The organism is Nonomuraea mangrovi, from assembly GCF_042681425.1.
Classification (GTDB): Bacteria; Actinomycetota; Actinomycetes; order Streptosporangiales; family Streptosporangiaceae; genus Nonomuraea; species Nonomuraea mangrovi.
In genome coordinates this window covers 1-113108 of the sequence record NZ_JBHUFV010000038.1, presented here as the reverse complement: position 1 = coordinate 113108, position 113108 = coordinate 1, and the positions used below count along the sequence as shown (strand labels likewise).

Genomic DNA, 113108 nt, shown 5'->3' with positions numbered 1-113108 from the left:
GGTGGCCGCGATCGGCTCGTGGTCGGCGGCCCAGGCCGACGACCTGCGCCGCCGCCTCGCGCTCATCCTGCGCGACGGCGGCGACCTGGCCCCCGCTCCCCTGGTCGCCTTCGGCCTGTACGGCGGGCACGCCCCCTCGGCCGCCACCGCCCTCCTGACAGCGGTCGCGGGCGGTGACACGGCCGCGCTGGCCCGACTGCTGGACCTGCAGCGGCAGGCGACCGACCCGACGCTCGCGGCCCGGGTGAACGCGTGGTGGCGCATGCTCGACACGGCGGCCCGCGACCAGGCGGCCAAGGCCCTGCCCGGCCTCGGACTGCTCGACGGGCTGCCCGTGACGCTTCGCGACCGGGCGAACAGGGAACTGCTGGCGGGCGAGAAGGCCAGGCTCGCGGCGCTCCTCACCACCGTGCCGTCCGACCCGCATCTCCGACTGGCCTGGCCCGCCCTCCTCGACAGGGTGATGCGGGAGCTGGACCACGTGAAGGCCATCGAAGAGGGGCTCGCGCAGGGCGGCAGGAACGGCCGGCCTCCGGCGTACCTGCTGTCGTTCGACACCCGGGCCCTCGGACAGGCGGTGATCTCCTTCGGCGACCCCGACGAGGCGGACCGGGTGGTGGCGTACGTCCCAGGGCTGAACACGACGCTCGCCTCCTACGGGAGCGACCTGAACAGGGCGGCGGTGCTCTGGGACCAGGCGCACTTCTTCGCCCCGTCCCAGAGGATCGCGTCCATCGCGTGGCTCGGCTACCGGGCGCCGCAGATCGACTGGCAGCTGAACGTCCCCGGCCGGAGCGTGGCGACGGACGGGGCGGCGGAGAAGGGGGCGCGGGCGTTGGCCTCGCTGACCGACGGCCTGCGCGCGAGCCACGGGCCTTCCGGCACGGCGAACCTGACCATCCTGGGACACAGCTACGGCTCACTGGTGACGGGCAAGGCGGCGGTACTGCGCCCCGGACGATTCGCCGACGACCTGGTGTTCGTGGGAAGCCCGGGGGTGGGGGTCCGGCGGGCGGAGGAACTGGGAGTGGGGCCAGGACGCGTGTGGGCGGGAGAGGCGGCGGGAGATCCGGTGGCGGACCTGGCACGCTTCGGCAACGACCCAGGCGACGACAGCTTCGGGGCACGCCGGTTCTACGTCGAGGACGGCCCATTCTACCTGACCTTCAAGGCCCACTCCGACTACTGGAACGACGAATCAGAATCCCTTCGAAATTTGGCACACATTGTCAACGGGAACTACCACAAGGTCACTACGAAAGCGGAAGAGCAACCGTGACACGGATCATCGGGCTTCTCTTGCTATTCCTGGCCGGATGTGCGGAGACACGGACAATGAACGAACAGCAAGCCACCGAACGTGTCGAGCAGCTCATTCGTGACACGGTGGCTGTCGTCGAGCCCCAGCCACGGCTCGAGATCTTCCGACCCAGCGTCAATCGGCGCTACTGTGTCGGAGCCACAGACGGGGGTTCAGAGAGTCGACTCATCGTCAACCGACGGTATTACCTGCGCGGCATCCCTCCAGCTCGCTTTGCCAGCATCGCGCAGCGCGTTAAGCGACATTGGGAAGAACAAGGCTTTCTCATAACGGAGGCCAGAGGTCTCGATACAGGGGAACCCGATGTTCTCGCTCGTAGTCGTCCTGACGACTTCTTCTTGTCGCTTTCGTCGACAGAAGGGCACGTACTCGGTATTGCAGCAACGTCCACCTGTGTCTGGCCTGACGTGAGATGATCTCTGTCCATGACCCGAGGCACTGTCAAGTTCTGGAAGTCCGACAAGGGCTGGGGTGCGATCTCCTCCCCCGATCTTCCCCCTGGCAAGGACGCGTTCGCCCACTTCAGCGACATCGTCGCCGAAGGATTCCGGGAGCTGCACCCCGGCGACACCGTCGAGTTCGACCTCGTCGAACGGAGTCAGGACAGCTTCGACTTCGTCGCCACGAACGTCCGCAAGCTCTGACCTACCGCCCGAGCTCCTTCCCGTAGCTACGGCTGGTCGGCTCGCCGACGTACTTCCCGTAGGCGGCGATCGGCGTGTACCCCGAGCTCTCGTACAACGCGATCGCCTCTGGCTGCCTGATCCCCGTGGTGAGGCGGACGCGTTCGTACCCCGTGGCGGCGGCCAGCGCCTCCAACGCCTTCAGCAGTGCCCGCGCCGCTCCTCGTCCCCGGTGCGAGGGGCGGACGTACATGCGCTTCACCTCGCCCGTCGCCGCGTCCACGGGCTGCAGGGCGCCGCACGCCACGGCTGCCCCGTCGGCCACCGCGACGAGGAAGCGGGCAGCGGGGTCCACGCCCGACCTTCCTTCGGGCCCGTAGCGGGCGACCAGTTCGGCGAATGCCGCGTCGAGCAAAGCCTGGAGTTCGCCATCGCCTCGCGGGCGTTCCTCGATCAGCATCCGGGCAGCCTAACCCGCGACCCGCGAGCAGTGGGCAGTGGGCACCGAGCCGCGAGCCGGGTTGTGGCCCGCGGGCAGGAGGAGTGGGCAGTAAGCCGGGGGCAGCAAGCCGGGAGCAGTAAGCCGGGGTAGGACATCGAGGAGCGAGCCGCGGGCAGCGGCCAAGGCAGGACAGCGAGGAGCGGGCTGCGGGCTGCGGGCTGCGGGCTGCGGGGACAGGCAACGCGTGACAGGCAGCAGGTAACGGGTGACAGACGACGGGTGACAGACGACGGGTGACAGACGACGGGTTACGGGCGATGAGTGACGGGCGAACGGGCGAGGGATGGGTGACGGCTCGGGGCACCTAGTGCACTGGTCGGACCAGTGGATAAAGTGACGGGCATGGACTACGAGCGGTTGTTCCGGCTTGACGGGCGTCGGGCGGTTGTCATCGGTTCGGGGAGCGGCATCGGCAGGGAGTCCGCTCTGGCCCTGGCCGCGCACGGCGCCGAGGTGGTGTGCGCCGACCGTGACCTGCCCTCCGCCGAGGAGACCGCGGCCCTGTGCGGCGGGACGGCCCTGCGGCTCGACGTGCTCGACGGCGAAGCGGTCCGCGAGGCCGCGGCGAAGCTGGGCGCGGTCGACGTGCTGGTGTTCACCGCCGCCACGAACGTGCGCAAGCGGTTGCTGGACTACTCCGCCGAGGAGTTCGAGCGTGTCGTCGATCTCAACCTGCGCGCCTCGTTCGAGGTGGTCCGGGCGTTCGGCGCCGGAATGGTGGAGCGGGGAACGGGCTCGATCGTCGGCTTCGCCTCCATCAGGGCGTCGGTGACCGAGCCAGGCCAGGGCGTGTACTCGGCGACGAAGGCGGGCCTGGTCCAGTTGCTGAGGACCGCTGCGGCCGAGTTCGGCCCGTCCGGCGTGCGGGTCAACGCGATCGCCCCCGGCGTGGTGGAGACGCCGCTCACCCGGCAGATCAAGGAGCACCCGTCCTGGTACGACGCCTACGCCGCCAAGTCCGCGCTCGGCAGGTGGGCGCAGGCCCCCGAGATGGCGGGCGCGGTCGTCTACCTGGCCTCAGACGCGGCGAGCTTCGTCACGGGCTCGGTCCTCTACGTGGACGGCGGCTGGACGGCGGTCGACGGCAGGTTCAACCCGCCCAACTGAGCCACACCCGGACCGATATGCCTTGAAGGTCACGATCCCGGCGGATTTCGCCCACGCCCTCGCGCCGCTCCCGCGCGACGTCGGCGGAGTGGAGATCGCCGCGCACGCGGGTGATCTCGGCGATGGTCTCGGCGGCCTGCGTGCTGGGGTGCTCGGCTTCGGCCAGGCCATGCTCGGCTGCCTCCGCGCCCGAGGCGAACAGGGCAACGGGTGAGGCGTAGTCGAGCATGGCCTGGCGTCCCGGCCATGGCGAGATCGAGATCCGCACGACGACAGGACGCTGGTGGCGGACACGCTCGTCAACCCTCGCTGGAAGCCCTTCCCGGCGGAGAAACTGAGGTGAACTCGCGAGCAACTAGACGAGATCTTCCCCGCTGCGGCGCGTGGGGCGCGGGAGAAGGCTCTCACGTAGTCGCTTCTCGCGGCCCAGCGGGGTTCATGACATGTTCGATTTCGGCGCCCCACCCTGGGGGCGACTCACCGTCAGCGCGGCGTGAGGGTGAAGTCGGCCCGGTAGCGGTCGGCGCTTGGGGCAGCGCCCGACCTGGGGTACGGCTTGAGATCGACGAGCTGTAGCTCGTGCCCGGCGACGGTAATCGCCGTCTCGAACCTGCCGCTGGTGTGCAGCTCGTGATCGGCGGGCGGTGCCGTTCCGGCGGTGACCCGCACCTTCACCACCGCATCGCCCTCCCACACGCACTGCACGCCAGTGGGGCAGCGGCTGTCCTGGCCCACGCCCGTCAACGTCACCGTGAGCTCCGCCCCCGTGAGGCGGGCGGTATCGCCGGACGCGAGCGTGAAGACCTTTCCAGGCTCGGCGGCGATCTCACCGCCCGATCCCGCCGTCGCGGAGCCACAGCTCAGCAGCGACAACGGCACGGCCAGCGCAATGGCCACCATTCCTGATCTCACACGGGTCAGTATAGAGACCAGGTGGTTTCGGTGATCGTCGCAATATTGACGGCTCATGATCGCAGACGCCCTATCAGCGGTCGTCACGCGCGACGCCGACGGCGGCATCACCAGGCCGCCGTCTGGGGGGGCCTGGTGAACGCGTGCCGGCCGCCGTCGGTGAATCGTCGGCGGGGCACGACGATCGGCGCCCTCGGCGTGTACCTGGAGGTCTTGGACGGGCGTGTCGAGACGATCCCAGGATTCACGAGCCGGGCTTTCGGAGCCGGCCAGCGGCAAGGGTCCGACAGGGAGAAGCGGCCGGTGAAGACAGGCCAGCCTTCCGCGCGGGACAGCGTGTGATGGGATTATCAGCTCGGAAATACCACAAGTCACGATCGGCACCCTGCAGGGCATCAGGCATGATTTCCGGATGATCGAGGATCGAGACGCCGTGGGGGCCCTGGGAAGCCGCGCCGCTTGACGAGGTCATCGCGCTGATGCGCGGGCTGGCGGCGCCGTGGTGGGTGGCCGGCGGGTACGCGATCGAGCTGGCCGTGGGCCATCCGTATCGCGAGCAAGAGGACGTGGATATCGCGCGGCTGCGCCGGGATCAGCTCGCGGTGCGGCGGCTGCTGGACGGCTGGGATGTCCACGCCGCAGTCGTGCCCCGGACGCTGCGGCCATGGGCAGTGGACGAGGTGCTGCCCGAGCCGGCGCACGACATATGGGTGCGCGAGCATCCGGACGGGCCGTGGCGGTTCCAGCTGATGCTGGACGAGGCCGACGGAAAGGAATGGCCCTACCGGCGTGACCCTCGAATCCGCCGCCCGCTGACCGAGCTGACCGTCGAGAACGACGGTTTCCACCGGCTCGCCCCGGAGGTGCAACTGCTCTACAAGTCCAAGAGCAGGCGGCCGAAGGACGAGACCGATTTCGAGGTGGTCCTTCCCCTGCTGAGTGACGGGCAGCGGCGCTGGCTGGATGAGGCGCTGGCGACCGAGCACGCCACACATCCCTGGCGCGAGCGCCTGCGCCACGATCCATGAGATGAACGCTGCCCGGTACGGCTCGCCCGCTGTGTCGTCGACGACGGCCCCGTCCCCGCACCGCCAGGCGTGGAGGGCGAGGCGTCATATGTGCGCGTGTGCTCACCCTGTTAGCGGTGCCGGACGGGCGCGCCCGGCCCCTTCCAGCTCGGCCCCTCGCTCTCAGCCATCCGCCGAGCTGGGCAGACCCCCGGCGGGAAGGAGACCGCGGCGGTGTCAGGCTTCGGGGCTGAGCCGCACCTGGACAGGGATGCCGTGGACGGTCTCGAACACGACCACGGTCCTGCCGCCGGTGACCCGCGTCTCGCACCGGCCCTCCGCGCGGCGCCACCGGCCGGCGAGGGTGACCTTCAGCAGGTGGGGGTGGCTGGGGCTGGTCAGCCGTGGCCTGGACCACGGGCTGTAGTGGCCGACGTACCTGCCCCGCTCGTACTGGTCGTGGTCGATGCCGCCGTAGAGGCGCAGGTCGGGGTCGGCGACCGCGAGGACGAGGTCGTCGCCTTCCTGACGGGTCATGAGCAGCGACGGCGTGTCGATCTCGAGGACGCGGCCTGCCAGCCGCACCCGCTCGAAGATCGCGTAGCCGGTGACGCCGGTGGCCCGGTCGGCGACCACGTGGGCGGCGTCGTCGGCCCTGAGCACCGCGTACGGCACGTCGGCCGCGAAGGCCGCCATTCGCTCGGCGGTGGTGTCGACGACCATGGCGTATTCGTAGGAGGCGGCGCGCGGCGCGGCGCCGTGCCTGATCCAGGCGGTCGAGAAGTCGCCGGTGGTCGGCGCTTCGGTGGCGTTGTTGCGTGAGGACTGGGTCGAGCGGGTGAGACCGACGCGCTGGCCCTGTGCGAGGTAGTAGCCGATGTTCTTGTCGTCGAGCAGCCAGCGGGGTTGCAGGTCGAGCCGTTCGTAGGGGAAGGGCACGTCGGTCCCGTCCACGACGACGCGGCCCGTCCTGGTGGTCTGGAAGAGCGTGGTCTCGGTCTCGTTGGCGCCGTCGGCGTTGCCGATGCCGGTGCCGAGTGCCACGATCCGGTCGTCGAACAGGAACACCGACTTCCTCGCTCGGTGTGTGCCCTCGTACTTGGGGTGTTCGCGAAGGTCCATGGCGAACATCCCGTTGCGCCCGTCGATGGCGCACGATCCGCCGAACCGCGATTCGGTGAGCAGCATCTCCTCGATCGCCCCTGTCAGGTCGCCTTTGAGCGCGTCGAGGGATGTGTGGATCGTGGTGGCGCCCGGTCTGCGGTTCCAGTCGTAGCCCGGCTGTGCGTAGCCGCTGTCCAGGTTGGTGCCGCGGTGCACGACCTGGATCTGCCCGTAGGTGTTGTACCTGCCGTACCAGTTGGCGCCGACGTAGATCTCGGTGGACCACAGGTAGCGGTTGTGCCCGCGGACGGTGACCTGCCAGTCGCCGCGCCGGTGGACCGTGAGCGCGGCGTAGTTGAGCGCCCAGTTCCCCGTGGGCGACGGCTCCGCGGTGACGCCTTTGGCGGCCAGCCTGGCGGCGAGCTCCTTCTGCTGCGGGGTGGGCGAGGCGGGCATGAGCCTGAGGAAGGCGCCGCCGATCTCGTCGTCGATCGGGGCCAGCCACTGGAAGGGCACGATCGACAGGGCGGTGGCGCCGCTCGGGTTGCGGCCGCTGATGGAGATCGGCCACTGCGTCCTGCCCGCGTAGACGCGCTGCATGAGCAGCGCCTGCTTCAGCCGGCCGTACGCCTCGGGGGAGACCGCGAACGCGCCGCCGCTCATCACGTACACCAGCGGGGCGAGCCCGGTGAACCCGTCGCGGACGTAGTCGGGGAAGAAGCCGACGTGGTGGAAGGCGGTGCCGTCGACCTTGATGCCGTCCTGGATGCCGTCGGTGGGCAGCAGGGCGGCGTCGAGCCAGTCGCGCAGTGCCTTGAGGTAAGCCACCTGCTCGGCCTCGGTGTCGCGCAGGAGGACGGCGGCCAGCATGCCGCGGAAGGTCGTGTTGAACAAATCCATGATCGAGCCGTGGGCCATGCGGTGCTTCCAGCCGCGGAAGATCCTGCCGAGGCCCGTCAACCAGTCGAGGTCGGCGCGGACCTGTTCGAACCTGCCGGCCGCGCGCAGGGCGTCGCGCATGAGGTACACGGAGTCGTAGTAGCCTCGCACGTCGTAGCCGAGGTGGTGGATCGTGCCCTGGCAGCTGCCGCGCGTCCATCCCTGCTCGCGCAGGTGGTCGACGATTTTCAGGTAGAGGGCGGCGAGCGCGGGCCTGTCGGCCGGGCTGGCCTGGTGGCCCTGGGCGATGGTCTTCATGAGGTCGGTGCAGGCGCGCAGGGTGACGGGGTCGACGAACGCCTTCAGCTCGGCGGCGATCTCGACGGGGTAGATCTGCGACTGGTAGGCGTGCACGGGGCGGCCCATGAGCGCGTCGGTCTGCGCGGTGAGCGCGGCCACGTTCGGCTTGACCTGGGCGACGAGGTACTCGTCGTGGTAGCGGGTGACGAGCGCGCGCAGCGCCTCGCTCTCTTCCGGCGTCGGCGGCTTCACCCCGGGCTTCCTGGCGGCCAGCAACCGGTCGAACAGGTACAGCGCCTGCCAGTGCTGGTTGTCGTACTCGTCGCCCTCGGGGGCGATGAGGGGTAACTGGTGGTCGCGGCAGGGCGCGTCCGGGCGCAGCGGCACGTTCAGCATGAGCTGGTCGAGGTGGAGCCTGCCGGTACGGCGGGGCGCCACGATCCGCAGCGTGTCCATGTCGGGCCTGGGCCTGCCGTGCATGTCGTAGGCGTAGCGCACCCACGCCGTGCGCCAGCCCGAGTAGTTCAGGTGGAACTCGAACCACACGTCCGTTTTCGAGCCCCTGCCGAACTCGAAGCGCACGACGTCGTCGACCAGGGTCTCGTTGTGGATCCAGACGCAGAAGGCGTCGACGAGCCCCTGCCAGGCCTGGTCGTCGCCGAGCCGGTACGGGTCGGGCGCCCACCGGAGCGGCGCGCGCACGGTGATGACGGCGCGTTCGGTGTGGTCCCAGCGCAGGGAGTGCTTCCCGCAGACGGCGACCTGGTCGCCGATGGCCAGGCCGTCGCCGCTGAAGTGCGGGGGGACGGCGGACTCCAGCAGGAACACCGGGGGGTCCATGGCCATCGCCCGTTGTTCGAGGTCGGCGGGCGCGGCCATGGCAGGGAGGGCGGGCACGAGCGCCGCGCCTTTGATGACCGTCCTGCGCGAGATATTCGCCACAATCACCATAAAACGCGAAAACTATCTTCACGTCTAGGTGCCGGACGACACCACAGGGGCGGGTGTGACGGCAGGGACCAGATGGAGCCGGTCATGAACCCCGGTCCTCGGCGACGTTCACAGGAGGCGAGCGTGGCCACCGCCGTGGTCCACACCCGCCGGCCGGGAGGCCGGGAGGGTGTTCCAGCCGGGGCCGTACGGCTCGCCGAGCAGGATCGAGGCGGTGCGCAGTGCGCCGATGAACTGCCGTGCGAACTGCTCGCACGCGTCCGGGTCCGGGTCCGCCGGCACGTTCTTCTGGCGGGTGACGGGGACGAGACGGCCGTCGCGGAGCGTCGCCGAGGAACTCTGAGAATGGTGGGACGCGGGCCGAATCAGGGCCGGATGATCGCCATCCTCGTCACGGTGAACTCCTCGATCGCGAACCTGGGTCCCTCACGCCCGATCCCCGAGTCCTTGACCCCGCCGTACGGCATGTTGTCCGCTCTGAATCCCGGCACCTCGTTCACCACCACGCCGCCCGCCTCCAGGCGTTCGATGGCCGCGAAGGCCGTCGCCAGCGACCGGGTGAAGACCGACAGGTGCAGGCCGTACCGCGACCTGTTGACGGTCTCGAAGGCCTCTTCCAGGCTCCCGGCGGTGCGGACGCACACCACGGGGCCGAAGATCTCCTCGTCCCACGCGGCCACCCCGTCGGGTACGTCTGCCAGCACGGTCGGCGCGATCGCCCGTCCCTCGCGCACCCCGCCTGCGACGAGCTCGGCTCCCGCGGCCACCGCCTCGTCCATCCACGACAGGACCCGTGAGGTGGACCGCTCGTCGATGAGGGCCGCCACCCTGGTGTCCTGGGAGCGCGGGTCGCCGACCACGACGTCCTTCATCCGCGCGGCCAGCAGGTCCAGGAACTCGGTCCGCACCGCCTCCTCGACCACGACGCGCTGCACCGAGATGCACGCCTGACCCGACGCGTAGTAGCCGCCCCTGACCACCGCGTCGGCGGCGGCCTCCAGGTCGGCGTCGGCCGCCACGATGAGCGCGGCGTTCGACCCGAGCTCGAGGAGCACCTTGGTGGGCGCGGCGTTGCGCGCGATGGCGTGACCCGCCGCGGCGGATCCCGTGAAGGAGACCGCACCGATCCGGCGGTCCTCCACCAGCGCCCTGCCGACCTCGACGTCGCCGGTGATGAGCTGCACGGCCGCGTTCGGCAGCACGCCGACCGAGCGCAGCAGCTCCACCAGCCCGATCGTCGCCAGCGGCGTCGAGGGAGCGGGCTTCACGATCACCGGGCACCCGGCCGCCAGCGCGGGCGCGATCTTGTGCGCGGCCAGGAGCAGCGGATAGTTGAACCCGGTGATCCCGACCACCACCCCGATCGGCCGCCTCGTCCAGAACCCGATCAGCCCCTCCCCGGAAGGCAGCAGGTCCATCGGCACGGTCTCCCCGTGCAGCCTTGCGACCTCCTCCGCGGCGGTGGCCAGCGTGACCAGCGTCCTCGCCACCTCGACCTTGCAGTCGACCAGCGGCTTGCCGGTCTCCAGGACCAGCAGCCGCTCGAACTCCTCCCTGCGCGCGGCCAGCGCGTCGTGCGCGCCCATCAGCGCGGCACGGCGGGCGTGCGAGGGTGTCCTCGCCATGACGGGGGCCACGGCCAGTGCCTCCTCGACGGCCCTGCTCGCCAGCTCCACCGTCCCGACGGGCGCGCGTGCCACCGTCGTGCCGTCGTAGGGGAAGTCGACCTCGGCGGTCTCCCCCACGTGCACCCATCCGTCTCCGATCGGCAGCCCGTCCATCATTCCGACCCCCTCATGCTCGCTTTCGTGCGCTCGGGAACACATCCAGGTAAGCAGGCGCGTCCCGCCTGCCGGTGGCATGCAGGACGGCATGCGCGACCGCCCTGCTGAACACGTCGGCCGCGGCGGCGAGCACGTCGTGCAGGTCGGTGTCCACGGGTCCGGGGCGCCCGCAGGTGGACATCGCGAAGATGGTGTCGCCGTCGACCATCGTGTGCGCGGGCCTGATCGCCCTGGCGAGACCGTCGTGCGCCACTCCGGCCAGCTTGCCGCACTGGGCCTTGGACAGCGTGAGGTCGGTGGCGACGACGCCGATCGTGGTGTTGAACGAGGGCGCCTTCAGCGGCTGCCAGCGCAGGAACTCGTCGTGGTCGGGCTCGCGGACGTGGTCGAACTCGCCGGGCAGGCCGTACCTGGTGCCGGACAGCAGGCCGCTGTCCGGGTCGAGGACGGAACCCGCGGCGTTGACGACGGCGAGGGCGGCCACGGTGATCCCCGAGGGCAGGACGGCGCTCGCCGTCCCGAGGCCGCCGGCCAGCCCGCCCGCCATCGCACCCGTCCCCGCCCCGATGGACCCGTTGAGCCCCGGGACCGCCGAGGACGCCGCCGCGTCGGAGGGAGCCGAAGAAGAGGGAGCCGAAGCAGGAGCCGGAGCCGACGAGGGGGCAGGCGCGGAGGCGACGGCGGCGTCGTAGGCCGCGGCGCCGAGGGCCCCGTCGGGCGTGGCGCGGAAGCGGCCGCCGCGCCCCAGGTCGTAGATGACCGCCGACGGCACGATGGGGACGACGCCCTCCGCCACGGGGAATCCGACTCCGGCGTCGGCCAGGCGTTCCATGACTCCGCACGCGGCGCTGAGACCGTAGGCACTCCCGCCGGTCAGCACGATGGCGTGGACGCGTTCGACGAGGTTACGGGGGTCGAGCAGCTCGGTCTCGCGGGTGCCGGGGGCCGCTCCTCGCACGTCCACCCCCGCGACGGCCCCTCCGGGCGGGGCGAGCACGACGCTCACTCCCGTCCGGTACCCGTCGCCGATCCGCTGCGCGTGCCCGACCCTGAGCCCGGCGACGTCGGCCATGGAGTTCGTGGGACCAGGCCTCATCGGGCGCCCCTTCGTGGAAGCGGGCGGCGCGTCATGCCGCGCCACCGGACAGGAAGATCCGCGCGGCCTCGGCGAAGACGCGGGTGCAGCGGACGATCTCCTCGACCTCGACGTATTCGTCGGCCTGGTGCGCGATCCACTTGCCGCCGGGGCCGTAGACCACCGAGGGGATCCCGCCCCAGTGCGTCAGCACCGTGCCGTCGGTGGATCCCGGCACGCCGCCGTACACCGGGGCCTGCCCCGTGACCGCGGTGTGCGCGGCGGCGAGGGACGTCACGACGGGGTGGGTGACGGGCACGTCGACGGGCGGCCTGTCGACCAGGATGGTGACCTTGGACTCGATGCCGTCGAAGGCGGCCAGCTCCTCCACCCTGTCGGCCACCTCCTTGTGCGCGACCCCTGGGACGGTGCGCACGTCGACGAAGACGGAGGCGACTGCGGGGATGACGTTGACCTGCTCCTGCGAGCCCGCATGGACGACGGTCGGCGTCACGTACACCTCGCCGAGGTGCTCGTGCGCGGGGTGGGCGGCCTGCAGGTCGTCCTGGTAGGCGCGCAGGGCGACCAGCAGCGACCCCACCGCCTGGATGGGGTTGCGGCCGTGCTGGGGCATCGCGCCGTGGGCCATCTTGCCGGTGAAGTCCACGCGCAGCCGCAGCGCGCCCTTGGCGACGGCGCAGATCTCGCCCGCCTCGGGTTCGGCGACGATGGCCGCGTCGACGTCGGAGGAGAGCGCGGAGTTGACGAAGTGGTGGGCGCCGATCATGAGCCCCTCCTCGTCGGCCAGCGCGCACACCTTGACCCGCCCGGGGAACGGTCCAGCCAGCTGCAGCGCCCTGGTGGCGTACAGCACGGCGGCCAGGCCCGACTTCATGTCGGCGCTGCCCCTGCCCCACAGCCTGCCGTCGCGGATCTCGCCGCCGAACGGGTCGACCGTCCACTCCGACAGGTCGCCCTCGGTCACCACGTCGGTGTGGCCCTCGAACATCAGCGTCGGCCCTTCACCGCCGCCGCCCTCGACGACCGCGACGACGTTCGGCCGGCCGGGAGCGGCCTCCTCGACGACGGGGTCCCAGCCCCACGAGCGCATCTTGGCCGCCACCAGCTCGGCCGCGGGCAGCTCGTTGCGCCCGCGGGCGGGGTCGTTGGTGCTGGGGACGCGGACCAGTTCCTGGGTGAACTCGACCACTCCCCTGGCATCGATCTCGATCAAAGCAGTCCCTCCAGAGTGGGTACGGCCTGCAACAGCGTCCGTGTGTACTCGTGCCGCGGCTCGGCCCAGACCTCGTCGACCGGTCCTCGTTCGACGATGGAGCCTCGGTGCATGACGGCGACGCTCTCGCAGACGTGTCGCACGACGGACAGGTCGTGCGACACGAAGACAAGGGTGAGCCCGTGCGTGTCGATGAGGTCGGCCAGCAGGTTGAGGATCTGCCCGCGGACGGACACGTCGAGGGCGCTGACGGCCTCGTCGGCGACGAGCACCTTGGGCTCGGGGGCGAGGGCGCGGGCGATGGCGATGCGCTGCCGCTGCCCTCCGGAGAACTGGTGGGGGTAGCGGTCGGCGGCGGAGGCCGGCAGCCCGACCTCCGCCAGCAGCGCGGCGACCCGGTCTCCGGCGGGGCGGCCGAGGGCGACGAGCGGTTCGGCGACGATGTCGCGGACCCTCATCCTGGGGTCGAGCGAGCTCATCGGGTCCTGGAAGACGATCTGCAGGTCGTCGCGCAGGAAGCGCAGGTCGCGCTCGCGGCGGCCGACGATCGGCCGCCCTTCGAAGGAGATCGTGCCGCTGGTCGGCTGGTCGAGCCCGCACAGCAGGCGCAGCAGGGTGGACTTGCCCGATCCCGACTCGCCGACGATGCCGAAGCGTTCGCCGCGCCGTACGTCGAGGGAGACGCCGTTCAGAGCCCGCACCTCGGGTTTGAACAGCGAGGTGCGGTAGATCTTGGTGAGGTCGCGGGCCTCAATCACGGGGATGCCAGCAGGCGTAGGCATGGCCCTCTCCTTGCAGCGTCGGCTCCTGCGAGCACGTGGGCGTGGCGTGCGCGCACCTGTTACTGAAGACGCAGCCTTCGGGGAACTCGCCTGCCGCGGGCACGGTGCCGCTGATGGTGGGCAGGCGGGTGCCGCGGGGGCCGAGTCTGGAGGCGGCGATGAGGCCCTCGGTGTAGCGGTGGCGGGGGTTGGCGAACACCTCGCGGAGGGGGCCGCTCTCGACGACGCGCCCGCCGTACATGACCAGGACGCGGGAGCAGACGGAGGCGACGACGGCCAGGTCGTGGGTGATGAACAGGACGGCGGGCGCGAGTTCGGCGATCAGCTCCAGCATCTGCTTCTGCACGGTGACGTCGAGCGCGGTCGTTGGCTCGTCGCAGATGAGCAGCGAGGGCTCGTTGGCCAGCGCGATGGCGAGCATGACCCGCTGGCGCTGCCCGCCCGACAGCTGGTGCGGGTAGGCGCGGGGCGCCTCGACGCCCACACGGCGCAGCAGGTCGAGCGTGCGGGCCCTGGCCTCGGCGCGCGGGGTCCCGTGCAGGGTCATGACCTCGCTCACCTGCGCGCCGACGCGCATGGTGGGGTTGAGCGCGGTCATCGGCTCCTGGAAGACCATGGACACCACGCGGCCCCGCAGGTCCTTGACCCGCTTCTCGGGGACGCCGACCAGCGGCTGGTCCTTCAGGAAGGCGGAGCCCGTGGCCGAGACGCCCTCGGGCAGCAGCCCCATCAGCGACAGCGCCGTCAGCGACTTGCCCGAGCCCGACTCGCCGATGAGGCCGACCCGCTCCCCGTGGGCGATGTCGAACGACACCTGCCGCACCAGCTCCAGGTCTCCGGCTCGGACGGTCAGGCCCTCAACGCTCAGCACGGATCCTCCTGAGCTTGGGGTCGAGATGGTCGCGCAGGCCGTCACCGAGGAGGTTGAAGCCGAGGACGGCCAGCGCGATCGCCAGGCCGGGCCACAGGGCCAGGCGCGGCGTGGAGAAGAGCAGTTCCTGTGCCTCCTGCAGCATGCGGCCCCACGAGGGGGTCGGCGGCCTGGTGCCGAAGCCGAGGAAGGACAGCGCCGCCTCGGCCAGGATGGCGATGGCGAAGGAGACCGACGCCTGCACGATGAGCATGGATCCGATGTTCGGCAGGACGTGCCGGGCGGCGATCGCGATCCTCCCGCGTCCGGCCGCGCGGGCGGCGAGGATGTAGTCGGTGACCATGACCTGCATGGTGGCGGCGCGGGCGATGCGGGCGAAGGCGGGCACGGTGGCGACGCCGATCGCGATCATGGCGGTGAGGGTTCCCGCTCCGTAGACGGCGCCGAGCATGACCGCCAGCAGCAGCGCGGGGAAGGCGAAGACGAGGTCGTTGACCCGCATGATCAGCTCCGACAGCCAGCCGTGCGGGGTCATCCCCGCGACCATGCCGAGCGGCGTGCCGACGAGCGCGGCGATGCCGACCGCGACGATCCCGACGTACAGCGTGGTGCGGGCGCCGACCATGAGCTGGCTGAACGTGTCGCGGCCGAACTTGTCGGTGCCGAGCAGGTAGTCGCCGCCTGGCGGGGCCAGCCGGTGGGCGGCGTCCACGAGCGTCGGGTCGTGCGGCGTCCACACGAACGACACCAGCGCGGCCAGGACCGTGAGCCCGACCAGGACGGCGCCGATGACCAGGTTTCCTCTCATCGCAACCTCGGATCGAGTACGGCGTAGGCGAGGTCGACCACGAAGTTCACCAGCAGGACGGCCACGACGAGCATCATGACCACCCCCTGGACGAGCAGCAGGTCACGCTGGGCGACGCCGTTCAGCAGCAGGTCGCCGAGCCCGGGGATGACGAAGACCCGCTCGACCACGACCGCGCCGATGAGCAGGGTGGCCAGCTGCAGCCCGAGCACGGTGACGACGGGGATGGCCGCGTTGCGCAGACCGTGGCGCCACAGCGCGCCCATGCGCCCCCTGCCCTTGGCGCGGGCGGTGCGCAGGTAGTCCTCGCGCATGACGTCGAGGACCGCGCTGCGCACGTAGCGGGTGAGCACCGCCCCCTGGACCAGCCCGAGCGACAGCCACGGCAGCAGCAGCGACTGCAACCACAGGGCCGGGTCCTCGGCGAAGGGCACGTAGCCGCCCGAGGGCAGCGCCTGCGCCTGCACCGCGAAGACGAACACCAGCAGGATGCCCGCCAGGAAGGCGGGGATCGCGATGCCGACCTGGCTGAAGGCGCTGATGAGCGCGCCGAGGGGGTTGCGGTGGTGGACCGCGGCGAAGGTTCCCGCGGGGACCGCGACGAGCAGGGCGATCACCATCCCGCCGAGCACCAGAGTGAGCGTGACGCCGAAACGCTCGGCGATCTGCGGCCCGATCGGCGAGCTGGTGACGTAGGAGGTGCCGAAGTCACCGGCGACCAGCCCGCCGGCCCAGTCGAGGAACTGGGCGAGCGCGGGCCTGTCGGTGCCGAACTGCCTGCGCAGCGCCTCGAGCGCCTCGGGCGTGGCGTTGACGCCGAGCGCGATCTCCGCCGGGTCGCCGGGCAGCAGCGCCATGAAGGCGAAGACGACCACACCGGCGGCCGCGGTGCTCCCCAGGAGCACCGCGACCCGCCTGACCAGGTACCAGATCACTGCTTGGTGAGAGCGGTGAAGTCGAAGGACTCGGCGATGGCGTTCTTCGGCAGGCCCGTGGCGATGCTCTTCTTGGCGACGATGAGGTTGGGGAAGAGGAAGAGCCAGTCTGCCGCGGCGTCGTCCGACAGGAGCTTGGCGGCCGCCTTCAGGTCGTCCACCTGCTGCTGCTCGGAGCCCTGGTCGGCCGAGGCCAGGAGTTCGCCGTAGGCGGGATTGTCGTAGTGGAAGTAGTACGACTTGTCGGCGAAGATGCCCATGTCGCGGGGCTCGACGTGGTTGATGATGGACATGTCGTAGTCGCCCTGCTTGAAGACCACGTCCAGCCACCTGGCGGGGAACTCCAGCGGGTCGATGTCGGCGGTGATGCCGACCTGGGCGAGCTGCGACTTGACCACCTGCGCGGCGGCGACGGCGTAGGGCAGGTTGGGGATGCGCAGCTTCACGTTGTAGGTCTTGCCGCCGAGCAGCGCCTTGGCCTTGGCCACGTCGTAGGGGTAGTCGCCGGTCCTGTCCTCGTACCACGGGTCCGTGGGCGGCACCATGCTGCCGATGAGCTGACCGCGTCCCGCCCACGCGGTGTCGAGCAGGGCCTTGTGGTCGATGGCGTGGCGGACGGCCTGCCGTACCTTCTTGTCGTTGAACGGCGGGCGGGCGCTGTTCATCGACAGGACGACCTCGCCGTTGGTGGTCCCCTCGACGACCTGGAAGCGGTTGGTGTCGGCGAACTGGGCGAGGGACTCGGGCGCCTGCACGGCCGAGATGACGTCGATGCCGCCGGTGAGCAGCGCGTTGTTCATCGCCGTGGCGTCCTTGAAGTACTTCAGCGTGATCTGCGAGACCTGTGGCTGGGGTCCCCAGTACTTCGGGTTGGCGGTGAGCTGGATGGAGTCGCCGCGCTTCCACGAGCCGAGCTGGTAGGGGCCGGTGCCGACGGGCTTGTTGGCCAGGTCGGCGACGCCGGTGCGGCTGAACATCGCGCCGAGCCTGGTGGCCATCGAGTACATCCAGCCGTTGCTCGGCCGCTTGAGCGTGATGACGGCGGTGGAGTCGTCCTTCTTCTCCACCTTGTCGACGACGTCCATCTGGGTCTTGATCTTCAGCTTCCAGTCGGACTTGACCCTGTTGACGGAGAAGACCACGTCGTCGGCGGTGAACGGGGCGCCGTTGGTGAAGGTGACGCCCTTGCGTAGGGTGAAGGTGTAGGTCTTGCGGTCGGCGGAGACGTCCCACTTCTCCGCGAGAAGGGGCTGGATGTTGCCGTCCTGATCCAGCTTCACCAGGCCCTCGTAGACGTTGACGAGCAGCGCCTGGGGGATGGCCGCCCCCTCGGTGGCGGTGAAGTCGAGGTTGGCCGGTTCGGCGACGAAGCCGACGGCCAGGGTGGAGGGCTGGGAGCCCGTCGTGCCGCCGGTGCGGTCGCCGGCGCTGTCGGCGCCACCGCCGCCGCAGGCCGCGCTGAGAAGGAGGCCGCCGAGGGCGACCCAGATTCCAATGCGCCTCATGCCTCAAGCCTCCTGGCTAGTGCACTGGTCTGACCAGTAGGCTACGCACACTGCCAGCCCAGGACTTTTCGGTCAAGAGGGGGCGCGATGGACGGACCTCGGTTCCAACCTGTGCGAACCGTGCGCGCTTACGAGCGCATCGTCGAGCAGGTCGAGCAGGCCGTCGAGAGCGGCGAGCTGCGGCCGGGCGAGCGGCTGCCGAGCGAGCGGGACCTGATGGTCCAGTTCTCGGTGAGCCGGTCGACCGTCCGTGAGGCGCTGCGCGTCCTGCAGGCGCGCGGCCTGGTCAGGTCGCGCCCTGGCGACCCGAACGGCGCGGAGGTGATGCCCTTCACCCCCGCGGCGCTGCACAAGTCGATGACCACCCTGGCCAGGGTGGACGAGCTGTCGCTGGCCGAGCTGGTGCAGTTCAGGATGGTGCTCGAAGGCGCGGCCTACCTGCTGGCCGCGCGGCTGCACACCCCGGCGCAGCTGGCGGAGATGGACGACGCGATCGAGCGCATGCGGGCAGCGGACGGCTACGAGTCGTTCAGCGCCGCCGACGTGGACTTCCACGACGCGGTGGCGCGGGCCAGCGGCAACAAGCTCATCCAGATCTGCAGCGACGTGGTCCGCTCCATCGTGCTCAACCTCATCGCCGACAAGATCAGGGCGCCCGAGCAGCGGCGGCGCAGCATCGCCCACCACGAGGAGGCGCTGGCCGCCCTCCGCATAGGCGACGGACCGCTCGCCGCGCGCCTGGCCCGTCAGGCGCTGAGCGACTTCTACTCGCCCTACCTTCCGGAAGGCGCGCTGGACGAGCTGCTGGAGTAAAGAGGCAGCCTGACCTGGAAGAGCGCGCCGCCGCCAGGCGGACAGGCGGCGCTGATCGTGCCGCCGTGCGCGTCGGTCAGGGCCGCGGCGATCGACAGGCCGAGCCCGGTGCCTCCCGAGTCGAGTCCTCTGGCGGGGTCGGCGCGGTAGAAGCGCTCGAAGACCCTGTCGAGGGCCTCGCCCGGCAGTCCGGGCCCCTGGTCGGCGACCTCCACCACGGCCTGCCCCGCCTCGACCCCGACCCGCACGGTGAACGGCGTGCCGTGAGGGGTGTGCTTGAGCGCGTTGCCGACCAGGTTGCCGATGACCTGGCCGAGCCTCGCCTCGTCGCCCAGGACGGTCACCTCCCCCTCCGCGCCGTCCAGCCGCTCGAAGCCGATGTCCCTGTCGGGTGCGAGCGTCCTGGCGTCGATCACCGCGCCGGCCGCGAGGCTGAGCAGGTCCACGGGCGCGTGGTCGAGCGGGCGGCGCTGGTCGAGACGCGCCAGCAGCAGCAGGTCGTCGACCAGCAGGCTCATGTGGCCGGCCCGGTTCTCGATCCTGTCCATCAGCCACGTGGTCTTGTCGAGGTCGCGCGCGCCCTGACGATACAGCTCGGCGAAGCCCCTGATCGAGGTCAGCGGGGTGCGCAGCTCGTGCGAGGCGTCGGCGACGAACCTGCGCATCAGCTCGGCCGAGCGGCCCGCGGCGTCGGCGGCCGCCTCCCTGTCCCTGACCGCCCGCTCGATCTGCGCCAGCATCCCGTTGAGCGCGCGGCCCAGCCTGCCCATCTCGGTACGGCGATGCCGCTCGGGCACCCGCCTTGACAGATCGCCCCCGGCGATCGCGGCCGCCGTGCGTTCGATCTCGCCCAGAGGGCGCAGGCTGCGCCGTACGAGCCAGTAGCAGGCCAGGCCCAGCACGACCAGGACGCCGCCGCCGACGCCCACCACGATCGTCACCAGGCGGGAGACGGTGCGGTCGATGTCACCGAGGCTGACGGCGATCACCCGGGTGGTCTGCCCAGGGCCCGGCACCGCGACGGCCCGCCACTCGGGCCCGTCGCATTCGACCGAGTCCACGTCGAAGGGCCGTCCCGCCCTGTCGATCACGTCCGCGAGGGTGAGCCGCGGGATGGCGGGCCTGTCGACGTCGACGGACTCGGCGAAGGTCCTGACCATGGCACCCTGCCGGTCGAGCAGCACCATGTGGAACAGACCCGGCAGGCGCAGCGGGCGCCCCTCCACCGGGCGCGGCGCCATGTCGGGGAACGGGAGGGGCCGGGCGGCGGTGGCCAGTTGCTGGTCGACCCGCTCGACCAGGTAGCCGCGCAGCAGCCTGACGGCGAAGCCGCCGGTCAGCGTGATCGCCAGCGTGACCAGCAGGAGGGTCGCGGAGACGAGCCGCAGCCAGAGGGGGAGCGCCTTCACTGCCGGGGCGCGCGCAGGACGTAGCCGACCCCGCGCAGGGTGTGCAGCAGCCGGGGGTCGTCCCTGTCGAGCTTGCGCCGCAGATAGGAGACGTAGGACTCGACGACTCCAGCGTCGCCGTCGTAGTCGTGCGACCAGACGTGGTCGAGGATCTGCGTCTTCGACACGACGCGGCCGGCGTTGACCATGAAGTAGTGCAGCAGCTTGAACTCCGTCGGCGACAGCGACACCAGCACGCCCGCCTTGCGCACCTGGTGGGCCTCCTCGTCCAGCTCCAGGTCGCCGACCTCCAGCCTGGACGGCGCCGCCTCCCCTCCCCTGGTACGGCGCAGCACCGCCCTGATCCTGGCCAGCACCTCGTCCAGGCTGAACGGCTTGGTGACGTAGTCGTCGCCGACCCGCAGCCCCGCCACCTTGTCGTCGTGGGCGTCACGGGCGGTCAGGAACAGCACGGGTACGCGCCTGTTGCCGGCCCGCAGCCGGTCGGCGATGGCGAAGCCGTCCAGATCGGGGAGCATGACGTCGAGGATCACCAGGTCAGGCCGGTCCTCGTCGGCGAGGCGCAGCGCCTGCCTGCCGTCGGCGGCGGCCCGCACGTCGAATCCGGCCAGGCGCAGGCTCGCCGACAGCAGCTCCCTGATGTTGGGCTCGTCGTCGACGACGAGCAGCCGGGCCTCACGGGCCCTATCTCCTGGCACCGAATCCGCCTCCCTCGCTGATGGAGGTGGCCGCCACCTCGCCGTCGCCGCCCTTCTCCCCCTGGACGACCACGGTGGTGCCGGTCTTCAGGTCGGACAGCGCGCCCTGTTCGGTGACCTGAACTGTAGTCTCGCCCGTCGTCGTCACGACCACGGTGGAGCCGTCCATGGTCTTCAGCGTGATCCTGTCCTTCTCGACCTTCTCGACGGTGCCGACGGTGGCGGCGCCGCCCTGGCCCCTGCCGCGGATCGCGCCGCCAGGCGGATGGCCCTGCGGTCCGGTGCCGCCGCTCGGCTGCTGCACGCCGTACCCCGTGCGGGGGCCGAACTGCCCGGCGGCGGCCGTGGAGCCGCCGAGCAGCTTGTGGGCCTGGATGCCGATCAGCACCCCCGCGACGAGCACCAGGGCCGCCACCAGACCCAGGGTGAGCCTGGACGTCCTGCGGCGCGGCTGGAACTCCTCCTCGAACGACGACACGACCTTCTCCTCACTCATGGCGCAGCGCCTGGATGGGACGGAGCTTGGCGGCCCTGTTGGCCGGATAGCTGCCGAAGAACAGCCCGATCCCGATCGAGACGCCCAGGGCGAGCGCGATCGAGGAGGGCACCAGCACGGGTTCGATCCCCGCGATCGTGAACCGGGTGCCGAGGAAGGCGATCAGCACGCCTGACAGCCCGCCGACCAGGCTCAGCAGCGTGGCCTCCATCAGGAACTGGCCCAGGATGGCGCTCCTCGGCGCGCCGATGGCCTTGCGGATGCCGATCTCGCGGGTCCGCTCGGTGACGGTGACCAGCATGATGTTGGTGATGCCGATGCCGCCGACCAGCAGCGAGATGGCCGCCACCGCGCCGAGCAGCACGGTGAAGGTGCCCGTGGCGGCGCTGACGGTCTCCTGCAGCGCGGCCTGGTTCAGGATGCGGTAGTCGGGGTCGGCGCCGACGCCGTGGCGCTGGTTGAGCAGCGCGCTCACCTCCGCCTGCGCGGACTCGGTGGCCGTCGCCCCCGTGGCCTGCACCACGATCGAGCCGAGCGAGCCGAACCCCGTCAGGCTCTGCTGGACGGCGGGCAGCGGCGCGATCGCGAGGTCGTCGGCGTCCTGCATGCCGCTGGATCCCGACTCCTTGAGCACGCCGACCACGGTGAACGGCACGCCCGAGACGCTCAGCTGCCTGCCGATCGGGTTCACCTGCCCGAACAGCTCGTCCGCGACGGTCCGGCCGATCACCATCACCTTTCTGGAGGCGCGGACGTCGTCGTTGACGAAGTACGTGCCCGAGGCGACCTGCTTGTTCATGGCCTCGAAGTAGCTGGGGTAGGTGCCGACCAGCTGACCGACCGCGTGGCTCGCGCCCTCGTGGACGGCGGTGGCGGCGTTGGCGTTGACCACGGGAGAGACGCTCTTCACCGAGGGCAGCTCGGTGAGGGCCTTGGCGTCCTGCAGTGTGAGCGGCCTGGCCTGCGTCCTCGGGCCCGAGCCCTGGCCCCCGCCGCCCGGGCCGCCTCCGGAGAACGACGGGGAGACGGTGAGCGTGTTGGAGCCGAGGCGCTGGATGTTGCGCTGGATGCTCTGCGACGAGCCCTCGCCGACGGCGACCAGGAGGATCACCGCGGCGACGCCGATGAGGATGCCGAGTGTGGTCAGCGCGCTGCGCAGCTTGTTGGCCGCGAGGCCGCGCAGTGCGAAGCGGAGGATCTCCAGCTGGTTCACCGGGACCGCACCTCGCACGCGGGCCGCTCGTCGTGGTCTCCGCCCGCTCCCCGTGGCGGTCCCGATCCGTTTCCGGGGAGCGGGGCGGAGGTCTGCGCCGCCGGCCGCGGCGGCGGTCCCTCGACCGGCGCCTGGCGGCGGTCCTCGACGATCTCGCCGTCCACCAGCCTGATGATCCGCTTGGCGCGCGCGGCCACGTCGTCCTCGTGCGTGATGATCACGATGGTTCTGCCCGACTCGCTGAGCCGGTCCATGATGTCCAGCACGTCGCGCGTGGACATGGTGTCGAGGTTGCCCGTCGGCTCGTCCGCCAGCAGCAGGGCGGGCGCGGTGACCAGCGCCCTGGCGACGGCCACGCGCTGCTGCTGGCCGCCCGACAGCTCGTTCGGGTCGTGGTGGACCCGGTCGGCCAGGCCGACCCTGCCGAGGGCCTCGAGCGCGCGGGCGCGGCGCTCGGCGGCGCCGACGCCGCCGTAGGTGAGCGGTAGTTCGACGTTGGCCAGGGCGCTCATGCGCGGGATGAGGTTGAACGACTGGAACACGAACCCGATCTTGCGGTTGCGCAGGACGGCGAGCTGGTGCTCGTCGAGGGAGCCGACATCGGTGCCGTCGATGAGGTAGCGGCCCTCGCTGGGCACGTCGAGGCAGCCGAGGATGTTCATGAGCGTGGACTTGCCGGAGCCCGAGGCGCCCATGATGGCCACGTAGTCGCCGCGCTCCACGTCGAGGCTGACCCCGCGCAGCGCCCGCACCAGGGCGTCGCCCTCGCCGTAGGTCTTGACCAGGTTCTCCACCCTGAGGACCGCCGCGCTCACCTGCCACCCCCCGGACCGCCGCCCGGGCCGCCGATCATGCCGCCGCCCGGGAACCTGCCCAGCTGCTGGGTGCCGCCGGTGCCGGTGGCGGCGGGAGGGACGAGGGTGTCGCCCTCGGCCACGCCCGACCTGATCTCGGTCGTGGCGGTGCCCTTCACCCCGATCTCGACCGGGGTCCGCACCTGCCGGCCGTCCTTGAGGAGGGTCACCGTGCTCTGCCCGCCTGCGGTGGTCACGGCGACAGAGGGGACGGTCACGACGTCCTCCGCGCGGTCCGTGACGACCTGGACGGTCGCCGTCTGGCCGAGGCGCACCTCGTCCGGCACCTTGGTGAAGGAGATCGTCACCGGGTACTGGACGACGTTCTCGCTGGTGGCGGCGACGGGCTCGATCTGGGTGATCTTTCCTGTCGCGGTGACCCCCGAGAGGGCGTCGAAGGTGATCGTCGCCGGGCGGCCGATCTTCAGCTTGGTGACGTCCGACTCGGTGAAGGAGCCAACGAGCTTAAGCTTCCTGGTGTTCGCCACGGTGATGAAGCCGGAGGACGCCTCCTCGCCCTGCCCCGCGCCGGCCGTGGCGGAGGATCCGCCCACGGAGCCGTTCACCGCGGTGACGGTGCCCGCGAACGGCGCCTTCAGCACGGTGCCCGCGACCTCGCGCCGAGCGGCGCTGTAGGCGTTGCGGGCCTTGACGTAGGAGGCGTAGAGCGCGGCGGTCGAGGTGCCGTCGTCGGCGGCTGCCTCGTAGGCCGCGCTCGCCGAGGACAGGCTCTCCTGGGCGGCGTCGTCGTCCAGCCTGGCGAGGATCTGGCCCTTGGAGACCGTGTCGCCCGCCTTGACATAGATCTTCTCCACGGTGCCGGCGGAGGCGAAGGCGAGCGAGCGGGACTGCGCGCTCTCCACGGCGCCCGAGGCCGAGACGGAGGCCTCGACCGTGCCCCTCGCCGCGGTGACCGTCCGCACGAGGGCGTCGGCCGAGGACCCGCCCGTGCCCAGCGCGGAGTAGGCGAGGACCGCCCCGCCCAGCAACGCGACCGCGAGGATCCCGTTCGTTATCAGGCTCCTGCGCCTGGTCGACAGCTTCACAGGCCGTGACCCTGGCACACCAGCCTTGGCTCCAGCCTCGCGAAGCCTGGGCGTTTGCTGAACGCCGCGGCGCGGCCCCGCGGCGCACAGGCAACCTCCAGCTTCCCGACAGTCTCCTCCGAATCGGGACCGCCAGGATGGGCGCCCATGAGACCGAGTCATATGCGCAGGGGCGGCCTTGCCGTCGCCGCGGCGGCGTTGGCGGGTGCGGGCGTGCTCGTGGTCGTGCTGGGCGACGACCCGGCGCCGTCCTCCACGGTACGGCTGGCGGCCGCCCAGCGCGGCACGGTCACGGCGTCGGTCTCCGCGGCGGGCAGCACGAAGGACGGATCGCGCCGCGACCTCGCCTTCGGCGCCTCGGGGAAGGTCCAGGGGCTGAAGGTGAAGGTCGGCGACAAGGTGCGCAAGGGCCGGGTACTCGCCTGGACCGACGCGACGGCGGCCAGGGAGGCGTACGCGGCGGCGAAGGCCGACGTGGCCGCCGCGCAGGACGCCGTCGACACGGCCGCGTCGTGCTCCTCCGCGCAGGCGGGGGTGCCGGACGCCGCGCAGGCGGGCGGGCCGGTTGCCACGGCAGGCGTGTCGGACACCGCGCAGGCGGGCCTTTCGGATGCCGCGCAGGCGGGCGGGCTCGGCGCCGGGATCGCGCTCGCCGCCTTCACCCCCGTGACACCGCAGGGCACCCCCTCGCCTGAGCCGCGCGGAGCTGATCCGGACGAGCCTGAGGAGCCGGTGCCGACGGTGACGGTCACCGTGACCGAGCCCGCCCCCACCGTGACGGTGACGGTCACCGCGACGCCGTCGGCCCAGGTCCCCGCCCCTCGGCCGACGGGCGACCTCGGCGGCATCCCCGCGGTGACGGCCCACCCCACCTCCGCGCCTGACGACGGTCCGGCCGCGAGCCCCGGCCCGTCCGCCGCAGCCAGCGGGAGACCCACCGGCGGGCCCAGCGCGAAGCCCTCGGCCAAGGCCAGTGGGAGACCCAGCGCGAAGCCCTCGGCCGGAACCACGGGCAGGCCCAGCGCGAGGCCGTCCGCCGGAGCCAGCGGCGAGCCCGGCAGGGCGCCGGACGGCAGGCCGAGCCCGGGGCCCCAGGCCAGCGCAGGCCCCAGCGGCCAGGCGAAGGCGAACTGCGGAATGGGCGAGGAACAGGCCGGGTCCGCGCTCGCCAAGGCCCAGGCGGCCATGGAGCAGGCCGCCGACGCGGTCAGAGCCACGAGGATCGTCGCGCCCGTCTCGGGCACCGTCCTCTCGGTCGGGGGCGGGCGCGGCGACAGCGTGGGCACCGGCACCTTCATCAGCCTCGGCGACCTGGACGAGCTGCAGGTCGAGGCCATGTTCACCGAGTCGGACGTGAACAGTCTCGCCCTCGGCCAGAAGGCGGGCGTCACCCTCGCCACGCGCCAGGGCGAGCGGCACACCGGCACCGTCGCGCACATCGCGCCGACGGCCACGGCCACCGACCGGCTCGTCCGCTACGCCGTGACGGTCACCTTCGACGATCCGCCGAGCGGCCTCCTGGTGGGCCAGTCGGCGACGGTCACCGTCACGACGGGCGAGGCGGACGACGCGCTCTACGTTCCGGCCCAGGCGGTCAGGACCAGGACGGACGGCACCGCGACGGTCACCGTGAAGACCGCCGCGGGCCAGAAGGAGCAGCCGGTCACGACGGGCGTGCGCGGTGACCAGTACGTGCAGATCGAGCAGGGCCTGAGCGACAGTGACCAGGTGGTGCTGGTCGAGGGCGGCACGGGCGAATTCCCCGACGGAAGCTGGCCCGAGGACTGACAGCGCGCGTTCAGCCGGCTGCCAGGTTTTCCCAGGTAACCGGTTTGTCATATTTTGCGGGCATGCTGGCGCCGTGAGAATCGACGTGCGGGGCCGGATGGACCGGCTCGCCCTCATGGCCCCCTCGATCGCCCAGTGCGCGCTGGCCGCCGCGGTCGCCTGGCTGGCGGCCAAGGACCTGCTCGGCCACGCCCGCCCGTTCTTCGCGCCGATCGCGGTGGTGCTCTGCATCGGCGTCGGGCTCGGGGCGCGGCTGCGGCGGGTGGCCGAGCTGGTGGTCGGGGTCGCCCTCGGCGTCGGCGTGGGCGACCTGCTGATCTCCACGATCGGCTCGGGCCCGTGGCAGATCGCGCTCGTCGTCGCGCTGGCCATGGGCGTGGCCGTGCTCCTGGACAGCGGCTCGCTGATCGTGCTGCAGGCGGGCTCGTCGGCCGTCCTCGTCGCCACCCTGCTGCCGCCCTCGGGCACCGGCGGCCTGGACCGGATGGTCGACGCCCTGCTCGGCGGCGTGCTCGGCATCGCGGCCGTGGCGCTGATACCCGCCGACACCGCCGCCATCGCCCACCGGCACGCGGCCGCCGCCCTGGACGCGCTGGCCCTGGCGCTGGAGGACACGGCCGAGGCCCTGGAGAAGACGGACCCCGAACTGGCCGCCGCGGCGCTGGAGGAGGCGCGCGGCACCCAGAAGGCGGTCGAGCAGTTCGCCGAGGCCCTGCAGACCAGCAAGGAGATCATCGCGATCTCCCCGCTGCGCCGCAGGCGGCGGCGCGAGCTGCTGCTGCGGTACGAGACCGCGCTCACGCCCGTCGACCACGCCCTCCGCAACACCCGCGTCCTGGCCCGCCGCGCGCTCGTCGCCGTCGACCAGGGCGCGCCCGTTCCCGTGTGGCTGCCCGGCGCGCTGCACGACCTGTCGGCCGCCGTCCTGCTGCTGCGGGACGAACTGCCCTCGCGCCGCGAGCCTGAAGGGGCGCGCTCCGCGATCCTCGCGGTGGCGGCCGCGCTGCCGGGCGACAGGGAGGGGTTCGCCGCCGGCGTGCTGGTCGCGCAGCTCAGGTCGATCGTCGTCGACCTGCTCCAGGCCACTGGCGCGAGCCACGAGGAGGCCGCCGCCGCCCTGCCCCCGCTCGCCGACTGAAAGCCCGTCAGACCCGCTCGCTCCGCTTCCACAGGAACGCGACGGCGGCCAGGCCGGCCAGGCAGGGCAGCACGCCCGCCACCGTCACGACCATCGGGTGCGGCTGGGTGAAGTTGAAGGCGAGCAGGGCCGTGCCCACGAGGAAGACGACGGTCGCGTTGAGCCTGGCCCTTCTGCCGCCCTTCCTGCCGGCCCTCGCCAGCCACAGCCACAGCACGACGCCCACGCCGTAGACGACGTACAGATACGTCGCGATGCTGGCCATCGTCATGTCGAGCCACTGCGCGTCGTTCGAGGGATAGGCGGCCTTCAGGTGTCGCGCCAGGTCACCGGTCGCCTGGTCGGCGATGAGGACGAGCGCGGCGATCACCGTGAGCGCGGCCCCGGTGTACATCGCGCGTACGGCGTTGCGCTGGGTCTGCATGGGTTTCTCCTTTGGTGGCATACTAGAGATACCAAACTTGAGACATCATGTCCTAATGAGAGACTAGCCCCATGAGAGATCGAGCGCCCACCGGGCTGTCGCGCAGGCGGCAGCGGCTGTCCGACGAGGAGACCGAGCAGCGGATGCTCGACACCGCGCTGGACATGGTCAACCTCACAGGGCTGACCGTGGGGCTCGACCACATCGGCCTTGAGGACGTGATCCGCGACGCGGGCGTCTCCCGCAGCGCGGTCTACCGGCGCTGGCCGTACAAGGACCTGTTCTTCAGCGATCTGCTCAGGCAGATCGCCAAGGCGGCCACGCCCGCCGTCGCCGACGCGGGAGCGGCGCTCGAGCTGATCAACGGGTTCGCGCGCGACCACCTCGACTGGCTGGAGTCGCCGGAGGGGAGGCGGCGGTTGTGCGCCGAGATGCTGCGCCTGGGGGCCGCGCACGACTTCGAGGCCATTCACGGGTCGACGGAGTGGCGGACCTACCTGGCGCTGCACGCGACGTTCCTCAGCCTCGAGGACGGCGAGCTGCGCGACGACGTCCGCGAGTCGCTCGGCAGGGCGGAGCGGGCGTTCGTCGAGCGGATCGCCTCACGCTACCGGCATCTGGCCGGGCTGCTCGGCTACCGGCTGCGCGCCGAGCTCGGCGCCACCTTCGAGACCATGGCGACGCTGGCGCAGGCGACGATGCGCGGGATGGTGACGATGGCGCTGTCCACCCCCGAGGTCGCGACGCTCCGCCTGCGGTCGGCGCCGCTCGGCGAGGACCGTCCCGCCGACTGGTCGCTGCCCGCGCTGGGGATCGCCGCCACCGCGTTCACCTTCCTCGAACCCGACCCCGCGGTCACGTGGGACGCCGGCCGCATGGCCGAGGTCGGCGCCGCCCTGTCCTGAGCGCCCCCGGCGGGCGGGAGCGGGGTTCGCCCCCTCGACTCTTCTACGATCGCGGGTAGCATGAGCCGCATGGTGCGCGCTCTGGGTGATCTCGAAGCCACGATCATGGACAGGATGTGGTCCTACCATCGCCCCGCCTCGGTGCGCGACGTGCTCGAAGATCTTCGCCGCGAGCGGGAGATCGCCTACACCACGGTCATGACCGTCATGGACAAGCTGCACAAGAAGGGCCTGCTCACCCGCCATCCCGTGGGCAAGGCCTATGTCTACGAGACGGTCACCAGCAAGGAGGCCTACACCGCAGGCCTCATGCGCGAGACTCTGGCCAGCAGCGGCAACCAGGCCGCCACGCTCGTCCACTTCCTGGAGCGGCTGACCCCCGAGGAGTCCGCCGCCCTGGAGTCGGCGTTGCAGGTCTACCCCCCGAAGGGCCGCCAGGCATGACGGACGCCGTCGTCCTGGCCTGCTACACGCTCGCCGCCTCCGTGCTGCCGGCCGGTCCGCTGAGCAGGGCGCGGTGGGCCGAGCGGGCGCCCAGGCTGGCGATTGCCATGTGGCTGGCGGCCTGCGCGTCGGTCATCGTCTCCGCGCCGCTGGCGCTGGTGACCGCGACGGTCCCCGCGGACGCGATCGGGCACGGCTTGGCCGACCTGTTCGAGCTCTGCACGATGATGCTCGCCGAGGGGCCGGGCACGGCCGCGTGGGCGGCGCTGGTCGCCGGCGGGCTCGTCGTGGGCAGGGTGGCCTTCTCCATGGCCTCCGTCCTGGCCAGGGCCAGAAGGCAGCGCCGCCGGCACGCCGAGGGACTGGCCCTGCTCGGCCGTCCCGACCACGAGCTCGGCGCCGTCGTCGTCGACCACGCCGAGCCGCTCGTCTACTGCCTGCCAGGCCGGGGCGCCACGACCGTGATCACCACGGCCGCGCTCCGGTCGCTGAACGGCGAACAGGTCGCCGCCGTGCTCGCGCACGAGCGGGCCCACGTGCGCGGCAGGCATCATCTGGTGCTGGCCGCGGGCGAGGCGTTCGCGCGGGCGTTCCCCTTCGTACCGCTGTTCGCCGCGGCGAGGGCCGAGCTCGCCCGCCTGCTCGAGCTGCGCGCCGACGACGTGGCCGCCAGCCGCCACCCCAGAGTGCAGATCGCCGCCGCGCTGGTCGGGCTGGCCACGGGGCGGGTGCCCGCGTTCGTGATGGGCGCGGGCGGGCAGAGCGCGCTGGCCAGGGTGCGGCGCATGCTGCGTCCCCCCGCGCCGCTCGGCCGCCGCCAGCGGGTGGCGGGGCTGGCGGCGGTCGCCCTGCTGCTCGCAGGGCCCGCGGCGGTGGCCGCCGTACCCGGTCTGACCGCGTTCGTCTCCCACCACTGTCACTCGCTCACCCTGCTATGAACTACGATCCAGCGTCGTAGCTTTGCCTCGACGAAGGATTTCCATGCACGACGTGTTCGCCAGGCTCGACACCTTCGGCGAGCGTTACCGGCTCGACCTCGACCTGGACCTGTCCTCAGGCGGCGACTGGATCGACTGCTCACGGCTGCTCGACCCCGGGTCCCCCGAGCTGACCCGCGTCCTCGACGCCGAACGGCACGCCAGCGGCCAGGTCAGCGACCACGCGACGGCGCTGACCGTGATCGCCGTCTACGCGGGCCGCGTCACCACCGCCGCGCTGCTGGCATGGGCGCTGCGGGGTGTCCTGATCGACGTGCGCCCCTCCAACACGGCCATCAGGCTGTCGGAGCACCACGGGTTCGAGGCGGTGGGGTTGCGGAAGCCTTACGCCGTCGAGGGTTCGGTGGAGACCCTGGTCTCCTGGGTGCTGGAGGAGCACCTGCTGCCGCTGGCGCGCGCCCTGCGCGTGCGCACGAGAGCAGGACTGCGGCAGCTGCACGGCGGCATCGCGCACGGCTGCGCGATGGCGTTCTGCGGGGCGAGCCTGCGCGGCGGGGACGTGGACGAACTGGAGGCGGCCTACCACCGCTTCGTCGCCGCGGCGGGGAACGGGCTCGACCGGCTGGGCAGGGTGGTGCGACTGAGGGAGGGCGCGCGGGAGGGCCTGTTCTATCTGCGCAACACCTGCTGCCTGTACTACACCTCGGCCGAGAAGGTCCTCTGCGCGAGCTGCTGCCTGGACAGCGAGGCGGACCGCGTCGCGCACTACCGGTCGGTGCTGAGGGGGGCGTAGACGGCCGGCCGGCTCGCCTGGATCCTCGGGCGCGACCCGTTCGACGCGCCGCCGCTTACGGATCTGACGCCAGCATGTTGCCACGAGTCCTCTTGCCATGATGTCATTCTGGCGTCATAGTGGTGCCGTGCCTGACTCGTTCGAGACCCCAGACCCGATCACCGCGACGATCTCCGCCGGTACAGGCCGCCTGCGGATCATCGCGAGCGACCGCGCCGACACCGTCGTCACGATCCGCCCGGCCGACGAGTCCGACGACGCCGACGTGAAGGCCGCCAGGCAGTCCACGGTGGAGTACGCGGCCGGCCGGCTGCTGGTGCAGGCGCCCAAGAGCAGGGGCCACTCGCTGTTCAGCCACACGGGCTCGGTCGACATGACGATCGAGCTGCCATCGGGCTCGCGCGTCGAGGCCACCACGGCGGGCGAGATCCGCTGCAGGGGCGGTCTCGGCGAGTCCACGCTCGCCTCCGCCTCCGGCGGCATCACGCTCGAGGAGACGGGCAGGGCGCGGCTGAGCACGGCCGACGGCGACATCAGCGTGACCGGCTCGACCGGCCACACCGACATCACCACCGCCAACGGCACGATCAGCGTGCGGCGGATCGACGGCACAGCCGTGATCAAGACCTCCAGCGGCGACATCAAGCTCGGCGAGGTGACCGGCGACCTGCGGCTCAACACCGCCTACGGCCACATCACCGTCGACCGCGCACTGGCGAGCGTGCACGCCAGGACCGCCTACGGCGACATCACCGTCGAGGAGTCCGTCCGCGGTTCGCTCGAGCTCGAGACGGGCCACGGCCAGCTGGAGATCGGCATCAGGCGGGGTACGGCCGCGTGGCTCGACCTGAACGCGCCCTACGGCACGGTGCGCAACTTCATGACGGCCGCCGCCGGGCCCGAGGAGTCCGACGAGACCGTCGAGGTGCGCGCGCGAACACACTACGGCGACGTCACGATCCGCCGCGCCTGACCCGCGCGCGCCCCGCAGGCGGCCCGCTCGAGATTCAGCGGACGGCCGACGGCGAGGAGGCGTCGCCGACCAGCAGGCGGGCCGCGCCCGTGCCGTCGGCGGGGACCGCCCACACGTCGCGCCCCTTGGCGTACATCACGGTCGCCTCGTCCAGCCATGCCACCTGGTCGTCGACGTTCGCGCTCTCCGCGAGCGGCGTCTCGGCCATCGTGGACAGGTCGAGCGCGTGCAGCCGCCACGCTCCCCCCGGCATGCGTTTCTTGAACACCAGCCGCTTGCCGTCCGGCGACAGCGAGGGGCACTCCGCGTTCGCCCGCAGCACCCGGGCCTCCCACTTGCCGTAGTCGCCCTGCACCAGGTAGGTCTGCCCGCGCGTCGAGACGGTGGCGTAGAAGCGGTTGTCGTCGGCGGCGAACGTGACGCCCCAGTAGTTGACGTCGGGCGAGTGGTAGCGGCGCCCGTCCTTGATCAACGGGATCTGCTCCATGTTGGTGATCGCGTAGCCGGTGCGGTCGTCGAGGATCCCGGTCCAGGTGGAGAAGCCGCTCGTGTTGTAGGAGTCGCCGGTGACGAACACCGTCCAGGAGATCATCCGGCCGCTCGGCGACACCCTGGCACGGCTCGGGATGCCTGCCAGGTGCAGCCGCCTGGTCTCCTTCATCGTCCGGTCCACGACGACGGCGTCGGTCCTGGCCACGCCGGTGACCAGGCAGACGCCCGTTCCCGAGGCGGTGGCGAACCGCTCGCACCGGGTACGGCTGCCGCGCACCAGGCCCGTGTCCTGGTCCCTGACCACGATCTGGCCCGGCCTGGCCAGATCGAGGACGCCCGCTCCCCCGCCCGGGCCGGCTCCGGCGGCGCGCACCGCGTAGAAGAACGCGCCGCCGCCCAGCACGAGCAGCGTCACGGCGAGGATCAGCGTCTTTCTCATCGGACCACCTTCCAGAACGCCAGGCACGCCACGATCCCCGCGCCCATCACGACCAGCCCGGGCACCGGCCCGGCGAGCGTCCACGCCGCGCCGTACATGATCGAGGACAGCATCCGGGCGACGGCCTGGCCCGTCTGCAGCAGCGCGAGCCCGCTGGTGCGCAGGTGCGGGGGCAGCAGCGGGCCCGCCGCCGCCATCAGCACGCCGTCGGTCGCCGCGTAGAACAGCCCGAACGCCCCCAGGACCAGCCAGTACGGCGCCCCGCCCGCGAGCAGCGCATAGACGCCGACGAGCGCGAGGTGGCCCAGCAGGAAGACCGGGACCCGGCCCCACCTGTCGGCCAGCCTGCCCATGGGGACGGCGAGCAGGAGGTACACCGCGGCGGTGCCGAGCGGGAGCAGCGGGAAGTGCTCGGGGGCGATGCCCGTCCCCTTCTGCAGCAGGAGGTAGACGAAGGGGTCGCTGACGGTCACCAGGCCGAGCGCGGCGGCAGTCACGCAGACCCGCCGGAACGGCCGCCGCCGCAGGAGCGCGAGCGCGGGGCGCAGGCCTGTGCCGTCCTTCGGCGGAGTGACCGTCGCCGCCACGGGCTGCTCCCTCACGTACAGGGCCAGCAGCACGACGCCGAGCACCGCGAACGCGAAGCTGACCACGAAGACCGCGTCGTACGCGCCGGTCGCGCCGAGCACCGCGAACGCGGCCAGCGGCCCGAGGAACGCGCCGACCGTGTCCATCGCCCTGTGCACGCCGAACGCCTGCCCCTGCGTCTCGGGCCCCGCGCTCAGCGAGATGAGCGCGTCGCGCGGCGCGGTGCGCAGCCCCTTGCCCGTCCTGTCGGCCGCGACGACCGCGCCGAGCAGGCCCACCGAGCTCCCGGCGGCCAGCAGGCCTAGCTTGCACGCCGCCGAGAGCCCGTAGCCGATCCCCGCCACGAGCTTGCGCCGCCGCCACCGGTCGGCCGCGTGCCCCGCGGCCAGCCGTACCAGGGCGGTCACCCCGAAGTAGAGGCCGTCCAGCAGGCCGTACGCCAGCGGGCTGAGCCCCAGCACGAGCACCGCGTAGTACGGCAGGACCGCGGTCACCATCTCGGAGGAGATGTCGGTGACCAGGCTGACCAGGCCCAGCGCCAGCACGTTGGCGGGCACGGCCGTGGTCAGCCGTCGATAGCGGAAACCGGATATGTACACGCGTCAGTGGCAGGTGTAGGTGGGGCTGGTGTCCTTGACCTGGCCGTCGACGCCGATCAGCTGCGAGGAGAAGGTGCTGTCCCCCATCGTCAGCTTCACCACGCCGAAGGTCCCCGACAGCCGCTTCTGGCTGTTGGGCTGCACGTTCTCGATGTTGTACGGCGAGGCGCCGCCCATCCCGCCGAGCACCTCGACGATGCCGTTCGGGTCGGCCTGCGCGTTCGGGTTCTGCGGGGCGAACCGCTCGTAGTGGTGGTCGTGGCCGTTGAGGACGAGGTCGGCTCGCCTTTCGTAGAGGATCTGCCACACCGGCTTGCTGACGGGGTCGTTGCCGTGCTCGCCCGAGCTGAACAGCGGGTGGTGCCAGTAGGCGGCCACGCACCGCTTGTCCGTCGCGGCCAGGTCGGCCTTCAGCCAGTTGATCTGCGCGCTCTGGTCGAAGAGGTTGGAGTCGAGGGCGACGAAGTGCCAGTTGCCGCGGTCGTAGCTGTAGTAGCTCTTACCGTTGGGGAAGGCGATCGGCCCGAAGTAGGACTTGTAGCCCGCCTCGAACCCGGCGGGGTCGTAGCTCTCGTGGTTGCCTGCCGACGGGCGGGTCTTGTTCTTGAACGCGCCCCATGTCTTGTCGTAGTAGGCGGTGAAGTCCTGCAGCCTGGCGTCGTCGTACTGGTTGTCGCCCATCGTGATGACGAAGTCGGGGTTCATCGACTTGACCAGGTTGGCGGTCTTGGGATGGGCGCAGGAGCTCGAGCTCGCCGTGCACTGCTCGGCGATGTCTCCGGCTGCGGCCACGACGAACGTCTCGCCGCCCGAGGAGGCGCCGACCGTGAGCTTGTCCAGGTTGGGGCCGCCGGCGGCGCCGGTGGCGGTGGCGCGCACGGTGTTCGCGCCGGCCTTGAGCGTCGCGGTGAGCGTCAGGTCGGACCAGGTGGCCCAGGCGCCGGTGCCGGGGAAGTCACGGTTGGCGACGGTTCCGTTCACGGCGATGGCCAGCGGGCGGACGGCCGTGGTGCCGTTGGCGTAGCGGAAGGTCAGGGTGGCAGGGCCCGCGGTGGCGGCCTGGACCGTCCACTCGACGTAGCCGCCCACGGTGTTGACGTAGTCGACGAAGCCGCTGCCGGTGTATCCGGCGTGGTTGCTCGCGACCGTGGCCTGGGAGAGCGTGGCGTTCTCCGCCTGGTACTCGGGGCCGCCGGGGTTGCCGGGGGTATCGCCGTAGACCTGCATCTCGTGGAGCGAGTAGCCGTAGGAGGTGCCTCTGGCGGTGCCGTACATGCGGACGAACCGACCCTCACCGGTCACCGTCAGATCGTCGGTGCCGCCGTCGCCGCTGGTGGTGGAATGGACAGCGGTCCAGGAGACGCCGTCAAGGGAGGTCTGGATCTGGTAGGCCCTGGCGTAGGCGGCCTCCCAGGTCAGCCTGACGCGGGAGATCGGGGTGACCGCGCCGAGGTCGACCTGGATCCACTCGGGGTCGTGCCCTTCGGCGGAGGCCCATCTGGTGCCGGTGAGGTCACCGTCGAAGGCGCCGGCAGGGCCGAGCGAGGCGCTCTCGGTGGAGGAGGCGGTCGACGGCTTGCCCTGGGACAGGAGGGTTTCGGCGGCGGAAGCGGTGAGCGAGCCGGAGGCGCCGGCCGAGCCGGCGGTGGCGGAGACGGATGCGGTGGCGGAGGCGGGGACGACGAGCGACCCGGCCAGCAGGACGAGGGGTAACAGCAGCGCACGCGGCATGGGGCTCTCCAAGGCAGGGGGCGACGACTCACGACGCGCGGCCGGGGCAGAAGGGGAACTGAGCGCGTCACGTCGTCGCCGACGCCGCGCCAAGCCGCTTAGCCGCATCCTGGCAACCGGTTCGGGCGACTGTCAAGGAAGTTAGGAAACCTTCCTAACTTGTTCATTCCGCTCGGCGATCTGACGATCCGCCTCGACCGCATGGCCCGCGGGAAGGATCGCGGCGGCGCAGGGTCACTCAGATGTCTACGATCTGGGTGACCGCCGTCGCCGCCCCTCTCACGTGAGGATCCGCCATGGACTGGAAGCTCGAGGTCGTGCCCGTTCCCGTCACCGACGTCGAACGGGCCAAACGGTTCTACACCGAGCAGGTGGGCTTCAACGCCGACCACGACACCCAGGTCAACGCCACCGTCCGCTTCGTGCAGCTCACGCCGCCCGGCTCGGCCTGCTCCATCGTCATCGGCGCCCCCGTCAGCACGCCCCCTGGAACCCTGCAGGGCCTGCAACTGGTCATCTCCGACCTCGCCGCCGCCCGCGCGCGGCTCCTCGCACGCGGGGTCGAGGTCAGCGAGATCAAGCACTACGAGAAGGACGGCTCGCTGGCCGACGGCCCCGGCGGGCGGTGGAACTCCTTCGCCTTCTTCGCCGACCCCGACGGCAACGGCTGGGTGCTCCAGGAAAGCCCCCCGATAGCATCGAACGAGGACTGACACACCGGCTGACCTGGACGAACCCATGGCCTCCACCACCCCGCCGCCGCGCAAGGACGCCGAGCGCAACAGGCGGCGGATCATCGCCGCCGCGCACGAGGTGTTCAGGGAGCGCGGGGTGAGCGCCACCCTCGACGACGTGGCCAGGCGCGCCGGCGTCGGGGTCGGCACCGTCTACCGGCGCTTCGCCAACAAGGAGGAGCTCGTCGACGCGCTCTTCGAGGACATGATCGACACCGTCGAGACCCTCACGACGCAGGCCGCGGCCGAGCCCGACGCCTGGAGAGGCCTGACGACCTGCCTGGTGCGGGTGTGCGAGATCCAGGCACTCGACCGGGGGCTGCGCGAGGTCACCCTCGGCACAGGACGCGGACCGCAACGGCAGGCGGAGATGCGCGAGCGCGTACGGCCGGCGGTCGACCGGCTGCTGGCCAGGGCCAAGGAGCAGGGAGCGCTACGGGACGACGCGGTGGCCGCCGACCTGCCGATCATCCAGCTGATGGTGGCGGCGGTGACCGAGCACACGGGCCGGCCGGACCTGTGGCGCCGCTACCTGGCCGTCATCCTGGACGGCCTCCGCGCCCGCCCCGGCAACGCCGACCTGCCCGGCGAGAAGGAGCTCGTGCGGATGTCGATCCGGAACTGCGGCCGATAGGCCGCTCCCTCCCAACCACCCGGAACACCGCCGGGGACAGGGCACACGAGACACAGGCACACGAGACACAGGCACTCGAGATACGGGCACTCGGAGCACGGACGTGCGGGCGTGCGGGCGTGCGGGACCGGGCGGTGCGGGCTTCAGGGGGCCGCCTCCGGGGCGACGCGGCAGGTCTCACCGGGAGAGCGGGCCGGGACACGCGCGTGCGGGGCACGACCACGCAGGGCACAGGCGTGGGAGCGCGCGAAGCTTCAGGGGACCGCCCTCCAGAGCGACGCAGCAGGTCTCACCGGGAGCGGGCCCGGACGTGCGGACTCGCGCGTGCGGGGCACGACCACGCGAGCACGGCCACGCGGGGCACGGGGCGTAAGAGCGTGCGAGGCTTCAGGGGGGCGCCCTCCAGAGCGACGCGGCAGGTCTGACCGGGGGCGGGCCCGAGGGGAGGCGCCGCCGGGCCGGGTGGCCGGCCGGTCATTCCAGCGTGATGCTGTCCAGGTAGGACTCGAGGGCGGCGAGCGGGTCGAAGTCGGGCTCCAGCAGCCACTGGATCTGCAGGCCGTCCAGGACGGCGATGAGCAGCGGGCCACTGGCCTCGGGCACGACCTGGCCACGCCTCTGCGCCTCGGCGATGGTGGCCGAGAAGAGCTCGCGGCTGGTCCGGTAGCGCTTCTGGAAGAAGTCGTGCGCGGGATGCTCGGGGTCGGTGGCCTCGGCCGAGAGCGTGACGAAGAGGCGGACCACGCCCGGGGCGTTCATGTTGCGGATCATGAGCTCGCGCATCGCCACGCGGAAGCTGCCCACCTCCGCCCACTTCTCCTCGAACCACGGGGTGTCGGTGTCGTCGCGCTGCTGCAGGACGGCGGCCAGCAGGTCCTCCTTGGAGGGGAAGTAGTGCAGGACGCCCGCCAGGGTGAGTTCGACCTGGGCCGCGACGTCGCGCATCGACGCGCCGCGGTAGCCGCGGACGCTGAACAGCTCGCGGGCGGCGTCGAGGATCTGCTGCCTGCGGGCGACGCCGACGGCGTAGGGCTTCCTGGTGACCATGCGACCGAGGATAACAAAAACCTATCGGTTGGTAGTTTTTGACGCCCAAGCGCCGAGCGGCCGGCCGGGGCCGCCCAGCGCGACCCCGAGCCATCCGCCTGGACCCCAGGTCGTCCAGCGCAGCACCGAGCCCTCCGTCCGGCTGGATCCCAGGTCGTCCGGCGCAGCCCCGAGCCCTCCGTCCGGCTGGACCCCAGGTCGTCCAGCGCAGCACCGGGCCGTGCGGCTCAATCTCAGGCCACTCGCCCCAAGGGCGTCCGGCGCAATCCCGGACTTTCAGCACCCCACGCCGCGGCGTGACCGCGCTGGTCATCCGCGGATTCAAGGCCATGGGCATGACCGCCTTCATCACCGTGCCCGCCTTCCTCGGCCTGGCCGGATGGGCGATGTGGGTGGAGATCTCCCGCCATGAGGCCGTCCAACGCGACCCATGGCCGCCCAGCACGGCCCTGGGGCGCCCGGCACGATCCCGGGGCGCTGAAAGGGGGAACTAGACGCGGAGCCCGGCGAAGAGGTCGTCCTCGTGGTCGGGGGCGGCCACCTTGCAGACCTTCCGTACGAACGCCTCGGTCGCGAACGCCCGGTGTTGCGCCTCCTGCGGCATCTGCAGCAGGAAGATGCTGTCCCCCTGGCTGGCGTGCGCGCGCAGCGCCTTCACCTTGTTCTCCACGTACGGCGAGACGTCCACCACGGTGGTGATCAGCTCGTCTGGGGTGCCGAAGTCCTCGGGCAGCTCGAACTCCTCCATCTCCATCCCCGACGCCTTCATCCAGTCGAACATCTCGGCGACGCGGGCCCGGGAGACGGCCGTGTAGTAGAGCTTGTCGGGGATGCCCGTCGACTCGGTGGCCGCCACCGCGATCCTGTGCGCCTGGATGTGGTCGGGGTGACCGTAGCCGCCAGTCTCGTCATAGGTGACCACGACATCGGGCCGGTAGTGCTCCATCAACGCGGCCAGCTTGGCCGCCGCCTGCTCGACCGGCACATTCCAGAAAGAGTCGGGATGGGAGTTGCCCTCCCAGCCGTCCATGCCCGAGTCACGGTAGCCCAGCAGTTCGACGTGCTCGATGCCTAGGTGGGCGACGGACTCCTTGAGCTCGGCCAGCCGCCGCTCGGCCACTTCGGCGTCGTTGTGGGCCGGGTCGCCGGGCTTCACTCCGCCGGGGCCGTCGCCCTGCTCGCCGTTGGTGCACGTGACCAGGACCGTCCTGACGCCCTCGGAGGCGTAGCGGGCGAGGATCCCGCCGGTGCCGATCACCTCGTCGTCGGGGTGCGCGTGAACGGCCATCACTGTCAACTGTCGATCCATCTTTGCATTCAACCGCACGCCGCCGACAGTTCCGCCCGGGCAGGGCCCCGGGCGAGACGACAGGCGAGACGACAGGCGGAGTGAAGGGCGAGATGGCGGGCGGGGTGAAGGGCGGGGTGACAGGCCCGGGGGGCGTGCGCGCGCACGTGAATCCGGGGATCCGGTAGTCGCGAGTGGGAGTTCCCGCATTTCCAGGAAAAAGTCCTGAGCCGCCCGTATCGTTCATCTCACTGTGGAGTCGCACCGCCACAGAGTGTCATCGCGAGCCAGGGGAGGGCCGCATGGTGGGGGGCTCAGGACGTAACGGCCCGCCAGGGCCATATGCGGAATTGGCGCAGGACAGGAGGTTCCGACTTCTCAAGAAACGCTTTCGCCGCCTGGCCATCGCGATCGTCGCCTCGTTCCTGGGCTGGTACTTCCTCTACATCTCACTGTCCGCGTTCGCCCGCGACTTCATGGCCTATCCGGCCGTCGGCAACATCAACGTCGCCCTGCTCCTGGGCATCCTCCAGTTCGTCTCCACCTTCGTTCTCGCCTGGCGCTACACCCGCTACGCCCGCAGGATGCTCGACCCCCTGTCGGCGCAGTTGCGCGACGAGGCCGAGCTCCGGCAGGCCGAGCAGGACAGGGCCGAACAGGTTCTCGCCGAGCGCCGGCGGATCGAGAACTGGACACCCTCGCCCCGGCACGGAAGGCGGCGCCGGTGAGCGGGACCGTGCTGACGTTCGGGCTTTTCGTCCTGTTCATCGCCATCACCTTGGTGATCACCTTCTGGGCCAGGAGCAACACCAGGTCGGCCGAGGACTTCTACGCCGGCGGCAGAGCCTTCTCCGGCGCGCAGAACGGGCTGGCGCTGGCGGGCGACTACATGTCCGCCGCCTCGTTCCTCGGCATCGCGGGCATCATCGCGCTGTCCGGCTACGACGGCTTCCTCTACTCCATCGGCTTCCTGGTCGCGTGGCTGCTGACGCTGCTGCTGGTGGAGCTGATGCGCAACGCCGGCAGGTTCACGATGGCCGACGTGCTGTCCTACCGGGTACGGCGGCAGCCCAAGGTGCGCACCGCAGCGGTGATCTCCACGGTCACCGTGTCGGTGTTCTACCTGCTGGCCCAGATGGTCGGCGCGGGCGCGCTGGTGTCGCTGCTCCTGGGGGTCTCGACCGATGCCGCCAAGGTGGTGACGATCGTGTCGGTCGGCGCGATGATGATCTTCTACGTGATGTTCGGGGGGATGAAGGGCACCACGTGGGTGCAGATCATCAAGGCCGTGCTGCTGATGTCGGGCACGATCGTGCTGACGGTGCTGGTGCTGGGCAGGTTCGGGTTCAACCTGAGCGAGATGCTGGGCGCCGCCGTGAAGGCCAGCGGCCGGTCGGACTTCCTGCTGCCGGGCGGGCACTACGCAAGGGAGGTGGCGGGCGACCCGGTCAGGACGCTGCTGAACAAGCTCGACTTCATCAGCCTGGCGCTGGCGCTGGTGCTGGGGACGGCGGGCCTGCCGCACATCGTCACCAGGTTCTTCACCGTCCCCGACGCCCGCGCCGCCCGCACCTCGGTCAACTGGGCGATCGGCCTGGTCGGCGTCTTCTACCTGATGACGCTCGCGCTGGGGTTCGGGGCGACGGCCCTGGTAGGGCACCAGGCGATCACGGCGCAGGATCCGTCGGGCAACACCGCCGCGCTGCAGCTCGCCCAGGTTCTCGGCGAGTTCGTCGGCGGGCCGATGGGCGGCGATCTCATGCTGGCCTTCATCGGCGCCGTCGCCTTCGCCACCATCCTGGCGGTGGTGTCGGGGCTGGTGATGGCCTCCTCCACCTCGCTGGCCCACGACTACTTCGGCCACGTGCTGATGTTCGGCAGGCCGCGCGAGTCGCAGGAGGTCGGGGTCGCCCGCTTCTCCGCGCTGGTGATCGGCCTGCTGGCGATCGCGCTCGCGGTGATCGCCCGCCAGCAGAACGTCGCCTTCCTGGTGGCGCTCGCGTTCGCGATGGCCGCCTCGGCCAACCTCCCCGCGATCGTGCTCTCCCTGTTCTGGAAGAGGTTCAACTCCACCGGCGTCGTCGCCGGGGTGTACGGCGGGCTGTTCGGATCGTTGCTGCTGGTGCTCTTCTCCCCCGTGGTGTCGGGGAAGATCGATCCGGTCACAGGGGCCAGCCTGTCGCTACTCCCCCATGGTTTCGACTTCGCCGTCTTCCCGATGGAGAATCCCGGCCTGGTGTCGATCCCGTTCGGGTTCCTGTGCGCGGTCGTCGGGGCGCTGTGCAGTAAGGAGAAGGCCGATCCCGACCGTTTCGACGAGCTGTCGGTCCGCTCGTTGACGGGAACCGGCGCCCACCGGGCCGCCACGCGCGGGACACGCCGACAGTACTAGCCGCCTGGGCCCCCAGATCCTAGGTTCCTGATGAGAGCCTTTCGATCAAGGGGGCCGCATGGCGGAGCTGCCGGAGCATCTGCATCGCGCGTTCTTCCGGATGATGTCCCTGCTCTCTCCTCGAGGGCAGGGCCTCTTCCTGCGGCGCTACTTCGACTGGTGGCATCGCACGCCCGATCCGTGGAGGCTGGGCACCGACGCCTACGAGCGGCGCAAGTACGAGACGACGCTCGGCGAGGTGCCGGGCCTGCCGTACCGGAGGATCCTGGAGGTGGGGTGCGCCGAGGGCGTGTTCACCGACGTGCTGGTGGCGCGTTTCCCCAGCGCCGAGGTGACGGGGATCGACATCTCCGCGCGGGCTCTGGAGCGGGCGAGGGCGCGTACGGGGCGCGCTCGCTTCGTGCACGCCGACCTCCTCAGCCATGGTCTTGAGGAGGGTTTCGATCTGGTGTTCTGTGCGGAGACGCTCTACTACGTCGGTAGGGCGGACCGGCTGCGCAGGGCGTCGGAGCGGTTGACGGGGCTGCTGGCGGACGGCGGGGTGCTGGTCCTGGTGCATCCGTGGCCCGAGGCCGTGAGCCTGCACAGGTTCGCGGACTCCGACCCTGCCGTCTCGCTGGTCGCCAGGCGGGTCGACACCGAGACCCGTCGGCCTTTCGCGGTGGCCGTGTATCGGAGGACCGGCCTCAACGGCCGCCGGTGAACGGGGGCTCGCCCGGCTTCAGCGCGCGAAAGCGCAGGGCCGACCAGGTGTCGTCGATGGCGACCTGGCCGTTGGGCCGCAGGCCGTACTCGCCGGCGATCGGCCAGAGGGTGTCGCGGTTGATGTCGGACCTGTTCCCCTTGGGGTAGGCGATCCAGACGACGGGGGGCTTGGTGATGTCGGCGGCGTGCTTGCCGAGCACCTGGCGCACGGCCGCGGCGTCGTCGCCGAAGACGAGGGCCACACCGGCGGTGTCCGGGCTCGGGGCGTCGGTCACGCCGTCGGGCAGCGGGCCGACCAGCGCGCGCCGGTCGGGGTCCGAGACCCAGAAGGAGGTGCCCGGCTTGAGGAGCAGCTTGTCGGCGGTGGTCTTGGTGGTCACTTCGTCTCCGTCGAGTAGATGAGGGAAAGGACGCCAGTCTCGAAGATCGTGGAGGAGGTCAGCTTGAGCGGGATCTGGTCGGTGCCCTCGAACAGCCGCTGCCCGGCGCCGACCACGATCGGGTGCACCATGAGGTAGAGCTCGTCGAGCAGGTCGTGCTTCAGCAGCGAGCGGACGAGGGTGGGGCTGCCGCTCATCGAGATGGTGCCGCCCGGCTGCCGCTTCAGCTCGGTCAGCCGCTCGACGAGGGAGTCGCCGGGGATGAGCGTCGTGTTGTTCCAGTCGGCCGAGTCGAGCGTGGTGGAGACGACGTACTTCTGGACCCCGTTGATGTAGTCGGCGAACGGGTCGTCCTCGCCGGCCTTGGACGGCCAGTAGGCGGCCCAGTCCTGGTAGTTGACGCGGCCCATGAGCATCGCGTCGGACTGGCCCATCTGCGCGCCGATGGCGGCGCCCATCTCGTCGTTGAAGTAGGGGAAGTGCCACTTGTCAGGGGACTCCACCACACCGTCGAGCGAGATGAAGAACGAAGCGACGATCTTGCGCATGTCCTGCTCCTTGTTTCTCGGTGTGGCTTCAGCCTCTCACCGACAATTTTTTTTGTCAAGCCTGGAGCTGCGGCGACGCGCGACAGTTCAGCGCACGGGAGTCGGAGGTGTCCTCGATGGCGGCGGCATCGCGCAGGCCCCGGCTGACGACCCGCGGCCGCGCGCTCACGTCGCAAACTGCTGGTCATACGAACAGTCGAGGCTGTCCGCGACGCTCCGCGGGACCCTAGAGGCGGGCGCCGAGATAGGCGGCGGTACGGCTGGCAGGTGAGGCCGCGACCTCCGCTGGGGCGCCCTGGGCCACGATCGTCCCGCCCTCCTCGCCGCCGCCGGGACCGAGGTCGATGACGTGGTCGGCCCGCGCGATGACGTCGAGGTCGTGCTCGACCACCACGACGGTGCCACCGCCGTCCACGAGCGCGCCGAGCTGGCGCATCAGCACCTCGGTGTCGGCGGGGTGCAGGCCGGCGGTCGGCTCGTCCAGCAGGTAGAGGGTGTGGCCGCGCCCGGTGCGCTGCAGCTCGGCGGCCAGCTTGACGCGCTGGGCCTCGCCGCCCGACAGCTCGGTCGCGGGCTGGCCGAGGCGCAGGTAGCCGAGCCCGACGTCGTGCAGGGTCCGCAGCGACCTGGCCGCCTCGGGCAGGAACGCGAGCGCGTCGTCCACGGTCAGGTCGAGCACCTGGGCGACGGTCAGCCCCTGGTGGGTGATCTCCAGGGTCTCGGGGTTGTAGCGTGCGCCGTGGCAGTCGGGACACGGCGCGTAGGTGCTGGGCAGGAACAGCAGCTCGACAGAGACGTAGCCTTCGCCCTTGCACGTCTCGCAGCGGCCGCCCTGGACGTTGAAGGAGAAGCGCCCCGCGTCGTAGCCGCGCCGCACGGCCTCGTCGGTGGCCGCGAACAGCTTGCGGACGACGTCGAACAGGCCGGTGTAGGTCGCCAGGTTGGAGCGCGGGGTGCGGCCGATGGGCTGCTGGTTGACCCGCACCACACGGCCGGCCTCGCTCGCCTCCGCCAGGGCGTCCAGCAACGTGGACTTGCCCGCGCCCGACACGCCGGTGATCGCGGTGAACACGCCGAGCGGCACGTCGACGTCGAGGTCGCGCAGGTTGTTGCGGGTGACGCCGCGCAGCTTCAGCCAACCGCCCGGCGTGCGCGGCTCCCCCACGCGCGGGGCGTGCTCGCGGAACAGGTAGCGGCGGGTCACCGACTCCTCCACCCGCTCCAGCCCGGCGACGGGACCGCTGAACAGGACCCGGCCGCCGTGGACGCCCGCGCCGGGGCCGACGTCGACCACCCAGTCGGCCGTCCTGACCACGTCGAGGTCGTGCTCGACGAGGAAGACCGAGTTGCCCGACCGCTTCAGCCGTACCAGCACCGAGGTCAGCGCCTCGGTGTCGGCGGGGTGCAGCCCCGCCGACGGCTCGTCGAGCACGTAGACGACGCCGAACAGCCCTGAGCGCAGCTGGGTGCCCAGACGCAGGCGCTGCAGCTCGCCGCCCGACAGGGTCGGGCTGGGACGGCTGGTGCTGAGGTAGCCGAGACCCAGCTCGACCAGCACGTCGATCCTGGCGACGAGGTCCTGCGAGAGCACGGCGGCGGGTCCTTGCCCCTCCTCGGCGTACGGCCTGAGCAGGTCGGCCAGGACACGCAACGGCATCGCGGCGAGCGCGGCGATGTCGTGTCCCGCGAACGTGACGGCCAGCGCCTCGGGACGGAGCCGCCTGCCGCCGCAGAGCGGACAGGCGGCGCTGACCAGGAAGCGTTCGGCCCGCTTCCTGCTGGTCTCGCTCTTGGAGTCGGCGTAGGCGTGCAGGACCAGTCGCTTGGCGCTGGAGTACTTGCCCTGGTAGGGGCGCTGGATGCGGTCGGGATCGCGTTCGGGGTGAACGGTCACCACAGGCTGCTCGTCGGTGAACAGGATCCACGCACGCTCTTCGGCCGGCAGGTCGCGCCACGGCACGTCGATGTCGTGGCCGAGGACGGCCAGCAGGTCGCGCAGGTTCTTGCCCTGCCACGCGCCGGGCCAGGAGGCGATCGCGCCCTGCCTGATGGTCAGCGAAGGGTCGGGGACCAGGGAGTCCTCGGTGACCTCGTACACCACGCCCTGGCCGTGACACTCGGGACACGCTCCCGCGGCCGTGTTGGCTGAGAAGGCGTCGGAGTCGAGCCGCTCGGCGCCGTCGGGGTAGTCGCCCGCCCTGGACATCAGCATCCGCAGCGAGTTGGAGACCATCGTGACCGTGCCGACCGACGAGCGGCTCGACGGCACCGAGCGCCGCTGCTCCAGCGCGACCGCCGGCGGCAGGCCCGTGACATCGTCGACGTCTGGGGTGCCTGCCTGGTGCAGCAGCCTTCTGGCGTACGGCGCGACGGACTCCAGGTAACGGCGCTGCGATTCGGCGTACAGGGTGCCGAAGGCGAGGGAGGACTTGCCCGAGCCCGAGACGCCCGTGAAGGCGACCAGGGCGTCGCGCGGCATGGCGACATCGACGCCGCGCAGGTTGTGCACCCGCGCCCCGCGCACCCTGACGAACCGGTCGGACTCCATGCGACGACGGTAGCGACCCTTCCGGCCGACCGGCGCCGCGGGTGGCGCCCGCGAACGTCTTCGAAGATTTCTCCGCGGCGATGTCGAGAGCCGGGGCAGCGGCTTCTACGTCCCTGGTGAGAGTCGGCAGCAGAAGGAGAGAAAGTGATGGAAACGCTGGTCAGCGGCGGCGCGTTCTTCGAGGGTCCGCGATGGCACGACGGGCGCCTGTGGGTGTCGGACTTCTGGCGTCACCAGGTCTTCGCGATCGGGATGGACGGCGCCGTCGAGACCGTCGCCGAGGTGCGGGGCGCGCCGTCCGGGCTCGGGTGGCTGCCCGACGGCACGATGCTGGTGGTCTCGATGATGGACAACAAACTGCTCAGGGTGGCGAACGGCAGGGCCGCCGTGTACGCCGACCTGTCGCCGTACAGCAGCCAGTTCAGCAACGACATGGTGGTCGACGCCCATGGCCGCGCCTACATCGGGACGATCGACTTCAGCGGCCCCCCGACCACCCTGCTGCGGGTCGATCCCGGCGGCTCGGTCACCGTGGTGGCGGAGGGGATGCTGTTCCCCAACGGCCCGGTGATCACCCATGACGGAGCGACGCTGATCGTCGCCGAGTCGTGGGCGGCGCGGCTGACCGCCTTCGACTTCGGCGGCGACGGGTCGCTGACCGGCCGCCGCGTCTGGGCGCGCCTGCCCGACGGGTGCGCGCCGGACGGCATCGCGCTGGAGGCCGACGGGAGCGTCTGGGTGGCCGACGCGGGCGGCAACAGGGCGATCAGGGTCCGCGAGGGCGGCGAGATCGTCGACGAGGTCCGCACCACGGGGGACGGCGTGTTCGCGTGCGCGCTGGGCGGGGACGACGGGCGGACGCTCTTCCTGTGCACGGCTCCCGACGCGGAGAAGGCGGCCGAGCAGCGCGAGGCGAAGATCCAGTGGGTGAGGAAGGACGCGTGACGACCGAGACGATCGAGGCCAAGGTGCGGGATGGCCCGCGCCGACGTCGCTGCGTGCCGACCGGGAGGACGGGACATCCAGGCCGGCCGCCTGCTCAGCGCCTGACCGAGCGCAGCACGACGAACTTCGGGTCGCCTGCCACGACCTCACAGTTGCCGAACACCCTGCGGAGCTTGACGTGGTAGCCGAGGTGCCGGTTGCCGATCACCCACAGCTCGCCGCCGCGGCGCAGTGCCGTACGGGATCCGGTGAACATCCGCCACGCCGTGCCGTCGGTCGTCGTGCGGTGGCTGTGGAAGGGCGGGTTCGTGACCACCAGGTCGGCCGAGCCCGGTTCGAGGCCCGCCAGGGCGTCGCCGATCACGAACCGGGCGGCGGATGAGGCGTTGCCGGCGAAGGTCGCCTCCGCGGATGCGAGCGCCTGGTAGGACTCGTCGACGAACAGCACCTCCGCCGAGGGGTTGCGCAGCGCCATCGCCAGCCCCACCACGCCGTTGCCGCAGCCGAGGTCGACGATCCGCTCGGGCCCCCTGCTCTGCGGCAGGTTGCGCAGCAGGAACCTGGTGCCGATGTCGAGACGGTCGGCGCAGAAGATGCCGGCGTGGTTGGTGACGGTACGCCGCGAGAGGTCACCGACGTCGTCGGGCAGCGCGTAGGTCAGCGGCCACGGGCTGGCGGTCCTGGGCAGCGCCGGGTCGGGGGCGCAGAAGATGAGCCTGGCCTTCCGCTCGGCCAGCGAGGTCCTCGTGGGTCCGAGGACGCGCTCGAAGGTCCGCAGCGTCGAGGTGTGGATCTCGGTGACCATGCCCGCGCCGACGACGACCGTGTCCTCGCGCACGGCGGGCGCCAGGCGGTGCAGCTGGTCCTCCAGGAGGGCGAGGCTCTTGGGCACCCTGACCAGCAGCACGTCGACCCGGTCGGGAGGGGTGTCCCTGGTGGACAGCAGGCGCACCTGGTCGGGGCCGATCCCGTTGCGCTTGAGGTTCGCCCTGGTGGCTTCCTGGGTGAGGTAGGAGTCGGTGATCTGGGTGGGACGGTGGGCGGCCAGCGCGGTGACCAGCGCGCCCCACCTGTCGCCGACCACCACCACGTTGCCGTGGAGATCGCCGCCGAGGTGCCGCAGCAGGTACTCGTCGGCGGCGTCCCACGCGCGCAGCTGTTCGCGGGGATTCTCGGGGAAGCGGGTCAGGTCGAGCTCGTTCATCGGCCCCCAGGGTATCCGAGCGCCGGAGGGGGCATGGTTAGCTCTTGCCCGTGCCGAACACTCCATCTGTCGCGCTTGTCACCGGAGCTTCCCGCGGACTCGGCGCCACCATCGCACGGCGGCTTGCCGCCGAAGGCTGGGCGGTCGCCGTCAACTACCGTTCGGATGCCGAGCGGGCCGGAGCCGTCGTCCGGGAGATCCGCGAGGCGGGCGGCGTCGCGGAGGCGTTCGCCGCCGACGTCACCGACGAGGCGTCGGTCGCGGATCTCCTCGCACGGGTCGGCGACACGCTGGGCCCCGCCGAGGTCGTGGTCGCCAACGCCACGGGACCGCAGCCGATCGTGCCGGTCGAGGACCTCACCTGGCAGGCCCACCTCGACCAGCTGCTGTTCTTCGTCAAGAGCCCGACGCTGCTGCTGCGGGCCGCGCTGCCGGCGATGAAGGCGAGGCGGCGCGGCAGGTTCATCCAGATCGGCTCCGACGCCTTCGACCGTGCTCTGCCCGGCATGTCGGCCTATGTGGCCGCCAAGGGGGCGCAGCTCGGGCTCACCCGCTCGTGGGCGCGCGAGCTCGGCCCGCACGGCGTCACCGTCAACCTCGTCGCGCCCGGCTGGATCCCCGTCGAGCGCCACGCCGACCTGCCGGCCGACGAGCTTGCCGGCTACGTCGCCGACACCCCCGCCCGCAGGGTGGGCACCCCTGACGACGTCGCCGCCGTGGTCGCCTTCCTCGCCTCGGAGTCGGCGGGCTTCGTCACCGGCGAGCGGATCGCCGTCAACGGCGGTCACACGATCGCCTGAGTGGAAGGATGATCGGGTGGATCGCTACGAGGCTGGGCTGACGGCACTGGTGGTCGAGGTCCCCGCGGCCGAGCCCGTCGTCGGGCGCTGGCGCGAGCGCCACGACTCCTCCGCCGCCTACGGCGTGCCGGCGCACGTGACCGTCCTGTACCCGTTCCTGCGCCGCGACCGCGTGGACGCCGCGGTGGTGGCCGAGCTCAGCAGGCTGTTCGCCGCCGTCGAGCCGTTCGAGGTCACCTTCCGCGCCAGCGGCCGCTTTCCCGGGGTGCTCTACCTCGCGCCCGAGCCGTCGGGGCCGCTGCGCGAGCTCACCGAGGCCGTGTGGCGGCGCTGGCCGGAGGCTCCGCCGTACGGCGGGCGGTATCCGGACGCCGTCCCCCACCTGACGGTCGCCGACGGCGCGCCCGCCGACGCCTACCCCCTGATCGAGGCCGACCTGGCCGCGGGGCTGCCCTTCGCCGCCCGCGTGAGCGAGGTCGCGCTCGTGGTCTATGACGGCACGGCGTGGCGCCCTGACCTGTCCTTCCCGCTGGGCGGCGCCGGCCAGGCCGACGGCGACTACGGCCGGCCGGGCTCGCTGGCCGAGGTGCTGGCCGACGTGACCGCCGAGCGCGTGGCCCAGGATGTGCTGTTCGGCATTCAGGACCCCGCCGACGGCACCGGCCCCGAGCGCACGGCCGCCGCCGACCGGGCGAAGGCCGAACTGGAGTCGGCCAGGCGGGCCGGAGGGGTCACCTGGCGGCACATCCTGCACGAGGAGGTGCTGGAGGCCTTCGCCGAGAGCGACCCCGACCGGCTGCGCGCCGAGCTGATCCAGGTCGCGGCGGTGGCCGTCAAGTGGGCCCAGGCGCTGGGAGGGCGCGGCGCGACCGCCCCGCACCAGGTGCGCAAGCCCAGGTTCAAGGCGATCGTGGACGTGCACGTGCTGTTCGTCCGCGACGGGAGGGTGCTGCTCGGGCGCAGGGCGAACACCGGGTACGCCGACGGGCTGTGGCACCTGCCCTCGGGGCACCTCGAAGCCGGCGAGTCGGCGGTCGAGGGCGCGGTCAGGGAGGCCAGGGAGGAGGTGGGCGTGACGATCGACCCCGCCGACCTGACCTTCGTCCACGCCATGCATCGGGCCCCTGACCGGGTCGGGCTGTTCTTCCGCGCCGAGCGGTGGGACGGCGAGCCGTACAACGCCGAGCCGGGCAAGTGCGACGCGCTCGCGTGGCATCCGCTCGACCGGCTGCCCGCCGGCACGGTCGACTACCCCGAGGCGGCGATCAGGGCGATCGGGGAAGGGCGTCCTTTCGGGCAGCTCGGCTTCTGAGGCCACTGCGTCAGTCGCGGCGGACGAGGCGACCTCCGGCTGTGGTGCTTCGGCGTGCCCCTCGCCCGCGATCGGTCCGCCTCTATCGAACTTGTTTTCGGATATAGTGCGGGACCATGCCGTTCCCCCTTGTTCTGAGCATGGAGTCCGCGCGGCGTCTGGCCGTGAGCTGTCAGCATCTGGCCGGCCCCCGGCCCTGCGGCGATCTGGAGGGGCTGCGGCACGTCCTGCGGACCCTGCGCTGCCTGCAGCTCGACCCTGTCAACGTGGTGGCGCGCAGCCACCTGCTGGTGCTGTGGAGCAGGGTCGGCGACTACGACCCCGCCGACCTGGACGTCCTGCTGTGGCGGGAGCGGTGGCTGTTCGAGTACTGGGCGCACGCCGCGTCGATCGTGCTGGCCGAGGACTACCCGATCCATCACGTCATGATGCGCGGCTACCCCGCGGGCCGGTCGACGTACGGCCGGCGGGTCGGCGACTGGCTGGAGGCGAACGACGGCCTGCGACAGCACGTGCTGGACAGGTTGCGGGAGCACGGGCCGCAGCCGGTGGGAGGGTTCGAGGACCGCGCGGTCGTGGCATGGGAGTCGCGAGGCTGGACCAACGGCCGCAACGTCGAGCGGATGCTGGACTTCCTGTGGACCCAGGGCCACATCATGGTGGCGGGCAGGGAGGGGCGGCGGCGCCGCTGGGATCTGGCCGAGCGCTGGCTGCCTGAGTGGGTCGGCGGCAGGCCGTTGCCGCCCGAGGAGTCGGTGTCGCTGGCGGCCGAGCACGCGCTGCGGGCGCTCGGCGTGGCCAGGGCGGCCGACATCGAGCGGCACTTCACCCGTGCGCGGTATCCGGACCTCGCCGGGGTGCTGGACGGACTGGAGCGCTCGGGTCGCGTCCTGCCCGCCGAGGTGGAGGGCGGCAGCGAGCGGTGGTACGTGCACCGCGACGTCCTCGGCCTGATGGAGCGGGCCTGGGAGCCGCGCACCACGCTGCTGTCTCCGTTCGACAACCTGATCTGCGACAGGGAGCGGACCGAACGCCTGTGGGGGTTCGCGTTCCGCACGGAGATGTACGTGCCCAAGGACAAGCGGCAGTACGGCCACTACATCCTGCCGATCCTGCACGGCGAGCGGCTGATCGGCAGGCTCGTGCCGCGCCTGGACCGGCGCAGAGGGGTGCTTGAGGTCGAGGGCGTGTTCCCCGAGGCGGAGATCGCCGCGGACGAGGCGGCCGTCAACGCGGTGGGCAGGGCGGTCGCCGAGCTGGGCCGGTTCGTCGGCGCCAGGGAGGTCTCCTACGGCGACAAGGTGGCCGAGCCGTGGCGACCCGTGAACGCCGGATGAGCCGGTGCCGCACTCTACGGCTCGGCGTTCGTCATTCCCTCCAGGGAATTGTCCAGATTCCCGCCGTTCCGCAGGATTCGGGGGAACAACGACATCGAGGAGCAGCAGTGACCGACACGCAGGTCCAGGATCTGGCGAACCGTTACATCGCGCTCTGAATCGAGCCGGATCCCGAGTCGCGCCGCAAGGCCGTACAGGAGTTGTGGGCCGAGGACGGCGAGCACGTCCTCCAGCCTCCGCAGGAGATCAGGCAGGTCGCCGCGGCGCTGGGCTTCGACTCCAGCACCCTCGAAGCGCGCGGATACGACGCGATCGAGACCAGGGTCGCCCGCAGCTACGAGCGGTTCGTGGCGACGGGTGAGTTCACGTTCAGGGCTCGGAGCGATGCCGTCCGGCTGCGCGACGTCGTCACCTTCAGGTGAGAGACGGTGTCCGTCGCCGACGGCGACGCGGTGGGCGGCGGCCTGGAGGTCCTCGTGCTCGACGAGGACGGCCGCATCGCCACCGACTACATGTCCCCGGCTGAGCGAGGCCTCACCCTGCCAGCAACGCGGCCGTGGCGGCGTCCGCGGGCAGGAACGCCTCCAGCTTGAGCTCCGCGACGGTCACGTCGAGCGCTGTCGCGAACGTCGTGATCGTGGTGGTGAGCCGCAGCTCTCCGCGTGGCGAGCGCAGCTGGATCGGCACGGCGAAGCCCACGTGGTCGGGACCCGGCGGCACGTGCGGCACGTAGCCGGTCAGCTCGGCGTAGAGCTCGTCGCGGGGGATGCGGTCGAGGATGTGCTGGGCCCACTGGGCCAGGTTGACGATCCGCGGAGCCAGGCCCTCCGGATGCAGGGACAGGCGCAGCACGTTGACGGGCGGGCGCAGCAGGTGGTCGGCCACGCCGTCGGTGAGCAGCGACAGCGCGTCGTTGGCGAGCACCACCTCGTGCCTGGCGTCGACGACGACCGCGGGATAGGGCAGGTGCCCGGTCAGGATATGGCTCAGCGCGGTGCGCACGTGCTCCATGCTGGGGTCGTCTATCGGGGTCTGCGGGTAGACGGGCGCGTAGCCGGCCGCGAGCAGGAGGTCGTTGCGCTCTCTGAGCGGAAGCTCCATCGACTCACCCAGCCGTACGACCATGCTCCTGCCGGGGCGGGACCTGCCGCTCTCCATGAAGCTGAGGTGGCGCTGTGTCGTGCCCGCGCGCAGGGCGAGGTCGAGCTGGCTGAGGTGGCGGCGCTGGCGCGTCGCGCGCAGGGTCTGAGAGAAGTCCACGTTCCCAGTGTGCGCGATGTGTCCATTCCCTTGAGGGAATTGTCGTCATTCCCTGGCGAGAGCACGATCCTCCCTGTGAACACGCGACTGGGAGTCCTTCTCCCCACCAACCAGAGCCAGTGGAACGACGCACGCCGGCTGGTCGACTTCGGCGTCCGCGCCGAGCGGCTCGGCTTCGACTCCCTGTGGGCCAACGACACCCTGCTCGGCGCGCGCATCGAGCCGCTGGCCATGCTCGCCGCCCTCGCACCCGCCACCGAGCGCGTGACGCTCGGCACCGCGGCGCTCCTGCCGGCCTTCCGCCGCCCCGTGACGACCGCCCAGGAGCTGGCCTCCATCGACCACCTGTCCGCGGGACGCCTGGTCGTCACCGTGGGCGCGGGCTTCCCCGGCCGGTCGGAGGTGGAGTACGCGGTGTCGGAGGTGCCCTGGCAGCGGCGCTTCGGACGGCTCGACGACACCGTCGCCCTGTGGCGGGCGCTGTGGTCGGGCGAGCGGGCCTTCCACGGCAAGGTGCTGCGCTTCGACGACCTGCCGGAGTCGACGCCGTCCTTCCGGCCCGGCGGGCCGCCGATCTGGCTGGGCGGCGCGAGCCCCTCGGCGCTGGAGCGCACGGGCAGGCTCTACGACGGGTGGCTGCCCTACCCGCCCGACCCCGCCGACTACCGCACTGGTCTCGAGGGGGTACGGCGGGCCGCCGCGGCCGCGGGGCGGCCCGAGGAGGCGGTCACGCCCGCGCTGTTCGTCACGGTGCTGGTCATCGACGACGCCGAACGGGGCGAGAAGGAGCTCGACGCCTACTGCAGGGCCACCTACGGCCTGCCGTACGAGACGGTGCGGACGATCCAGGTCCTGGTCGCGGGCCCGGCCGAGCAGGTGACGGCCACGCTGGCCGGCTACGTGGCGGCGGGCGCCGGGCACCTGGTCTGCCGCATCGCGGCCCCGACGCTCGACGCCCAGTTCGAGCAGCTGGAGCTGCTGGCGGGGATCGCCCGCCCGTGAGGTCCCCGAGCCCAGGACTCACCTGGTGATCGCATGCTGCGCGCCGACCGGCATCTCGCCGGGGGCGTGGGCGGAACAAGGGAAGCGGCCCGCGCCTTGACGCAGAGGACCGAACGTCCGCCGGACCGTCCCGGCGAGCGCGGCGTGACCGCGCCGAACCATGGAGGAGACACCACCGATGGTCAGTGTCAGCATGGAGACCCCCGAGCAGACCGAGGAACGCCTGCGCCGGGTCATCGCCAGGGCCGAGCTCGTCGTGCACGACGGCGTCTGGTTCTTCGAGGAGTCGCCCGCCGACCGACCGCCCGCGCTCACCGGCGACACGCTGGCCGTGGTCCGCGACGAGGACAGCTGGAGCCGCCTGGTCCCCCTCTCCGGCGCCGGCGAAGGCGTCGAACGGTTCGGGATCTTCTCCTTCCACTTCCCCGCCGAGCTGGACAACAGCGGGTTCGTCGGCTGGCTCGCCACCCATCTCAAAGCGAGCCTGGGGACGGGGGTGTTCGTCATCTGCGGGAGCAACAGGGCCCGTGGCGGCGTCTACGACTACTGGGGCTGCCCCGCCGAGCTACTGGATCAGGCGGTCACGGTCGTCGAAGGGCTGCGGAAAGGCTGAGGCCCGCCCGGGTCTGACACCGTGGGCGTATGAGGAGCGCAGAGGTTGTGATCATCGGTGGTGGTTGCGTCGGGACGAGCACGGCGCACCACCTGGCCGCGAGGGGATGCGCGGACGTCGTCCTGCTGGAGGCCGACACCCTGGGCGCGGGGGCGACGAGCAAGGCGGCCGGCGGGATCCGGCTGCAGCACGCCGACGAGCTCAACGCCCGCATCGTCCAGCGCTCGCTGCCCGAGTTCCTCCACTTCGAGGAGCTCACCGGCGTGCCGATCGGCTTCAAGCAGGTCGGTTACCTGTTCCTGCTGTCGTCCGACGAGGAGTTGGACTCCTTCAAGCGTGCGGTGACGGCTCAGCAGGCCCTCGGCATCCCCAGCGAGGTGGTCGGCCTCGACACTGTCAGGAGCATGGTTCCCCAGGTGGAGACCGCCGGCCTGGCAGGGGCGACGTTCTGCCCGATCGAGGGGTATGCCACCCCTGAGGCCGTGGTGCAGGGCTACGCGGCGTCCGCGCGGCGGGGTGGCGCCGCCGTGCGGGTGGGATGCAGGGTCACCGGGATCAGGGTCCACCGCGACCGGGTGGTGGGCGTGGACACCGAGGAGGGGCCCATCGCCAGCCGGGCGGTGGTGTGCGCCGCGGGGGTCGACTCGGCAGGGCTCGCGCGGTCGGCGGGCTTCGAGCTGCCCGTGCACGGGCAGGCGCGCGCCGTTCACTACAGCGGCGGCGACGGGGGCGTCCCGGCGACCGCGCCGCTCACCGTGGACTTCGCCTCGGGCTTCTACTTCCACCGGGAAGGCACGGGCCTGCTGTTCGGCGGGCGCGAGCGGGACCTCGAAGACCTGAGCGAGCCGGCCGTCAGGCGGCTGCCCGTGCTCGCCGACCTCCCGATCGAGTCGTCGTGGTGGGGCTACTACGACATGAGCCCCGACCACAACGCGATGATCGGCGCGGCCCCCGTCGAGGGCCTCTACTACGCCACCGGGTTCTCCGGTCACGGCTTCCAGCAGTCCCCCGCCGTCGGCGAGCACCTCGCCCAGCTGGCGCTGAAGCAGGAGCCCACCCTCGATCTCACACCTCTGTCCGCGGACCGCTTCCTGCTGGGCGCCCCGCGTCCCGAGAAGTTCGTGATCTAGGCGCGGGGGCGCACGACATCTTCCACTCACCGGAAGCCGGTGCGTGCGGTGGAGGGGCGTGCGGCCTAGCGTCGAGGCTGTGAACGAGGTCTACGTCGTGGACGCGATCCGCACGCCCATCGGCAGGTACGGCGGCGCGCTGTCAGGCGTCCGCCCCGACGACCTGGCGGCGCACGTCGTCAGGGAGCTGCTCGCCCGCTCCCCCGCCCTCGACCCCGCCGCGATCGCCGACGTCGTGTTCGGCAACGCCAACGGCGCGGGAGAGGACAACCGCAACGTGGCCCGCATGGCCGTCCTGCTGGCGGGCCTGCCGGTCAGCGTGCCGGGCGTGACGGTGAACCGGCTGTGCGGCTCGGGCATGGAGGCGGTGATCCAGGCGTATCGCGCCATCGCGCTCGGCGAGGCGTCCGTGGTGGTCGCGGGCGGGGTCGAGTCGATGAGCCGCGCCCCCTGGGTGCTGCCGAAGCCGTCGCGCGCCTTCCCCGCCGGCAACCAGGAGCTGGTCTCCACCACGCTCGGCTGGCGGCTGGTCAACCCGCTCATGGCGCCCGAATGGACGGTCCCGCTCGGCGAGGGCGCCGAGCTGATCGCCGACAAGCACGGTATCGGCAGGGCGGCGCAGGACGCCTACGCCCTGGCCAGCCACGCGAAGGCGGCCAAGGCCGACTTCAGCGGCGAGATCGTCCCGGTCGGCGAGGTGACGCGGGACGAGTCGATCCGCGACGACACCTCGATGGAGGCGCTGGCCAGGTTGAAGCCCGCCTTCAGGCCGGGCGGCACGGTCACGGCGGGCAACTCCTCGCCCCTCAACGACGGAGCGGCCGCTCTGCTGCTGTGCGACGAGGAGGGGCTGGCGCGCTCCGGGCGCGAGCCGCTGGCGAGGATCACCGCGAGCGCGGTCAGCGCCGTCGAGCCGCAGTACTTCGGCCTGGGGCCGGTCGAGGCGATCAGGAAGGCGCTGCGGGGCCGCGAGCCGTCCGTCGTCGAGCTGAACGAGGCGTTCGCCGCGCAGGTGCTCGGTTGCCTGGCCGAGCTGCCCGAGCTGGATCCCGAGATCGTCAACCCGCGGGGCGGCGCCATCGCTGTCGGGCACCCGCTGGGCGCCTCGGGCGCGCGGATCACCGGCGCGATCGCGCACCAGCTGGCCGCCCGGGGCACCGGCCTCGGTGTCGCGGCGCTGTGCATCGGTGTCGGCCAGGGCCTGGCCGTCGTTCTGGAACGCTGAGGAGCCCCCATGACGCAAGAGCGGATCTCCGCGGAGATCGCCGACCTGCACGAGGCCTATCTCAAAGAGGGCGTCGTGCGGCATCACTCGGCGCGCGACTTCGCCCCCTACCGCAGCAGCGCCCTGCGCCACCCCCACCGGCCGCTGGTCGTGCTCGACGACCCCGACGCCGCCGAGCTGACGGGTCCCGTCTTCGGCGTGACGGACGTGACGGCTCTGGACGCCGACCTGACCCGCCGGCACCATGGCGAGCCGCTCGGCGAGCGCATCACCATCACGGGGCGGGTGCTGGACAGGTCGGGCCGTCCCGTCCGCGGCCAGCTCGTCGAGGTGTGGCAGGCCAACGCCTCGGGCAGGTACGCCCACCAGCGTGACGACCATCCGGCCCCGCTCGACCCCAACTTCACGGGGGTGGGCCGCTGCCTGACCGACGACGAGGGCCGTTACGCCTTCACCACGATCAAGCCCGGCGCCTATCCGTGGCGCAACCACCTGAACGCCTGGCGGCCCGCGCACATCCACTTCTCGCTGTTCGGCACGGCCTTCGCCCAGCGGCTGATCACACAGATGTACTTTCCAGGCGATCCGCTGTTCCCCTACGACCCGATCTTCAACTCGGTGCTGGACGAGCGGGCCCGCGGGCGGCTCATCGCCGCCTACGACCACGACCTGTCGGTGCCCGAGTGGTCGCTCGGCTACCGGTGGGACATCGTGCTGGACGGCCCCTCCGCCACCTGGACGGAGTCATGACGCAGCCCACGCCCTCGCAGACCGTCGGTCCCTTCTACGGCTACGCGCTGCCGTTCGCGGGCGGCGGTGACATCGCGACCGGCGGCATCGTCGTCCACGGTCACGTGTACGACGGCGCGGGCGAGCCCGTGCCCGACGCGCTGCTGGAGTTCTGGCAGGCCGATCCGGCGGGGGGACTGAGCGGCGCGCCGGGCTCGCTGCGCCGCGACCCCGTCACCGGCGAGATCATCGGCAGGCACGGGCTCGACTTCACCGGGTTCGGCAGGGTCGCCACCGACGCCGACGGCCACTGGATGCTGCGCACGCTCGTGCCGGGCCTGCCGTACATCTCGGTGTGCGTCTTCGCGCGGGGGCTGGGCCACCACCTGTACACCCGCGCCTACCTGCGCCCGGACGAGACGGACCGGCTGCTGGCCGGGCTGAGTCCCGAGCGGAGGGCGACGCTGCTGGCGCGGGAGGAGCGCGACGGGGTGTACGTGTTCGACGTGCGCCTGCAGGGTGAGCGGGAGACGGTGTTCCTTGACTTCGGCTGACCTGGGGCTGCTGTCGGCGGGGCGCGCGGGGTCGGCCGCCGAGGCGGCGACGGGCGACGCGGCGATCCTGCAGGCGCTGCTGGACTCCGAGGCCGCGCTGGCCCGCGCCTGGGCGGCGGTCCTGCCCGCGGTCCCCTCCGGCGTGGCGCGGGTGGTGACGGAGGCGGCCCGCGCCGACCGCTTCGACCTGGCCTCGCTCGTCCTGCGCGCCCGCGAGGGCGGCAACCCGGTGATCCCCCTGGTCGCCGATCTGCGAGCGGCCGCCGGCGAGGAGGCCGCTCCCTACGTGCACCTCGGCGCGACCAGCCAGGACGTCATGGACACCGCGCTGATGCTCGTCGCACGCCGCGCGCTGGCGCCCGTGCTCGCCGATCTCGCCCGTACGGCCGCGGCCCTCGCCGCGCTGGCCGCCGAGCATCGCGCCACGCCGATGCCGGGCCGCACGCTGACCCAGCACGCGGTGCCGACGACGTTCGGGCTGAAGGCCGCGGGATGGCGGGCACTGGCCCTGGACGCCCTCGACCGCCTCGGCACCGTGCGCGCCGCCCTGCCCGCCCAGCTCGGCGGCGCGGCGGGCACGCTGGCCGCCTTCCATGCCCACGCTCTCAGGCTGTCCCCCTCCTCGCCGCCCGCGCCCGATGTGGGGATCACGCTGGCCGGGGCCTTCGCGAGGGAGGTGGGGCTGGCCGAGCCCGAGCTGCCGTGGCACGTGCTGCGCACGCCGGTCGCCGACCTGGCCGGTGCGCTCGCCTTCACCGCGGGCGCGCTCGGCAAGCTCGCCGCCGACGTGCTGGTCCTGTCGCGCACCGAGATCGGCGAGGTATCGGAGGGGACGGGCGGCGGCTCGTCGGCGATGCCGCACAAGAGCAACCCCGTGCGCGCCACCTGGGTCGCCGCCGCGGCCCGCCAGGCGCCGCCGCTGGCCGCCGTCCTGTACGGCTCGCTCGCCGCCGAGGACGAACGGCCCTCGGGCGCCTGGCACGCCGAGTGGCAGCCGCTGCGCGAGCTGCTGAGAGTCGTCGGCGGGGCCGCCCGGGATGCGGCCGACCTGGCCGAGGGGCTGCGCGTTCATCCGGAGCGCATGCGCGCCGACCTCGACGCGACAGGCGGGCTGATCGTCTCCGAACGCGTCGCCGCCGTCATGGGCAGGGAAGCGGCCGAGAGCAAGGACCTGCGGCAGGTGGCCGATCCCGGCCTGCTCGACCCGACGGACTATCTGGGCGCGGCGCCCGCGCTCGTCGACAGGGCGCTGCGCCGTACCGCGATGGAGACCCCGTGACACTCCCGTACCACCTGCTCGACGGCCCCGTCGGCGGCCGGCCGATCATCCTCGGACCCTCGCTCGGCACGTCGCTGCGCGTGTGGGAGCCTCAGGTGGCCGCCCTCGCTCGCCGCCACCGGGTGCTGCGCTACGACCTGCCGGGTCACGGCGGGTCCGCGCCGGCTTCCGTGACCGGCGTCGCGGACCTCGCCGAGCTCGTGCTGCGGCTGGCCGACCACCACGGGTGGGACCGCTTCCACTACGCGGGCATCTCGCTCGGCGGCGCGGTCGGCGCCCACCTCGCCCTCCACCACCCCGGCAGGATCAGGACGCTGACGCTCGTCTGCTCCTCGGCCAGGTTCGGCGAGCCCGAGGGCTGGCGGGAAAGGGCCGCCCTGGTCAGGACGCGCGGCACCGCTCCCCTGCTGGAGGCCACGGCGGCCCGTTGGTTCGCGGGCGAGCCGGTCCCCGCTCTCCTCGACGACCTGGCCGCGGCCGATCCCGAGTCGTACGCGGCCTGCTGCGACGCGCTGGCCGGCTACGACCTGCGGGCAGGCCTGCCGAAGATCGGCGCGCCCGCCCTGGTCATCGCCGGACGCGCCGATCCCGCGACCCCGCCGGCCCACGCGCGGGAGCTGGCCGACGGTCTGCCCGACGCGACGCTCGTCGAGCTGCCGCGCGCCGCCCACCTCGCCAACGTCGACAGGCCCGAGCCGGTCACCGCCGCCCTCGACACTCACCTCGGCAGGGCCACAGGGATGGAGGTGCGGCGAGCCGTGCTCGGCGATGAGCACGTCGATCGGGCGGTCGCCCGCACCACCCCCTTCACCCGCGACTTCCAGGACCTCATCACCCGCTACGCGTGGGGCGAGATCTGGACCAGACCGGGGCTCGACCTGCGGACCCGCAGCTGCGTCACGCTCACCGCCCTCGTGGCCCGCGGGCACACCGAGGAGCTGGCGCTGCACGTGCGCGGGGCGCTGCGCAACGGGCTGACACCCGACGAGATCGGCGAGGTGCTGCTGCAGAGCGCCGTCTACTGCGGCGTGCCCGCGGCCAACGCCGCCTTCGCCGTCGCCCAGCGGGTCCTGCGGGAGGTTCAGGAGGAGGGCCGGTAGCCCACCTGCCTGAGCACCGCGTCGAGGTAGGCCTTGATGTCGGCCATGCTGTCGGTGTCGGGACGCGAACCCAGGTGCTGCAGGATCGAGCCGTTGAGCACCTGCTGGAGGATGCCGAGATCGGTGTCGCGCGGCAGCTGCCCGCTGTCGCGCGCGGCGGCCAGCGTGGCGTGCTCGGCCTCCGCCCGCCGCCGGCCGTTCTGGTCGCGGTAGGCCTTGAGCAGCTCGGGGTAGTCGTCGGCGGCGCCGTACAGGCGGCGCAGCATCCTGCGGTTGCGCGGGTCACTCAGGTAGCGCGCCCAGTCGGTCAGCATCGCGTCGACGTCCGGCCAGTCGATCGCGCCCGGCTCGTGGTCGCGGTGGACCGACTCGATCGCCTGGACGAGCAGGGCGGTCTTGTCGGCGAACCTGCGGTAGACCGTGGCCCTGGTCACGCCCGCCCGCTGGGCGACCTGCTCGATGCTGGTCTGGCTGGCGCCGTACTCGATGAGCAGGTCGAGCGCGGCGGCGAGGATGGCCGCGTCGACCTCCTGGCTGCGCGGCCTTCCCGGTGCTCGCACCACTCTTCCGCCCCCGACTTCTCGCTGGTAGCCGACAGGGTAGCGCGATCCTGACCCCCTGTCGGACCCGCCCACGTCATCGGCTGCCCTGGCCGCGCCGGCTGGGCGAGCGCGCGGGTTATCAGCCTGAAAGCGGCCGACAAGCCGCCCGACCTATAAATCCTCAGCAACAGGAATAAATCGGATTTTAGGGATGAAACTTCTTGACAATATCGGCGCGATCCGCCAACGGCGCCATGAACTGGCAGCATGAATGGCTCACTTCGCTCACCTCGACGGCGATGACCTGCGTCGTCACCGTCGTGGTCGGCGCTCTGGCGGTCTGGCTGCTGACCCGGTACACGCACTGGGGGCGGCAGTTCCGGCGGCTCGCCTTTCCCTATCTCAAGCCCGGGCGCAGCCGGACCAGCTGGCGCCCGCTGCTGACCCTCCTGCTGCTGCTCTGGCTGACGGTTCTCGCGGTGCGCCTCGAGGTGCTGATGTCGTATGCGACGAACAGTCTCTTCACGGCGCTGCAGGAACTGGACGCGGAGACCTTCTGGTTCTACATCGTCGTCTGCGTGGCCGTCGCGGCCCTTTCCGTCTTCAGCACCCAGCTCGGGTATCTCATCAGCCAGCGGCTGTTCATCCACTGGCGGACCTGGCTCAACGACCGCATGGTCACCGACTGGCTGCACGGCCACGCCTATCATCGGGGCCAGTTCGTGAGCGCGCCGGTCGACAACCCGGATCAGCGCATCCAAGAGGACGTCACGGAGTTCGTCGAGGACTCCTACGAGCTGTCGTTCGGGGCGATCGGCGCCGCCTTGAGGCTGGTGTCGTTCACCGCCATCCTGTGGGGGCTGTCGGGGCCGATGTCCGTCCTCGGACATGAGGTGCCGCGGGCGATGGTCCTGCTCGCCTACGCCTATGTGATCGTGGCGTCGCTTCTCGCCTTCAGGATCGGCCGGCCGCTGATCCACCTGAACTTCCGGCAGGAGGGGCTGTCCGCCTCCTTCCGCTACGCCCTGATACGCCTGCGGGACAACTCCGAGAACATCGCGTTCTACGGCGGCGAGGACGTCGAGCGCTCGGCGCTGGCGGCCAGGTTCTCGTCCGTCATCAGGAACACGTGGGCGATCACCAAGCGGTCCCTGAGACTGCAGGTGTTCAACGACACGGTCACCCAGGTCTCGGTGCTGTTCCCGATCATCGTCCAGGTGCCGCGCTTCCTCAGCGGGACGATCTCACTCGGCGACATCACCCAGACCTCCGACGCCTTCACCCAGGTGCACGACTCGCTGTCCTTCTTCAGGAACTCCTATGACTCCTTCGCCAACTACCGGGCGACGCTGAACCGGCTGACGGCGCTGATGGACGCGAACAGCGACTCGCGCGACCTGGCGTCGCCGGCCTTCACGCACCGTCCCGACGCGCTGGAGATCGAGGACCTGAGGGTATGGCGTCCCGACAGGCGACCGCTGATCGACGGGCTGACGCTGAGCATGGGCCCGGGACAGGCGTTGCTGGTCAGGGGAGCCTCGGGCAGCGGCAAGACCACGCTGCTGCGCAGCCTGGCCAGTCTGTGGCCGCACGCCCATGGCACCGTCCGCCGCCCTGCGAGAGCCCATACGCTCTTCCTGTCACAGCAGCCGTACCTGCCCCTGGGAAGCCTGCGCGCCGCGCTGGCCTACCCGGGCCCGGCGCACCGGGTCGAGGACGATCGGGCGCGCGAGGTGCTGCGCTCGGTGCAGCTCGGGCACCTGGAGGATCAGATCGACGACGAGGCCCCCTGGTCCCGCACCCTGTCCCCCGGCGAGCAGCAGCGCCTCGGGTTCGCCAGGATCCTGCTGTACCGGCCCAGGCTGGCCTTCCTCGACGAGGCGACCTCCGCGGTCGACGAAGGTCTCGAGTACGCGCTGTACAGGCTGATCCGCGAGCGCCTGCCCCAGTGCATGCTCGTCAGCGTCGGCCATCGCAACACGCTGGCGGCCTTCCACACCCACCGTCTCCACCTGCTCGGCGCGGGACGATGGGGCATGGCGGCCGCGGACTGACAGGTCCTGGCCGGCCCTGTCGGCCACTCTGCCGCCGGACGGCCGCTCGCACCGTGACGGTCTCCCTCGGGACCCCGCCTGATCCAGCCGCCGAAGCGGCCCGTCCCACCGGCGATCCTCTCCGGCGGGACGGCGCCGCACGGCCCCTGACCGCGTTTCAGTCGGCGTCCTTCCACTGGGCGAGCAGCTTGTCGTAGTCGAGCGTCTCCGGCTTGCCCCGCTCGTCGGCGAGCTTCGGCGCGGGCGCGCCCGGCTGGTCGAGCCAGTACTGGGCGTCCCTCTCCTGGTTCAGCTTCGGCGCGCAGGCGCCGCCGTAGCCTCGCCGCTCCAGCCGCGAGAGGATCTCGTCCTGCTGCTTGGCCAGGTTGTCCATGGACTGCTGGGCGGTCGTCTCGCCCGTGACAGCAGTGGCCACGTTCTGCCACCACAGCTGGGCCAGCTTCGGGTAGTCGGGAACGTTCGTGCCCGTCGGCGTCCACTGCTTGCGGGCGGGCGAGCGGTAGAACTCGATCAGCCCGCCGTACTTGGCGGCGTTGTCGGTGAAGTAGTCGCTCCTGATGTCGGAGTCGCGGATGAAGGTGAGGCCGGTGATGGACTTCTTCAGCGAGACCGTCTTGGAGGTGACGAACTGGGCGTACAACCACGCCGCCGCCCGCCGTTCCTGGGGGGTGTTCTTCAGCAGGGTCCACGAGCCGGCGTCCTGGTAGCCCAGCTTGTTGCCCTCCTTCCAGTAGGCGCCGTGCGGGCTGGGCGCCATCCGCCACTTCGGCGTCCCGTCGGCGTTGACGACGGGCAATCCCGGCTTGGTCAGGTCGGCGGTGAACGCGGTGTACCAGAAGACCTGCTGCGCGACGGCGCCCTGCGCGGGCACGGGGCCCGACTCGCTGAAGTTCATGCCCGCCGCCTCCTTCGGCGCGTACTTCTTCAGCCAGTCCACGTACTTGTTCAGCGCGTAGACGGCCGCGGGACCGTTGGTGTCGCCGCCGCGGCTCACCGACGAGCCGACGGGCCTGCAGTTCTCCACCCTGATGCCCCAGTCGTCCACCGGCAGCCCGTTGGGGATGCCGGGGTCGCCGTTGCCCGCCATGGACAGCCACGAGTCGGTGAAGCGCCAGCCGAGCGACGGGTCCTTCCTGCCGTAGTCCATGTGGCCGTAGACCTTTTTGCCGTCGATGGTGCCGTCGCCGTTCACCTTGTTGGTGAAGAAGTCGGCGATGTCCTCGTAGGCGGCCCAGTTGACGGGGACGCCGAGGTCGTAGCCGTAGGCGTCCTTGAACTGCTTCTTGATCTTCTCGTCGGTGAACCAGTCGTAGCGGAACCAGTAGAGGTTGGCGAACTGCTGGTCGGGCAGCTGGTACAGCTTCTTGTCCGGCCCAGTGGTGAAGCTGATCCCGATGAAGTCCTGCAGGTCGAGCGTGGGAGAGGTGACGGCCTTGCCCTCTCCCGCCATGTAGTCCGACAGCGGGAAGACGTAGTCGCCGCGCGAGTGGGTGCCGATGAGGTCGGAGTCGTTGACGTAGGCGTCGTAGATGTTCTGGTTGCCCTGGATCTGGGTCTGGAGCTTCTCGACGACGTCGCCCTCCTGGATCAGGTCGTGCTTGAGCCTGATCCCGGTGATCTCGCTGAAGGCCTTGGCGAGCTTCTGCGACTCGTACTCATGGGTGGTGATCGTCTCGGAGACGACGTTGATCTCCATGCCTCTGTACGGCGCGGCCGCCTTGATGAACCACTCCATCTCGGCCAGCTGCTGGTCGCGGGAGAGCGTGCTGGGGGTGAACTCCTCGCTCACCCACCGGCGGGCCGCGGCCCTGCCGTCCTCCTCCCTGAAGTCGCTCGCGCTCCCACCTCCCCCACCGGCGCTGCAGCCCGCCACCAGCAGGATGAGTACGGCACCCACCCGGTTGAGCGTCGACGACATCGTCCCTCCTTCATCCCCATACGCCGATGACCAGCGCCACCAGCAGCGCGCATCCCAGTGCCAGCCACATGGACAGGTCGGTGACGGCGATCCACCCGGCCAGCACCACGGCCGCGCTGATCAGCCCGATGTACAGCCGGTCGCCTCTGTCGGTCTCGATGCGAAGGAAGCCGCGGCGCGCCACGGGCGGCGAGATCCACGCCCACACCGCCATCCCGCACAGCAGCAGGCCGAGCCCGGCGAACACCAGGGCCGTGGGCGGGGTCCACACCATCCACTCGAGCACGGTCAGACCCTCCCCATGGAGAAGCCCTTGGCGATGTAGTTCCGCACGAACCAGATGACGATCGCCCCAGGGATGATCGTCAGCACGCCCGCCGCCGCCAGCAGTCCCCAGTCGACACCCGCCGCGCTCACCGTCCGCGTCATCGTCGCGGCGATGGGCTTGGCGTCGACCGAGGTGATGGTCCTGGCGATGAGCAACTCGACCCAGCTGAACATGAAGCAGAAGAAGGCGGTGACGCCGATCGCCGAGCGGATCATCGGCAGGAAGATGCGGACGAAGAAACGCGGCAGCGAATAGCCGTCGATGGCCGCCGTCTCGTCGATCTCGCGCGGAATCCCCGACATGAATCCTTCGAGGATCCATACCGCCAGCGGCACGTTGAAAAGCATGTGCGCGATGGCGACGCCGAGATGCGTGTCGAACAGTCCCACGCTCTGGTAGATCTGGAAGAACGGCAGCAGGAAAACGGCGGGCGGCGCCATTCTGTTCGTCAGCAGCCAGAAGAACAGGTGTTTGTCACCGGCGAATCTGAAACGCGAGAAGGCGTACGCCGCGGGCAACGCCACGACCAGCGACATGACCGCGTTCATGGAGGTGTAGAGGATCGAGTTGAGATAACTCGAATACCACACCGAGTCGGTGAAGAACGTCTCGTAGTTCTCCAGCGTCACTCTCTGCGGAATGAGCGAGAAACTGCCGAGAATGTCCTCGTTGGGTCTGATGGACATGCCGAACATCCACAGCAGCGGCAGCATGAGGGTGGCGGCGTAGAGCCAGAACACGGCGCGCGCCCATGGCAGCCTCATCGAAACTCCTGAAGTGTGAAGACGCTCGGGTTCATCCGTGAGGAGGAAACGCGGCCTGGGGCCACAGGTTCTGGATCGAACACACAAGCGAGGAATGCCGATCTGTCGCTAGCCTGTGCGATGTGGCGCAGATCATGAAGCGGGCGTTCAAGTACCGCTTCTACCCGACCCCCGAACAGGCCAGAGAGCTTGTCCGGACGTTCGGCTGCGTCCGCCTCGTCTACAACAGGGCGTTGGAGGAGCGCACCCGCGTCTACACGCTTGAAGGCCGCCGGGTCTCCTACGAGCAGTCCTCGGCCGCGCTGACGCAGTGGAAACGCACCGAGGATTTGGGCTTCCTCGCCGAGGTGTCCTCGGTCCCGCTGCAGCAGGCGCTGCGGCATCTTCAGGCGGCGTTCGCGAACTTCTTCGCCAAACGCGCCAAGTACCCCGCCTTCAAGTCGCGTAAGAAGTCGCGGCTGTCGGCGGAGTACACCCGCTCCGCCTTCACCTGGCGGGACGGTCAGCTCACGCTGGCCAAGATGAACGCCCCGATGAACATCGTGTGGTCGCGCCCCATGCCGGAGGGCGCGCGGCCGTCCACGGTGACGGTGTCGAAGGACGCGGCGGGCCGCTGGTGCGTGTCCATCCTCTGCAAGGACTCGATCCGGCCGCTCGATCCCGTGGCACAGTCGGTCGGGCTGGACGCGGGCATCACCCCGCTGGCGACGCTGTCCACCGGAGAGAAGATCGTCAACCCTCGGCATGAGCGGGCCGACCGGCGCAAGCTCGCCAAGGCCCAGCGAGGGCTCGCTCGGAAGGAGACGGGCTCGGCCAACCGGGCCAAGGCCAGGGTGAAGGTGGCCCGCGTGTATGCGCGGATCGCCGACCGCCGCCGCGACCACCTGCACAAACTCTCGACTCGACTCGTCCGTGAGAACCAAACGGTCGTGATCGAAGACCTCACCGTGCGCAACATGGTCAAGAACCACCGGCTGGCCCGCGCCATCTCGGATGCGTCCTGGCGGGAGCTGCGGAGCATGCTGGAGTACAAGACGGCCTGGTACGGGCGGGAACTGGTCGTGATCGACCGCTGGTTCCCCTCCTCCAAGCTGTGCTCGGCCTGCGGGACCTTGCAAGACTGGATGCCGTTGAACGTCCGGGAGTGGGTGTGCGCCTGCGGCGCATCCCATGATCGGGACGTGAACGCGGCCAGGAACATCCTCGCGGCCGGGCCGGCCGAGAGGTGAAACGCCTGTGGAGCTGATGTAAGACCTCAAGAGGAGACCTCCTCGGCGGGCAATCGGCGGTGAAGCAGGAAACCCGACCCGCGAGGGTTGGAATCCCTCGGCTTCAGCCGCAGGGAGGAGGTCAACTCCCGCTCCTTGTCAGCACGGTGAAGAAGACGTACGAGATGATCTGGACGATGAGGAAGTAGAGCAGCGAGAACGCGCCTGCGGGCCCGAGGTCGAACTGTCCGACGGCGATCTTCGACAGCAGGATGCTGAGGAAGGAGGTGGCGTTGCCAGGACCGCCACCGGTCACCACGAACGGCTCGGTGAAGATCATGAAGCTGTCCATGAATCGCAGCAGGATCGCGATGGTCAGCACGCCGCGCAGGCGCGGCAGCTGGATGTGGCGGAAGGTCGCCCACGCGGAGGCGGCGTCGATCTGCGCGGCCTGGAAGTAGGGGTCGGGGATGGAACGCAGGCCCGCGTAGGCCAGCAGCACCACCAGCGGCGTCCAGTGCCAGACGTCCATGACCAGGACGGTGATCCAGGCGTCGGTGGAGTCGAGGGTGTAGTTGAAACCGATGCCGAGGACGTTGTTGATCGTCCAGCCGCCCAGTCCGATGTCGCCGCGGGCGAAGATCTGCCAGATGGTGCCGACCACGTTCCAGGGGATGAGCAGCGGCAGCGCGACGACGACCAGTGCCACCGACACCCAGAAGCCGCGGCGCGGCATGCACACCGCGATCGCCACGCCGAGCGGGATCTCCACCAGCAGCACCTGGGCCGAGAACAGCAGCGTCCGCACGAAGGCGGCGCGGACCTCGGGGTCGCGGGAGACGGACCTGAACCAGTCGAGGCCCACGAAGATCCGGTCGGTGGGGGTGAAGATGTCCTGCACGGAGAAGTTGACCACGGTCATCAGCGGGATCACCGCGGTGAACGCGACCGACACCACGACGGGGAGCACGAGCAACCACGCGCGGTTGTTCTTCGGCTTCAGGTCGGCCCGCCTGCCCCTGTCCTCCTCGGGCGGGGCGCTCGCCTGCGCCGTCACGGGGCCGTCGGCCACCTGGCTGCTCACGCTTCCCTCCTCCCTTCGAGCGGCGCGATCGACCCGCACCTGACCTCGTCCCTGAACAGGAACGCCGCATCGGCGAAGTGGAAGAACGCGGTCGTGCCCGGCGAGTACGCCGAGTCCGCGTCCACCTTCGCCACCAGCTCGTGACCGCCGGCCTCGGCGTGGACCAGGTGGTAGGCGCCCATGCGGTCCACTCCCGTGATCCTCGCCTGCAGGCCCGGCGGGTCATGGGCGGTGATCCGTACGAACTCGGGCCTGACACCGACGTTCACGGGACCCGGAGGCAACTCGCCCACGGCCCTGCCGACCACGGCCTCGCCGACCATGACCAGCCCGTCCGCCGTCTCGGCCGGCAGCACGTTCATGCCGGGCGATCCGATGAAGTGGCCGACGAACTCGTGCGCGGGCGACAGGAACAGCTCGGCGGGCGTGCCCGACTGGACGATCTCCCCGTCCTTGAGCACGACCACCTCGTCGGCGAACGTCAGCGCCTCGGTCTGGTCGTGGGTGACGTAGACGAGCGTGTGCCCGGTGTCGCGGTGGATCTCCTTCAGTTTGCTGCGCAGCGTCCACTTCAGCGCGGGGTCGATCACCGTGAGGGGCTCGTCGAGCAGGACCGCCGCGACCTCCGGACGGACCAACCCGCGGCCGAGGCTGACGATCTGCTGCCTGCCCGGGTCCAGCCTGCGCGACCTGCGGCCGAGCTGGTCGTCGAGCCCCAGCAGCCGCGACACGGTGCGCACCCGCTGATCGACCTCCGCCTTCGGGTACCTGCGGTTGCGCAGCGGGAAGGCGAGGTTGTCGTAGACGGACATCTCCTCGTACAGGACGGGGAACTGGAAGACCTGCGCGATGTTACGGCCGGCCGTCGGCACCGAGGTCACCTCGCGCTCGCCGAACCAGATCCGTCCCACGGTCGGTGAGAGCAGGCCGGAGATGATGTTCAGGAGCGTGGTCTTGCCGCAGCCGCTCGGCCCGAGCAGCGCGTACGCCCTGCCGTCGCGCCAGGTCCAGGTCAGCGGCTTGAGCGCCCACGTCCGGCCGCCGTCGTAGCTGTGCCCGACACCTTCGAGGCGGATGTCAGCCATGCAGATCGACCTCCGTCGCCGAGCCCGCCAGCAGACCGCCGTCCGCCTCGTCGAAGACCAGGACGTGGGACGGGTCGACGTAGGCGGTCGCCCGCTCGCCGGGGGTGAACACGCGTGTGCCCTTCAACTGGGCGACGAGATGCCGCTCCCCCGGCAGCAGCAGGTGCAGGAACGTGGCGCTGCCCGTCACCTCGGCCAACCTGATCTCCGCGGGGAAGGCGAGCGCGTCGGGCCCCGCGCTCTCGATGCTCACCTGGTGCGGGCGCACGCCGAGCACGACGCGCTGGCCGGGGGCGTGCGCTCGGGGGGCGGGGAGGGAGGCGCCCATGCACTCGATCCAGCCGTCGCGCACGAGCCCTGGCAGGAGGTTCAGCGGCGGGTCGCTGAGCGTGGCGGCGACGGCCAGCGTCGGCGGCCTGTCGTACATGTCGGCCACGTCGCCGGTGTGCAGGACCTTTCCCCTGCCGAGGACCACGGTCGGCGCGGCGAAGCCGAGCGCCTCGGCGGGATCGGCGGTGGAGTAGACGACCACGCTCGGCGACCCCGCGAACATGCTCCTGAGGTCGCCCCTGAGCTGCTCCCTGAGCTTGTAGTCGAGGTTGGCCAGCGGCTCGTCCAGCAGGAGCACGTCGACCGGCCTGGCCAGCGCCCTGGCGATGGCGGTGCGCTGCTGCTGGCCGCCCGACAGCTCCGCGGGCCTGCGGCCGAGCAGGCCACCGATGCCCATGAGCTCGGCCACCTCGCGCACCCTGCGCTCGACGTTCTCCTTCGGAAAGGCGGGATCGAGCCGGAGCGGAGAGGCGATGTTCTCGTGGACCGTCAGCGACGGATAGTTAATGAATTGCTGGTAGACGAAGGCCACCGAGCGCTTTCGCACCGAAATGGCGGCCACGTCTTTTCCATTGACAATGACCCGGCCCGTGGTGGGGGGTTGCAGACCGGCCATGACGCGCATCAGCGTCGTCTTGCCCGCGCCCAATGGTCCGATGAGGACCGTCATGCCGCTGGATAATTCCAGGTCAATGCCGTCGAGCCAGATCTCGTCACGTCGTCGCACGCCAACACCGTCAAGAACCAGCGCCATCCTGCCCGGTCCTCTCTCCCGGTGCGTGATCGTTTACCGCGGTGGCTCTTCCATCTAACATGACAAGTCAGTGCGTGCCTAGAGTAAATGTCTGGTACGAATTCCGTCGTTAACGGAGCCGGAATACCTCCGGGTTCGCACAGTGGGCGAGCGGCTCTCCGCGCAGGTGGCGGCCCACGTCGGCGGCCACGATGCGGGCGGCCTTCTGTGCTGTCTCCTTGCTCGCCCCGGCCAGGTGCGGGGTCATCACCACGTTCGGCGCGGTGAGCAGCCGCGAGTCCTTCGGCAGCGGCTCCTCGGGGAAGACGTCGAACGCCGCACCGAACAGGCGCCCCGACTCCAGCGCGTCGCACACCGCCTCGTAGTCGACCAGGCCGCCGCGCGCGCAGTTGACCAGCACCGAGCCCTCGGGCATGGCGGCGAGCTGCGCGGCGCCGATCATGCCGCTGGTCTCGGGGGTGGCACGGGCGTGCAGCGAGACCACCGTCGAGCGCGACAGCAGCTCGTCCAGGGAGGAGACCCGCTCGGCGTACCCGTCGTCGGCCGCGTAGGGGTCGAACACCAGGACCCGTGCCCCGAACCCGGCCAGCATCCTGGCCACCTTGCCGCCGATCGCGCCGTAACCGACCAGGCCGACGGTGCCGCCGTCCAGTTCGGGGCCGACGCTGTCGTAGGTGTAGTAGTCGCCGCGCCACACGCCGGACATGAGCTCGCCGTGGGTGGAGGGGATACGGCGGACCGCGGCGAGGATCATGCCGAGCGTGTGCTCGGCCGTGGCGGTGGCGTTGCGTCCCGGCGCGAACGTGACGGCCACGCCGTGCGCGGTGGCGGCCTCCAGGTTGGCGTTGACGGGGCCGCCTCTGCTCACGCAGAACAGGCGCAGGTCGGGGCAGGCGGCGAGCACCCGCTCGGTCAGCGGGGCCATCTGGGTGACACAGATCTCGACCCCGCGCAGCGCCCCGATCAGCTCGTCCTCGCTGCCCGACGCCTCGCGCACCTCGGCGACGGGGCCGAACGGCTCGACCGGCCACGGCAGGGTCAGCTCGGCGATGTCCAGCTCGGGAAGGCGCGCGTCCGCGCGATCCCCCGCGACGTCGAGCTCTCGCAGGGCGTCGACGAACAGCCGGTTCAGGACGAAGTGGTCGCCTGCGGCGAGGATACGGACGGTCATGACGGGGCTCCGGGAAGGGGCGAGTTGAACTCGAGGACGGCGGTGCGGTCCTCGTGCAGGCTGATCTCGGTGAGCGCGCAGTTGCGCAGGAAGGGGAACAGCCGCCGGTACTCCCGCAGCGGCACCCCGATGAGCCGGCACAGCGCGAGCCTGATGACCGTCGTGTGCGCGACGACCAGGACCCGCTCTCCGGGATGCTCGGCGGCGATGTCGCGCAGGCACTCGGTGAAACGCGCGGCCGCCTTGACCGGGTCCTCTCCTCCAGGCAGGTGATGGGCGACGGGGTCGGCGCGGAAGTCCTCGCGTGCCCGCGGGAAGCGCTGGTGCATCTCGGCGGCGGTGAGGCCCTCCGCCTCACCGAAGGCCAGCTCGCGCAGCCGCTCGTCGGTGCGCAACGGCGCGCCGACCGCCTGCGCGCACGGCTCGGCGGTGCGCATGGACCTGGACAGGGTGGAGGCCCACACGCTCGACAGTCCCGCCTCTCCCGCCCATCCTGCCAGCCAGTCGGCCTGCCGTACGCCCAAGGGGGTCAGCGCGATGTCGCTGATCCCCGCGTAGCGGTTCTCGGCGTGCCACACCGACTCTCCATGACGGACCAGGACCAGGCGGGTCATCGGTTTGTCCTTTCGTGTGCGTGGGCGGCGACCGCCGTGGGCAGCCAACGGCGGCGGGCCAGCTCGTCGATCAGGCGCAGGTAGGCGTCGTCGAATCGTCCTGAGGAGCCGGGTCTCGGGTCGATCCTGTCGCGCACGCGTACCATCTCCGCGGCGACGTCGGCGATCGGGCGCCCCTGCGAGGCGGCCAGGACAGCCATGCCGAGGGCGGGCTCGGCGTTCTCCGGGAGCGTCACCTGGCGGCCGAGCACGCCGGCGCGCAGCTCGCACCAGTAGGCGCTCCTCGTCGCGCCGCCGGTCAAGATGAGCGGCCCGTCGACGGGCGCTCCCAGCAGGTCGAGGTAGTCGAAGCAGAGCCGTTCGACGAACGCGACACCCTGCAGGAGGGCGGCGAAGTGCTCGGCCTCGCCGGCGACCTCGCCGAGCAGGAAGCCCCTGGCCTGCGGTGCGACGAAGGGGAAGCGTTCGCCCGGGGAGACGAGCGGGTAGGCGACGGGGCCCGCCGGCTCGTGCGCTGCGGCTCGGGTGGTCAGGTCGTCGAGGTCGCGGCCGGGGAAGTCGCGGGCGATCACGCCCGAGCCCGTGCTGGACGCGCCGCCCGGCAGCCAGTCGCCGTCCGGCGCCTTGTGGGAGTAGACGGCGCCGAGCGGGTCCATGACCAGGTCGCGGGTCACTCCCTTGATCACCAGGGTGGTGCCGAGGACCGAGTTCCAGCTGCCCGGCGTCAGCGCGCCGGCGCCGAGCTGGGCGGCGCAGCCGTCGGTGGCGCCCGCGATCACCGGCGTGCCCTCGGGCAGGCCGCTGACCCGCGCCGCGGCGGCGCAGACCTGGCCGATCACCGTTCCCGACCGCACCAGCGGCGGCAGCACCTCGGAGGGAACGCCGAGCGCGTCGAACACACCGGCGGGCCAGGTCTCGTCGATGAGGTGGGCGCCGGTCTTGAGCGCGCTGCTCAGATCCGTCGGCACCGCGTGTCCCGTCAGCCGGGTGTTGACGAAGTCGCTCTGGTGCAGGAGGCGAACGCCGTGTGCTCGCGGAACGGCGTGCCACCGCTGTCCGTCGCGCCTTCCGTCCGGGTCGCGGACGCCGAACTCCTTGAGCAGCCACAGCAGTTTCGGCAGCGCCCACGCGGCCTGCATGCGCTGGTAGCCGAGCCTGGCCCAGACCGCCGCCCCGGCGTCGTTGATCCGTTCGACCTCGTCCGCGGCGCGGGTGTCGTCGTACATCAGGCCGCGGGTGAGCGGGCGGCCTCCGGCGTCGGCGAGCAGGACGGTGCCGGAGGTGGCGTCCACCGCCACGCCGCGCACGGCACCGTCGGGCACCTCGCTCAGCGCTTCGGCGCACGCCGCCGTGGCGGCGCTCCACCACTGCTCGGGGTCCTGCTCGTGCCGCACTCCTTCGCGGCTGCTGGTCAGCCTGCGCATGCCCATGCCCACGACCTCGCCCGAACCGGTGACGGCGAGCGCCCTGACGCTCTGCGTGCCGAGGTCCAGGCCGACCCACACCTCGTTCACTTCTTCGCCCAGGTGGCCGCCACGCTCTGCCTGACCTCGAGGAACCGGTCGAAGAGCTCGTCGTACGGCCCCTCCGCGGGCTCGAGCGCCGGCCGTACACGGGCCGGGGGGATCCCGGTCAGCGTGCCCGTGGCCAGCCCGCCCAGGACGTAGGCGCCCCTGGCGCCCGCCTCGGCGTCGGCCGAGCGCAGCACCGGCAGTCCGACGACGTCGGCGATGAGCTGCGACCACACCTCGCTTGCCGCGCCGCCGCCGCAGACCCTCAGCTCGGTCGGCCTGACGAGGGAGGCGGTGAGGCAGTCCCTGATGACCATGGTGAGTCCTTCGAGCACCGCGCGGGCCAGGTGCTCGCGGCGGTGCTCGAAGGACAGGCCGGCGAAGGCGCCCCGCGCGGAGGGGGCGAGGAACGGCGCGCGCTCGCCTGCGGGAGAAAGGTAGGGAAGGAACACCAGCCCTCCTGCGCCCTCCGGCGCCCTGGTGGCCAGCTCGCCCAGCTCGTCGGGTCCGCGCAGGCCGAGCATCTCGCACGCCCACCCGATCACCTCGCCGCCGGCGAGCGTGGGGAAGGCCCGCAACCGCAGGCCGGGGAGCCCGAGGGCCACGGTCAGCCCCGACGCCCGCTCGCCCAGCGAGACGGAGTCGGTGACGATCTCCGTGCACAGAGTCGTGCCGAGGATCGTGCAGGCCTGGCCAGGGCTGACCGCGCCCACGCCGACCGCGGTCGAGGCGATGTCGTAGGAGGACATGACGACGGGGGTGCCGAGGGGCAGGCCGAGCCCGTCCGCGGTCAGCGGGGCGGCACGGCCGTCGTCGTCCAGCAGAGCGGGCAGCAGGCGCGCGGCCCACTCCAGGTCGTAGAGGGCCAGTAGTTCGGCCGAGTAGCGCCCGGTGGCCAGGTCGGCGAACGGGGTGGAGGCGTCGGAGCTGTCGGCGGCGATCCGGCCGGTGAGCTTGGCGAAGACCCAGCCGCCGCAGGTGAGCGCGGCGGCGGAGCGTTCCACCCGGCCGGGGTCGTGGGCGCGCAGCCACGCGAGGATGGCGTTGGGCAGCCCCGCGAAGGCAAGGGAGCCGTTCAGGCGGAAGGCCTCCTCCAGCACACCGCCCGCGGTCCACTCGGCCACGAAGGCGGCGGCGCGCCCGTCGTTCCAGAGGATGGCGGGGCCCGTGGGCTCGCCCGCCTCGTCGACCAGCCAGCAGCCGTCCCCTTGGGCGGTGACGGCCACGTAGTCGACGGGGGCGTCCATCTCGGCCACGACCTCGCGCACGCACGCGGCGACCGCCTCCCACACCGAGGTCATGTCCTGTTCGGCCCAGCCGGGGCGGGGCCGGGCCACGGTGGTGGCCCTGCGTGCCACCACCGTCTCCGCGCCCGCCTCGTCGTAGCCGACCGCTTTGATCATCGTGGTGCCCGCGTCGACGCAGACGACTGCCATGTGCCCCTATGCCCTTCCGTGGGAGGCCCGCGACCTGCGCGCCACCGAGTCCACGGCCACGGCCAACAGGAGGACCGCGCCGGTGACCATGAAGCGGAAGGAGGAGTCGAGGTTGAGCAGCGTGAGCCCGCTGGAGATGGACTGGATGACCACGATGCCCAGGAGGGCGGCGAACGCCGTACCCCTGCCGCCGAACAGGCTCGTGCCGCCGATGACCGCGGCCGCGATGGCGTTGAGGTTCACGTCGCCGCCGCCGCTGCTCTGGTTGACGGCCGCCAGCCTGGCGGCGGCCAGCACACCGCCGACGGCGGCGAGCGTCGTGCACAGGACGAAGGCCGAGGTGTAGACGGCCTTCACGTTGATGCCCGCGCGTCGGGCCGCCTCGGCGTTGCCGCCGACCGCGTAGATCGACTTGCCGAACCTGGTGCGGGCGAGCACGTAGTGGGCCACCAGCACCAGCGCGAGGAACAGGACGAACATCCAGCCGACGCCCCTGGTCTGGTTGAGATACCACACCACGACGCCGAGCCCCACGAGCACCAGCGCGCTGCGCGCGATCAGGAGCCGGGTCGAGGTGGCCGACAGCGATGCCTGCCTGCGCCGCCTGGCATGGGCGTAGCCGCTGGCGAACAGCCCGGCGGCGGCCACGGCGACGAACACGTAGGACAGCCACGCGGGCACGAAGGCGAGCTGTGCGAAGGAGACCAGGCCCGAGTCGAACGGCAGGTTGATCGAGCCCTTCGCGCCGAGCACCCACAGCTGCACGCCGAGCAGGCCGAGCAGGCCGGCCATGGTGATGACGAAGCTCGGCACGCCGAACCTGTTGAACACCTGCCCGTAGATCCAGCCGATCGCGCAGCCGAGCACGATCGCGCTCAGGATGGCCAGCCACGCGGGCAGGCCTCGGTCCACGAACAGCACCGCCATCACGGCGGAGGTCAGGCCGCTGACCGAGCCGACCGACAGATCGATCTGGCCGACCAGCAGCACGACGACCACGCCGAGCGCGATGATGCCGACGGGCGCGCACTCCAGCGTGAGGTTCACCAGGTTGACGCTGGACAGGAAGATCGGGTTGAGCGCCTGGAAGACCGACCAGATGACGATCAGGCCGATGACGACGGGCAGCACGCCCAGGTCGCCGCCGCGGATCCGGTCGAGCAGGCCCTCGGCCACGCCGCGCAGGCCCTGTCTGCCGATCAGGCGTTCGTCCCGCAGGTCGGTGGGCGTCTCGAGGTCGGTCTGCTTGATGACCTCACTCCTGTCGGTCATGAGTCCTCCTTCGTCGGCCTCATGACCAAGGTGCTGTGTCCATTGATGACCTCGACAAGCTCGGTCACGAGTCCTCCTTCGTCGGCCTCATGACCAAGGTGCTGTGTCTGTTGATGACCTCGACAAGCTCGGTCACGGGCGAAGCCTCTCCTGCGATTGCGCACGGCGCGTCACCACGTTGTCGGTGGCTCCGGTGATCGCCGCGACGATGTCCTCCTGGGACACCTCGCCGACGGCGAAGGTCCCGTTGTTACGGCCGAGCCGCAGTACCGCCACCTTGTCGGCGACGGCCTTCACGTCGGCCATGTTGTGGCTGATCATGATCACGCCGAGCCCGCGGTCGCGCAGCCGTTCGATCAGGTTCAGCACCTCGGCGGTCTGCGCGACGCCCAGCGCGGCGGTCGGCTCGTCCAGGATGACCACCTTGGGGTCGGCCAGCAGCGACCTGGCGATCGCGACGGTCTGCCGCTGGCCGCCGGACAGCGAGGCGACGGGGGTGCGCACCGAGGGGATCTTCGCGGAGAGCTGGCGGAGCAGCTCCCACGAGCGCACCTCCATGGCCACGTCGTCGAGGCGCAGCGCCCGCATTTCCTGGCCGAGGAAGAGGTTCTCGATCACGTTCAGGTTCTCGCACAGCGCCAGGTCCTGGAAGACCGTCGCGATGCCGAGCCTGTGGGCGTCGGCGGGGCTGGAGATGTCCACCGCGGCCGACTCGAACGAGATCGTGCCCGAGTCGGCGGCGTGGACGCCTGAGAGGATCTTGACCAGGGTGGACTTGCCCGCGCCGTTGTCGCCGACGATCGCGACGACCTCACCCGAGTCGATGTCCAGCTCGATCCCGGTGAGCGCGGCGACGGCGCCGAACGTCTTGGTGATCCCGCGCAGCGACAGGATGCTCATCTACTTGATCCCGAGCTTGTCGCAGGCGGCCTTGTAGGCGTCGGTGCAGACGTCGGCGACCTTGAGCGCGCCGTCGGGGCCGAGCAGTTCCTTCTGCACGTTCTCCTTCGTGACGACCGTGGGGGTGAACAGCTCCGACGGGGTGTCGAACAGCGTGGTCTTCGCGGCGGGCTTCTTGCCCTGGGCGAAGTCGTTCGCGATCACGGCGGCGGCCTCTGCGACGATCTTGATCGGCTTGGAGATCGTGTTGTACTGGTCGCCGCTGATGATCCGCTGCACCGCGGCGAGCTCGGCGTCGTTGCCGCTGACCGGCGGGACGGGGGTGTCGGCTGCCTTGAACGCGGCGATCGCGCCGCCGCCTGTGCCGTCGTTGGCGGCGACCACGCCGGCGATCTGGCCGGGGAACTGGGCGATCTGGCCGCTGACCCACTCCTGGGCCTTGTTCGGCTGCCAGCCGGGTGTGTCGTACTCGGCCAGGAGCTTGAGGCCGCTGGCGTCGACCGAGGTGTGGATGCCCTTCTTGATCAGGCCGGCGGCGGCGTCGGTGGGTGAGCCGTTCACCACGAGCAGGCCGCCCTTGGCGCCCTTGTTGTTCACCTCGTCCACCAGGGACTTGGCGATGAGCGAGCCGATCTTCTCGTTGTCGAAGGAGACGTAGTAGTCCGCCTTGGCCGCGGGGATCGGCCTGTCGTAGGCGATGACGGGCACCTTCTGCGCCTGCGCGGACTGCACGATCGTGGCGGCGGCCGCCGAGTCGACGGGGTCGATCACGATCGCCTTGACGCCCTGGGCCAGCGCGGAGTTGGCCTGCTGCTGCTGCTTGGCCGCGTCGGCGCCCGCGTTCTGGTACAGCACCTCGCAGGTGGGGCAGAGCTCCTTCATCTTCGCCTTGAACAGCGGCGCGTCGTAGAGCTCGTAGCGGGTCGAGGCGATGTCGGGCATGAGGAAGGCGATCTTCGCGCCCTGGGCTGAGGCGCTCTCGCCCTGGCCTGCCGACGTGGCGGTGGACGAACAGGCGGTGGCCGCCGCCAGCGCGACCACCACCGCGAGGGGAAACCTCTTCATGACTGCTCCTTGGCTCATCGACGAGAGGTCGTCGATGTGAGGAACGAAACACCCAGGCGCCCAAACATGTCAAGAGTCTGATAACTCCAACAGCATAGAGTGTGAGAATTTCCGCGACTCTCTCGACAAACCACCCCATGAAGGAGTGTTATCTTTAGCACCGACTTCACACTGATCGGGAGGCGACACAACGTGGCAGACGGCGATCCGGCCCCGAATCCCAGGGAACGCCGCGACCAGATCCGCCAGTTCGTGGCCAGCGAGGGCTTCGTCCGCATGGAGCAGCTCGCCGAAGCCCACGGCGTCAGCCTCATGACCATCCACCGCGACCTCGACGTGCTGCAGAGCGAGGGCTGGTTGCGCAAGGTCCGCGGCGGCGCGACGGCGCAGCCGTCGGCGCTCTACCACGGCGACGTGCGCCACCGCATGCAGGCGATGGCCGAGGCCAAGCGCAGGCTCGCGGAGGAGGCGGTGAAGCTGGTCGAGCCAGGGTCGTCCGTCATGATCGACGAGAGCACGACAGGGCTCGCGGTGGCCGGGCTGCTGCCCGCCAAGGGGCCGGTGACCGTGATCTCCAACTTCCTCGCCGTGGTCAACCTGCTGGCGGGCGAGGCGGCCGTCGACCTCATCGGGCTCGGCGGCGCCTACTACCCCGCCTACGACGCCTTCCTCGGGATGCGCACGACCGAGGCGATCAGGTCGTTGCACGCCGACGTGCTGTTCATGTCGACGACGGCGGTGACCAACGGGCACTGCTACCACCAGTCGCAGGAGACGGTGGCGGTCAAGCGGGCGCTCATGGAGTCGGCAGGACGGCGGGTGCTGCTCATCGACCACAGCAAGTTCAGCAAGCGAGGTCTGCACCAGCTCGCGCCGCTCACCTCGTTCGACCTGGTCATCGTGGACGCCGACACTCCCGATTCCGACCTCGCGCCGCTGCGCGCGGCGGGCGTGCCGCTCCGCGTCGCCGCCCCCTGACGAGATCTTCTCGGTCGTGCCCGCGATGCGGGCCCCGGTCGCCGGTACGGCGGCCGTGTGGCCCGCGGCGCGGCCGGCGAACGGATGGTGCCGGGCGGACGGCAGCCGAGGATTTTCTGTCGGAGGTGATCTCTATGGTTCCCAGCCATGACGCAGGACACAGCAACCCCCGCGGCGGCGTGGGAGGAGATCCGCGACCTCATCGACGCAGGTGAAGCCGACCCGCTCGTGCGACGGCTGCTCACGCTCGACGGCGAGGAGCGCAAGCTGGTCGCCGGGCGGCTGCGCGGCCACATCACGGTCATGCGGGCGCGCTCCGAGGCCAGGGAGAGCGCCCTATGGGCCACGGACGACTGGGACGAGTGGGACGGGTCCGACCAGCCGTGGGAGAGGTGGCCCGACCTGGTACGGCTGGCGGGCGCGGGCACGATCAGTGCCGTCTCGGCCGTGGCGTCCTGGGTGACCAGGCGTGACCTGTCCCGCCCGCGGCCGTTCTCGGGCCGCGGCGGCTTCGGGGATCCCGCTCCCCTCCTCCGCCTGATCAGCGCCAGGCCCGCCGCGTGGCAGGCCGAGCTGGCCGTACGGCTGGCCAGAAAGGTGAAGGGCCCCCGCGACGGGGGCGTCCCGCTCGCGCTGGCGCTGCTGCGCAGCACGGGTGCCCCGCCGCCCGAGCACGATCCGCTGGTCGTGGCGTGGGTGTCGGAGGGGGCGCGGCCACGTCCCGATCCGCTGCTGCCCGTGCTCGTGCCGAGGCTGTTCGAGGCCGAGGGTGTCGGCCGCGTCCTGCGCCACGAGCGCATCGAGCCGCTCTCACCGTGGCTGCGCAGGCTGCGCCGGCTGGGCGACAGGGAGCTGCTGCTCGACGGGTGCGTGCGGCGCTTCCTGCGCGGCGGCAGCGCGCAGGACCTGCGCTTCTTCGTCCGCCTGCACGAGCTGATCGCGCCTTCCGAGGCGGAGGTCGCCAGGCGCGGCCGCGACTATCTGCGCCTGTTGCCGGCCGCGCCTGGTCCTGTCGCCGAGCTGGCGCTGCGGCATCTGCGGCGGCTGGAGGCGCACGAGCCCCGCGACGTGGTGGAGGCCGTCGAGGCGCTGGTGTTCAGGTCCGAGGTCACGCTCGCGCGCACCGGCCTGACCTGGCTGGACCAGAGCGTGCGGCAGGCCGCGATCCACCCCGGCGAGATCGTCCCCGCGCTGGTCTCAGCCTTCCACCACGCCTCCTACGAGGTGCAGGGCCGCGCCGCCCAGCTCGCCCTCAAGCACGCCGACCGGTTCGGTCCCCCGGACGCCGAGCGGATCAGGGAGGCGATCCCCGCCCTTCCGGCCGCGCTCGGCGGGCGGCTGGCCGCGCGCTTCGGCCGTCCCTGACGGCTCTACGGGATCCTGGCGACGCCGCCGAGCAGGCCTGGCCTGTCGAAGTCGGGCTGGACATCGGGCCATTCGGGACGCCACGCGTCGATCGGCACCACGCCAGGTTCGAGCTGTTCGAGGCCGTCGAAGTAGACGCTGATCTGCTCGGTCGTGCGCGGTGTGATCGAACCTGCGGTCGCCGCCCGGTAGACCGACCTGCCGGTCCTGATCGCCTCGCTCGTCAGGTCGCCCGCGTAGCTGTGCGAGAGGGCCAGGTGACTGCCGCTGACCAGCGGGGCGCACAGCCCCTTGACGATCTCGGCCGACTGCCTGTGGTCGGGGACGAAGTGGAGGATCGCGAACAGCAGTACGGCCACCGGCTGCGTGAAGTCGATGTGGGCACGGACCTCGGGGTCGTCGAGGATCGACGCGGTGTCGCGCAGGTCCGCGCGTACGACGATCGTCTGGGGTGTCTCGGCGAGCAGCGCCCTGGCGTGCACGAGCACGATCGGGTCGTTGTCGACGTAGACGATCCTGGAGTCGGGAGCGGCCTCCAGGGCGACCTCGTGGACGTTCTGCCTGGTGGGCAGCCCGGTGCCGATGTCGATGAACTGGCGCACGCCTGCCTCGGCCAGCACGCGCACGACCCTGATCAGGAAGTCGCGGTTGTCGCGCGCGATCTGCGTGATGTTGGGGACGAGCTGGATGATCTTCTCGGCGGCTTCCCTGTCGGAGGGGAAGTTGTCCTTGCCGCCGAGGTAGTAGTCGTACATGCGCGCCACGCTCGGCGTGTTCGGGTCGATGACCGACGGCACCTGTTCGTCGCGCTCCACACCCTTGCCCTTCCTCGGTTTCAGAGGATCGTATGGCAGAGCGGCATGCCGTAGATCGTCTTCCCGGATTTTTCCTGATCTGGGGCTATCGGCGGAGCTCCTCCAGCAGAGCGGTGAGCGTCGGCCCGAGCGGGGCGTCGAGTGCCACGTGGGCGTCGTCGTCACCCCGGGTCGGCCCCTGGTTGACGATCGCGACGGGGATGTCGTACTCGACGGCCCGCCGGACGAACCGGTAGCCGGACATCACGGTCAGCGAGGAGCCGAGCACCAGCAGCAGGTCGGCGCCCTCGGTCAGCGCGAAACAGTCCGCGACGCGGGGACGGGGCACGTTCTCGCCGAAGAACACCACGTCGGGCTTCAGCACCCCGCCGCAGGAGACGCAGTCGACGATCGTGAAGGCCTCGACGCGGTCGTCGGAGAGCGCCGCGTCGCCGTCGGGGTTGATCGGGCCCGCCGCGCCCTCCCAGCCCGGGTTGGCGGCGCTCAGCCGCTGGTCGAGCCGCTCGCGCGGGGTTCGCTCGCCGCAGGACAGGCACCGCACGCGGTGGAGGCTGCCGTGCAGCTCGACCACGTCCTCGGCGCCGGCGGCCTGGTGCAGGCCGTCGACGTTCTGCGTGATGATCCCGGTGACCAGGCCCCGCGCCTGCAGCGCGGCGACGGCGTGGTGGCCCGCGTTGGAAATGGCGTGGGCGATGTGCCGCCAGCCGACGTGGCTGCGGGCCCAGTAACGGCGGCGGGCCGCGGCGCTGCCGACGAAGGTCTGGTAGGTCATCGGCTCGGCCCTGCGCATGCGCCCGGTCTCGCCGCGGTAGTCGGGGATCCCCGACTCCGTGGACAGTCCCGCTCCGCTCAGGACCACGACTCCACCGTCGCCCATGAGGTCGACCAGCCTGTCGAAGGACCGGGTGTCCGGCCCGTTCTGCACCACCTGCGTCACTTTTCCATAGTGCCCGACGCCGCCCGCGGGTCCGCCGCCCCCGCGGTGAGGCCGGGGACGGCGTCCGGTTCACGGGTAGCCGACGAGGTTGGCGACGTCGGTGCCCGAGTTGGACGGGCCGCCCGTCACGTTGATGTTCGCTGGGGTGGTTCCTCATGCTCGGCCCCGACGGGCCCGCCACACCCCACAACCCCGTAGGCACCTTGGAACGCCAGGCCGAACGAGTGCTGCACCTGCTCGGCTGACACCGGTCACGGCGGCAGCCCGCGAGAGAGAGCCGACCGCCGTACCCGACCGCAGGGAGGCGTGAGTGAGCCCGGGGCAGGTCCGCCCGCCCCGGGCTGTCCCTCGCGATTCTTACGTGTAGTTCTGGACCCGCACGTAGGCGGCGCAGTTGACGGCCGACACGCGGACGTCATAGAAGCGCGACGGGTTGAGCCCGGTGATGTCGGTGGATCTCCGGTACGGGAACGCCCACCGGCCGCCGAAGTAGCGCTCCGACCCGGTGGTCCGGTCGGTGTACCAGAAGTGCAGGTAGCACGCCGCCGCGGTCGCCGAGTTGTACTTCACGTGGAGCCAGCCCTCTGGGTTGTGCGGCTCGATGCTGCCGGACTGCGATCCGGCCTGGTTGACGACGCAGTCGAGGACGACGTAGCTGGGGGCGCACCAGCGCCACCCCCAGGGTTCGGCACTGGCCGGCGCCGGGCCGGCGGCGAACAGCGCCGTGGCGGCTAAGAGCGACGTCGCGAGCACGACCAGGGCTCGCTTGATGCGGTTGTGCATTTCTCTCCCCGTGCTGTCGGCCTGCTTCGTGAGCAGGCTGTGGCTGCTGGACAAGGCCAGTGAAAGCGGCTTGCGGGGGGTGCGACCACGAGCCGGGGAATCTCCGCACAAGCTCGCACAGGATTCGTGAGTCCGTCACACTTGGGGCGATGTTGCGCCGGCTCCACGGAGGGTGGCATGACCGATGGTTCAGATCAGGACGTCGCCCGGCCCGACCCTGACCGGGTCGCCACTCGTGAGGATCTGGCCCGCGAGCTGACGCTGCTGCGCAACACGGCCCGGAAGACGATCAGGGAGCTGGGCAAGGCCGTCGACATGCCGTACGGCACGCTCGGCGGATGGTTCCGCGGGGCGAACGTGCCGCTCGCCTCGCAAACCGATCAGTACGAGAAGGTCCTCATCACGTGCGGCGTCACGGAACCGGAAGCGCGCGAGCGGTGGGTGCTGGCGCTGTTGCGGATACGGCGAGCCCCAGGCCCACGGCCGAACGACCAGGTGCCGCCCTATCGAGGGCTGGAGTGTTTCCGACCGGAGGACGCCGACTGGTTCTTCGGGCGGCAGGAGCTGACCCGGCGGCTGGTCGACCAGATGTCGCCGGGGCTGACCATGGTGGTGGGGCCGTCGGGGTCGGGCAAGTCGTCGCTGTTACGCGCCGGGCTGATTCCCGCGTTGCCGTCCTGGGTGCTGCTGACCCCCGGAGAACGCCCGTTCCCTGAGCCGGCGGACGGGGTGGTGATCGTCGACCAGTTCGAGGAGATCTTCACCGCCGACGTGCCGGACGGCGACCGGCTGCGGTTCGTCGGCGAGCTGGCGGACCTGGCGGGCACGACTCCGGTCGTGGTCGGCATGCGGGCGGATTTCTACCCGCACGCGTTGCGCTACCCGGCGTTGGCGAGCGCCTTGCAGTCCCGCCAGCTCGTGGTCGGCCCGATGACGGAAAGCCAGCTGCGGCAGGCCATCGAGGGGCCGGCCCGCCGCGCCCGCGTCGACATCGACACCGGCCTGGTCGAGCTGCTCCTGCGTGAGATCACCCCGCACGAGGCGGGCGCGCTCCCGCTGCTGTCCCACACGCTCCTGGCCACCTGGGAGAACTGCCGTGGCCGCAGGATGACCGTGGAACACTACCGGGCCAGCGGCGGTCTGCAGGCAGCGGTGGCCACCACCGCCGAGTCCGTCTACGCCGGGCTCACGGCCGACCAGCAGGAGCTGGCCAGGCAGCTGTTCCTGCGGCTGACCCACCTCGGCACCGACACCGCCGACACCCGGCGCAAAGTGAGGCGGGACGAGCTGGCCGACGAGGTCGAGCCGGTGCTCGACCACTTCGTGGAGCGCCGGCTGCTGACCGTGGACGCGGACACCGTGCAGATCAGCCATGAGGCCCTGCTGTCCGCCTGGCCGCGGCTGCGGTCGTGGATCGACGCGGACCGGGCTGGGCTGCGCGTGTTCCGGCAGCTCACCAGGGCCGCCCGATTATGGGAGTCCAGCGAACGCGACTCCGGCGTGCTCTACCGGGGCGGGCAGTTGGAGGCGGCGCGGGAATGGGCCGGCGATCCGGCGCACCGCGCCCAGCTGAACCCGCTGGAGCAGCGGTTTCTCGACGTGAGCTTCCAGCAGCACCGCCGGAGGAACCGCCACCTCTACCAGTTGCTGGCGGCGCTGGCCGTGCTTGCCGTCCTCGCCGGCGGCCTGGCCGCCTACTCCCAATGGAAACGTGTCGAAGCCGACCAGGCGCGGGACGTGGCGATCTCCAGGACCATGACGATGACGGCGGCACGGCTGCGGGGCACCGATCCCGTGCTCGCCGCCCAGCTGGCGGTGGCCGCCCATCGCATCGCGCCGACACTCGAGGCGCGGTCCGGACTCGTGGAGGTCGCCGGCGCGCCCGCGGTCACCCGGGTGGTCCGTCCGGGCCGGGCGCTCCAGGCGGTGGCAGTCTCCCCGTCGGGACGGCTGCTGGCCGCCGCGGGCGCGGCCGTCACCGACAGCACCGTGCTGCTGTGGGACCTGACCGACCCACGCCGCCCCACACGGGTCGGCGCCCCGCTCACCGGCCACGCCGGCCCCATCTACGCGGTTGCGTTCAGCCCGGACGGCCGCGTCCTGGCCACCGGCGGCAAGGACCGCACCGTCCGCCTCTGGAACGTCGCCGACCCCGCGCACCCGCGGCCGCTGGGCGGCCCGGTGAGCGGCCCGGCCGACACCGTCTACGCGCTCGACTTCAGCCCCGGCGGGCAGGCCCTGGCCATCGGCAGCCGCGACGGCACGATCCGGCTCCTGGACCTGCGGACATCCACGCTCGCGCCCCCGCTCACCGGCCCCGAAGGCGCGGTCCGCGCTCTCGCGTTCCGGCCCGACGGGCGGGTGCTGGCCGCGGGCAACGGCACCGGCACGGCCGGCGCGCTACAGCTGTGGGACACCAGCGACCCCACTGCCGTCAGGCGCGCCGGGCCGCCGCTGCCACTGCCGAGCCGGGTGAACGCCATCGCCTACCACGACAAACTGGTCGCCGTCGGCAGCAACGACGGTTCCGTCCGGCTGTGGGACACGACCCGCGCCGACCGGCCGCAGCCGTTCGGGCAACCGCTGGTCGCCGAGGTCAGCGTGTGGATCAACGTTGTCTCCTTCAGCGCGGACGGCCGGCTGCTCGGAGTCGGGAGCGCGGACAACACCGCCCGGGTGTGGGACGTGGCCACCGGGCGGGTCGTCAGCGCCCTGCCGCACCCCGAGCCGGTGACCGCCGTGCAGTTCAGGAACGGCGACCGCCTCGTCATCACCAACGGGGCCGACGGCGTGACCAGGGTGTGGGACCTGCCGGGTCCGGTGATCGAAGCCATCGAGCACCCGATCGACAACGTGGCCTTCCGCGCGGGCTCCACCCTGCTGGCCGCCGCTGCGGGTGACATCAGGCTCTGGGACGTTGCCGGACGCCGGCCCGTGCCGGTGAGCCCGCCGCTGACCGCGCCTCCGCCGTACGACAGGATGGGCAGTACAGTCGCCGTCAGCCCGGACGGGCGCACGCTGGCAGGCAGCACCCGGCTCGGCAACGCCGTGCTCGTGTGGGACATCACCGATCCACGGCGGCCGGTTCGCCGCGCCTCCCTGCTCGGGCCCACCGCGCTCATCCAGGGTGTCGCGTTCAGCCCGGACGGCAGGCTGCTGGTGGCGGGCAGCGACGACGGCACGGTGCGCCTGTGGGACGCGCGCACGTTGCGGGCGCTCGGCACGCTCAGCCCGGACTCCGGGCAGGTCTTCGCCGTGGCGTTCAGCCCGGACGGGCGCAGGCTGGCCACGGCGACGCAGGGTGGCGTGGTGGCCCTGTGGGACGTGCGCGACCCGGCCCGGCCGGTACGCGGCGCGACACTCATGACAGGGATGGGAGACGACGTCCGGTCGGTGAGCTTCAGCCACGGCGGCACGATGCTCGCGGCGGGCAACGCCTCGGGAACCATCAGGCTCTGGCAGGTGGCCGACCCGGCCCGGCCCGTGCTCGTGGGCGCGCCGCTGACCGGGCCCGACGGCAGGATCTTCGCCGTGGCCTTCGACCCGCGCGACAAAGTCCTGGCGGTGGGGACCGGGGCGGGCCAGCTGTGGCTCTGGGACATCGCGGACCCGGCGCGCCCGCGTGGCCACATCGCCGTCAACAGCCCGGGGGAGAGCTACACGGACCTGGCCTTCAGCGCGGACGGGAGCACGCTGGTCAGCGCCGGAGGCGATGTGCGGCTGTGGGAGGTGGATCCGGCGCGGATCGCGGCCAGGATCTGCCGGGAGTCGGGGGACGCGATCACCGAGGCGGAATGGCGGAAGCATGTGGCTGACGTCCCGTTCCAGCCACCCTGCCCGAACCCCGGCTGAGACGAACGGCCCGCACTACCCGCGGTCATCGAGTTCGCCGCGGGGAGCATGGCGCCCACCACGTTCGGCATGAGCAACGCCGGCACCGTGCTCGGCGCCTTCGCCGTGGCCGACCGGTACCTCAACCTGTTCTTCTGGATCCAGGTGGTCCGCGGACTGTTCGATGTCGCGGTAGATGTCCGAGCCGATCGGGCGGCGCTGCTCCTCGGCCAGGTGGCCGAGCAGGCCCGCCGTACAGGCGAGCAGGGCGAAGCCGCGCATGACCTCGACGGGGAAGTGCAGGTCGGCGAGGGCAGCGCCGCATGCTCCCGCGCCGTTGATCGACTCGTCGGGACGGCATGCGGCGACCTCCTCGAGGAAGCGCATGTGCTTGCCGTACAGGCCTTCTTCGCGGGCGATCTGGTAGATCACCGGCGTGCGCGGGTCGCCGTTCGTGTGCACCGGGTGGCCGAGCCCGGGGATGTGCCTGCGGGCGGCCACGGCCTCAGGGGCGTCCAGGCCCTCCGCGTGGGCGTGGGAGAGGAACCGCGCGCAGTCTTCGGCCGCGCCGTGGAAGCGCGAGCCGCCGCCGAGCAGCCCCGCCGAGAGCGCGCCCTGGTAGGACTCGGGGGCGCTGGTCAGGGTGAGCCTGGCCGTGATGGCCGCGGGCGTGAAGCCGTGGTCGGCGAGCGCCATCAGCACCGCCTCGAACAGCCGCAGCTCGCCGGGCGTCGGCCGGCGCATGGCCACCAGCCAGAAGACCAGCTCGCCGAATCCGACCCGGCCCATCAGCTCCCCGGGCAGGTCGTGGCCCAGCAGTGTGATCGTGTTCTCGTCCGAGCTTCCGATGGACGTGCGATAGCGGCTCATCCGGGATCGTGCTCCTCTCCGGCCGGCGGCAGGTGCATGGCGACGCCGGGGGTGCCGTCACCCTCCACGGTAACCAGGTCGCCGGTCAGGTGAACAGCTGGCCGGAGTTCACGTCGATGGTGGCGCCGGTGATGGCCCTGGCCTGGTCGGAGGCGAGGAAGATGATCGCGCGCGAGACGTCCTCCTCGGTGGCGATGCGGCGCAGGGCCATGGCCCGCACGTCGCGGTCGCGGATCTCCTCGAACGGCACGCCCTCGGCCGCCGCCCTGGTGCGCATCCATTCGTCGAGCACCTCGCTGGCGATCCAGCCGGGCGCCACGCAGTTGACCCGTATGCCGGAGGGGCCGAGCTCGTCGGCGAGGCAGTGGGAGAGCAGGTGCGCGCCGGCCTTGCCGACGGCGAAGTCGGATCGGCCGGCGTAGCCCTTCCTGGACGACATGGAGGTGACGTTGACGATCGAGCCTGAGCCTTGGGCGACCATGTGGGGGGCGACGTAGCGGCAGGCCACCAAGGTGCCATAAGTTCCGATGTTTACGGCTGCACGCCAGGATTCGAGGTCATCTGGCGACATCTCGAGAACGTTCATGCGATGCGTGCCCGGGAAGGCGGCATTCACCAGCACGTCGACCCGGCCGAAACGCTCCAGCACCGCCCCGGCCACGGTCTCCATGTCGGCCGGGACGGTGACGTCGGCCGGCATGGTGACCGCCCCGGGGATCTCGCGCGGTGTCCTGGCCACCGCGACGACCCGCGCTCCCTCCTTGGCCATCAGGCCGGCCAGCGTCCTGCCGAGCCCCGGCCCCGCTCCGGTGATGACCGCGATCTTGCCGTCCAGCAGCATGACAGGACTTTACCAAGCGCTTGATTGGTTATCCAGCGTGCGCTGATCGCGCCTCAGAGCTCAGTCAAGATGCGTGACGCCGCCGGTTCAGGAACGCGTGCCGCCGGTGAGGAAGTCGTCCAGGATGAGGGCGGCGGCCCCGAGCGCGATCGCCTCGGGGCCGAGCTGTCCCCGCTCGATCGAGGCGTGCGCGAAGTGGTACGGCAGCGCGATCTCCGCCGCGGCCGCCCTGAGCTGCGGCAGGAACTCCGTGCCGAGCAGCACCCCCGCCCAGCCGCCCAGCAGCACGCGCTCGGGGTTGAACAGGTTGATCAGGTTGCCGATGCCCCTGCCCAGATGGCGTACGGCCTCCTCCAGCAGGGGCCGCGCCGCCGGATCGGACAGCAAGGCGGCGAAGGCGCCCTCCTCGCCCACGCCGTCCATCTGCCTGCCCGCCTCCCGCAGGATCGCCTGCGGCCCCGCGTACGCCTCCAGGCAGCCGCGCCCGCCGCACCGGCAGGGCCGCCCGTTGCGCACGACCTTGGTGTGGCCCCACTCCCCCGCGCCGCCCATGCTGCCCCGGTAGGTGACGCCGTTGGAGATGATGCTCGCGCCGATGCCGGTGCCGACCAGCGCCATGATCAGGTCCTCGGCTCCCCTGCCCGCGCCGAACCAGGACTCGGCCAGGCCCAGCATCTTGGCGCCGTTGTCGACGACGAAGGGCGGCATGCCGGGACCCGCGAGCATGGCGCCCAGCGGCACCGACGTCCAGCCGATGGTGGGGGCGTGCACGAGTCCTGCCGGCTGCCTGCTCACCATGCCGGGCACGCCCACGCCGACGCCCATGAGCCGGTCCCCGGTGAGCCCCGTCTTCTCGAGCAGGCCGTCGAGTCCGTGCGCGATGTGCCGCGCGACCTCCTCGGGATCGTCGCCGCCCGGCCGCGACGGCACCTCGGTCCTGGCGAGCCCGCGCAGCGCGAGGTCGAACAGCTCGACGCGAACGCAGGTCTCGCCGACGTCGACGCCCGCCAGGTGACCGTGGGCGGCGTTGATCGCCAGGAGGGTCTGGGGGCGCCCTCCGTCGGAGTCCTTCAGGCCCGCCTCGATGACGACGCCCTCCGCCATCAGGCCGGCGACGACGGTGCCCACGGTGGCGGGGCTCAGGCCGGTCAGCCTGGCCAGCTCGAACCTGCCGGCCTCGCGGGCGAAGTAGAGGGTGCTGAGAATGACGGATCTGTTGTTTCGCCGGACGTCACGGACCGTCTCCCGTCGCGGCCGGCTCATGCGCCCCCATCCCGATAATTAGGACCTTAAACTAAATACTGGCACGATGATCGGCCCCACGGGTAGCTTCCGTCACGGCACCGCCGTAATCGTCCGGCAGCCCGCCCGCACGGCTTCCGACAGCAGCGCCCTGGCCTGGGCGAACAGCCCGAGCAGGCCCCGCCCGCACCGGACGAAGGCGGGGTCGCCGGCGCGGGCGGCGAGCAGGTCGAGGTAGCGCTCCAGGTGACGGGCGGCGATGCCGCGAACGTCGGCGGCGACGTGGTGCTGGGCCGCCGCGTCCATGATCGCGCAACCACGGAAGCCCGGCTTGCCGAGCGTCCCGTCCTGCCGGTCGGGACCGGTCGCGACGTCGTGACCCCGCGCGCCCTCCACTACGAGCCGGTGGTCGACGCCTTTCTCGCGCATCCGGTGAAGCGGCTCGAGCACCGCCGCTTCCCCACCGATCACGCCCTGTCGGATCACCGGGTGGCGCCGGCCCGCACGGTGCTCGACTTCCTGGAAGCCGCACGCCGAAGTCGGCTGACCCGCACGGAACCGGGCGAAAAGGCCGGGACCGCGGACCTCCGGAGGAAGGCGCCAAGCGGACGGGCTGAGGCCGGCGACCGGCAACCGCCAGCCCGACAGGTCGAGGCCGGGAACCGTCAGGCGGACAGGTCGAGGCTGGCGGGGATGGCGCCGAAGGCCCCTGCGAGGCCGTCGATGAGGGCCTGGCGGCCCCCCTCCCCGCCGTGGCGGACCCAGTCGCGGCCCGAGACGCTCCACGCGGTGGTGGTCAGCTCGGCCAGCACGTGAAGCCGGAGATCGTCGGCGTTCAGGCCGAGCTTGCCCGCCAGGCAGTCGATCACCTGCCGCGTGATCCCCCCGCGGTAGTGCTCGACGTAGGCCAGCAGGGCTGGGGCGGTCATGACGAGGCGGCGGGTGGCGACGTAGCGCTCGTCCCACCCTGGCTCCAGGGCGGCGGCCGTCGCGGTGAGAGCGTCACGCAACTCGCCCAGGACGACGCCGGTCAGCTCCCGCCCCTCCAGCGCGGCCACGTAGGCCGACCAGATCTCGGCCTCGGCCTCGATCGCCACCGCCTCCTTGCACGGGTAGGCGCGGAAGAACGTGCTCTTGGAGACCTCGACCTCCTCGACCAGTTCCTCCAGGGTCACCCCGTCGAAGCCCTTCTCCCCGAACAGCCGCAACGCGGCGTCGGCCAGCGCCCTGCGGGTGCGGAGCTTCTTGCGTTCGCGGAGCGGGAGCGCCCGGTCGTCGGTCGGCATTCCGATATGCTAGCCGATCTGCTCCTCAGGATCTAAGCAGCCAGAGCCTCTTTTATGACTTGATGGCAAATGAAACTCAGTCTGCACCGAGCGTCGAGCCAGCTCAGGACCCGCCGGTCAGATCCGGCTGCTGAGCGTGCGCAGCAGGCGTCCGAGTCCGCGCGTGGCCAGACGCGGCGGCACGGAACCGTTCATGCGCATGAGGTACTCGCTCTGCATGAACGTCCGCGGGCCGGACACCGCGAGGCTGTGCGAGGCGAGCGTGGAAGCCAGAGCCGCCTGCCGTCTCCGCCTGGACGAGTACACGCGCACGACCGCGGCCGGATCGGGGACGGTGTCCAAACAGTCCACCAGCGTCGCCACGTCCTCGAGCGCCTGGTTCGTGCCCTGCGCCATGACCGGCGGCATCCCGTGCGCCGCGTCCCCGAGCAGCACGCACCGCCCCTCACCCCAACGAAGCGGCACCTTGTGCCGGGTGTGAGGGAACACTTCGGCGTCGCCGTTCTCCACCGACGCCAGCACCCGCGCGACCGGCCCGCCCCACCCCGCGAACCGCCTGCGCAGCATCTCCAGCGGCTTGTCCTCCGGCGGCGCGCCCGGCGACCACGGCACGTCGAAGAACCACTGCATCAGTCCGTCGCCCGCACCCATGAACCCGAAGTCGCCCTGACGGCCGACCATCATCGTGGTGACAGACCCGGGATCGAAGGGAGCCGGCGTCAGGGCCTGACAGGTCGCCACACCGGTCAGGGCCGCCGGGCCGCCGCCCAGGACGAGGGAACGCACCCGCGAGTGCACACCGTCGGCTCCGACCAGGAAGTCACCGCTGTAGTCCTGACCTGCCCGCGTCCGCACCCGTACGCCGTCACGCTCGGACCGCACGTCCGTGACCCGCGCGCCCAGCCGTACGGTCCCCTCCGGCAGCCCGCTCTCCAGCAGGGTGATCAGCGACCCGCGCGGGACCACCCGCGCCGCCGACCCGAACCGTTCCGCGAGCGCTTCCAGGTCGAAATCCAGCACCGTGCGGCCGCTCGCGGTGCGCAGGCGTAACGTCGCCAGCCGTTGCCCCGCCCCTTCCAGGTCGACGCCGAGGTCCCCGAGGATCGCCGTGCCGTTGCACCACAGGGTGACGGCCCCACCCCCGAGGCGCAGCTCCTGCGCCTGCTCCAGCACCACCACCTCGTGCCCCGCGGCGATCAGTCCCCTCGCCGCCGCGAGCCCGCCGATCCCCGCCCCCACCACAAGCACCCGCATCGGAGATCTCCCCATCAACTCTACAAGCTGTAGTACTACGCTTTATAGAGGAAAGGGGGCGCCATCCGCAAGATCCAGGTTCGCGTGATCAGCGCCCACCGCCGCACGGGTCGGCGGAGGAGCACCGTCGAGTGGTTCACAGATCCAGGACGACGGCCTCGCTCGGCCGGGCGCAGCAGATCAGGATGTCGCCCTCGGCCGGTGGCTCGACCGGGTCGGGCGAGTAGTCCACCGCGCCCGACATCAGGGCGAGCTCACAGGTGTGGCAGACGCCCGTACGGCACGACCAGCGCACGGGGACGTCGCACGCCTCGGCCAGTTCGAGCAGGGAGCCGTGGTCGTCGTTCCACGGGACGGTCAGACCGCTGCGGGCGAAGGAGACCGGCGGGCCCGTACCCGCGGCCCCGGCGGGCTGGTGCGGGGCCCGAGCCGGAACGGCGGACGTGACGCCAGGAGTGAGGGAGGCTCCGGCGCCGAAGACCTCGGTGTGGACCCGCGAGCGGCGCAGGCCGGCGTCCACCAGCGCGTCGGTGACACCCGCCATGAAACCCACGGGCCCGCAGAGGTAGACGTCGGCGTCGGTAGGCAGACCGAGTCCGGAGATGCGCTCCGGCGACAGCCTGCCGGCATCGGTGTAGTCGGTGCCCGCGCGATCCGCGGACGTCGGCCGGCTGTAGTAGACGCGGATGCGCGCGTGAGGCAGACCGTCGAGCAAGCGACGGCATTCCGCCGCGAAGGGATGTTCGGTGCCGTTGCGCGCCCCGTGCAGCCACCACACCTGCCGGGCGGAACCCGCACGCGCGAGGGCGTGCAGCATGGCCAGCACGGGCGTCACGCCGACTCCCGCGGACAGCAGCACCACCGGGCCGGCGCCGTCGGCCAGGTAGAACGTGCCCCGGGGGGCGGCGGCGTCGAGGGTGTCGCCGACGCGGGCGCGGGCGCGCAGGAGACCGCTGGCCGCGCCGTGGGGCTCCTGCTTCACGCTGATCCGGTACGTGCCCGCGCCTGGCTCGCCGGACAGCGAGTAGCTGCGGATCAACGGCGGCCCGCCGCCGTCCGGTTGAACCTTCACGGTGAGGAACTGCCCCGGCAGTGCCGCCGGCAGCGGCGCGCCGGCGGCGTCGGCCAGCGACAGGGAGAAGACGCTGCGGCTCTCCGGTTGGACGCGCGTGATCGTCAGGGGGCGGAAGCCCTGCCATGCGGGGGGCGGGGCGGTCGCGGCCACGGTGAGCCCCGCGTTGCCCGGCCCGGCCGTCGCGCCGTCGGCCTCCAGAAGGGCGCGCATGGAGCCCTGCCATCCAGGGCTCAGCGCCGGGATGCGCAGTGCCCGCTCGACCTGCTCACGCGTACGTCCCGGCAGATAGAGGACCCCGTCGATCTCGGCGACCGTCATCCCCTCAGGACCCGAGGAGACTTTGACGATCTCCTGCCCGGCCTCGACCTCGCCCTCCTCGATGACCCGGAAGTAGAAGCCTGGCCGCCGGCGGGACACCAGCAACGCCGCCATCTGCGGCTCTCCCAGACGGAGCCCCACCCGGTAGCAGGTCACGCGTGGCTGCGTCACCTCGAAGAGCGCGCCGCCGATCCGGTAGCGGTCGCCGATGCAGACCTCGTCATCGGCGAGGCCGTCCACGGTGAAGTTCTCCCCGAAGTGGCCGGGCCGCAGGTCGTCGCGCCCCAGTTCCCTCTCCCAGAAGCGGTAGGACTCGCTCTGGTACACCAGCACCGCCCGCTGCTCGCCGCCGTGCCCGTCCAGGTCGCCCTGGCCGTCGCCGTCGATGTTGAGCCGCCGCGCCATCCTGGGCCCGGACACGGTGTGCTTCCACACGCCGGTGCGCACGCGCTTGCCGCGCCAGGCGACGTCCTTGGGCAGCCCGACGTTCACGGCGATCAGTGTGGCCAACGTCCTCACCTCGTTCGTCCGTCGCTTTCCACGCCGGCCGGGCTGGGCGTGCGGACGGTCCACGGTGCTCGCGCATCAGGCCGTTCGCCTGTGGATCGACGCGTGTCACGTTACGGAACAAGCCGGTCACCCGCGTCTTGCCCACGTACACATCCGGTCGATTCTTGGCATGCCCGTCAATCGTCGGGCCGATGCCGGACCGGCCTTCTCGATCGCCCCCGTGTGACGATGGGGGGATGGGAGGCACGATGACGGCCTGGGTGGTGCGTCGCCCCGGCCCCATGAAGACAGGACCGCTCGAGAAGGTGCGCCTGCCGGTGCCCGAGCCCGCCACGGGCGAGGTGCTCGTCAGGGTCGAGGTGTGCGCCGTCTGCCGGACCGACCTGCACCTGGCCGAGGGGGATCTGGAGCCCCGCAGGCCCGGCACGGTGCCAGGACACGAGGTGGTCGGGCGGGTCGTGGCCCGCGGACCCGGGGCCGATCTGCTCGAGGACGGCACGCGCGTGGGCGTCGCGTGGCTGCGCTCCACCTGCGGGACGTGCCGGTACTGCGTCCGCGGCGCCGAGAACCTGTGCCCCTCCTCGCGCTACACCGGCTGGGACGCCGACGGCGGTTACGCCGAGTACCTGGTCGCTCCGCAGGACTTCGTCTACCCGCTGCCCGGCGACCAGCCCGCCGACAAGCTCGCCCCGCTGCTGTGCGCGGGGATCATCGGCTACCGGGCGCTCGTCCGCGCCGAACTGCCTCAGGGCGGACGGCTCGGCGTGTACGGCTTCGGCGCCTCGGCCCACCTCACCACCCAGGTCGCCCTCGCCCAGGGAGCCACGGTCCACGTGATGACCAGGTCGGGCTCCGCGCGCAGGCTCGCCCTCGAACTCGGCGCGGCCTCGGCGAACCCGGCCGACGGCGCTCCGCCGGAGCCGCTGGACGCCGCCATCCTGTTCGCCCCGGCCGGCGACCTGGTGCCGGTGGCGCTGGCGGCGCTCGACAGGGGCGGCACGCTGTCCGTGGCCGGGATCCACCTCACCGACATCCCGCCGCTGGTCTACCAGGACCACTTGTTCCAGGAGCGGACGCTGCGCAGCGTCACCGCCAACACCCGCGCGGACGGCCATGCCCTCCTGGCGTTCGCGCGACTCCACCCTGTGCGGGTGACCGCCGTGCCCTACGAGTTCGACCAGGCCGACCGAGCCCTCTCGGACCTGGCCGCCGATCGCGTGACCGGCGCGGCCGTCCTTCACATCGGCGACTGACACACCGCAAGAAACTGGCAATTAAACGAAAATAGCTAGCAGGGCCTTGTGAATTCTCGAGGGACGGATCTACTGTCGCCTCACCCCCGAGAGAAACGAGCCCTCGATGTCACGGAGCTTCACAGCAGTCCTTGCCGCGGCCGCCGTCGCCGTCAGCACGGTGCTCGGCGGCGGATCGGCGGCCCTGGCACAGGACGGCGCGGCTCCCGTCGTCACGCGTGCCGCCCTCGATCCGTCACTCGTCTCCGGCCGCGGCGCCCGCGTCGGCTTCGTGGAGCAGGAGGCGGAGAACGCCACGACCGACGGCACCGTCATCGGTCCTGACCGGACCCCCTACACGCTCCCCTCGGAGGCGTCGGGGCGTAAGGCGGTCAAGCTGACCCCCGGACAGCACGTCGAGTTCAGGCTGCCGAGCGCGGCCAACGCGATCACCGTGCGCTACAGCATCCCTGACGCGACCGGCGGCGGGGGCATCACCGCGCCGCTCGACATCACGGTGAACGGCGCGGCCAAGAAGTCCATGACGCTCACGTCGCGGTACTCGTGGCTGTACAACCAGTATCCGTTCACGAACGACCCGAACGCCGATCTGCTGCATCCCGACTGGTGGATCACCGAGTGCTCCTGCGTGCCCGCCGCCACGACCCCCGCCCCCGCGATCGCGAAGCCGTTCCGGCCGTTCCACTTCTACGACGAGCAGCGGCTGCTGCTGGGCAGGACGTACCGCGCGGGCGACAGGGTACGGCTCACGGTCCCCGCCGCGAGCACGGCCGCGTGGACGGTCATCGACCTGCTCGACACGGAGCTCGTCGGCGCGCCGCGCGTCAGGCTCGTCGCGGCGAACGTGCTGGCTTTCGGCGCGGACCCTCTCGGCCGCCGCGACTCCGCCGACGCGTTCGACAGGGCGATCGCCTTCGCCAGGCGCAACCACCTCAAGGTCTACCTCCCGCCGGGCACCTACCAGGTGAACCGTCACATCATCGTCGACGACGTGACGATCGAGGGCGCGGGCAGCTGGTACACGATCGTCAAGGGCCGCGAGGTCGCGCTGGAGCCCCCCGCGCCCGACGGTTCGGTGCACGCAGGGGTGGGGTTCTACGGAAAGGACGCGTCGGCGGGCGGCAGCAGGAACGTCCACCTGTCGGGCTTCGCGATCGAGGGCGACGTCCGCGAACGAGTCGACACCGACCAGGTCAACGGCATCGGCGGGGCGATGAGCGACTCGACCGTCGACGGCCTCCACCTGCGCCACACCAAGGTGGGCATGTGGTTCGACGGGCCGATGACGAACCTGCGGATCACCGGCAACGTCATCGTCGACCAGATCGCCGACGCCCTCAACTTCCACACCGGCGTCACGAACTCGGTCGTGTCGGACAACTTCGTCCGCAACACCGGTGACGACGGCCTGGCCATGTGGTCGGAGAGGACCGCGAACGCCGGCAACACCTTCGATCACAACACCGTGCAGTCGCCGGTGCTCGCGAACGGCATCGCCGTCTACGGCGGCGCCGACACCACCGTCTCGAACAACCTGATCGCCGACCCGGTCCGCGAGGGCAGCGCCATCCAGGTCGGCTCGCGCTTCGGCGCTGAGGCGTTCACCGGGCGCCTGTCGATCAGGGACAACACCACGGTCAGAGCGGGCACGTTCGAGCTGAACTGGAAGATCGGGCTGGGCGCCATCTGGTTCTACGCGCTCGACAAGAGCATCGACGCCGAGATCGAGGTGAGGGGTGACCACTACCTCGACAGCGGCTACAACGCGATCATGCTGGTCAGCGAGTGGGCGGTGAAGGACCTGTACTCGATCGCGAACGTCCGCTTCAAGGACATCAAGGTCGACGGCACGGGCACCTCGGTGGTCAGCGCGCGGGTGAAGGGGTCGGCGTCCTTCGAGAACGTGGACGCCCGCAACGTGGGCGCGGTCGGCGTGAACAACTGCGGCTCCTTCAACTTCCCGACCACCGGGTCGGAGTTCTCGCTGACCGATCTCGGCGGCAACGACGGCGGCGGGACGACGGGGCCATGGCTGGCCGCGTGGGAGCTGCCGAACACCATCACCTGCGACGACCGCCCGCCGGTCATCGTGCCGCCCGCGCCGTCACCCTGGTGACGCGTGAGGGGCGTCCGCTGCGGGGACGCCCCTCGTCCCGTCGGTCAGGGGTTGCCGTTGATCAGCGCCATGGCGAGGTCGGGGCTGAAGGTTCCCGCGGGGGTCGTGCCGCCGATGCCGCACGGGCCGTCGGAGTCACCGGGCACCTTGACCCAGAAGAGGTACTCGGCGCCGCTCGTCTGCTTGACGGGCGGGGTGCCGAGCTTGCGCTTGGGCGGGTTGCACCAGTTGTCCTCGGGAGTGGAGTCCTCGTAGGGGCCGTTGCCGTTGCGGCTGGTGTCGATCACGTACTGCTTGGCGCCGTACGTGGGCGCGAGGCTGTTCTTGACCTGGACGCCGTAGGCGTCGCTGACGGCCGTGGTGATGTAGTTGGAGACGTTCAGCGAGAAGCCGCGGGTGTTGGCGATGCCCGCCAGGCCGAGCCGCCTGGCCGTCTCGTCGGCGGGGTGCCAGGTGGCGTTGCCCGCGTCCAGGTAGACCCAGGCGTTGGGCGCCTGCGCCTTCAGCACCTGGGTGGCGTCCACCAGCATGGCGTACTGGCCGGCGGGCCCGCCGTTCTCCGGCTTCACGCACTCCGCGGCGGGGACCGCGTCGGGTTCCAGCACGACCACCGCGTGCCTGTTGCCGATGGCCTTCGCGAAGGCGGTGATCCACGCGTGGTAGGCGTCCTTGTCGCCGGCGCCGCCGCCCGAGGGGCCGGCGCACGCGTCGCGGTTGGGGATGTTGTAGGCGACCAGCATCGGCAGCTTGTCCTGCGCCTGGGCGGCGCCGACGTAGGAGTCCACGGCCAGCGTGATGTCGGTGAACCAGCCCCCGAACCACTCGAAGATCGGCCTGCTCGCGATGTTGGCGGCGATGGGCTGGGCCCTGGGGTCGCCGGAGTTGGCGGCCGCCCACTTGGCCGGGTTCGACTGGCCGGACACGTACAGCGCGGTCGGCCTGGCCTGCTGCGTCTCCATCAGCGACACGTTGTCGAAGCGGACCGTGGGGGTGCCGCCGGAGCCGCCGACCTGGAAGGTGACCTCGGCCCTCGTGTCGGTCGCGGCCGTGGCCACGAAGGGGAAGCTGAAGCGCCTGCTGGAGGTGGTGAGGCTGACGTTCTGTGCCAGCGACTGGTTCGTGCTGGGCGTGGCCAGGTACTGCACCGTGGTGACGGCCGTGAAGGCCGTGGTGGAGTAGGCGTCGAAGGAGAGCGTGTAGCTCCTGCCCGGGGTCAGGGTGATGGCGTTCGTGGTGGCGACCATCGCCTCCCACGGTTTGGTGGCGCCCGCCCCGACGCTCACCCGCATGCGGCCCGACTCGGCCGTCATGGTGGCCTTGTCGATCTGCTTCCAGCCGTTGGTGTTGGTGGTGAAGGTGCCGTTGCCGATCAGCTGGGCCGCGGCCGAGGCGGGCTGCGGGGCGATCAGGACGGCTGCCGCGATGGCGGCTAAGACTGCTGCGGCTTTCCCTGCGATGGATCGCACTCATGCGCCTTTCATTGGAGGTGTCGTCGGCTTCAGCGGGTGGTGTCGTCGGCGAAGGCGGTGAGCCACGCCAGGGCGGAGTTCCAGTTGACGGCGACCTCGTTGGTCGCGTAGGAGCCGATGTCGTCGATGTAGCACTTCGCCGGGGCGCAACCGCGCAGGTTGCGCTGGGCGACGGGGTCCTGCAGGCCCGAGTTCGGGCCGCCCGCGAGCGAGCCAGGCGCGGGATGGGGCAGAGCGGGGTCGAGCTGGTGGGCCCAGAAGCGGTGGTGCTGGTTCCTGCTGGCCCGCTCGCCGTACCCGGTCACGTAGGACTGGTTGAGTGCGTTGCGTCCGAGGAGGTAGTCGAGCGACTCCACGGCCGCGTCGCGATACCTCGGGATCCGGGTGAGGTCGTAGGCGTAGGCCAGGACCAGCGCGGTGTTGGCCGTGGCACTGCTGGAACCCCAGACGTAGGCGCCGTCGGCGGGCAGGACCGGGTTGGCGTACCCCTGACGGCGCAGATCATCAAGATGCCGGTCGGCCACGCCGGTGACGCGGCGGACGAGCTTGAGGCGATCGAGCGGGCCGAGCCGGTCCCGCACCCTCGCCAGTGCCAGGTCGGCCAGCCCTCCGGTGTCCCTCCACGAGAAGTTCTCCGTGGTCAGGCCGGTGGTGACCTCCTTGAGGTAGGAGCGCCTGCCGGTGGCGGCGAACAGCTCGGCCGCCGCCCACGAGAACTCGTCGCTCACCTTGGTGTCGTCGTACGGCCCGCCGCCGACGCTCTCGGCCGGGGCGAACAGGGACGGGTTGCGGTGGGCCGCCGCCCACGCCTTCTCGGCGGCGCCCAGGCACGTCCTCGCGAACTCCGGGTCGAAGGGCCGGTAGACCCGCGCGCAGCGGGCCCCCACGGCGGCGACGTTCAGGGTCGCGGCCGTGCTGACGGGGAAGAGCCGGCGGGCCTGCGCGTCCGCCTCGGGCCGCAGCGGCAGCCCCGTCCACGCCGCGTCGTGGATCTTGTGGTGCACCATGCCGTCGGGCCGCTGCATGCGCAGGAGAAAGTCCAGCTCCCACCTGGCCTCGTCGAGGATGTCGGGCAGCCTGCCGCCCGACTCGGGGATGCGCAGCCGTACGTCGCCCGCCTGCTCGTAGGCGTCGATCAGCTGCCAGGCGGCCAGGGCCCCGTTGACCACGTACTTGCCGTGGTCGCCCGCGTCGTACCAGCCGCCGCGCACGTCCATCCGGTAGTCGCAGGCGCCGGGAGCGCAGGGGACGTCGAGATCGCCCTGGTTCGGCGCGACGCCCGCGTGTCCCGCAGGACGGGCGTAAGCGGCGCCGACGTACTTCGCCTCGATGGGGATGCCGGAACGGTTGTGGTAGAAGTAGGCGAGGCTGTCCACGCGCAGCCCGCCGTAGAGCTCCCGGCTGATCTCGAACGGCTCGCTGACCTCCTCGCCGACCGCGAGCCGGTAGGTGCCGTTCCTGTGATGTCGCGTGAAGTCGGCGATATGGACGTGGTCGCCGGACATCGCGTCGTCGCCGTGGACCCGCGTCTCGCCGGTGGCGACGGCCGTGCCCGAGGCGTCGAGCAGGCGCCAGGCGAGCGGCCGCGTGGCGGCGGTGACGACGGTGGCCCGCTTGGGCCCGCCGGGCAGGTAGCCGAGCTGGTTGACGCGCACGGGTGAGCCGAGGTCGCGCACGCCGCCCGGCGGGATCACGCCACCGGTGAAGGAGATGTCGTCCAGGCAGAGCGTGTAGGGCTCGGTGGCGCCGCCCATCTGGAAGGCGACCTGCGACTTGGGCTCGCCGACCGTGGACGTGCCGGTGATCTCGAAGGTCCGCGGTGCGGTGGTGACCTGCGCGGAGCCCGCGATCGGCGTCGTGTACGGCGGGCCGCTCATCTGTGCGATGGCCGTGATCGTGACGTCCTTGGTGGCCACCGCCGTGAACGACAACCTGTAAGGCCGGCCGTTCTCCAGCGGGATGTCGTTCTGGCCGATCATCGAGTCCCACGGGTTGGCGGTGCCGGCGGGGACGTCGGCGCACAGCCTGCCGCCCTCGACCCGGGAGGAGGTGGTCTCGCTGCTCCACCACGGCTCCTTGGAGCCGCCGTCGAACGTGCCGTTGAGCACGCGTTCATAGGTCGCCTCCGCCTGCGAGGCAGGAGCGGGGAGGGTCACCACCACCGCGGTCAGCGCGCACGCCATCCGCAAGCGAAAAGTCATACCGGACCTCTCTCGGTGCGGTCCGGCGGCGTCGGCGCCGATCATTACTGACTGGCACGGTCAGGGTCAAGACACGCGGTAACTGAAAATTTTCTGTGAAGGAGGCCCTTTTGCTCGGCTGGATCATGCTCTACCGTCATGGGAGCGCTCCCAATAGGACGAAACACCGGTACCGGCGGCGTCAACACAGGTCAGGTGCTTTCTTCTAGAGAGGTTCCCCCACATGACGACTCAGGTTCGCCGTGGCCTCTTCGCAGCGGTCGCCCTCGCAGGCCTTGTCGCCACGGCCGCCTGCGGCGGCTCCTCCACAGGCGAGGCCCCCCGAGCGGGCGAGAAGATCGAGCTGGTCGTCAAGACCTTCAGCAAGTTCGGCTACGGCGAGCTGTACAAGAAGTACGAGGCCGCGCACCCGAACGTCACGATCAAGGAGGAGAACATCGCGCAGCTCGGCGACTACCTGCCGAAGCTGCAGCAATGGATGGCCACGGGCAGCGGCGCGGGAGACGTCGTGGCACTGGAGGAGGGCATCCTCGTCCAGTTCATGGCGAAGCCCGGCAACTTCGTCAACCTCCTCGACCACGGGGCCGCCTCCCTGCGGGACAAGTTCCTGGAGTGGAAGTGGAAGCAGGCGCTCACCCCCGACGGCAAGGCGCTGATCGGCCTCGGCACCGACGTCGGCGCCCAGGGCATGTGCTACCGGCGCGACCTGTTCGAGAAGGCGGGGCTGCCCACCGACCGCGAGGAGGTCGGCAAGCTGTGGCCCACCTGGGAGGCCTACGCCGAGACCGGCAAGAAGTTCGTGGCGGCCACCAAGGACGCCAGGTTCTTCGACTCGGCGGGCAACATCTTCCAGAACATCCTCATGCAGCAGGGCGACCACACCTACTTCGACACCGCCGACAAGCTCGTCATCGACACCAATCCGGGCGTGAAGGCCGCGTGGGACACCACCACGGCCATGGTCGGCGCCGACCTGTCGGCCAAGCTCCAGATGTGGGGCCCGCAGTGGAACGCCGGCTTCAAGACGGGCTCGTTCGCGACCATCGCCTGCCCGTCGTGGATGCTCGGCCTGATCAAGGACCAGGCGGGGGCCGGGCTGGCCGGTCAGTGGGACGTGGCCCGCGTGCCAGGCTCGGGCGCGGTGCGCGGCGGCTCGTTCCTCGCGGTGCCCAAGCAGAGCAAGCACCCGAAGGAGGCCGCCGAGCTGGTCACGTTCCTGACCAGTCCCGAGGGGCAGCTGGCGGCGTTCAAGGCCGAGAGCAACTTCCCCTCCTCGCCGCAGGCCATCGACGACCCCGCGGTGCAGTCCTTCACCAACGCCTACTTCAACGGCGCCCCGGTCGGCAAGATCTTCGGCGAGTCGGCCAAGACGCTGAAGCCGGTCTACCTCGGGCCTGACAACCAGGCCGTCGGCGACCGGGTCGGCGAGGCGCTGCTCGCTCTTGAGCAGGGCAAGCTCGACGCGGGAGCCGCCTGGACCCAGGCGATCGAATCCGCCAAGCGCACCGCCAAGTAGCCGCGTCGCGACAAGCGGCATCGTCGAGTCGCCGTACGGCGGGGCGGGCGACCACGCCGGCTTCGCCGTAGGCAGCGAGTAAGGAATCGTGAGTATCGAGCCGTGAGTATCGAGTTGGGTGTGCGCTCCAGGGGCGGGCACGCGAAGAAGGTGGCGACCTCGAGTCTGCGGTCGCGGCTGGACAAGAGCGTGGCACCCTATGTCTACATCGCGCCGTTCTTCATGCTGTTCGCGGTCTTCGGGCTGTTCCCACTGGGATACACCGCCTGGGTGTCGTTGCACGACTGGCAGCTGGCAGGCGACAGCACATTCGTCGGGCTGGACAACTTCGCCGCGCTGTTCGCCGACCCGGACTTCTGGAACGCGGTGGCCAACACCGTGGGCATGTTCGTGGTGGCCGGCGTGCCGCAACTGCTCATCGCGCTGGTCCTGGCCAGCCTGCTCAACAGGCCGCTGCGCGGGCTGACGTTCCTGCGGATGGGCGTGCTGGCGCCGATGATCACCTCGATCGCCGCGGTGGCCATCGTGTTCTCGCAGCTGTTCTCGCGAGACGCGGGCCTGGCCAACTGGGCGATCGGCCTGTTCGGCGTGGAGCCGATCGACTGGCAGGCCGACAAGTGGTCGTCGTGGACGGCGATCGCGGTGATGGTCGACTGGCGGTGGACCGGCTACAACGCGCTGATCTACCTGGCGGCCATGCAGTCGATCCCGCGCGACGTCTACGAGGCCGCCGAGCTCGACGGGGCCTCGAAGGCCAGGCAGTTCTGGCGGATCACGATCCCGATGATCAAACCCGCGGTGGTCTTCACCGTGATCATGTCGACGATCGGCGGCATGCAGCTGTTCACCGAGCCGCTGCTGTTCGGCCAGGGCGAGCTGTCGGGCGGCAGCCTGCGGCAGTTCCAGACGGTCGCCATGTACATGTTCCAGCAGGCCTTCGAGGAGTTCGACTACGGGTACGGCTCCGCCGTCGCGTGGATGATCTTCATTCTGATCGTGCTGGTCGCGCTGGTGAACTTCCTGCTCTCGCGCAGGATGAGCGGAGTCGACAAGTGATCAAACAGAACCGGCTGGTGTACCTGACGCTGCTCGCCGCCATCGTGATCTCGGTGTTCCCGCTCTACTGGATGTTCGTGATCGCGACCAGGACCAACGACGTGGTCGGGCAGTATCCGCCGCCGATGACGCCGGGCGGCGAGCTGGGCGCGAACATCACCCGGCTGTTCGAGGCCGAGCAGGCGAACTTCGCGCTGGGCATGCTCAACTCGGCCGTCGCCTCCGTCGCCGTGACGGTCTCGACCGTGTTCTTCTGCTCCCTGGCCGGGTTCGCCTTCGCCAAGCTGAGGTTCCGCGGGCGGAACGCGCTGCTCGTCGTCGTCCTCGGCACGATGATGATCCCCGTCCAGATGGGGATCATCCCGCTCTACATGGTGATGGTGAAGCTGGGCTGGCAGAACACGCTGCAGGCGGTGGTCGTGCCGTTCCTGGTGTCGGCGTTCGGGGTGTTCCTGATGCGCCAGTACACGCTCAGGGCGGTCCCCGACGAGCTCATCGAGGCGGCCATCGTCGACGGCAGCACGAGCTTTCGCATCTACTGGAGCGTGGTGCTGCCCGCGCTCCGGCCCGGCGCCGCCGTCCTGGCGCTGTTCACGTTCATGGGGACCTGGAACGAGTTCATCTGGCCGCGGGCCGTCCTGGAGGCGGACAATCCCACCGTCCAGTTCTCGCTCAGCCAGCTCGCCACGGAGTACTACACCGACTACACGCTCATGTTCGCGGGGACGCTGGTGGCGACGCTGCCGCTGCTCGCCGTGTTCGTCGTGTTCGGCCGCCAGATCATCGGCGGCATCATGGAAGGGGCCGTCAAGGCATGAGTTTTCTGTGGGGCGCCGCGACGTCCAGCTATCAGATCGAGGGCGCGTTCGCGGATGACGGCAGGGGGCCGTCCATCTGGGACACCTTCAGCCGCACCCCCGGCAAGGTGAGGAACGCCGAGAACGGCGACGTGGCCTGCGACCACTACCATCGCTACCTCGACGACGTGCAGCTGATGTCGGGGCTGGGCCTGCGGGCCTACCGGTTCTCCGTCGCGTGGCCGCGGATCGTGCCCGAGCGCGGAGCGGTCAACCAGAAGGGGCTGGACTTCTACCGGCGCCTGGTCGACGCGTTGCTGGAACGCGACATCGTGCCGTGGCCGACGCTCTATCACTGGGATCTGCCGCAGTACCTGGAGGACGCGGGCGGATGGCCGCGGCGCGACACCGCCTACCTGTTCGCGGAGTACGCCTCGATCGTGCACGCCGCGCTGGGCGACCGGGTGAGCAACTGGACGACGCTGAACGAGCCGTGGTGTTCGAGCCTGCTCGGATACGCCAACGGCGAGCACGCGCCAGGACGCAAGGAGCCGTCCGAGGCGGTCAAGGCCGTCCACCACCTGCTGCTCGGGCACGGCCTGGCCGTATCCGAGCTGACCGGCGACGTCGGCATCACGCTGAACATGTCGCACGTGACACCCGCCACCGCCTCGCCCGCGGACCTGGACGCTGCCCGGCGCATCGACGGCATCCAGAACCGGCTGTTCATCGACCCGATCCTGCTCGGCTCCTACCCTGCCGACATGGTCGCGGGCCTGGCCCACCTGAGCGACTTCGGCCACGTCCGCGACGGGGACCTGGAGACCGTCTCCACGAAGATCGACATGCTGGGGATCAACTACTACTCCCCCGCCCTCGTCGCCGCCGGCGAGCCCGCCGCCCCGGGCAGCACGCCGTGGATCGGCGCCGAGTCGGCCCGCTGGGTCGACGGCGGGCGCCCCCGCACCTCGATGGGGTGGGAGATCGACGAGAACGGGCTCCTCGAGCTGCTGCAGCGCGTTCACAAGGACTATCCGGCGATCGACCTGTACATCACCGAGAACGGGGCCGCGTTCGCCGACGAGGTCCGCGAGGACGGGGCGGTCCACGACCTCAGGCGCATCGACTACCTGGAGCGGCACATCACCGCCTGCGCGGAGGCGGTGAACAGGGGCGTGCCGGTCAAGGGGTACTTCGCGTGGTCGCTGCTGGACAACTTCGAGTGGGCCCACGGGTACGGCCAGCGGTTCGGGATCGTGCACGTGGACTTCGAGACGCAGAAGCGCACCCCCAAGGACTCGGCGCTGTGGTACGCGGCCCGCATCCGCAAGGGCGGCCTGTAGTGCCCGTCGTCCCGCTCCGTCCGGCTGCCCGTCCTGACACCACCCTCCCTGCCACCACCCTCCCTGCCGCCATCCGCCCTGCCGCCGCCCGCCCTGCCACCACCCACCCCGTGGCGGCGCGGAGGGTCGCGGCGTGAGCGCGCCCAGGAAACGGGTGACGCTGGACGAGGTCGCGGCCCACGCGGGCGTGGGCAGGGGCACCGTCTCCCGGGTGATCAACGGGGCGGACAACGTCAGCCCCGAGACCAAGGAGCTGGTCGAGCGGGCCATCGCCGAGCTCAACTACGTGCCCAACCACGCCGCCAGGTCGCTGGCCGCCAGCCGTACCGACAGCATCGCCCTGGTGATCGCCGAGCCCGAGGCGAGGCTGTTCTCCGACCCGTTCTTCGCCGGAATCATCCGCGGCATCACCTCCGAGCTGACCGCCACCGGCAGGCAGCTGCTGCTCACCATGGCCGGTACACCGGAGGAGCGGGCCAACCTGGAAGGCTACCTGTCGGGCGGGCACGTCGACGGGGTGCTGCTGCTGTCCCAGCACCGCGACGACCCACTGCCCGGGTTCCTCGTCGACACCGGCGTGCCCACCGTGCAGGGCGGCAGGTCGATAGGGCCGCAGACGGTGCCGCAGGTCGTGGACGTCGACAACCACAGCGGTGCGCACATGGCCGTCAACCACCTCGTGGAGCGCGGCCGCCGCAGGATCGCGACGATCTCCGGGCCGATCGACATGATCGCCGGGGTGCACCGCCTGGGCGGCTACCGGGAGGCGCTGATGCTGGCCGGGCTGCCCGAGTTCATCACCCACGGCGACTTCACCGAGCTCAGCGGCGCCCGGGCGATGAAGGAGCTGCTGCGGCACGACGTGGACGCGGTGTTCGCGGCCTCCGACCTGATGGCGGTGGGAGCGCTGCGCGTCCTGGCCGAGGCGGGCCGCCGGGTGCCGCAGGACGTCGCGGTCGTCGGATTCGACGACTCCAGCCACGCGCAGTTCACCGGGCTCAGCTCGGTCCACCAGCCCATCGAGGACATGGGCAAGGAGATGGTCAGGCTGCTGACCTCCCTCATCTCCGGCGAACGGCCCTCCAGGGCCGCGCTCGTCCTCACCCCTCATCTGGTCATTCGTGAATCGAGTTGAAGCATGCACTTCCGTCATCTCGGCCGCAGCGGCCTCATGGTCAGCGAGATCGCCTACGGCAACTGGATCACCCACGGGTCGCAGATCGACGAGGACAGGGCCAAGGCCTGCGTCCGCGCCGCGCTGGACATGGGCATCACCACCTTCGACACCGCCGACGCCTACGCCGAGGGCAGCGCCGAGGAGGTGCTCGGCCGCGCGCTGAAGTCCGAACGCCGCGACGAGGTCGAGATCCTCACCAAGGTCTACTGGCCCACGGGCGACGGCGTGAACAACCGAGGGCTCAACCGCAAACACATCATGCGCTCCGCCGAGGGCTCGCTGCGCCGGCTCGGCACCGACTACATCGACCTGTACCAGGCGCACCGGTACGACCACAGCACCCCTCTCGAGGAGACGCTGCGCGCCTTCGACGACCTGGTACGGCAGGGCAAGGTGCTCTACGTCGGCGTGTCCGAGTGGACGGCCGAGCAGATCGCCGACGCCCTGCGCATCGCCGCTGACCTCGGCCTCGACCGCATCGTGTCGAACCAGCCGCAGTACAACATGCTCCGCAGGGTGATCGAGCCGGAGATCGTCCCGCTGTGCGAGAAGGAGGGCGTCGGCCAGGTCGTCTTCCAGCCGATGGCGATGGGCGTGCTGACCGGCAAGTACGTGCCCGGCGCCGCCGTACCCGCGGGGACCAGGGCCACCGACCCGGTGGGCGGCCAGTTCGTCACCCGGCTGCTCACCGACGAGGTGCTGACCCGCGTCCAGAACCTCAAGCCGGTCGCCGCCGACCACGGCCTCACCCTCGCCCAGCTGTCGGTGGCCTGGACCCTGGCCAACCCCAACGTCTGCTCCGCCGTCGTCGGCGCCTCCAAACCCGAGCAGATCACCGACTCGGCGCGGGCCGCAGGAGTGAAGCTGGACGCCGACACCCTCAAGGCCATCGACGACGTCCTGGGCGACATCGTCGAACGCGACCTGGACGGTCCCCTCAGCCCCGCCACCCGCCCCTGACTCCCCCAGCCGCCCGCCCCCTGACCTTCGGCCCCTGACACGGCCCGGGCGCGCCCGCGCGCCTGCCATCCGATGATCAACGGACGGAATCGGCCACGGCCGGGGGCGCGGGCCGTAGGCTGTCGGCCATGGCCGGTAGGTGGACGGACACGGACGTCGAACGGGTGCGCGAGCGACTGGCCGAACTGGTCGCCCCGCTCCCAGGGGTGGTCGCCGAGGACTCCTTCGGACACATCTCCTTCGTGCTGGAGCGCAAGCGCCTCGCGTGGCTGTTCATCGACCACCACGGCGACGGCAGGCTCGCGCTGTGCGTGAAGGCGCCCCGCGGGGAGCTGGAGACGCTGACGGCCGCCGATCCCGACCGGTACTTCCGCCCGGCCTACGTGGACGGATGGGTCGGCGTCGAACTCCACGAGGTCCCACCCGACTGGACGGAGGTCGGCGCCCTCCTCGAACAGGCCTGGCGCATGCTGGCGGGCGAACGCGCCGTCGCCGCCTACGACGCCGCCCTGCCGAACCGCGCGTCGACGGCCGGCGAAGACCGCTGACCGCTCCCGGCCACCGCACCGGCGACATGCCGGCCGCACGGGACAGCCCGAATCCGGAAGACCGACGATGATCAGAAAATGGACGGCGTCTCCATTCCTTGGAGATCGACAAGCCTGTTCGCTTCGAGCTCCGCACCAGCGCATTCCACGGCCTCGCCCATCCATTCCTGGCGGGCGAGCCGGACAGGCCCCGCGCCCTCACCATGGGTGCCCTCGCCGTATCGGCGGATTGATCGACAACCGGTAGATTGCACCGGTGGGATCCATAGCGCAGTGGTCGTCGCGCCGCCCTGTCACGGCGGAGGACGCCGGTTCGAATCCGGCTGGATCCCACGCCTCACAGGGGCCCGTAGCGCAGTCGGCCGTCGCGCCTCCACTGCATGGAGGAGGACGCTGGTTCGAATCCAGCCGGGCCCCACTCGCAGGAGGAGAGAAGTGGACGTCTCAGCCGTGTTGCGGCAGCTCGGACAGGCGCGTGAGCTTCCGCTCGACGATCCCGACCGCCTCCTGCTGGAACACGCGGCTCTGGCACTGGTGCGTGACGGTCAGCGGCGCCGCCGCCGGAGACGTGAACGGGCCACAGCACAGGCTGACGCGGAGGTCCTGGCGACGACCGCCATGGGGTCACCCAGCCGAGTCGTCGACGCGCCCGTCGAGGCGACGGCGTCCACGGGTCACCTGAGGAGAACGCGCACGTGCTACATCTGCAAGACGGGGTACACCCGGCTGGACGGCCTCTACCATCTGCTGTGTCCTGCGTGCGCGTCGTCCAACGCCGCCCGCCGTACGGCTCGCACCGACCTGACAGGCCGGCGCGCCCTCATCACGGGCGGACGCGTGAAGGTCGGCCACCACCTCGCGCTGAAGATGCTCCACGACGGCGCCCACGTCACCATCACCACCCGCTTCCCCAACGACGCCGCCCGTCGTTTCGCCGCGGCCGGTGACTGGACAGGCCGCCTGCAGATCATCGGCCTCGACCTGCGCGACCCTCGACAGGTCATCGCGTTGACCGATCGGCTGCGGGAATCCGGTGACGCGCTGGACATCCTGGTCAACAACGCCGCCCAGACCATCCGCCGCCCCGCTTCGTCCTACAGCGCGCTGGTCGAAGGCGAGCGGCACGAGGTGCTGCCCGGCGTCGCCGTGGCCCCTGCCGCCGAAGCGGACGCGGGCCTGCCGGACGTGTCCGGGTTGCTTCCCGACCTGTCCCCCACCAACTCCTGGTCGGCCAGGATCGGTGCCGTCGATCCCGCGGAACTGCTGGAGGCGCAACTGGTCAACGCGGTCGCGCCGTTCCTGCTGATCGACCGGCTGCTTCCGCTCCTGATGGCCTCTCCCGCCGAGCGGCGCTACATCGTGAACGTCTCGGCGGTGGAGGGCCAGTTCGCGGTCGCCAACAAGACGGGCCGCCACCCCCACACCAACATGGCCAAGGCCGCCCTGAACATGGTGACCCGCACCAGCGCCGCGGACCTGGCACGACACGGTGTCCATCTCTGCAGCGTGGACACCGGCTGGATCACCGACGAGCAGCCCGTACCTGTGAGGGACCGGCTGGACCGCCGTACCCCACTGGACGTCGTCGACGGCGCTTCCCGCGTTTACGACCCGATCGTGAGCGGCGAGGCGGGTCGCCCTGTCCACGGGGTCCTCCTCAAGGACTACCAGGTGGCGCCATGGTGAACGACCTGCTCGCGTGGCTGCGCGGCGGCGAGCCGGTGACGCGCCGTACCGACTTCTCCGTCGGTACGGCGATGCCCGACGGGCGGCTGGACCTGTGCAAGCAGGCGCTCGGACCGCGCGGCGTGCGACTGGTCACCGACGCCATGCCGGTCGGCGGCCCCACGAGACACCTCCTGCTGGGCACCGACGATCTCGGCGACGAAGGGGCCGACACCGCGGCGGCCGGGGCCGTCGGCTCCGGCGCATCGACCCTGTACCTGGGCTGCAACACCATCACCACCGCAGGGGTCTGCCGGATCGCCGACCGTTTGATCGCCTCGCCCGGGATCGTGCGCGGGCTCTGGCTCAAGCGCAACCCCTTGGGCTCCGAAGGCGGGCGGATCGTCGGCGACGCCGTATGGACGGGGCTGAGCACGATCGACCTGGTCCAGACGGGCCTGGACGCGGCCGGCCTGGCCGTTCTGGTGGACCGTCTGCTCGCCACCGGGCACGCCGGGCGGTTGTTCGTCAGCGGCAACCGGCTCGGCCCTGAGGGCGCGTCGGAACTGGCCCGGCTGATCGCCTGCGACGGCGTCGAGGAGCTCTATGTTTCCGCGGCCGGACTGGGCGACTCAGGAGCCGGCATCCTGGTGCGCGCGCTGCGGCCGGGACGGTTGCGTCGCCTGTCGGCGGCCGGCAACGGTATCGGCCCGGCCGCGCTGGCCGAACTCGTCGCGGCTGCCGCCAAGGCCGGGATCGAGGCGCTCGATCTGGGCCAGGTCCCCGCGGCCCGGCACCTGGGAGCCGCCGACAACCGCCTGGATGACGCGGCCGCCGACCTGATCGCACAGGCCTTGTCCGGTGCTCCGCACCGGCTCGCCCTTCTGGACCTGCGCCACACCGGGATCACCAGCCGAGGCGCGCTCCGCCTTCTCGCCGGTGCCCGTCAGGCGGTTTCCACGACGAGGTACGTGCTCGGGGGAGGGTTCGCCTCGCGGGTGAAGCGCGACCTCAACGCCCTGGCGGCGGACGCGCCCGAACTCCGCCCCCACCCGGAGGTCGCCGCGATCCGCAGCGTTCACCGGACCAGCCGCGCTTGAGCGTCGTTCCTGCACTCGTCACGCGGTCCGGTCGGCCGGGCTCGGGCGCGTCCATTCGCTCGCGCGGGCCTGACGCGGCGGGTCAGCCCGGGAGCCGCTCGGCGAACCAGTCGAAGATGCGCTGGTCGGCCAGGCTGCGCGCCATCGGCTCGCAGTGCCCGTCGGCCCCCTCGGCCGCGGTGAAGGCCACTAGCTCTCTCGGCCCGGTCAGCGCGTCGAACAGGCGCCGTGACTGGCGGGGCCAGAACTGCTCACCCTCGGGGTCGGTGATCAGCAGCGGTGTCGTGATCCGCTCGGCGACCCCGGCCAGAGTGTACCCGCGCACCTCGGTGAACAGGTCGAACAGCGAGCCGATCCCGTACGGCTTGGCCCGCCAGGCCAACTCCTGCCGCTCCTGCGGCGTCGCCTGGCTCATCTCCTCGGCCACCACCCGGTCGAACAGCTCGCGCTCACCGCCGTCCAGCAGCGCGAGGAGCTCGTCCGGCAGATTGCGCAGCCACGAGGTGGACGCGTCGAAGACGCCGGGATCGGCCACCGCGGCGGCGAAACGGTGCTCGAAGGCCAGCGCCCTGGGCACCCAGTAGCCGGCCTGGCTGACGCCGATCAGCACGATCCCGCCGGCGTCGACCTCGGGGCGGGCGCACAGGAAGTCGACGACGGGGGTGAGCACCCGCTCCCAGTCGGGCCGGAACGGCACGCCGTGCAGGAAGAGCATCGACTGCTGGCCCGGCCCGTCGAACAGCAGGACGTTGTAGCCGCGCGCCAGCCCGCCCGCCGCCCCCAGCGACCACGCGGAGGTGATCGGCCCGTCGCTGCCGTTGTTGACGACCAGCGTCGGCCGCGGCGCGGGCTCGTTCGGAGGGACGAACAGGTAGCCGGGCAACACCGTCTCCTCGTAGGGGATCTCGACGGGCAGCGCGGGGGGATCGAGGCGGAAGGCGAACTCGTCGAAACAGGCCCGGTGCACGCGGAAGGTCGGCACCAGCCGCGACACGTCCTCGGTGCCGTCGATCACCGACAGGGCCGTCCCGTAGTAGGCGGCGGCCCGCAGGTAGGCCTGGCGCGCGCTGACCTGGTGGCCGCGGGCCGCGCTCGCCCCGGCCAGTGCGCGCACGCGCTCAGCCGTGCGTGTCCACTCGGTGAACCAGCTCTCGGCGTCGCCGTCGATGACGCGCGCCGTCGTCGACAGAATCTCCCCCACGTCGCCCGCGCCCGCCTGGACCTGGCCGAGCGCGAGCTGGATCTCGAAGTTGAACTTCTCGTCCTGCGCGAAACGGTAAGCCATGAAGGACCTCCCCCACCGGTCCGGAACCTGCCAGTGAGACGGGTATTCCCAGGTACGCGGTGCGCACCGAGCCAGTACGCGAGGTGATCCGCGAGACCCGTCCGAGGCGACATCGCGTGGCCGGGTGGCGCTCGGGGTGCCCATAGTCCTGGGAGATTCCGGTCGGATATCGCTCGATCTGACCGGAAAATGATCCACCTCAGCTGGGCGCGCGGCAGCGACCCCCAGCCGGTG

At 71.1% G+C, this 113108-nt stretch carries 104 protein-coding genes and 2 tRNA genes (1 of these 106 running past the window's edge); 49 read left to right on the top strand and 57 right to left on the bottom strand.

Going from position 1 to position 113108, the window contains the following annotated elements; genetic code table 11:
• Both ACFSKW_RS26365 and ACFSKW_RS26360 read left to right on the top strand, forming a co-directional pair.
• Nucleotides 1–1279: the 3' portion of an alpha/beta hydrolase gene (locus ACFSKW_RS26365; protein ID WP_379575117.1), read on the top strand. It extends 350 nt beyond the left edge of the window; 1279 of the gene's 1629 nt are visible here — the last part of the coding sequence; the start codon falls outside the window, past its left edge; the stop codon is at nt 1277–1279.
• Between the two features lie 467 nt (nt 1280–1746).
• Nucleotides 1747–1965, top strand: a complete 219-nt coding sequence (locus ACFSKW_RS26360; RefSeq protein ID WP_379575116.1) for a cold-shock protein — start codon at nt 1747–1749, stop codon at nt 1963–1965.
• Nucleotide 1966: 1 nt separating this feature from the next.
• Here the strand turns inward: ACFSKW_RS26360 and ACFSKW_RS26355 are convergent, their stop codons facing one another.
• Nucleotides 1967–2404 carry a GNAT family N-acetyltransferase gene (locus ACFSKW_RS26355; RefSeq protein ID WP_379575115.1) on the bottom strand — a complete coding sequence of 146 codons (438 nt, stop codon included), beginning with the start codon at nt 2402–2404 and terminating at the stop codon, nt 1967–1969.
• Between the two features lie 384 nt (nt 2405–2788).
• Here ACFSKW_RS26355 and ACFSKW_RS26350 point away from each other — a divergent pair, with 384 nt between their 5' ends.
• A complete protein-coding gene (locus ACFSKW_RS26350) occupies nt 2789–3553 on the top strand; it encodes an SDR family NAD(P)-dependent oxidoreductase (protein WP_379575114.1) in 765 nt (254 codons plus the stop codon).
• Here ACFSKW_RS26350 and ACFSKW_RS26345 read toward each other — a convergent pair.
• On the bottom strand, nt 3537–3821 hold the full coding sequence (locus tag ACFSKW_RS26345) for a hypothetical protein (RefSeq protein WP_379575113.1): 285 nt from the start codon (nt 3819–3821) through the stop codon (nt 3537–3539). The genes ACFSKW_RS26350 and ACFSKW_RS26345 overlap by 17 nt on opposite strands.
• A gap of 215 nt (nt 3822–4036) precedes the next feature.
• Nucleotides 4037–4465: a hypothetical protein gene (locus ACFSKW_RS26340; RefSeq protein WP_379575112.1), complete on the bottom strand. Its 429-nt coding sequence runs from the start codon at nt 4463–4465 to the stop codon at nt 4037–4039.
• Nucleotides 4466–4887: 422 nt separating this feature from the next.
• On the opposite strand from ACFSKW_RS26340, the gene ACFSKW_RS26335 reads away from it, so the two are divergent.
• Nucleotides 4888–5493: a nucleotidyltransferase domain-containing protein gene (locus ACFSKW_RS26335; RefSeq protein WP_379575209.1), complete on the top strand. Its 606-nt coding sequence runs from the start codon at nt 4888–4890 to the stop codon at nt 5491–5493.
• 216 nt (nt 5494–5709) lie between these two features.
• Here ACFSKW_RS26335 and ACFSKW_RS26330 read toward each other — a convergent pair whose 3' ends face one another.
• From ACFSKW_RS26330 to ACFSKW_RS26285, 10 genes are all read right to left on the bottom strand, one after another.
• The gene (locus ACFSKW_RS26330; protein ID WP_379575111.1) at nt 5710–8697 is read right to left on the bottom strand and encodes a chondroitinase family polysaccharide lyase; all 2988 of its coding nucleotides are present in this window, start codon (nt 8695–8697) and stop codon (nt 5710–5712) included.
• Nucleotides 8698–8814: 117 nt separating this feature from the next.
• Nucleotides 8815–8988 (bottom strand): hypothetical protein, encoded by a 174-nt coding sequence (locus tag ACFSKW_RS26325; RefSeq protein WP_379575110.1) that lies wholly within the window; start codon nt 8986–8988, stop codon nt 8815–8817.
• Between the two features lie 83 nt (nt 8989–9071).
• Nucleotides 9072–10490, bottom strand: a complete 1419-nt coding sequence (locus ACFSKW_RS26320) for an aldehyde dehydrogenase family protein (RefSeq protein WP_379575109.1) — start codon at nt 10488–10490, stop codon at nt 9072–9074.
• A gap of 10 nt (nt 10491–10500) precedes the next feature.
• Entirely contained in the window at nt 10501–11586 is a 1086-nt protein-coding gene (locus ACFSKW_RS26315; protein WP_379575107.1) for a P1 family peptidase, read from the bottom strand.
• A gap of 31 nt (nt 11587–11617) precedes the next feature.
• Nucleotides 11618–12799: a M20 family metallopeptidase gene (locus ACFSKW_RS26310; protein WP_379575106.1), complete on the bottom strand. Its 1182-nt coding sequence runs from the start codon at nt 12797–12799 to the stop codon at nt 11618–11620.
• Nucleotides 12796–13581 carry an ATP-binding cassette domain-containing protein gene (locus tag ACFSKW_RS26305; protein ID WP_379575105.1) on the bottom strand — a complete coding sequence of 262 codons (786 nt, stop codon included), beginning with the start codon at nt 13579–13581 and terminating at the stop codon, nt 12796–12798. Before ACFSKW_RS26305 ends, ACFSKW_RS26310 begins: the two co-directional genes overlap by 4 nt.
• Nucleotides 13550–14452, bottom strand: a complete 903-nt coding sequence (locus ACFSKW_RS26300; RefSeq protein WP_379575104.1) for an ABC transporter ATP-binding protein — start codon at nt 14450–14452, stop codon at nt 13550–13552. Before ACFSKW_RS26300 ends, ACFSKW_RS26305 begins: the two co-directional genes overlap by 32 nt.
• Nucleotides 14439–15260 (bottom strand): ABC transporter permease, encoded by an 822-nt coding sequence (locus ACFSKW_RS26295; RefSeq protein ID WP_379575103.1) that lies wholly within the window; start codon nt 15258–15260, stop codon nt 14439–14441. Before ACFSKW_RS26295 ends, ACFSKW_RS26300 begins: the two co-directional genes overlap by 14 nt.
• Entirely contained in the window at nt 15257–16195 is a 939-nt protein-coding gene (locus ACFSKW_RS26290; protein WP_379575102.1) for an ABC transporter permease, read from the bottom strand. Before ACFSKW_RS26290 ends, ACFSKW_RS26295 begins: the two co-directional genes overlap by 4 nt.
• Complete coding sequence (locus ACFSKW_RS26285) at nt 16192–17700, bottom strand: ABC transporter substrate-binding protein (protein ID WP_379575101.1); 1509 nt, start codon at nt 17698–17700, stop codon at nt 16192–16194. Before ACFSKW_RS26285 ends, ACFSKW_RS26290 begins: the two co-directional genes overlap by 4 nt.
• Nucleotides 17701–17820: 120 nt before the next feature.
• Here ACFSKW_RS26285 and ACFSKW_RS26280 point away from each other — a divergent pair, with 120 nt between their 5' ends.
• Nucleotides 17821–18513: a FadR/GntR family transcriptional regulator gene (locus ACFSKW_RS26280; protein WP_379575100.1), complete on the top strand. Its 693-nt coding sequence runs from the start codon at nt 17821–17823 to the stop codon at nt 18511–18513.
• On the opposite strand, the gene ACFSKW_RS26275 is transcribed toward ACFSKW_RS26280, so the two are convergent.
• Genes ACFSKW_RS26275 through ACFSKW_RS26250 form a run of 6 tightly spaced genes read right to left on the bottom strand, consistent with a single transcriptional unit; the run spans nt 18474 to nt 24229 of the window.
• Nucleotides 18474–19922 (bottom strand): sensor histidine kinase, encoded by a 1449-nt coding sequence (locus tag ACFSKW_RS26275; protein WP_379575099.1) that lies wholly within the window; start codon nt 19920–19922, stop codon nt 18474–18476. The two genes, ACFSKW_RS26280 and ACFSKW_RS26275, sit on opposite strands and share 40 nt — an antisense overlap.
• Nucleotides 19919–20620, bottom strand: a complete 702-nt coding sequence (locus ACFSKW_RS26270; protein ID WP_379575098.1) for a response regulator transcription factor — start codon at nt 20618–20620, stop codon at nt 19919–19921. The genes ACFSKW_RS26275 and ACFSKW_RS26270 overlap by 4 nt, the downstream gene beginning before the upstream one ends.
• Entirely contained in the window at nt 20607–21116 is a 510-nt protein-coding gene (locus ACFSKW_RS26265) for a hypothetical protein (protein ID WP_379575097.1), read from the bottom strand. The genes ACFSKW_RS26270 and ACFSKW_RS26265 overlap by 14 nt, the downstream gene beginning before the upstream one ends.
• Nucleotides 21109–22329 (bottom strand): ABC transporter permease, encoded by a 1221-nt coding sequence (locus ACFSKW_RS26260; protein ID WP_379575096.1) that lies wholly within the window; start codon nt 22327–22329, stop codon nt 21109–21111. Before ACFSKW_RS26260 ends, ACFSKW_RS26265 begins: the two co-directional genes overlap by 8 nt.
• Nucleotides 22326–23144, bottom strand: coding sequence for an ABC transporter ATP-binding protein (locus tag ACFSKW_RS26255; protein ID WP_379575095.1), 819 nt, complete (start codon nt 23142–23144; stop codon nt 22326–22328). The genes ACFSKW_RS26260 and ACFSKW_RS26255 overlap by 4 nt, the downstream gene beginning before the upstream one ends.
• The gene (locus ACFSKW_RS26250) at nt 23141–24229 is read right to left on the bottom strand and encodes an efflux RND transporter periplasmic adaptor subunit (RefSeq protein WP_379575094.1); all 1089 of its coding nucleotides are present in this window, start codon (nt 24227–24229) and stop codon (nt 23141–23143) included. The genes ACFSKW_RS26255 and ACFSKW_RS26250 overlap by 4 nt, the downstream gene beginning before the upstream one ends.
• 147 nt (nt 24230–24376) lie before the next feature.
• Between ACFSKW_RS26250 and ACFSKW_RS26245 the strand changes: the two genes are divergently transcribed.
• Nucleotides 24377–26017, top strand: coding sequence for an efflux RND transporter periplasmic adaptor subunit (locus ACFSKW_RS26245; RefSeq protein ID WP_379575093.1), 1641 nt, complete (start codon nt 24377–24379; stop codon nt 26015–26017).
• Nucleotides 26018–26090: 73 nt separating this feature from the next.
• Nucleotides 26091–27155: an FUSC family protein gene (locus ACFSKW_RS26240; RefSeq protein WP_379575092.1), complete on the top strand. Its 1065-nt coding sequence runs from the start codon at nt 26091–26093 to the stop codon at nt 27153–27155.
• Between the two features lie 7 nt (nt 27156–27162).
• Here the strand turns inward: ACFSKW_RS26240 and ACFSKW_RS26235 are convergent, their stop codons facing one another.
• The gene (locus ACFSKW_RS26235; RefSeq protein WP_379575091.1) at nt 27163–27579 is read right to left on the bottom strand and encodes a hypothetical protein; all 417 of its coding nucleotides are present in this window, start codon (nt 27577–27579) and stop codon (nt 27163–27165) included.
• A 71-nt stretch (nt 27580–27650) separates the two neighbouring features.
• Between ACFSKW_RS26235 and ACFSKW_RS26230 the strand changes: the two genes are divergently transcribed.
• The 5 genes from ACFSKW_RS26230 to ACFSKW_RS26210 all read left to right on the top strand — a co-directional run bounded on the left by ACFSKW_RS26230 (nt 27651) and on the right by ACFSKW_RS26210 (nt 31632).
• Complete coding sequence (locus tag ACFSKW_RS26230) at nt 27651–28484, top strand: TetR/AcrR family transcriptional regulator (RefSeq protein WP_379575090.1); 834 nt, start codon at nt 27651–27653, stop codon at nt 28482–28484.
• A gap of 69 nt (nt 28485–28553) precedes the next feature.
• On the top strand, nt 28554–28928 hold the full coding sequence (locus ACFSKW_RS26225; protein ID WP_379575089.1) for a BlaI/MecI/CopY family transcriptional regulator: 375 nt from the start codon (nt 28554–28556) through the stop codon (nt 28926–28928).
• The gene (locus ACFSKW_RS26220) at nt 28925–29866 is read left to right on the top strand and encodes a M56 family metallopeptidase (protein ID WP_379575088.1); all 942 of its coding nucleotides are present in this window, start codon (nt 28925–28927) and stop codon (nt 29864–29866) included. Before ACFSKW_RS26225 ends, ACFSKW_RS26220 begins: the two co-directional genes overlap by 4 nt.
• A 43-nt stretch (nt 29867–29909) precedes the next feature.
• The gene (locus tag ACFSKW_RS26215; RefSeq protein ID WP_379575087.1) at nt 29910–30659 is read left to right on the top strand and encodes a (2Fe-2S)-binding protein; all 750 of its coding nucleotides are present in this window, start codon (nt 29910–29912) and stop codon (nt 30657–30659) included.
• Between the two features lie 127 nt (nt 30660–30786).
• Complete coding sequence (locus ACFSKW_RS26210) at nt 30787–31632, top strand: DUF4097 family beta strand repeat-containing protein (protein WP_379575086.1); 846 nt, start codon at nt 30787–30789, stop codon at nt 31630–31632.
• A gap of 34 nt (nt 31633–31666) precedes the next feature.
• Here the strand turns inward: ACFSKW_RS26210 and ACFSKW_RS26205 are convergent, their stop codons facing one another.
• From ACFSKW_RS26205 to ACFSKW_RS26195, 3 genes are read right to left on the bottom strand one after another with little or no spacing between them, the layout of a single operon-like run.
• Nucleotides 31667–32563, bottom strand: coding sequence for a TolB-like translocation protein (locus ACFSKW_RS26205; RefSeq protein WP_379575085.1), 897 nt, complete (start codon nt 32561–32563; stop codon nt 31667–31669).
• Nucleotides 32560–33750, bottom strand: coding sequence for an MFS transporter (locus ACFSKW_RS26200; RefSeq protein WP_379575084.1), 1191 nt, complete (start codon nt 33748–33750; stop codon nt 32560–32562). Before ACFSKW_RS26200 ends, ACFSKW_RS26205 begins: the two co-directional genes overlap by 4 nt.
• Nucleotides 33751–33753: 3 nt before the next feature.
• Nucleotides 33754–35481 (bottom strand): discoidin domain-containing protein, encoded by a 1728-nt coding sequence (locus ACFSKW_RS26195; RefSeq protein ID WP_379575083.1) that lies wholly within the window; start codon nt 35479–35481, stop codon nt 33754–33756.
• Between the two features lie 296 nt (nt 35482–35777).
• On the opposite strand from ACFSKW_RS26195, the gene ACFSKW_RS26190 reads away from it, so the two are divergent.
• Both ACFSKW_RS26190 and ACFSKW_RS26185 read left to right on the top strand, forming a co-directional pair.
• Nucleotides 35778–36194 carry a VOC family protein gene (locus ACFSKW_RS26190; protein ID WP_379575082.1) on the top strand — a complete coding sequence of 139 codons (417 nt, stop codon included), beginning with the start codon at nt 35778–35780 and terminating at the stop codon, nt 36192–36194.
• A gap of 25 nt (nt 36195–36219) precedes the next feature.
• Nucleotides 36220–36849: a TetR/AcrR family transcriptional regulator gene (locus ACFSKW_RS26185; protein ID WP_379575081.1), complete on the top strand. Its 630-nt coding sequence runs from the start codon at nt 36220–36222 to the stop codon at nt 36847–36849.
• Nucleotides 36850–37323: 474 nt separating this feature from the next.
• Here the strand turns inward: ACFSKW_RS26185 and ACFSKW_RS26180 are convergent, their stop codons facing one another.
• Nucleotides 37324–37896 carry a TetR/AcrR family transcriptional regulator gene (locus ACFSKW_RS26180; RefSeq protein ID WP_379575080.1) on the bottom strand — a complete coding sequence of 191 codons (573 nt, stop codon included), beginning with the start codon at nt 37894–37896 and terminating at the stop codon, nt 37324–37326.
• 296 nt (nt 37897–38192) lie between these two features.
• On the opposite strand from ACFSKW_RS26180, the gene ACFSKW_RS26175 reads away from it, so the two are divergent.
• Nucleotides 38193–38390: a hypothetical protein gene (locus tag ACFSKW_RS26175; protein WP_379575078.1), complete on the top strand. Its 198-nt coding sequence runs from the start codon at nt 38193–38195 to the stop codon at nt 38388–38390.
• On the opposite strand, the gene ACFSKW_RS26170 is transcribed toward ACFSKW_RS26175, so the two are convergent.
• Entirely contained in the window at nt 38387–39205 is an 819-nt protein-coding gene (locus tag ACFSKW_RS26170; protein WP_379575076.1) for a PIG-L family deacetylase, read from the bottom strand. The two genes, ACFSKW_RS26175 and ACFSKW_RS26170, sit on opposite strands and share 4 nt — an antisense overlap.
• Nucleotides 39206–39534: 329 nt before the next feature.
• Here ACFSKW_RS26170 and ACFSKW_RS26165 point away from each other — a divergent pair, with 329 nt between their 5' ends.
• Genes ACFSKW_RS26165 through ACFSKW_RS26155 form a run of 3 tightly spaced genes read left to right on the top strand, consistent with a single transcriptional unit; the run spans nt 39535 to nt 42279 of the window.
• Nucleotides 39535–39912, top strand: coding sequence for a DUF485 domain-containing protein (locus ACFSKW_RS26165; RefSeq protein WP_379575075.1), 378 nt, complete (start codon nt 39535–39537; stop codon nt 39910–39912).
• A complete protein-coding gene (locus tag ACFSKW_RS26160) occupies nt 39909–41576 on the top strand; it encodes a solute symporter family protein (protein WP_379575074.1) in 1668 nt (555 codons plus the stop codon). The genes ACFSKW_RS26165 and ACFSKW_RS26160 overlap by 4 nt, the downstream gene beginning before the upstream one ends.
• Before the next feature lie 58 nt (nt 41577–41634).
• Entirely contained in the window at nt 41635–42279 is a 645-nt protein-coding gene (locus ACFSKW_RS26155) for a class I SAM-dependent methyltransferase (protein ID WP_379575073.1), read from the top strand.
• On the opposite strand, the gene ACFSKW_RS26150 is transcribed toward ACFSKW_RS26155, so the two are convergent.
• The 3 genes from ACFSKW_RS26150 to ACFSKW_RS26140 form a co-directional block, all read right to left on the bottom strand.
• Entirely contained in the window at nt 42263–42661 is a 399-nt protein-coding gene (locus ACFSKW_RS26150; RefSeq protein ID WP_379575071.1) for a hypothetical protein, read from the bottom strand. The two genes, ACFSKW_RS26155 and ACFSKW_RS26150, sit on opposite strands and share 17 nt — an antisense overlap.
• Nucleotides 42658–43209, bottom strand: coding sequence for a dihydrofolate reductase family protein (locus ACFSKW_RS26145; RefSeq protein WP_379575070.1), 552 nt, complete (start codon nt 43207–43209; stop codon nt 42658–42660). Before ACFSKW_RS26145 ends, ACFSKW_RS26150 begins: the two co-directional genes overlap by 4 nt.
• A 226-nt stretch (nt 43210–43435) precedes the next feature.
• Nucleotides 43436–45757: an ATP-binding cassette domain-containing protein gene (locus ACFSKW_RS26140; protein ID WP_379575069.1), complete on the bottom strand. Its 2322-nt coding sequence runs from the start codon at nt 45755–45757 to the stop codon at nt 43436–43438.
• Nucleotides 45758–45904: 147 nt separating this feature from the next.
• Here ACFSKW_RS26140 and ACFSKW_RS26135 point away from each other — a divergent pair, with 147 nt between their 5' ends.
• Entirely contained in the window at nt 45905–46702 is a 798-nt protein-coding gene (locus ACFSKW_RS26135; protein WP_379575068.1) for an SMP-30/gluconolactonase/LRE family protein, read from the top strand.
• A 94-nt stretch (nt 46703–46796) separates the two neighbouring features.
• On the opposite strand, the gene ACFSKW_RS26130 is transcribed toward ACFSKW_RS26135, so the two are convergent.
• Nucleotides 46797–47906: a methyltransferase gene (locus ACFSKW_RS26130; protein WP_379575067.1), complete on the bottom strand. Its 1110-nt coding sequence runs from the start codon at nt 47904–47906 to the stop codon at nt 46797–46799.
• Between the two features lie 50 nt (nt 47907–47956).
• Here ACFSKW_RS26130 and ACFSKW_RS26125 point away from each other — a divergent pair, with 50 nt between their 5' ends.
• The 4 genes from ACFSKW_RS26125 (at nt 47957) to ACFSKW_RS26110 (ending at nt 51777) form a co-directional block, all read left to right on the top strand.
• Nucleotides 47957–48706 carry an SDR family NAD(P)-dependent oxidoreductase gene (locus ACFSKW_RS26125; RefSeq protein ID WP_379575066.1) on the top strand — a complete coding sequence of 250 codons (750 nt, stop codon included), beginning with the start codon at nt 47957–47959 and terminating at the stop codon, nt 48704–48706.
• A gap of 16 nt (nt 48707–48722) precedes the next feature.
• Nucleotides 48723–50018, top strand: coding sequence for a 2'-5' RNA ligase family protein (locus ACFSKW_RS26120; protein ID WP_379575065.1), 1296 nt, complete (start codon nt 48723–48725; stop codon nt 50016–50018).
• 116 nt (nt 50019–50134) lie between these two features.
• Nucleotides 50135–51355: a winged helix-turn-helix domain-containing protein gene (locus ACFSKW_RS26115; RefSeq protein ID WP_379575064.1), complete on the top strand. Its 1221-nt coding sequence runs from the start codon at nt 50135–50137 to the stop codon at nt 51353–51355.
• Between the two features lie 200 nt (nt 51356–51555).
• Nucleotides 51556–51777 (top strand): hypothetical protein, encoded by a 222-nt coding sequence (locus ACFSKW_RS26110; RefSeq protein ID WP_379575063.1) that lies wholly within the window; start codon nt 51556–51558, stop codon nt 51775–51777.
• Nucleotides 51778–51889: 112 nt separating this feature from the next.
• Here the strand turns inward: ACFSKW_RS26110 and ACFSKW_RS26105 are convergent, their stop codons facing one another.
• Nucleotides 51890–52615 carry a helix-turn-helix domain-containing protein gene (locus ACFSKW_RS26105; protein WP_379575062.1) on the bottom strand — a complete coding sequence of 242 codons (726 nt, stop codon included), beginning with the start codon at nt 52613–52615 and terminating at the stop codon, nt 51890–51892.
• Between the two features lie 75 nt (nt 52616–52690).
• Here ACFSKW_RS26105 and ACFSKW_RS26100 point away from each other — a divergent pair, with 75 nt between their 5' ends.
• The 8 genes from ACFSKW_RS26100 to pcaDC all read left to right on the top strand — a co-directional run bounded on the left by ACFSKW_RS26100 (nt 52691) and on the right by pcaDC (nt 60247).
• Nucleotides 52691–53617, top strand: a complete 927-nt coding sequence (locus ACFSKW_RS26100) for an LLM class flavin-dependent oxidoreductase (protein WP_379575061.1) — start codon at nt 52691–52693, stop codon at nt 53615–53617.
• A 178-nt stretch (nt 53618–53795) separates the two neighbouring features.
• Entirely contained in the window at nt 53796–54230 is a 435-nt protein-coding gene (locus ACFSKW_RS26095; protein ID WP_379575060.1) for a DUF6196 family protein, read from the top strand.
• A 29-nt stretch (nt 54231–54259) separates the two neighbouring features.
• On the top strand, nt 54260–55360 hold the full coding sequence (locus ACFSKW_RS26090) for an NAD(P)/FAD-dependent oxidoreductase (protein WP_379575059.1): 1101 nt from the start codon (nt 54260–54262) through the stop codon (nt 55358–55360).
• 79 nt (nt 55361–55439) lie between these two features.
• A complete protein-coding gene (locus ACFSKW_RS26085; RefSeq protein ID WP_379575058.1) occupies nt 55440–56585 on the top strand; it encodes a thiolase family protein in 1146 nt (381 codons plus the stop codon).
• Nucleotides 56586–56594: 9 nt separating this feature from the next.
• A complete protein-coding gene (pcaH, locus tag ACFSKW_RS26080) occupies nt 56595–57335 on the top strand; it encodes a protocatechuate 3,4-dioxygenase subunit beta (RefSeq protein WP_379575057.1) in 741 nt (246 codons plus the stop codon).
• On the top strand, nt 57332–57868 hold the full coding sequence (pcaG, locus tag ACFSKW_RS26075; protein WP_379575056.1) for a protocatechuate 3,4-dioxygenase subunit alpha: 537 nt from the start codon (nt 57332–57334) through the stop codon (nt 57866–57868). The genes pcaH and pcaG overlap by 4 nt, the downstream gene beginning before the upstream one ends.
• Nucleotides 57855–59147, top strand: coding sequence for a 3-carboxy-cis,cis-muconate cycloisomerase (gene pcaB / locus ACFSKW_RS26070; RefSeq protein WP_379575055.1), 1293 nt, complete (start codon nt 57855–57857; stop codon nt 59145–59147). The genes pcaG and pcaB overlap by 14 nt, the downstream gene beginning before the upstream one ends.
• Entirely contained in the window at nt 59144–60247 is a 1104-nt protein-coding gene (gene pcaDC / locus ACFSKW_RS26065; RefSeq protein WP_379575054.1) for a bifunctional 3-oxoadipate enol-lactonase/4-carboxymuconolactone decarboxylase PcaDC, read from the top strand. Before pcaB ends, pcaDC begins: the two co-directional genes overlap by 4 nt.
• Here the strand turns inward: pcaDC and ACFSKW_RS26060 are convergent.
• A complete protein-coding gene (locus ACFSKW_RS26060; RefSeq protein ID WP_379575053.1) occupies nt 60229–60807 on the bottom strand; it encodes a TetR/AcrR family transcriptional regulator in 579 nt (192 codons plus the stop codon). The two genes, pcaDC and ACFSKW_RS26060, sit on opposite strands and share 19 nt — an antisense overlap.
• A 236-nt stretch (nt 60808–61043) precedes the next feature.
• Here ACFSKW_RS26060 and ACFSKW_RS26055 point away from each other — a divergent pair, with 236 nt between their 5' ends.
• Nucleotides 61044–62843: an ABC transporter ATP-binding protein/permease gene (locus ACFSKW_RS26055; RefSeq protein ID WP_379575052.1), complete on the top strand. Its 1800-nt coding sequence runs from the start codon at nt 61044–61046 to the stop codon at nt 62841–62843.
• A gap of 157 nt (nt 62844–63000) precedes the next feature.
• Here the strand turns inward: ACFSKW_RS26055 and ACFSKW_RS26050 are convergent, their stop codons facing one another.
• From ACFSKW_RS26050 to ACFSKW_RS26040, 3 genes are read right to left on the bottom strand one after another with little or no spacing between them, the layout of a single operon-like run.
• Nucleotides 63001–64761: an ABC transporter substrate-binding protein gene (locus ACFSKW_RS26050; RefSeq protein ID WP_379575051.1), complete on the bottom strand. Its 1761-nt coding sequence runs from the start codon at nt 64759–64761 to the stop codon at nt 63001–63003.
• A 10-nt stretch (nt 64762–64771) separates the two neighbouring features.
• Entirely contained in the window at nt 64772–65047 is a 276-nt protein-coding gene (locus tag ACFSKW_RS26045) for a DUF2160 domain-containing protein (RefSeq protein ID WP_379575050.1), read from the bottom strand.
• A gap of 2 nt (nt 65048–65049) precedes the next feature.
• Nucleotides 65050–65853, bottom strand: a complete 804-nt coding sequence (locus tag ACFSKW_RS26040) for a carbohydrate ABC transporter permease (protein ID WP_435192355.1) — start codon at nt 65851–65853, stop codon at nt 65050–65052.
• A gap of 122 nt (nt 65854–65975) precedes the next feature.
• Between ACFSKW_RS26040 and ACFSKW_RS26035 the strand changes: the two genes are divergently transcribed.
• Nucleotides 65976–67082 carry an RNA-guided endonuclease InsQ/TnpB family protein gene (locus ACFSKW_RS26035; protein WP_379575049.1) on the top strand — a complete coding sequence of 369 codons (1107 nt, stop codon included), beginning with the start codon at nt 65976–65978 and terminating at the stop codon, nt 67080–67082.
• 121 nt (nt 67083–67203) lie between these two features.
• Here ACFSKW_RS26035 and ACFSKW_RS26030 read toward each other — a convergent pair whose 3' ends face one another.
• From ACFSKW_RS26030 to ACFSKW_RS25985, 10 genes are all read right to left on the bottom strand, one after another.
• The gene (locus tag ACFSKW_RS26030; RefSeq protein ID WP_379575048.1) at nt 67204–68145 is read right to left on the bottom strand and encodes a carbohydrate ABC transporter permease; all 942 of its coding nucleotides are present in this window, start codon (nt 68143–68145) and stop codon (nt 67204–67206) included.
• Nucleotides 68142–69230: an ABC transporter ATP-binding protein gene (locus tag ACFSKW_RS26025; protein WP_379575047.1), complete on the bottom strand. Its 1089-nt coding sequence runs from the start codon at nt 69228–69230 to the stop codon at nt 68142–68144. The genes ACFSKW_RS26030 and ACFSKW_RS26025 overlap by 4 nt, the downstream gene beginning before the upstream one ends.
• Nucleotides 69223–70287: an ABC transporter ATP-binding protein gene (locus ACFSKW_RS26020; protein WP_379575046.1), complete on the bottom strand. Its 1065-nt coding sequence runs from the start codon at nt 70285–70287 to the stop codon at nt 69223–69225. The genes ACFSKW_RS26025 and ACFSKW_RS26020 overlap by 8 nt, the downstream gene beginning before the upstream one ends.
• Before the next feature lie 136 nt (nt 70288–70423).
• Nucleotides 70424–71485: a 2-hydroxyacid dehydrogenase gene (locus ACFSKW_RS26015; RefSeq protein ID WP_379575045.1), complete on the bottom strand. Its 1062-nt coding sequence runs from the start codon at nt 71483–71485 to the stop codon at nt 70424–70426.
• On the bottom strand, nt 71482–72099 hold the full coding sequence (locus ACFSKW_RS26010) for a histidine phosphatase family protein (protein WP_379575044.1): 618 nt from the start codon (nt 72097–72099) through the stop codon (nt 71482–71484). The genes ACFSKW_RS26015 and ACFSKW_RS26010 overlap by 4 nt, the downstream gene beginning before the upstream one ends.
• Complete coding sequence (locus ACFSKW_RS26005; protein WP_379575043.1) at nt 72096–73613, bottom strand: FGGY-family carbohydrate kinase; 1518 nt, start codon at nt 73611–73613, stop codon at nt 72096–72098. The genes ACFSKW_RS26010 and ACFSKW_RS26005 overlap by 4 nt, the downstream gene beginning before the upstream one ends.
• A complete protein-coding gene (locus ACFSKW_RS26000) occupies nt 73610–75046 on the bottom strand; it encodes an FGGY family carbohydrate kinase (protein ID WP_379575042.1) in 1437 nt (478 codons plus the stop codon). Before ACFSKW_RS26000 ends, ACFSKW_RS26005 begins: the two co-directional genes overlap by 4 nt.
• Before the next feature lie 6 nt (nt 75047–75052).
• A complete protein-coding gene (locus ACFSKW_RS25995; protein ID WP_379575041.1) occupies nt 75053–76318 on the bottom strand; it encodes a sugar ABC transporter permease in 1266 nt (421 codons plus the stop codon).
• Between the two features lie 132 nt (nt 76319–76450).
• On the bottom strand, nt 76451–77218 hold the full coding sequence (locus ACFSKW_RS25990) for an ATP-binding cassette domain-containing protein (RefSeq protein ID WP_379575040.1): 768 nt from the start codon (nt 77216–77218) through the stop codon (nt 76451–76453).
• On the bottom strand, nt 77219–78283 hold the full coding sequence (locus ACFSKW_RS25985; protein ID WP_379575039.1) for a substrate-binding domain-containing protein: 1065 nt from the start codon (nt 78281–78283) through the stop codon (nt 77219–77221).
• Between the two features lie 192 nt (nt 78284–78475).
• Here ACFSKW_RS25985 and ACFSKW_RS25980 point away from each other — a divergent pair, with 192 nt between their 5' ends.
• Nucleotides 78476–79261 (top strand): DeoR/GlpR family DNA-binding transcription regulator, encoded by a 786-nt coding sequence (locus tag ACFSKW_RS25980; protein WP_379575038.1) that lies wholly within the window; start codon nt 78476–78478, stop codon nt 79259–79261.
• 147 nt (nt 79262–79408) lie between these two features.
• Nucleotides 79409–80626 (top strand): hypothetical protein, encoded by a 1218-nt coding sequence (locus ACFSKW_RS25975; protein WP_379575037.1) that lies wholly within the window; start codon nt 79409–79411, stop codon nt 80624–80626.
• A gap of 5 nt (nt 80627–80631) precedes the next feature.
• Here the strand turns inward: ACFSKW_RS25975 and ACFSKW_RS25970 are convergent, their stop codons facing one another.
• From ACFSKW_RS25970 to ACFSKW_RS25960, 3 genes are all read right to left on the bottom strand, one after another.
• The gene (locus ACFSKW_RS25970) at nt 80632–81441 is read right to left on the bottom strand and encodes an SAM-dependent methyltransferase (protein ID WP_379575036.1); all 810 of its coding nucleotides are present in this window, start codon (nt 81439–81441) and stop codon (nt 80632–80634) included.
• 85 nt (nt 81442–81526) lie between these two features.
• Nucleotides 81527–82318 carry an NAD-dependent protein deacetylase gene (locus tag ACFSKW_RS25965; protein WP_379575207.1) on the bottom strand — a complete coding sequence of 264 codons (792 nt, stop codon included), beginning with the start codon at nt 82316–82318 and terminating at the stop codon, nt 81527–81529.
• A gap of 417 nt (nt 82319–82735) precedes the next feature.
• Nucleotides 82736–83161: a hypothetical protein gene (locus tag ACFSKW_RS25960; protein ID WP_379575035.1), complete on the bottom strand. Its 426-nt coding sequence runs from the start codon at nt 83159–83161 to the stop codon at nt 82736–82738.
• Nucleotides 83162–83338: 177 nt separating this feature from the next.
• Here ACFSKW_RS25960 and ACFSKW_RS25955 point away from each other — a divergent pair, with 177 nt between their 5' ends.
• Nucleotides 83339–87013 carry an nSTAND1 domain-containing NTPase gene (locus tag ACFSKW_RS25955; RefSeq protein WP_379575034.1) on the top strand — a complete coding sequence of 1225 codons (3675 nt, stop codon included), beginning with the start codon at nt 83339–83341 and terminating at the stop codon, nt 87011–87013.
• Nucleotides 87014–87028: 15 nt separating this feature from the next.
• Here the strand turns inward: ACFSKW_RS25955 and ACFSKW_RS25950 are convergent, their stop codons facing one another.
• From ACFSKW_RS25950 to ACFSKW_RS25920, 7 genes are all read right to left on the bottom strand, one after another.
• A complete protein-coding gene (locus ACFSKW_RS25950; protein WP_379575033.1) occupies nt 87029–87862 on the bottom strand; it encodes a citryl-CoA lyase in 834 nt (277 codons plus the stop codon).
• 85 nt (nt 87863–87947) lie between these two features.
• A complete protein-coding gene (locus ACFSKW_RS25945) occupies nt 87948–88703 on the bottom strand; it encodes an SDR family oxidoreductase (RefSeq protein ID WP_379575032.1) in 756 nt (251 codons plus the stop codon).
• Nucleotides 88704–88790: 87 nt separating this feature from the next.
• Nucleotides 88791–89966, bottom strand: coding sequence for an ROK family protein (locus ACFSKW_RS25940; RefSeq protein ID WP_379575031.1), 1176 nt, complete (start codon nt 89964–89966; stop codon nt 88791–88793).
• 72 nt (nt 89967–90038) lie between these two features.
• Entirely contained in the window at nt 90039–90395 is a 357-nt protein-coding gene (locus ACFSKW_RS25935; RefSeq protein WP_379575030.1) for a hypothetical protein, read from the bottom strand.
• Between the two features lie 215 nt (nt 90396–90610).
• Nucleotides 90611–91231, bottom strand: coding sequence for a TetR/AcrR family transcriptional regulator (locus ACFSKW_RS25930; RefSeq protein WP_379575029.1), 621 nt, complete (start codon nt 91229–91231; stop codon nt 90611–90613).
• Nucleotides 91232–91348: 117 nt separating this feature from the next.
• A complete protein-coding gene (locus ACFSKW_RS25925; RefSeq protein ID WP_379575028.1) occupies nt 91349–92485 on the bottom strand; it encodes an FAD-dependent oxidoreductase in 1137 nt (378 codons plus the stop codon).
• A 136-nt stretch (nt 92486–92621) separates the two neighbouring features.
• Nucleotides 92622–94388: an MOSC domain-containing protein gene (locus ACFSKW_RS25920; protein WP_379575027.1), complete on the bottom strand. Its 1767-nt coding sequence runs from the start codon at nt 94386–94388 to the stop codon at nt 92622–92624.
• Between the two features lie 248 nt (nt 94389–94636).
• On the opposite strand from ACFSKW_RS25920, the gene ACFSKW_RS25915 reads away from it, so the two are divergent.
• Both ACFSKW_RS25915 and ACFSKW_RS25910 read left to right on the top strand, forming a co-directional pair.
• Nucleotides 94637–95641, top strand: a complete 1005-nt coding sequence (locus ACFSKW_RS25915) for a zinc-binding alcohol dehydrogenase family protein (protein ID WP_379575026.1) — start codon at nt 94637–94639, stop codon at nt 95639–95641.
• A 106-nt stretch (nt 95642–95747) separates the two neighbouring features.
• Nucleotides 95748–97757 (top strand): glycosyl hydrolase family 28-related protein, encoded by a 2010-nt coding sequence (locus tag ACFSKW_RS25910; protein ID WP_379575025.1) that lies wholly within the window; start codon nt 95748–95750, stop codon nt 97755–97757.
• Between the two features lie 44 nt (nt 97758–97801).
• Here ACFSKW_RS25910 and ACFSKW_RS25905 read toward each other — a convergent pair whose 3' ends face one another.
• Both ACFSKW_RS25905 and ACFSKW_RS25900 read right to left on the bottom strand, forming a co-directional pair.
• Nucleotides 97802–99223, bottom strand: coding sequence for a glycoside hydrolase family 6 protein (locus tag ACFSKW_RS25905; RefSeq protein ID WP_379575024.1), 1422 nt, complete (start codon nt 99221–99223; stop codon nt 97802–97804).
• A gap of 32 nt (nt 99224–99255) precedes the next feature.
• Nucleotides 99256–101427, bottom strand: coding sequence for a glycoside hydrolase family 9 protein (locus tag ACFSKW_RS25900; RefSeq protein WP_379575023.1), 2172 nt, complete (start codon nt 101425–101427; stop codon nt 99256–99258).
• A gap of 223 nt (nt 101428–101650) precedes the next feature.
• On the opposite strand from ACFSKW_RS25900, the gene ACFSKW_RS25895 reads away from it, so the two are divergent.
• The 11 genes from ACFSKW_RS25895 to ACFSKW_RS25845 all read left to right on the top strand — a co-directional run bounded on the left by ACFSKW_RS25895 (nt 101651) and on the right by ACFSKW_RS25845 (nt 111589).
• Nucleotides 101651–102943 carry an ABC transporter substrate-binding protein gene (locus ACFSKW_RS25895; RefSeq protein WP_379575022.1) on the top strand — a complete coding sequence of 431 codons (1293 nt, stop codon included), beginning with the start codon at nt 101651–101653 and terminating at the stop codon, nt 102941–102943.
• A 102-nt stretch (nt 102944–103045) separates the two neighbouring features.
• Entirely contained in the window at nt 103046–103999 is a 954-nt protein-coding gene (locus ACFSKW_RS25890; protein WP_379575021.1) for a carbohydrate ABC transporter permease, read from the top strand.
• Nucleotides 103996–104817: a carbohydrate ABC transporter permease gene (locus tag ACFSKW_RS25885; protein WP_379575020.1), complete on the top strand. Its 822-nt coding sequence runs from the start codon at nt 103996–103998 to the stop codon at nt 104815–104817. The genes ACFSKW_RS25890 and ACFSKW_RS25885 overlap by 4 nt, the downstream gene beginning before the upstream one ends.
• Nucleotides 104814–106139 carry a GH1 family beta-glucosidase gene (locus ACFSKW_RS25880; RefSeq protein WP_379575019.1) on the top strand — a complete coding sequence of 442 codons (1326 nt, stop codon included), beginning with the start codon at nt 104814–104816 and terminating at the stop codon, nt 106137–106139. Before ACFSKW_RS25885 ends, ACFSKW_RS25880 begins: the two co-directional genes overlap by 4 nt.
• A gap of 133 nt (nt 106140–106272) precedes the next feature.
• On the top strand, nt 106273–107274 hold the full coding sequence (locus tag ACFSKW_RS25875; protein WP_379575018.1) for a LacI family DNA-binding transcriptional regulator: 1002 nt from the start codon (nt 106273–106275) through the stop codon (nt 107272–107274).
• A 3-nt stretch (nt 107275–107277) separates the two neighbouring features.
• A complete protein-coding gene (locus ACFSKW_RS25870) occupies nt 107278–108276 on the top strand; it encodes an aldo/keto reductase family protein (protein ID WP_379575016.1) in 999 nt (332 codons plus the stop codon).
• Between the two features lie 128 nt (nt 108277–108404).
• The gene (locus ACFSKW_RS25865) at nt 108405–108824 is read left to right on the top strand and encodes an MmcQ/YjbR family DNA-binding protein (RefSeq protein WP_379575015.1); all 420 of its coding nucleotides are present in this window, start codon (nt 108405–108407) and stop codon (nt 108822–108824) included.
• Between the two features lie 259 nt (nt 108825–109083).
• Nucleotides 109084–109156: transfer RNA gene (locus ACFSKW_RS25860), tRNA-Asp, on the top strand.
• A gap of 11 nt (nt 109157–109167) precedes the next feature.
• Nucleotides 109168–109241: transfer RNA gene (locus ACFSKW_RS25855), tRNA-Ala, on the top strand.
• Between the two features lie 18 nt (nt 109242–109259).
• A complete protein-coding gene (locus ACFSKW_RS25850) occupies nt 109260–110510 on the top strand; it encodes an SDR family NAD(P)-dependent oxidoreductase (protein WP_379575014.1) in 1251 nt (416 codons plus the stop codon).
• Nucleotides 110504–111589, top strand: coding sequence for a leucine-rich repeat domain-containing protein (locus tag ACFSKW_RS25845; RefSeq protein ID WP_379575013.1), 1086 nt, complete (start codon nt 110504–110506; stop codon nt 111587–111589). Before ACFSKW_RS25850 ends, ACFSKW_RS25845 begins: the two co-directional genes overlap by 7 nt.
• A gap of 82 nt (nt 111590–111671) precedes the next feature.
• On the opposite strand, the gene ACFSKW_RS25840 is transcribed toward ACFSKW_RS25845, so the two are convergent.
• On the bottom strand, nt 111672–112874 hold the full coding sequence (locus ACFSKW_RS25840) for an alpha/beta hydrolase family protein (protein ID WP_379575012.1): 1203 nt from the start codon (nt 112872–112874) through the stop codon (nt 111672–111674).
• Between the last annotated feature and the right edge of the window lie 234 nt (nt 112875–113108).

What these genes read in the sequence shown, in the direction of transcription:
- ACFSKW_RS26225 (WP_379575089.1), top strand. Translation starts at nt 28,554, where the DNA reads ATGGTGCGCGCTCTGGGTGATCTCGAAGCCACGATCATGGACAGGATG.
- ACFSKW_RS26350 (WP_379575114.1), top strand. Translation starts at nt 2,789, where the DNA reads ATGGACTACGAGCGGTTGTTCCGGCTTGACGGGCGTCGGGCGGTTGTC.
- ACFSKW_RS25840 (WP_379575012.1), bottom strand. Translation starts at nt 112,874, where the DNA reads ATGGCTTACCGTTTCGCGCAGGACGAGAAGTTCAACTTCGAGATCCAG.
- ACFSKW_RS25870 (WP_379575016.1), top strand. Translation starts at nt 107,278, where the DNA reads ATGCACTTCCGTCATCTCGGCCGCAGCGGCCTCATGGTCAGCGAGATC.
- ACFSKW_RS26115 (WP_379575064.1), top strand. Translation starts at nt 50,135, where the DNA reads ATGCCGTTCCCCCTTGTTCTGAGCATGGAGTCCGCGCGGCGTCTGGCC.
- ACFSKW_RS25915 (WP_379575026.1), top strand. Translation starts at nt 94,637, where the DNA reads ATGACGGCCTGGGTGGTGCGTCGCCCCGGCCCCATGAAGACAGGACCG.
- ACFSKW_RS26190 (WP_379575082.1), top strand. Translation starts at nt 35,778, where the DNA reads ATGGACTGGAAGCTCGAGGTCGTGCCCGTTCCCGTCACCGACGTCGAA.
- ACFSKW_RS26285 (WP_379575101.1), bottom strand. Translation starts at nt 17,700, where the DNA reads ATGAGGCGCATTGGAATCTGGGTCGCCCTCGGCGGCCTCCTTCTCAGC.
- ACFSKW_RS26245 (WP_379575093.1), top strand. Translation starts at nt 24,377, where the DNA reads ATGAGACCGAGTCATATGCGCAGGGGCGGCCTTGCCGTCGCCGCGGCG.
- ACFSKW_RS26095 (WP_379575060.1), top strand. Translation starts at nt 53,796, where the DNA reads ATGGTCAGTGTCAGCATGGAGACCCCCGAGCAGACCGAGGAACGCCTG.
- ACFSKW_RS26235 (WP_379575091.1), bottom strand. Translation starts at nt 27,579, where the DNA reads ATGCAGACCCAGCGCAACGCCGTACGCGCGATGTACACCGGGGCCGCG.
- pcaG (WP_379575056.1), top strand. Translation starts at nt 57,332, where the DNA reads ATGACGCAGCCCACGCCCTCGCAGACCGTCGGTCCCTTCTACGGCTAC.
- ACFSKW_RS26135 (WP_379575068.1), top strand. Translation starts at nt 45,905, where the DNA reads ATGGAAACGCTGGTCAGCGGCGGCGCGTTCTTCGAGGGTCCGCGATGG.
- ACFSKW_RS26180 (WP_379575080.1), bottom strand. Translation starts at nt 37,896, where the DNA reads ATGGTCACCAGGAAGCCCTACGCCGTCGGCGTCGCCCGCAGGCAGCAG.
- ACFSKW_RS25945 (WP_379575032.1), bottom strand. Translation starts at nt 88,703, where the DNA reads ATGCTGCTGGACGGCAAGATCGCGGTCATCACCGGAGCGGGGCCGGGG.
- ACFSKW_RS26010 (WP_379575044.1), bottom strand. Translation starts at nt 72,099, where the DNA reads ATGACCCGCCTGGTCCTGGTCCGTCATGGAGAGTCGGTGTGGCACGCC.
- ACFSKW_RS26015 (WP_379575045.1), bottom strand. Translation starts at nt 71,485, where the DNA reads ATGACCGTCCGTATCCTCGCCGCAGGCGACCACTTCGTCCTGAACCGG.
- ACFSKW_RS26215 (WP_379575087.1), top strand. Translation starts at nt 29,910, where the DNA reads ATGCACGACGTGTTCGCCAGGCTCGACACCTTCGGCGAGCGTTACCGG.
- ACFSKW_RS26320 (WP_379575109.1), bottom strand. Translation starts at nt 10,490, where the DNA reads ATGATGGACGGGCTGCCGATCGGAGACGGATGGGTGCACGTGGGGGAG.
- ACFSKW_RS25900 (WP_379575023.1), bottom strand. Translation starts at nt 101,427, where the DNA reads ATGACTTTTCGCTTGCGGATGGCGTGCGCGCTGACCGCGGTGGTGGTG.
- ACFSKW_RS25975 (WP_379575037.1), top strand. Translation starts at nt 79,409, where the DNA reads ATGACGCAGGACACAGCAACCCCCGCGGCGGCGTGGGAGGAGATCCGC.
- ACFSKW_RS26145 (WP_379575070.1), bottom strand. Translation starts at nt 43,209, where the DNA reads ATGCGCAAGATCGTCGCTTCGTTCTTCATCTCGCTCGACGGTGTGGTG.
- ACFSKW_RS26305 (WP_379575105.1), bottom strand. Translation starts at nt 13,581, where the DNA reads ATGCCTACGCCTGCTGGCATCCCCGTGATTGAGGCCCGCGACCTCACC.
- ACFSKW_RS26055 (WP_379575052.1), top strand. Translation starts at nt 61,044, where the DNA reads ATGAACTGGCAGCATGAATGGCTCACTTCGCTCACCTCGACGGCGATG.
- ACFSKW_RS26170 (WP_379575076.1), bottom strand. Translation starts at nt 39,205, where the DNA reads ATGGATCGACAGTTGACAGTGATGGCCGTTCACGCGCACCCCGACGAC.
- ACFSKW_RS26205 (WP_379575085.1), bottom strand. Translation starts at nt 32,563, where the DNA reads ATGAGAAAGACGCTGATCCTCGCCGTGACGCTGCTCGTGCTGGGCGGC.
- pcaH (WP_379575057.1), top strand. Translation starts at nt 56,595, where the DNA reads ATGACGCAAGAGCGGATCTCCGCGGAGATCGCCGACCTGCACGAGGCC.
- ACFSKW_RS26265 (WP_379575097.1), bottom strand. Translation starts at nt 21,116, where the DNA reads ATGAGTGAGGAGAAGGTCGTGTCGTCGTTCGAGGAGGAGTTCCAGCCG.
- ACFSKW_RS25955 (WP_379575034.1), top strand. Translation starts at nt 83,339, where the DNA reads ATGACCGATGGTTCAGATCAGGACGTCGCCCGGCCCGACCCTGACCGG.
- ACFSKW_RS25950 (WP_379575033.1), bottom strand. Translation starts at nt 87,862, where the DNA reads ATGAGCCGCTATCGCACGTCCATCGGAAGCTCGGACGAGAACACGATC.
- ACFSKW_RS26050 (WP_379575051.1), bottom strand. Translation starts at nt 64,761, where the DNA reads ATGTCGTCGACGCTCAACCGGGTGGGTGCCGTACTCATCCTGCTGGTG.
- ACFSKW_RS25910 (WP_379575025.1), top strand. Translation starts at nt 95,748, where the DNA reads ATGTCACGGAGCTTCACAGCAGTCCTTGCCGCGGCCGCCGTCGCCGTC.
- ACFSKW_RS25990 (WP_379575040.1), bottom strand. Translation starts at nt 77,218, where the DNA reads ATGAGCATCCTGTCGCTGCGCGGGATCACCAAGACGTTCGGCGCCGTC.
- ACFSKW_RS26355 (WP_379575115.1), bottom strand. Translation starts at nt 2,404, where the DNA reads ATGCTGATCGAGGAACGCCCGCGAGGCGATGGCGAACTCCAGGCTTTG.
- ACFSKW_RS26025 (WP_379575047.1), bottom strand. Translation starts at nt 69,230, where the DNA reads ATGGCTGACATCCGCCTCGAAGGTGTCGGGCACAGCTACGACGGCGGC.
- ACFSKW_RS26220 (WP_379575088.1), top strand. Translation starts at nt 28,925, where the DNA reads ATGACGGACGCCGTCGTCCTGGCCTGCTACACGCTCGCCGCCTCCGTG.
- ACFSKW_RS25925 (WP_379575028.1), bottom strand. Translation starts at nt 92,485, where the DNA reads ATGCGGGTGCTTGTGGTGGGGGCGGGGATCGGCGGGCTCGCGGCGGCG.
- ACFSKW_RS25930 (WP_379575029.1), bottom strand. Translation starts at nt 91,231, where the DNA reads ATGCCGACCGACGACCGGGCGCTCCCGCTCCGCGAACGCAAGAAGCTC.
- ACFSKW_RS25865 (WP_379575015.1), top strand. Translation starts at nt 108,405, where the DNA reads ATGGCCGGTAGGTGGACGGACACGGACGTCGAACGGGTGCGCGAGCGA.
- ACFSKW_RS26360 (WP_379575116.1), top strand. Translation starts at nt 1,747, where the DNA reads ATGACCCGAGGCACTGTCAAGTTCTGGAAGTCCGACAAGGGCTGGGGT.
- ACFSKW_RS26040 (WP_435192355.1), bottom strand. Translation starts at nt 65,853, where the DNA reads ATGAGGCTGCCATGGGCGCGCGCCGTGTTCTGGCTCTACGCCGCCACC.
- ACFSKW_RS26315 (WP_379575107.1), bottom strand. Translation starts at nt 11,586, where the DNA reads ATGAGGCCTGGTCCCACGAACTCCATGGCCGACGTCGCCGGGCTCAGG.
- ACFSKW_RS26195 (WP_379575083.1), bottom strand. Translation starts at nt 35,481, where the DNA reads ATGCCGCGTGCGCTGCTGTTACCCCTCGTCCTGCTGGCCGGGTCGCTC.
- ACFSKW_RS26090 (WP_379575059.1), top strand. Translation starts at nt 54,260, where the DNA reads ATGAGGAGCGCAGAGGTTGTGATCATCGGTGGTGGTTGCGTCGGGACG.
- ACFSKW_RS26000 (WP_379575042.1), bottom strand. Translation starts at nt 75,046, where the DNA reads ATGGCAGTCGTCTGCGTCGACGCGGGCACCACGATGATCAAAGCGGTC.
- ACFSKW_RS25940 (WP_379575031.1), bottom strand. Translation starts at nt 89,966, where the DNA reads ATGAGCCGGCCGCGACGGGAGACGGTCCGTGACGTCCGGCGAAACAAC.
- ACFSKW_RS25895 (WP_379575022.1), top strand. Translation starts at nt 101,651, where the DNA reads ATGACGACTCAGGTTCGCCGTGGCCTCTTCGCAGCGGTCGCCCTCGCA.
- ACFSKW_RS25960 (WP_379575035.1), bottom strand. Translation starts at nt 83,161, where the DNA reads ATGCACAACCGCATCAAGCGAGCCCTGGTCGTGCTCGCGACGTCGCTC.
- ACFSKW_RS25880 (WP_379575019.1), top strand. Translation starts at nt 104,814, where the DNA reads ATGAGTTTTCTGTGGGGCGCCGCGACGTCCAGCTATCAGATCGAGGGC.
- ACFSKW_RS25985 (WP_379575039.1), bottom strand. Translation starts at nt 78,283, where the DNA reads ATGAAGAGGTTTCCCCTCGCGGTGGTGGTCGCGCTGGCGGCGGCCACC.
- ACFSKW_RS26185 (WP_379575081.1), top strand. Translation starts at nt 36,220, where the DNA reads ATGGCCTCCACCACCCCGCCGCCGCGCAAGGACGCCGAGCGCAACAGG.
- ACFSKW_RS26155 (WP_379575073.1), top strand. Translation starts at nt 41,635, where the DNA reads ATGGCGGAGCTGCCGGAGCATCTGCATCGCGCGTTCTTCCGGATGATG.
- ACFSKW_RS26140 (WP_379575069.1), bottom strand. Translation starts at nt 45,757, where the DNA reads ATGGAGTCCGACCGGTTCGTCAGGGTGCGCGGGGCGCGGGTGCACAAC.
- ACFSKW_RS26130 (WP_379575067.1), bottom strand. Translation starts at nt 47,906, where the DNA reads ATGAACGAGCTCGACCTGACCCGCTTCCCCGAGAATCCCCGCGAACAG.
- ACFSKW_RS25995 (WP_379575041.1), bottom strand. Translation starts at nt 76,318, where the DNA reads ATGACCGACAGGAGTGAGGTCATCAAGCAGACCGACCTCGAGACGCCC.
- ACFSKW_RS25845 (WP_379575013.1), top strand. Translation starts at nt 110,504, where the DNA reads ATGGTGAACGACCTGCTCGCGTGGCTGCGCGGCGGCGAGCCGGTGACG.
- ACFSKW_RS26230 (WP_379575090.1), top strand. Translation starts at nt 27,651, where the DNA reads ATGAGAGATCGAGCGCCCACCGGGCTGTCGCGCAGGCGGCAGCGGCTG.
- ACFSKW_RS26295 (WP_379575103.1), bottom strand. Translation starts at nt 15,260, where the DNA reads ATGAGAGGAAACCTGGTCATCGGCGCCGTCCTGGTCGGGCTCACGGTC.
- ACFSKW_RS25965 (WP_379575207.1), bottom strand. Translation starts at nt 82,318, where the DNA reads ATGGGCGACGGTGGAGTCGTGGTCCTGAGCGGAGCGGGACTGTCCACG.